We start from the raw sequence: 115,343 nt of genomic DNA on the forward strand, positions 1-115,343 counted from the left end.
CTTAACACAACTCACCTTAAATTCTAAACTATACTTTGATTCTCCCATAATAAAAATGCCCCTAAAAAGTGTCTAACTTTTTGGGGGCAGTCCAAAAACAGTTTCGGGAATTTTTTTTGAAAAAAAGCCATTATGTCAAAAACATAATGGCTTCATAAAATATATAAGGGTGATTTCTAGTTCTGACTTATGGTATCTTCTACTGAAGTTTTTGCTTGGTCAACCTTGTTTTGAACTTGCGAAGCTACATCATTCGCTTTTGATTTCAGATCGCTTCCAAATTTATTGAAGTTATCTTTTGCAGTATTGATGGTATCTTTCACTGCTTGTTTTTCTTCTGGAGTAGAATTTTTGTATTTCCACCATGCTACAGCTCCTAATCCTAATAGTGCTAATAATCCGTTTCTTTTAGTGCTCATAATTTTATGTTTTAAGTTATTTTAAAAATTTTTATTGATGCGTACATAGATGTAAAAAGTATGCCACATCTTTTTTTCAAAACATAAAATTTTGTTAAATGATTTGTAAATAGATTTTTAGGGACATTTTATAGCGCCTTCGAATTTTTTTCTGAATCGCATTTTTAAAGGATAAAAAAAACTCTGCCAAGACGACAGAGTTTTAAATATTGATATTTGAATATCAGTTTAACCTAAATAAGGATATTTGTAATCTTTCGGTGATACAAAAGTTTCTTTGATACTTCTTACAGAAACCCAACGCATTAAATTCATTTTTGAACCTGCTTTATCATTGGTTCCGGAAGCTCTTGCTCCTCCAAAAGGTTGCTGCCCAACAACTGCTCCTGTTGGTTTATCATTAATATAGAAATTTCCAGATGCATTTTCCAAAGCTTTGTACGCTTCAGCAATTGCATAACGATCTTGTGCGAAAACAGCTCCAGTTAACGAATAAGGTGAAGTTTCATCAACTAATTTCAAAGTTTCTGTCCAATCTTGATCTTCATAAACATAAATGGAAAGAATAGGGCCGAAAATTTCTTCACAAACCGATTCGTATTTTGGATTGGTTGTTAAAATCACGGTTGGCTCTACAAACCAGCCTTTAGAATCATCGCATTTACCGCCAAAAATAATTTCTGCGTCTGTGGATTTTTCTGCTCTTTCGATATAACCTTTACATTTCTCGAAAGAATTTTTATCGATCACCGCATTTACAAAATTGGAAGGATCTTCCGGACTTCCCATTTTAATGGTTTTCAACTGAGATTCCATTACGTTTTTCACGTCATTCCAAATAGATTTTGGAATATAAGCTCTGGAAGCTGCCGAACATTTTTGTCCTTGATATTCAAATGCACCGCGAACCAAACCAGTTGCCACTGATTCTACATTCGCAGAAGAATGTGCTACAACGAAATCTTTTCCGCCCGTTTCACCTACAATTCTTGGGTAAGTTTTAAACAAATCGATATTGTTTCCGATCATTTTCCACATTCCCTGGAAAACTTTTGTAGAACCTGTAAAATGCAGTCCTGCGAAATCTGGGTGCGACATTACTTTTTCAGCAGTCTCTTTCCCATCTGTGAAAATCATGTTGATGACTCCTGCTGGTAAACCTGCTTCCATAAAGACATCCATCAAAACTTTTGCAGAAAGAACCTGTTTGTCTGAAGGTTTCCAAACTACCACATTTCCCATCATTGCCATACAGCTTGGTAAATTTCCCGCAATTGCCGTAAAATTAAATGGAGTTACGGCGAAACAAAAACCTTCCAAAGGTCTGTATTCCGATCTGTTCCAAATTCCAGTGTCCGAAACGGGTTGTTCACTGTACATTTCTGTCATAAATTCAACATTGAAACGTAAGAAATCGATAAATTCACAAGCAGCGTCGATTTCTGCTTGATGAACATTTTTACTTTGACCAATCATTGTTGCGGCATTCAAGCGATCTCTGTAAGGTCCTGCGATTAAATCTGCAGCTTTCAGGAAAATTGCAGCACGTTGTTCCCAACCGAGGTTATTCCATTTTTCTTTCGCCGCCAAAGCTGTATTGATGGCTTCGTCAACATTTGCCATGGTTCCTTTGTAGTAATAACCTAAGTCGTGTTGATGATCTTGTGGAGAACTGATGTTTACTTTTTCCTCAGATATCACTTCTTTTCCGTTGATGATCATTGGAATGGCAGATTTCTCTTTCCACATTTTTTTGTAAGTGGCAATCAATGATTTTACTTCATCAGAACCTGGTTCATAAGTTCTTACCGGCTCGTTGATTGCGAAGGGAACTTGCGAAATTGCTTTTGACATATTTTTATTTTTTATTAAATTTAGTGCGGATGTTACAAAGTTAAGGGAATTCGATCAATGTTCCAAAAACAGTTCATTTCTTAAATCTATTCTTTTACCAATATTTTTTCAGTCACGATTTTACTTAATGTTACCATTTTTCCTCCAAATTGTACTTTCATGGATTGGTCATACTTTTCGATTTCTATGATTTCTATTGCAGTTCCCAATTCAAGATTTTTGGCATTTAGAAAACTTAAAAAATCATCGTCGGTTATTGTAACTGCGGTGAAAACAAAACTGCTACCTACTTTGCAAGTACTTAATTTCTTAAGATGTTGAGCGATAATGTTTCCGTCTTTGTCTGGGATTGGTTCGCCGTGTGGATCGAATTTTGGGTAGTTCAGAAGTTCATCCATCTTATCAAAAAACAGATCAGACTGTATGTGTTCTACCTGTTCTGCAATTTCATGTACATTTTCCCACCCGAAATTCATCTTTTCAACAAGAAACATTTCTGTTAAACGGTGTTTTCGAACGACTAAGGCGGCTTGCATTTTCCCGGAATCCGTAATTCTCAGTGGTTTGTAGCTTTCGTAAATGACCCATTTTTTGTCTGCAAATTTCTTCATCATGTTGTTCACGCTTGGCATTTTTACATTTAGAAATTTGCTCAATTCATTGATGGTAACAGTATTATTATCGCTGATTAAATGGAATATCGCTTTCAAATAATTTTCTTCAGTAAGGGAGATCATAGGAGTTAGATTAACATTGATGCAAATCTAACAATAATAATATACAATAAAAACTCATCCTAAAGATGAGTTTCAATTTAACGTGGGTAAATTCGTATGAAAAATTTAATCGGATAAAAACATCAAAATAGCAGATTTTTAATGTTGTTTTCTTGATACAAAGTTCCTGCTTTTAGCAATATAAATCGCGGGTTATTTAACGGTATTTCATATGGTGTTTTCACCTTTTTTGTTTATTTTTATAAATATGAAATTTTCCTTTAAGAATGATTACGCCGAAGGTTGCCATCCAAGAATTTTAGAAGCACTTTCTGCGACCAATTTAGTGCAGCAAAACGGTTATGGTCTTGATGATTACTGCCTGAATGCCGAACATTTAATCCAAAAAAAAATCAACAATCCCCGTGCAAAAGTACATTTCGTTTCGGGAGGAACACAGGCAAATTTAATTGTCATCTCTGCATTTCTAAGACCGCATGAGAGTGTAGTTTCACCTGCAACCGGACACATTTTTACCAATGAGAGTGGAGCAATTGAAGCAACCGGACATAAAGTTCATGCGGTGGAAACTGAAGATGGTAAAATTCGACCGGAAGATATTCGCAAAGTAATTGATGTGCATCAAAACAAACCTCATCAAGTTAAGCAGAAATTGGTCTATATTTCTAATTCTACTGAGGTCGGAACCATTTATTCTAAAAAAGAACTGATTGATTTATACCAATTCTGTCAGGAAAACAATCTCTTTTTATTCGTTGATGGAGCTCGTTTAGGTCATGCATTGAAGGCCGAAACCAATGATTTAACATTAGAAGATTTTGGCAAATATACAGATGCTTTTTATTGGGGCGGAACCAAAAATGGCGCTTTAATTGGTGAAGCAATTGTCATTAATAATGAAGATCTGCAAGGTGAATTTGGTTTCCATTTAAAACAGAAAGGAGCCATGCTTGCAAAAGGGCGTTTGCTGGGAATTCAGTTTCAGGAATTACTAAAAGATGATCTGTATTTTGATTTGGCAAACCTTGCGAACCAAAAAGCGATGAAAATTAAAAAATCTTTTCAAGAAATAGGATGTCATTTTCTTAGTGAAACCTTTACGAATCAGATTTTCCCAATTTTGAATAATTCCCAAATCGAAAAACTTTCCGAAAATTTCGATTTCTACGTTTGGAAAAAGATCGATGAAGATAAATCTGCAGTTCGCATTATTACTTCGTGGGCGACGAGTGATGAAATCGTCGAAAAATTAATTGCTGAAATTAGTAGTTTAAGAAACTCATAAAAAAAAATTCCGTCTCAAACTTCTGAGACGGAATATATTATTAATTAAAGATTTGCTTATTGTAAATCTTCAAATTTATCTACGATTTTCTGCGAAACTCCAGTATTACTAAATCCACCGTCATGGAAAAGGTTTTGCATGGTCACTTTTCTCGTAAGATCCGAAAAAAGACTCACACAATAGTTTGCGCAATCAAGTGCATCGGCATTTCCAAGTGGAGACATGCTGTCTGCGAAATTGAAAAATCCGCTTATTCCTTTCACACCTGCACCAGCTTTGGTCATCACAGGAGATTGAGAAATAGTGTTTACGCGTACTTTTCGGTCGCCCCAATAATATCCGAAACTTCTGGCAATGCTTTCTAGATAGGATTTATTGTCTGCCATATCACCATAATTCGGGAATGTTCTTTGAGCTGCAATATAAGTGAGCGCTAAAATGGAACCCCATTCGTTCATGATATCTTTGTCCCACGCTGCTTTCATTACTTTGTGAAAAGAAACGGAGGAAACATCCCAACCTTTTTCTAAAAAATCATAGTTAAGATCGGTATAAGTTTTTCCTTTTCTAATGTTTACCGACATACCAATTGAATGCATGATAAAATCTATTTTACCATATTTTTCTTGGGCATGTGCAAAAAGTTTTTCTAAATCCTCCATCGATGTTGCATCTGCGGCAATAACATCTGAACCGGTTTTCTTGGCAAGTTCATCAATTTCCCCCATTCTCATTGCGATTGGTGCGTTTGAAAGAATAAATTCTGCGCCTTCTTCATGGCATCTCTCTGCAACTTTCCAAGCGATAGACTGATCGTTTAAAGCTCCGAAAATAATTCCTTTCTTACCTTTTAGTAATCCGTATGACATAATCTTAATTTTAGACAAATTTAAAAAATTTTTACTGTTAAATGCATAAAAAAAGAACCGCAGTCAATACGGTTCTTAATACAGTGAAATATTCGTTTAGTTCGTCGCCTTTTTTACTTCTGCTTGCGCATCTACGGCAGCATCTTTGGTTTTTTCCCAAACGTCTGAAACCGCGTCTTTTGTAGATTCCCAAGCGTCAGAAACATTTTCTTTAGCTCTTTCCATCCAGCCTTCTTGCGTCGGTTCAGTGTTTTTTTCTTTTTGTTCGCGGATGTATTCTTTTGCTCTGTCAGCATAATCATTAACCGTCCATTTTGCTTTTTCTACTGCACCTTCTGCTTTGTTGTAATCTTGTCTGTCCATTTGTATAAATTTTAGAGTTAATATTGAATATTTAAAAAAAATAATTTGATATGATTGTCAACTTGCAAGTTCTATACCTCTATCTATTAATATAATGTTAAAAATGTAATAAAGTTTTCTTAAAATGTGAAACTGGTAATCTGTTTTATGAGTGATTTGAAAAATATGTTTTTTATTTTTGAAGTAAAATTTATAAATGGAGACATTGCGTTGCGGTTGGTGCGAAAAAGATGATTTGTATCGAAAATATCATGATGAAGAATGGGGAAAACCCGTTTACGATGATGAAACAATTTTCGAATTTCTGGTTTTAGAGAGTTTTCAGGCGGGTCTTTCTTGGTACACAATTCTCAAGAAAAGGGAAAATTTTTCTGAAGCATTTGATCGGTTTAATTTCAAAAAAATTGCTATTTATTCGGAGGACAAAGTAGAAGATTTGATGGAGAATACAGGAATCATTAGAAACAGACTGAAGATTTTGGCGACCATTAATAATGCACAGAAATTTCAGGACGTGCAAAAAGAATTCGGAACTTTTTCAAAATATATTTGGGGTTTTGTAGATGGGAAACCAATTGATAATCAACCGAAATCATTAAAAGAAGTTCCGGCGACCACCGAAATTTCAGATGCCTTGTCTAAAGATTTGAAGAAAAGGGGTTTTAAATTTCTGGGTTCTACAGTTGTTTATGCGCATATGCAAGCAACAGGAATGGTGAATGATCATGTGGTAGATTGTCATTGCAGGGTGAGAAAATAAAATGCGGCTAATTTCTTAGTCGCATTTTAATGAATATTGGTATATTTACTTCACAATCCGATCCAAAACCCACTCGATCATGTTTTTCTCAGACGCAGCATGATCCGCAGAAAACTCACCTCTTCTTCGGTTTGCAATAACAGAGTTTACGGTAATGGCTTTGTGTCCTAATAACTTAGAGAGTCCGTAAATCGCCGATGTTTCCATCTCGAAATTCGTAATGCCTAAATCGTTTAAAGTTTCGAGAAATTTATCATCCAACGCTTTTAATCGCAATTGTCTTCCTTGTGGAGCATAAAAACCTGGGAAAGTTGCGGTGTTTCCGTGGTATTTTGCGTCTTGGTAATATTCTCCCATTTCTTTCGCCCAATCAGAAAAATACAACATTGGTTTTATTTTTTCGTACGGGAATTTTGCCATGAAATTTCTGGAGAATTCATTTTCAAACTCATAATCTTGGTAAAAATGCATTAAACCATCAAGTCCAACCACGTTTTCGGTCACCAACATGTTATCTACTTCCACGTCTGGATTCACACTTCCGCAAGTTCCCATTCGGAATAATTCTAAAGCGGTATGATCAGTTTTGAACACTTTATTTTTTAGATCAATATTCACCAACGCATCGAGTTCGTTCATCACGATATCGATGTTTTCAGTCCCAATTCCGGTGGACATTACCGTGATTCTTTCACCTCGCAAAGTTCCGGTATGCGTATAAAATTCTCTTTTGTTTTTTTTGATTTCAATCTTATCGAAATACTTAGAAACTTTCGGAACACGGTCGGGATCTCCTACCAACATTATTTTTCCGGCAATATCTTCAGGCAGTAAATTTAAATGGTAAACACTTCCGTCGTCATTGAGCACCAATTCGGATGCTGCTAATTTATTGATCATAACTCTATTGTTTAAATTAAAAAAATCCTTTGAAAAAAGGATTTTAAAGGTACGCAGTTTTTTTAGTTTAATAAAATTTTATTTAAAAAATGAAATCATTATTTTTAATAAAATCATCGTTCGACCACCGTATTATCCACCTACACGTTTTGTTTTGTAGCCCATTTCTTTTAGGATTATCATTATTTTGTCCCGGTTGTTACCTTGGATTACAATTATGCCATCTTTTTCGGATCCGCCGATTCCGAGCGTTGTTTTTATTTTTTTAGAGATTTTTTTCAGGTCGTCATCGCTACCTTCAAATCCTTCTATTAAAGTAACAGGTTTTCCATGTCTTCCTTTTTTCTCGAATTTGCAGATGAGTGGTTCTACCTGAACAAATTTTTCTTCGGGCATTTCAAAATCCTGCTCTTCGTGATCAGGAAAAATATTTTTGAGTTGATCTCGTAAATCCATAGTACAAAAATAATCAAATTTGTTTTCAATTTTGAAAACCTTGAATAGTTTTAACAAAAAAACTAAGAGGGTTTTATCGCTTTTTTTAATTCCACTGTTTGAAAATTTCTATGCAAGTCATAAAAAATTCATAAAACCGGCATTTGGTTCGTTTTGTTCTGAACTAAAATGTATTTTCGCATTAAACGTGATAAATGATGGAATTAGATAAAGATTTGTTTTGCGATATGGTCAAATTTTATGGGAATGCTTTCCATTTACCACCGCTTGCTGCGAAGATTTATTCCTATTTAATTTTCGATTTCGAAAGGAAAGGCGTGCCTTTCGAGGAGTTTGTGGAGGTTTTTTCTGCCAGTAAAAGCGCAGTGTCTTCAAATCTTAATTTGCTTCTCAACCTAAAAATCATTAGTGATTTTAATAGAATTAATGAGCGAAAACGATTTTTTGTAATGAATGAGAAATTTATGAAAATTCGGTTCGGGGAAATAATTACCAGAATGGAAGATGAGCTTTCCATTTTAAACAAGCTAAAGAATTTTCGAAAGACAACCGATGAAAGTTCTGCTCAGAAATTCGAAATTTATCAAAACCTCTTTCAAAATAATATTTCAAACATTAAAGAAATGCTGGATCAACTTTAACATTAATCGTCTAAACCTTCATTTGAAAAACACGCAAATCTTAAGATTATAAAAATAAATTCATGAAAAATATAATTATCCTCCTTTCTTTATCGGCACTTTCGATAATAAGCTGCAAAAAAGAAGAACCCAAAAAACCAGGCGCAGCTTCTTTTCCTGTGGTTGCTGTAGAAGTGAAAAATGTGATTGGTTATCAAACCTTTCCCGCTTCTATTGAAGGGATTTTAAACAATGATGTTCGCGCAAAAATTCAAGGTTATATCACCCAGGTTTTAGTAGATGAAGGACAATATGTAACGAAAGGACAACCGCTTTTCCGATTAGAAACAAATACTTTAACACAGTCCGCTAATGCTGCAAAAGCGGGAATTGGAGCAGCAAGATCCAATGTTTCTGCGTCTGATGCAAATGTGAAAGCCGCTCAAGCCGCAGTAAGCGCCGCACAGGTTGAAGTAAACAAACTGAAACCTTTAGTTGAAAAAAATATCATTAGCAATGTTCAGTTGCAAACCGCACAGGCAAATCTTGCACGCGCACAAGCACAAGTTTCTCAGGCAATTGCCGCCAAACAGCAAGCAAGTGCAGGAGTTGCAGAAGCACAGGCAAATTTTCAGGGAGTTCAGGCAAATATTGACTATTCCATTATTAGAGCTCCAATTTCTGGTGTGGTCGGTAAATTACCTTTGAAAGTCGGGAGTTTGGTGGGTCCAGCTGATCCAACTCCTCTAACAACCATTTCAGATACAAAAGCAGTTTACGCGTATTTTTCGATGAATGAAAAAGAATACTTTGACTTTTTGAAGGATTCTAAAGGAGCCACGATGCCCGAAAAAATCAGGAATCTTCCAATGGTAGAATTAGAATTGGCGAATGGCGATTTATACCCAGAAAAAGGAAAAATTGAAGCAGTAACCGGACAAATCAACCCTTCTACAGGAACGATTGAGTTTCGGGTAGGTTTCCCAAATGCGCAAAAATTGTTGAGCAACGGAAACAGCGGAAATATTCGTTTTCCTCAATTTTATGATCATGTTTTGGTCATCCCGGAAAGCGCAACTTATGAGCAGCAAGGGATTGTTTACGCCTTTAAAGTGGAGAAAGATACGGCAAGAAATACAATTATTCAGGTACAAACAAGGGTTAATAATTTAGCCATCATCACTTCCGGACTAAAAAAAGGAGACAAAATTGTGGCTGCAGGAACTGGTGGATTAAAAGACAAAACCGCAATTATTCCTAAACCAATTAGTTTAGACAGTTTAGTACAAACCATAAAACCCATTTTCTAATGATCAAAAAATTCATTAACAAACCGGTTTTATCAACCGTAATTTCTATTCTTATCGTTATCCTTGGGATTTTAGGATTGATGTCACTTCCCGTAACACAATATCCAGATATCGCCCCACCAACAGTAAGTGTTTCCGCCAATTATTCTGGTGCAAACGCTGAAACGGTGATGAAAAGTGTGGTGGTTCCTTTAGAAGAACAGATTAATGGCGTGGAAGGAATGGATTACATCACATCAAGCGCTGGAAATGATGGTTCTGCGCAGATTCAGATTTTTTTCAAACAGGGAATTAATGCAGATATCGCCGCAGTAAACGTACAAAACCGTGTTGCAAGAGCTACCCCATTACTTCCTTCTGAAGTTACAAGAGCAGGTGTGGTAACACAGAAACAGCAAACCAGTGCGTTGATGTATCTTACCTTTTTCTCGGATAACAAAGCGTTGAATGATGTATTTATTCAAAATTATGTCAACATTAATGTAATTCCCGCTATAAAAAGGATTAATGGAGTAGGAGACGCGAACGTTTTCGGAGGTAAAACCTATTCCATGAGAATTTGGTTGGATCCAGTAAAAATGGCAGCATACAGTTTGTCGCCTTCCGAGGTTTCTGCCGCAATTAATGATCAATCAAGAGAAGCTGCAGCTGGATCTATCGGGCAAAACAGTGGTAATTCTTTCGAATACATCATCAAATATGTAGGAAAATACAACAATAAAGAACAGTACGATAACATCATTTTGAAATCACTCGGAAATGGTCAAAATCTATTGTTAAAAGACGTTGCGAAAATAGAATTGGCTTCTTTATCGTACTCGGGTAAAGCGGAAAATGGCGATAATCCCGCGGTAAGTATGGGGATTTTTCAAACACCGGGTTCCAATGCGCAGGAAATTATCGTAAACATTCAAAAATATTTAGAGACCAATAAGAAAGATTTCCCAAATGGAATTAAATATGTGATCAATTTTGACACCAATGAATTTTTAACAGCCTCCATAGAGAAAGTAATTCACACTTTAATTGAAGCTTTTGTTTTAGTATTTCTTGTGGTATTTATCTTTTTGCAGGATTTTCGATCGACGCTTATTCCCGCGATTGCGGTTCCGGTTTCGATTGTTGGAACTTTTTTCTTTTTGAATTTATTTGGGTATTCCCTGAATTTGCTCACGCTTTTTGCTTTGGTTTTGGCCATCGGAATTGTTGTCGATGATGCCATTGTCGTCGTAGAAGCGGTTCACGCAAAAATGGAAAGCGGTATTCCTGATCCCAAAAAAGCAACCGTAGAAGCAATGGATGAGATTACGGGTGCAATTATTTCTATCACGTTGGTTATGGCAGCGGTTTTTATTCCCGTAACTTTTATTAAAGGACCAACCGGAGTTTTTTACAAACAGTTTGGAGTGACTTTAATTATAGCAATCTTAATTTCTGCGATCAACGCTTTAACATTAAGTCCCGTTTTATGTTCCCTCTTTTTGAAACCTCAAAATCATGATCAAGAATATGAAAAGAAAAACTTTTTCGAAAAGTTCTTTCACAAATTCAATATCGGGTTCAAAGCAATGACCGCCAAATATGGGAGAGCATTTACTTTTTTAATTAAACACAAATGGGTTACCATTGGTATTTTTGTGATTACAGGAATGCTTTTATTTTGGTCCAACTATTCTATGAAAAAAGGATTTGTTCCTAATGAAGATCGTGGGATTTTATTTGCCAATATAGAACTTCCAGCAGGAGCATCACAAGAACGAACCTTCAATGCGATGAAAGAACTTCAGAAAAAAGTTTTAAAAGTATCGGGTGTTCAAAACGTAACAATTTCCACCGGAAGATCCTTCCTCTCTGGAACAGGAAGCAATTATGGGTTGGCTTTTGTGAAATTAAAACCATTTGATGAAAGAGGAAAAGGAGAAGCTGCTGATGAATTAACCAAAAAATTATTCGGCATTGCTTCCAGTATTCCCGATGCAAAAATTATCTTTTTCCAACCTCCTTCTGTTCCTGGTTTTGGGAGCAGTGCAGGTTTCGAAATGGTACTTCTAGACAAAGCGGGAGGTGAGTACAAAGATTTGGATGCAACGACCCAAAATTTCATCGGAAAACTCATGCAGCGTCCGGAAATTCAGTTTTCCCAAACTTCCTTTAACACGAAATATCCGCAGTATCAAATGAATATTAATGTTCCTTTGGCGGCACAATCGGGTGTTTCTGTCTCGAATATTTTAAGTACCATGCAAGGTTATATCGGTGGAGTTTATGCAGCCGACTTTACCAAGTACGGAAAACAGTTCAGGGTCATGATTCAAGCATTACCAGGTGATCGCAAAACACCGCAGGATTTAAACGGAATGTACGTGAAGACGGCTTCCGGAGAAATGACACCGATTTCGCAGTTCGTTACTTTAGATAAAACGTATGGACCACAAAGTGTGAGCAGATACAACCTTTTTACTTCCGTGAAAATTACTGGCGCGAACAACGCAGGATTCAGTACCGGTGATGCCATTGCAGCAGTTCAGGAAGTTGCAAGCGAAAATTTAGGGTCGAATTATGATATCGAATTTACTGGACTTTCCCGGGAAGAATTAGCCTCTGGTTCGCAAACTTTGATGATTTTTGCGCTGAGTTTGGTCTTTGTTTATTTCATTCTTTCCGCTCAATATGAAAGTTATATTTTACCGCTCTCCGTTATTTTATCGCTTCCTTTGGGAGTGATGGGAGCTTATCTTGGACAATGGATTTTTGGGCTGGAAAACAATATTTATTTCCAGATTGCATTGATCATGTTGGTCGGTTTACTCGCAAAAAATGCCATTTTAATTGTTGAATTTGCGGTCCAGAGAAGAATTCATGGCGAAACCATTGTAGATGCCGCCATTCATGCCGCAACCGCGAGATTAAGACCTATTTTGATGACCTCATTTGCATTTATTTGTGGAATGTTGCCTTTGGTTTTAGCAACAGGAATCGGTGCTACAGGAAACAGATCTATTGCAACGGGAGCTGCGATGGGACTTTTGATAGGAACTATTTTAGGACTTTTGGTCATCCCAATTCTCTTTATTGTTTTCCAAACCCTTCAGGAAAAAATAGTACCCTTAAAAGACAAAAACATTAATCTTTCCGAATAATTGAAAGTCGAAAAAACTTTTGCGAAAAATTAAAAAAATGAATAAATATTTCAACATAAAAATACTTCTGGTTCTGTTTTCAGCCTTCGTTTTGGCTTCATGCATGACGCGTGAAAAGTACGAAAGACCGAAAGAAGTTCTCAACGAAAATCTTTTCCGCACCGATTTGTTGCCGAAAGATTCCATCAGTATAGCGACTGTTTCCTGGAAAGAAATTTTCACCGATCCGGTTTTGCAGAAACATATTGCTACGGCTTTAGAAAATAATTTGGATGTACGAGTAGCGTTGCAAAACATCAATGCCGCTGATTCTTATTTAAAGCAAAGTAAGGCAGCGTACTTACCCACACTTTCAGCCGGACCGAGTTATACCTTCCAAACCCAATCTTTGAACACGCAGTTGGGCTCAATTTTTGGCGGACAACGAAATTATATTAATCAATTTGGCATTTCCGCAGACATTGGTTGGGAAGCCGATATTTGGGGGAAACTCAAATCTCAGGAAAAAGCACAGTACGCCAATTATTTAGGAACTGTTTCTGCACATCAAGCCGTGAAAAGCGATTTGGTTGCAGCAGTGGCATCTTCGTACTATCAGCTTTTAACTTTTGATGATCAGAAAAGAATCATTAATGCAACCATTGCCTTAAGAAAGAAAAATTTAGAAACCACTTCTGCCTTGAAAGAAGCCGGAACTTTAACCGAGGTTGCTGTTCAACAGAGCCAAGCTTTGGTTTTCAATGCACAATCAATGCTCATCGATATTGATGTTCAGATCCGGACTTTAGAAAACACCTTGAGCTTATTGATGGGTGAACCGTCGCACGCCATCGAGCGTACAACGATCGATGCACAAAAAATGCCGGCAAGTTTCGCACTGGGTTATCCTGCAAATCTGTTGCAGAACAGACCGGATGTGAAATCAGCAGAATACCAACTGATGAATGCTTTTGAATTGACAAATGCTGCTAAAGCAGAGTTTTATCCAACTTTAAGAATTACAGGAAGTGGTGGAATTTCTTCTGTTGACATCGATCATTTGTTCAGTACCAAATCTCTTCTTGCCAATGTGGTGGCAGGTTTGGTTCAGCCTATTTTGAATAAAAGACAGATCAGAACAAAGTACGAAGTCAGTTTGGCGAACAAAGAAATCGCTTATTTAAATTTCAGAAAATCGGTTTTAACTGCCGGAAAAGAAGTTTCAGATGCGCTGAATATTTATCAGTCTCAGGATGGTTTTATTGATCTAAAACGGAAAGAAATGTTGGCGTACAAAAATTCTGTAGCTTATTCGCAGGAACTGGTTAATTATGGGATGGCCAATTATCTGGAAGTCATCAATGCAAGTGTGAATCAGCTGAATGCCGAATTGAATATCTCGAATGCCGAATTTTCAAAATTAGACGCCGGAATTCAACTCTACAAGTCACTTGGCGGCGGTTGGAGATAAGTTTTCTTAATTGAATAACAAAACCACTCCATTTTTTGAGTGGTTTTGTTAAGGCGATCTTCTTCAATTTCTTTTTTAGAGCAGATCACCCTCTCTTTTTACGATAATGCCCAGTTTTTCCAGCGTTTGATCATCCGGAAAAAGAATTTTGGCAAAGCCTATCAGCTGCGTGTATTTCGGGTACAGAAGATCGAGCGCTTCGTCCCGCGTGTCGGTTGCTTTTTGTGCCTCGCCGATTTCTTTTTTCTGAGAAGCTTTCAGCGCAGTAATTTGTTCCAACGCAGTTTGCTGTGCCGTAATATCTGGATCTTTGATGTTCACCGTTTCGGCTTTGGTTTTGAAATCGGGGTTGGCGAGAATCTGCGCATAAAAATTACTCACCTGCTGAAACCAGGCAGCGAACGCCCGTTTGCGCCCCTCATCAATACCCAAAGTGGTATTTGACTGCCGGTCGCCTTTGAAAATAATTTTTGCAAGGTTGCGGTGGCGGGTGTAGAGGCTGTCGATTTCTATTCTTTTCAGATTAAATTTATCGGTCTCGGCATATTGCTCCCCATACTCTTTGATCTGTTTCTGGCTCAGCTGCTCCAGATCGGCAATCTCTAGCAGATAATCATCCAAATTACTTTCGGTAATGCCTACCGTTTCCAGTTCGTTCAAGATTTCAGGTTCTTTGGCGTTTCTGAATGCTGTTTTCATTTTAGCAATCAATTCTTCTGCGGAAACATACTGGTATTTTGCTGCCAGTTTTCCGCCGGTGAGGTTTGTGTTTTCTGAATTTTCCATATTTATTTGTATTTAATGGTAAATATAATAAATAATTGGCAAAATAAATGTATAATCAACAAAGGAAATGGATGGGCAATGTTGTTTTACTATTTCTGTAGCTTGCCCATCCATTTCTGTAGCTTGCTCACTCATTTCCTAAATGTATCCATTCATTTCCTGAGGTTGACGATGGGTTTCTAAAGTTTGCGGAAGGATTTCCTAAGGTTGCGTAACCCTTTCTGGAGGTTGCGGAAGGATTCAACCTTGTCAAGGTTTAAAACCTTGACAAGGTTAGATTTGGATAAAAAAGCAGAGTTAGATGATAATGGCGCAAAGTCGGGAGATTTTGTACCGAAGGTTCCGTTCAACGGGCTTTCATTGTTGCCTTTTCAAGCTCAACGAAAGCTTAGTTATTAGCAGAAGTTTTTCTACTTTAGTTCAATATCTAATTGTTTTCCGCTTTCCAATGCTTTTTTGTCCAATTTTGATCCAACTAACGTTCCTATAGCCATTCCAATTGGTAATCCAATCGCTAGTAAACCTATATTCCCTAAACTCAATCCAAATGCGACACCTAAAGGTAGCCCAAAAGCAGACATCCCTAAAACCATCCACAGATTTGTGTAATAGTTTTTTGGAACAATTTTTAACTCTTTTTCTGTCAATTTAATTATTTTATTTTGCTTCTTCTTTATTAAATGTGATAGCGCGGTTCCCATTACTTGTGAAGAATTTAATTCTGTAATATCATCATTAATTTTCTTAATAACATTTAGAGTCAAATTTTTATCATTAAGAAGTTTAATCAAACTATTAAATTGTTTAATTGAATTTGCTATTTTAATATTACTATTGTCAATTTTATTTAAATGTATCAATTCCATGTTTTGTCTTTATAAAATTTCTGCTAACTTGTTTATAGGTCTCACTCCATCATACCAATACACCCACATGATGTTGTATTGGTCTGACAAACATGATCTGTTCTGTTCATTCAAATATACCAATTTCCTTCCTATTTTTAATCCAGACGGGAGAAGGTATTTTCTAAAGCGATTTAAAGAATTCCCACATCACAATTCCGCCACAAACAGAAACATTGAGAGAGTGTTTCGTTCCCAACTGCGGAATTTCCAGGAAAGTGTCGTATTCGGAAAGCGCTTCATCACTTAAACCATCCACTTCATTTCCCAGAACCAAAGCGTATTTTTCTTCTTTGTGAATGGGGTAATCGGTGATCTTTTTGGAATCGCTCGTCTGTTCAATCCCAATGATATTGTAGTTTTCTGTTTTCAAATTTTGAAGCGCTGTTGCAATGTCTTTTTCATAAACCCAATCTACACTTTCTGTCGCTCCCAAAGCTGCCTTATGAATTTCCCGATGCGGCGGAGTTGGAGTAATTCCACACAAAACCACTTTTTCGATCAAAAAAGCATCCGCTGTCCGGAAAACTGCACCTACATTGTGCATACTTCTCACGTTGTCTAAAACCACAATAAGCGGTGTTTTCTCCGTCTCTTTAAAGGTTTCAATATCTATTCTTCCTAATTCTTCGAGTTTCAGTTTTTTAGTGGAGGTCATTTTCGTATTTTTGGCAAAATTAAGGTTTTAGATCTTAATTTTTCAAATTGAAATTAAGTAAAAATTCATTTTTGTCATGCTGAATGGAGCAAAGCGGAGTGAAGCATCTCGAACTTTTTAATGAGATCCTTCCTTCGTCAGGATGACACAACTAGATTTCGAAATAAGTAAAAATTTAGTTTAATAAAAAATAAAATTCCGTGGCAAAAGATAAAAAAGAAACTCCTTTAATGACCCAGTACAACACCATCAAGGCGAAATATCCTGATGCGCTTTTGCTGTTTCGCGTGGGGGATTTCTACGAAACTTTTGGCACCGATGCCATTCGTGCGTCGCAGATTTTAGGAATTGTACTTACGAAAAGAGCCAATGGGGAAGGACACATCGAACTTGCTGGTTTCCCACATCATTCTGTAGATACGTATTTGCCGAAACTCGTCAGAGCCGGACTTCGCGTGGCGATTTGCGATCAGCTGGAAGATCCGAAAACCGTAAAAGGCATTGTAAAACGCGGCGTAACCGAATTGGTAACTCCCGGAGTGACGTTTAATGAACAGGTTTTATCGTCCAAGAAAAATAATTTTTTGCTTTCTATTCATAAAGTCAAAGAGAAATACGGATTGGCTTTGGTCGATGTTTCCACGGGAGAATTTTTAACTTCAGAAGGAAATTTGGAGCAGCTGCTTCACCTCGTCGGAACTTTTGATCCGAGTGAAATCATTTATCAGCGAACAACCGAATTGCCGTCGCAACTCAAAAACCGCAATTCTTTTAAACTGGAAGACTGGGCGTTTCAATACAATTACGCCTACGAAAAACTCACCAATCATTTCAAAACCAATTCCTTAAAAGGCTTCGGTATTGATGATTTAAAACTGGGGATTGTTGCAGCCGGTGCCATCTTTGCCTATTTAGTTGAAGATACGCATCACGCACTTTTGCAGCACATCACCAAAATAAAGTTGATTCCGAAAGAGGATTATTTGATGATGGATCATTTCACGTTGCGCAATTTAGAGATCGCCTATTCCAGCAGTCAACAGGGAAAATCTTTGCTCGATATTATCGATAAAACTTCGACACCGATGGGTGGAAGGTTGCTGCGCCGAAGATTGATTTTGCCTTTAAAATCTGTCAGCGAAATCAACAGAAGATTAGATTTGATCGAGTTTTTTAATAAAGAAGAAAATCTGAAATATGAGATCCTGCAGTTATTAAAAACGATTTCTGATCTGGATCGTTTGATGGGAAAACTGGCCTCCGAAAAAATTTCACCGAAAGAAGTCGGTTATCTTCGTCAGAGTTTGATCAACATTCAGAGAATTAAAGAATTATTGCATCCTCACGATGAGGTTTTGGCCTGGTTGTCGCCTTTAATTAATGTGGATGAACTCATTGCTTATCTGATTAATTATCTGAATGAAGAACTTCCCGTGAATATTTCAAAAGGCAATGTCATTAAAACTGGGATTTCCGAAGAACTCGATCATTTGCGCGGACTGCAAAGCAAAGGAAAAAATTTCCTCGACGAAATGTGTGACCGCGAAGTGAAACGCACCGGAATTACGAGTTTGAAAATCAGTTTTAATAATGTTTTCGGCTATTTTATTGAAGTCCGGAATTCTCATAAAGATAAAGTTCCCGACGATTGGATCCGCAAGCAAACCCTCGTCAATGCAGAAAGATACATCACGGAAGAACTGAAAGAATACGAAGAACAAATTCTGGGTGCGGAAGAAAAAATTTCCAAAATCGAACATTTGTTGTACCGAAAAGTGTGCGAAAATGTAATGATCTACATCGATCAGATTCAGGAAAATTCTACCATTATTGCCGAACTCGATTGTGGAGTTGGCTTATCGGAACTCGCTGTTTCTGAATCTTACACGAAACCGGTTTTGAATGAAGGTTTTGAAATTGATCTGAAAGAAGCGCGACATCCGATCATCGAAAATGCACTTCCTTTGGGTGAAAAATACATTCCGAATGATTTGTTTTTGTCCAAAGATTCTCAGCAAATTATCATGGTAACCGGTCCGAATATGGCGGGAAAATCTGCAATCTTAAGACAAACTGCGATCATTTGTTTGATGGCGCAAATCGGAAGTTTCGTTCCGGCAAAACACGCAGAGATCGGAATTTTAGATAAAATTTTCACGAGAGTTGGAGCGAGTGATAATATTTCTTCGGGCGAATCGACTTTCATGGTTGAAATGAATGAAGCCGCGAATATTTTGAATAATATTTCGGAAAGAAGTCTGATCCTTTTAGACGAGATCGGACGTGGAACTTCCACTTACGATGGGGTTTCCATCGCGTGGTCCATTGCAGAATATCTGCATCAACATCCGACACAGCCGAAAACATTGTTTGCGACGCATTATCATGAACTCAATGAAATGACGGTGAATTTTGAGAGAATTAAAAATTTCCACGTTTCCATTCAGGAACATAAAGGAAGTATTATTTTCCTTCGAAAATTGCTTTCTGGCGGAAGTGAACACAGTTTCGGAATACACGTGGCGAAATTAGCCGGAATGCCTGCAAAAGTCGTGAACCGCGCAAATGAAGTGTTGAAAACTTTAGAAAAAAGCCGTTCCCAAAGTGGTTCCAAAGATTCTGCAAAAGCCATTACCGACGAAAGTATGCAGCTTTCTTTCTTTCAATTGGATGATCCTGTTTTGGAAAATATTCGGGAGGAATTATTGAAAATGGACATCAATACTTTAACACCGATTGAAGCGTTGATGAAGTTGAATTCGATTAAAAAAATGATTGGGCGATAATCCTTTATTCGAAACTCATTGTAAGGGGCATTCTAAATATAGATTCTACTATTTCATTATTAAGTTTCGCTGGAGTCCATTTCTCTTTAATTTTTGTTACTGCTCTAATTGCTTCGTCATTAAAAATTTGATTTCCACCTAAAGCTTTAATGTCCGTCATAGAACCGTCTTTAGTTATTTTAAAAATTACTGTTGTTTTAATTATTCCTCTTTCGATTTTTAACTTATCTGTCCTAAAATTTTTCATAATCAAATTTCGAAATGCATCCATTCCACCTGGGAATTCAGTTATTTTTTCTGCCTTTTCGGAAACTAATTCAGAATTTTGATTTTCTGCTTTTTTTTCTTGTGCGTAAATAAAAACATTAAAAAAGAGCGATAACAATAAAATAATTTTCTTCATAATTTATTTTTAAATAAAATTAATCCTACCCAAAATTCTGCAATTCAACCAATCTTCGGTACATTCCTTTTTGTTCGAATAATTCCTGATGTGTTCCCTGTTCTACGATAATTCCACGTTCCATCACGACGATCCAATCGGCTTTTTGAATGGTGGAAAGTCGGTGCGCGATGACGAGTGAAGTTCGGTTTTCCATCATTTTTTCTAAAGCGTCCTGCACGAATCTTTCGCTTTCGGTATCTAAAGCGGAAGTTGCTTCATCCAAAATCATAATTGGAGGATTTTTGAGAACGGCTCTTGCGATGGAAACTCTTTGTTTTTGTCCGCCCGAAAGTTTGTTTCCATCATCGCCAATATTGGTAAAATATTTTTCCGGAAGTTCATCGATGAATTGATGCGCGTTTGCAATTTTCGCGGCTGCGATTACTTCTGCTTCGGTTGCATCGGGTTTCCCCATCAAAATATTATTGAATATGGAATCATTAAATAAAACCGATTCTTGCGTCACCATTCCCAAAAGATGTCGGTATTCCTGAACTTTTAAATTCTTTACATTTTCGCCATCGATCAAAATTTCCCCTTCGGAAACATCGTAAAAACGCGCGAGTAAATTCGCAATCGTCGTCTTCCCGGAACCGGATTGACCAACCAAAGCGATGGTTTTTCCTTTGGGAATTTTTAAATTGAAGTTCTTTAAAATCACATTATCCTTATCATAGAAAAAGCCGATATTTTTAAATTCAATTTCATTTTTTAAAGTAGAAATAGAAACTGGATTTGCAATTTCATCAATTTTCAGATCATAATCTAAAACTTCAGAAACACGATCCAAACTCGCCATTCCGCCTTGAATAGAAGAAAAAGCATTGGATAATTTTTTTGCAGGATCCAAAATCTGGAAGAAAACTCCAATAAAAGCCAAGAAAGTTACAGGATCTTTATTGGTTCCATTAATGATTTCTGTTCCGGCAAACCACGTGATGATTAATAAAGTTACGGAGCCCAAAAATTCACTCATTGGTGAAGCGAGTTCTCTTCTGCGACTCATTCCGATCGCATATTTTTGCCAATTATCGGTGGTTGTGTTGAATCGGTTTTTAAGGATTTTATCGGCATTAAAAATTTTGATGACTTTAGAAGATTTCAAAGTTTCATCTACCAAAGAGAATAAATTTCCTAATTCTTCTTGTGCTGCAGTAGCTTGTCTTTTCAAACTTTTTCCGACCCAAGCAATGATTAAACCCATCACAGGAAAGACCAAAAGGGAAAACAAAGTCAATTGGGGAGAAAGGATAAATAGCGTAATTAAAGACGCGATGATCATAAAAGGAGCATTCAGAACATCCACCAAACTTCCCATGATTCCACCTTCTACGGCGCCGATATCATTAGAAATTCTCGACATCATGTCGCCTTTTCTCTGTTCTGTGAAAAAGGAAACGGGCAATTTCAAGAATTTATCATACATCGCGGTGCGTAAATCTTTCGTAATTCCAACGCGGTAATTCACCAAAAGGTATGATCCTAAATATCGGAAAAGATTCCGAAGCAAAAACGCGATTGCGGTAATCCCACAAAGTACCGCTAAAACCTGAATCGCACCGTATTCATTGATGTTAAGCTGGATTTTGTAATAAGCCATATCTTTCAGATACCCAAAATAGTCGCCAAATTTTCCGCTGTAAACAGGAACGTTTTTCGTGTCTACTTCTTTGTCCAATTTGAATAAAATCCGAAGAATTGGAAGCATGGTTACGATCGAAAAAATTTGTAATAAAGAATAGAGAAGATTAAAAAGAATACTTCCGTAAAGGTATCTTTGATGCGGTTTTGCAATGGAGAGAATACGTTTTAATGGTTTCATTAAAGGAATTTAAGAGGCAAAAATAAGCAATTTCAAATGGATTATTTTTAAAAATAAAAAGGAGTTCATTTGAAACAAAAAAACAGCTCCAAAAAGGAACTGTTTCACTCAAAAAAAATCGTTGTGAGTTTAGCGGAGTCTGTCTACAGATTTTACGAGCCTGTCGTCTTTTCGGATAAAAACGTTTGCAATAAACAAACAAATCATCGAAAGAAACGGGAAAAATGGCTCAATACCTTTCTCAGGAAATTGCATTCCTCCAGATAAAGTGAGTAACCAATACGCCAATGAACCGAGCAACAAAGCGTTTATAAAAATGCTGATGGTATTCAGCAGAATTTGTCTTTTGCGGTTTTTATAACTTAAGATACTAAAGAATTCGACCAAAATCATCACTGCGCAAATAATCGTTATAAAAGGAGTTGATCCGAAAAGGGAAATATCTTGTCCGGTAACGAACAAGAATACGGCGCTTAAAATCGCCAAAAAAATCCAAACAGTCTGTATTCTTTGCAACATTTTGATGAAGTTGAGGTGCAAAAATAGCAATAATTTTTTGCATTATTCGAAAATTAGTGTAGATTTGCATTACAATTGATCTAATAAAAGACAAGTCGCCCGACTTAACTTTCTTATTTACACCCACTTATAATTTATTTTTTACATAACAATTTATGTTCAATATCGAAACGTTAAAGTCGAAATCCGATACGGACTTGGCTAAAATCACCCACGATTTAGGCGTTAAAGTTGCTAAAAATAGCACAGAAAATGATAAAGTTTTTGCAATCCTGGATTTTCAGGCTTCGAATTCGAAAGTTGCAAAAGATTATTACAACGCCACTCAAACTCCTATGATTACAGAAGAAAATTCAACTCCTGCCCCGAAAAAAACCGTAGCAAAAAAACCAGCACCTAAGAAAAAAGTAGAAAAGCCGGCTGAAATTTTAACAGAACCGGTAAAAGAAACTACAGAAACTGCGGTTGCAATGGTTGACGAAGCTCATTCTAGCGATGTACAGAAGGAGAATGATCCATCTAATATAGAAGAGCCAAAAAGGCAAAATGTAGAAGCAAAGAAAAAAAGACAAAGAACGCCACAACCAAAAGAGCAATTGTCTGCAGATCAGTCTGTAAATGAAGGAGTGGCAGAAAAGGAAACTGAGGTAAAACCTGCAAAGGCGAGAAACCCGAATCAGAATCCTAATCAAAACGCAAATCAGAACCAAAACCCTAATCAGAATCCCAATCCCAATCAAAACGGAAACGGGAATCCCAATCAAAACGGGAACGGAAATCCGAATCAGAACAAACCGCATCATCCTAATCAAAACAGGAATCCCAACCAAAATAAAAACCCGAATCAAAACAAGAATCAACAAAATGGAGATTCAAACGATGAGCCGGCAAAAAAAGAATTTAATTTCGATGGTCTAGTTACTATTGAAGGCGTATTGGAGATTCTTCCTGATAATTACGGTTTCTTGCGATCTTCCGATTTTTCTTACATTTCTTCTCCCGATGATGTTTATGTTTCGACCAATCAGATCAGAAATTATGCTTTGAAAACTGGTGATACTGTAAAAGGAATTGTTCGTTTACCGAAAGAAGGAGAGAAGTATTTTTCTTTATTAAAGCCTACAGAAGTAAACGGTCGCGACATGGAATTTATAAAAGACAGAGTTTCTTTTGAGTTCTTAACGCCGTTGTTCCCGGAAGAAAAATTTAATTTAACCGGAAAAAATTCAACACCTTCTACCAGAATTGTCGATTTATTTACGCCGATCGGAAAAGGACAACGAGCCATGATTGTGGCGCAACCGAAAACGGGAAAAACCATGTTGTTGAAGGATATTGCAAATTCAATTTCAGCCAATCATCCGGAAGCTTATATGATGATTTTACTCATCGATGAAAGACCGGAAGAGGTTACTGATATGGAAAGAAGCGTCAATGCAGAAGTAATAGCATCTACATTCGATGAACCTGCAGATAAACACGTAAAAGTGGCGAATCTGGTTTTATCAAAAGCACAAAGAATGGTAGAGTGTGGCCATGATGTGGTGATTCTTCTCGATTCATTGACACGTTTGGCGAGAGCTTATAATACGGTAACACCTGCTTCTGGTAAGATTTTATCGGGTGGTGTTGATGCAAATGCTTTACATAAACCAAAACGCTTTTTCGGAGCTGCTAGAAATATAGAAGGAGGTGGTTCATTAACAATTATTGCAACAGCATTGATTGACACTGGATCGAAAATGGATGAAGTTATTTTTGAAGAGTTCAAAGGAACGGGAAATATGGAATTGCAACTCGACCGCAAAATCGCAAATAAACGAATTTATCCAGCCATTGATTTAACTTCTTCGAGTACAAGAAGAGATGATTTGCTGTTAGACGAAACTACACAACAAAGAATGTGGATTTTGAGAAAATATTTGGCAGACATGAATCCTGTGGAAGCGATGGAATTTGTGAACAAAAGCATGAAAAATACTTTGAACAACGAAGAATTTTTGATGAGTATGAATAGGTAATCAATGGTGAATTTTGCTTCGCGAGTGAATTGTGAATTTTGAAAAACAAATAAGTAAAAGAGATCTCAATTGAGATCTCTTTTACTTATTTTTCTGTGATTTTTTTCCAATTACAAACACTGAAACTAATCCAATAATTGTAGTGCTAAAAATTATTCCTGCTATATTCTCATGTCCATTTAGTGCCAAATATATTGCCGCAACTAAAAAGAGCAACGACAATAGAAAACCAAACCATTGCCCTCTTGTGGTTTGATTGTTGTTTGCTTTTATAACCTTCTTTTCAATAAAAATCCTATGTTCTTGTTGATTTTCAGCCATTGCCATAATTCGATCTGCTCCATTTGTAATTATTTCATTATAATGTCCCAATGATTCAGGATCTGGCAACGGTCCAGAATGAGACATCGCCCTTATAGATGTTATGTTTTTATTACTTCGATTTTTTGAGTAGAATTAAGCCCATTGAAAACCTTTGGATTAGCTTCTTGTAAATCTTGTGCAGCTTCCCTATATTCTTCTGGCAAGTCTTCAAATTCTACATAATGAATTTTCTCATCAGTATGATCGTTATCCTTTAATTTATCTACATAATTCGGGCTTTCCTTCTCCATATTCTAAACTATTATGGTTAGATTTATCATTTTTGCCTAAAATAGAATTTAGTTTTCTTCTTGCTTCTTCTAAATCGGCTCCAACTATATTCCAATCGCTACTTAAGGCTTTGCGATCAGCCTCTTCGGGTGTGTCAGAAGTATTATATTCAAAATAGTCACCATAAATATTGAATATACTTCCTAATCCAACAATGAAACCCTTTTTAGGTAAAAGAAAATCTGTTCGTAAATTGATAATGTTTTCTTTTTTCATTTTTAAATTGTTTTTTTAACTTAATATACTATTTAAAATGTATAAATGTTTGAACAAATATATACAAATTTTGTTCCCGTCCTAAAAAAAAGTGTGCAAAAGTATAATTAATTTTTATTTCTGCAAATTTTAGTTTCTAATATTAAACAAAAATGTGAAACTTTAAAAACATCACGTGTTATTTATCTGACAAAATTGAATTTACCAATAAACTTAAAAATATCTTTTTGTAAAGTTTTTTATTTTGACTAAAAATAAGCATTGAATCCCCAACGTTAAAGCGAAATTAAATATTGAGAAGATTTTTAATAGTAGTTTTTTTTTAAATATCGTTTTTGGATAAAACGATTTTAAAGGTAAATTATTACGAATAAATACGAATTAAATGATTGAAAGATTTTTAAAACGAAACAAAATCTAAAGAGCGGTTTATACACCCATCAATGTTAAAGATTTACTAAAACAATCTTTCTATTTTGGAAATGGCCTAATTAATGAGTAATTTTGGATGATAACATTAAAATCAAAAAATTATGTTCACATTACCAGAATTAGGATACGCTTACGATGCATTAGAACCAACGATCGATGCAAAAACAATGGAAATTCACCATTCAAAACATCATCAAGCATATATCGATAATTTGAATAAAGCGATTGCAGGAACTGATTTAGAAGGCAAAACAATCGAAGAGGTTTGTAAAACTGGAACTGATAAGCCTGCAGTTAGAAATAATGGTGGTGGTCATTTTAATCACTCACTATTCTGGGAAATTTTAACTCCAGGTGGAAGTAAAGAACCTGTAGGAAATGTAAAAGCAGCAATCGAAACGTACGGAGGTTTCGATCAATTTAAAAATGATTTCGCAGAAGCAGCGAAAACAAGATTTGGTTCAGGTTGGGCTTGGTTGTGTAAAAAAGAAGATGGTTCGGTTGCAGTTTGCTCTACACCCAATCAAGATAATCCTTTGATGCCTGTTTCTGATTGTAAAGGAACGCCACTTTTAGGATTAGATGTTTGGGAACATGCGTATTATTTGCATTATCAAAACAGAAGACCAGATTATGTTACCGCATTTTTTGAGGTGATTAACTGGGATAAAGTAGAAGAAAAATTCAATAAATAATTGATTTTTCATTATAATAAAAGGTTCAGAAATTATCTGAACCTTTTTTGTTTTTTAACCGGAAATCAATCTTTCGGTTTCGAAAAATTACCGAACTTCAGTTTGGCTCAAACCATTCATTTTCACACCATATTTCCACTGAACATAGGCAAAAACCTGATAAAGACGGTATTCAAATTTCAACCCATAATTTTCATTGGGATTATATTCTATTGTTGATTCTATCACATTTCTATATTTACCAGTAAAAAAATTAGAGTTCCATTCCGTCACTAGAAAAGTGTTTCTGCTTTTCAGATAACTTTCAGAATACATGCTCATGGGTTTTGCAACCGCAGTGATGAAATACTCATATTGGGTGTCCAAAACATCCAGTTCCCATTCATCATCTTCGTTTTTGGTGGGTTTTATTTCGTGATTTTCTTTGTTCTCTGCGATTTTATTTTGCGGCCCACAACTGAAAACAAAGAGGGAGACCATTATTAAAAACATTATTTTTTTCATTGCGTAATTTTAATTTTAAAGATAGGCAAAAATAAAAGACCGAAGTTGAATCAACTCCGGTCTTTATTTATTTTATTTAAATTCGTCTATTTTGAGGACTTAAATTCTCTTTGAATTACAGATACAGCGGGGAAGTGATCGCTATAACCACCTGTGAATTTATCACCATCCCAAGATCTTAATGGATATCCTTTCCATTGTCCAGAATCATTCACTAAGTAAGAAGGTGCAAAAACTTCGGCTTTATAAATAGAATAAGTCGGCGTTAATTTTTCTGGAGCATATAAATTTTTAGAAACAATAATTTGATCGAAAAGATTCGGAGCATCGCGATATGCCATTGAAGCAACACCTGCTTTGAAAGGTTTGTACATCAAATTGTAATAAGGGCTTGTTTCGGATAATTGAGAAGGGTCACCAACTGCTCCTAGAAATTTTTTCACACTTGGACTTACAGGATCATCGTTGAAATCACCCATTGCAAATAATTTTCTTTCTGGATCTTCGGCTCTGGCTTTATCCATTTCTCCTTTCAATACTTTTGCTGCTGCAGCACGTCGAGGTAAAGATTGTGCTTCACCACCACTTCTTGATGGCCAGTGATTCATAAAGATTCCCACTTTTTCCCCATCGAGTAGTCCTTTTACGACCAAAACTCCTCTGGTGTAAGATCTTTTGCCTTCTTCATTATAGACTTTAATATCTTTCATATAAGAATCAGTTACTTTGAATCTGCTTCTTTGATAGATGATTGCAATATCAATTCCTCTAGCATCGTAAGAATTGTAATGAACAATGCCGTAGTTCGATTTTGCTAAAGCTGGTTGTGCGACAAGATCCTGAATAACCTGTCTGTTCTCCACTTCAATTAATCCTACAATTACCGGATTGTCATTGGTGTATTGTCTGCCGAGTTCTGAAATAACTTTCGCTTCGTTGAATAATTTTTGATTGTATTTTTCTTTATTCCAGTTTTTTGGACTGTTTTCAGTAAAATCATCTGCGAGAATTTGGTGACGGATTACTTTTTTTCCGATGAGCAACGAATCACTCCATTCGCCTTTATAGTCCTCTGTTGTTTCCAAATTTTTTAAAGAATCCAAAGGAACACTTCTGTGAAATGCGGGATTGTGTACGTCTTTTGTTCCGTCTATATAATCTGCAGAGGGTACAGTATCCCAAAGATTTTCAACATTAAGGAAACCGACTGCAGCTCTCTGAACCTGTTTTTGTTGCGAAAAAATAAATCCGAAACAAAAAACGAAAACTAAGATATAAAGTTTTTTCATTTTTAAAATTATAGTAAAAAAATTAAGGAGGTAAAATTAGTGAATATTTTTCAATGTAAAGAGGTAAATAAAATCATTAATATGATGTTAATCATAGATCCAGTAACAACAAATAGTATTAATAATTGTTAACGCCTATTTATGAGAATAAAGTGTTAAATATGTTTAACTTAACAAAAATTAAGTTTAAATTTGTTGCCCCTTAATAAATTGATATCAAAATAGGGGAATCTAAATAATTTGTTATGATTAAAAAATTATCCTTAATCTCATTGTTTACATTGCTTCCTGCGTCATTTTATTTCGCGCAAACTACGGTTTATGCTTATGTAAAAGATCAGGAGGGAAAACCAGTTGAGAATGCAGCGATTGACTTAGGGCAGTCTGCAGAGCATGTAAAAGCCGACAAAATTGGTTATTTCCAGTTTGTTGATTTAAAACCAGGCCATTATCAAATCACCGTTTCGAGACCAAGTTTTGAAGCGAAATTAATTCAATTTGATGTAACTGCCGATGACAAAAGAAAAGATTTGGGTGTTATCAGTTTAGGGGTAGCCGCGAATCCACTCGCAGGAGTTATGGTGATCGATGATTCTACTAGCGACAGTTCCGAAGGAGGGTCATCTATGCAGCCTACTGTAGGACTTCTAAGTTCTGGTAGAGATACTTTCCAGAATGTTTCAGCCTTCGAATTGGGTGCTTATTGGTTCCGACCAAGAGGAGTGGAAAACAGATATGAAGATGTGCTTTTCAACGGGATTTCAATGTCTAAGGGAGATGATGGAAGAGTAGATTTTAGCAACTGGGGAGGATTAAATGATGTTACAAGATATCCTTACGAATCAGTAGATAATATTACTCCTTCAGAGTATTCTTTTGGAAATCTGGGGGGAGTGGTTTATTACAATACAAGAGCTTCTAGCTACCGAAAACAAACTTCTTTAGCATATTCATTTACGAACAGAAGTTATTTTCACCGAGCGATGGCTACATATTCTAGCGGTTTGTCTAAGAAAGGGTGGGCTTTCACTTTTTCAGCAAGCAGAAGATGGGCAGATGAAGGTGTTATCGACGGTACTTACCAAGATTCTTACGCGTATTTTGGAGCCATCGAAAAACAGTTCAACAGCAGACATAGTATTAATTTCACGGCTTTTGGCTCCCCAACTTACAGAGCGAACAATTCGCCAAACACGCAGGAAGTTTATGACTTAATGGGTAAAGATTACAACTCTTATTGGGGATGGCAAAATGGGGAGAAAAGAAATTCCCGTATCCGTAATGTCTTTGAACCAATGTTTATGATTACCGATTATTTGAAAATTGGTAAAAACAGCAACTGGAATAATACCCTTTCATATCAGTTTGGGAGAGACGCAAGAAGTCGCCTCGATTGGTTTCACGCTGCAGATCCAAACCCAACTTATTATAGAAATTTACCAAGTTATTTAATGTCAATTGGAGCTTCGCAAGCTGATATCGATGCAAATACATACGCTTGGCAAAATGATCAAGGTGTAAGTCAAATTAATTGGAACAACATCTATAATGCTAATAATATCAATAGATATGATATGGCAGGAAAAGAGAAAGCGGCTATTTATACCATTGTTGAAGATGTAAACAAAGATAAAACCATCAGTTTTGTTTCACATTTCGATACCAAATTAGCTTCTAACTGGAAATTGAACCTAAACTTTACCTATCAAAATTTAAAATCAGATAATTTTAGAGAATTGAAGGATTTGTTAGGTGGTTTATATGCAACCAATCTTAATGCTTTCGGAAACGATCAACCTTTTGATTTAGACAATCCGAATGCAAAAATCAAAGTAGGAGACAGAACGCAGTATTCCTACGATTTATTGAGAAATCAATACAGTTTCAATGCTTCTACTGAAGTAGATTTACCGAAATGGAATGTCGTAGGATCAGTATTTGCATCTTTCGCAGATTCACAAAGAGACGGTAAATTTAGACACCACTATTACCCTACAAGCAAAGGGAAAAGTGATGTTTACAACTCATTTGATGCAGGAATCAAAGGAAAAGTGACTTATAAAATAAACGGTAAAAACTTTATTGTTTATAACGGAGCCTTTTTCAGTTTGGCACCAACTTTAAATGAAATTTTCCTTAATCCACGGGTAAGTAATATGATTACACCTAATGTAGAAAATCAGCTTATTAATTCTAATGATTTAAGTTACATATTAAGAGGGCAGGTTCTGAAAATTAGATTGAGCGGATATTATACAACCATCAATAATGCTACAGAAATTTCGAGATATTACGCGGATATTACGAGTGGTTCCGGTGATCAAGGAAATGCATTGGTTGCAGAAGTTCTAAGTGGAATAAACAAAAGCTATAAAGGTCTAGAATTAGGCGCAGAGGTGAAAATCACTCCAACTCTTAGTGCAACTGCCGTAGGAAGCTATGGTGATTACAGAATTACCAACAATCCAAAAGTACTTACTGCGGATGATACTACTGTGAAAAACTTTGGTAATCCAATCAGAGCTTTTGGTACCGCAAATCTTAAGGATTATAAAGTTGCTGGAACGCCGCAAAAAGCCTATTCATTTGGATTGCGATACAACTCCACAAAATTCTGGTGGATTGGTGCAACAGCAAACTTTTTACAGGATCAATATTTAGATTTTTCTGCACTCAACAAGACAGCAACTTTATATACTGATGCTACAGGACATCTTTATTCTAATGCAACACCAGAAAATATAGCACTGGTTACTAATCAGAAAAAATTCGATAATCAATTTATGCTTAATGCAAATGCCGGGAAATCATTCTTGTTTGGAAAATACAGAATGGGTCTTAGTTTAAGTGTAAACAACATTTTGAATAACAGAAATTATGTAACAGGAGGATTTGAGCAAGGACGATCAGTAAACTTCCCGGAAGCTTTTGCTGATGCACAAAGAGACAAGCCTTTGTTCGGACCAAAATTATGGTATGATCGAGGAACGACTTTCTTCGCAAACGTTTATTTAAGGTTTTAATTAATAATAATATATCCAAATGAAAAAATATAATTCATTTTTAAAGGTTTTATTACTCGCTTTCACAGCGCTGTTTTTCACAGGTTGTGTACACGATGATAAATATGATGCACCGAATTTAGACGGTTTTCAGTGTCAGGATCTTGTAGCAACATTATCAATTGCGCAGGTCAAAGCTCTACACACGAATGTTGCCTATGTTTTCCCGGATAACTCCACCGCTGTAATGGAAGGTTATGTATCTTCTACAGATGAAACAGGAAACATTTATAAAACGATCTATATTCAAGATTCACGGGTGAACCCAACGCAAGGTTTTACCATCAGTGTTGATGCGGTAAGTACGTACACCAAGTACCCACAAGGTAGCAAAATCTATATTAAATTAGCAGGTCTTGCTTTAGGAACATACGGAGGATTGGTGCAGTTGGGTATCAAGGATTCAAGATCAATCGCAACAGGAGTTGATGCAGTTTCTAGAATTCCCGAAAAACTTTTGCCTACCAAAATGTTCAGATCTTGTGCACCGATAGAGAATATTGTGCCTAAAGTTTTGAAAATCTCTGATTTTAATGCAAATAATAACCTATTAGGAGCTTTAATTCAGGTGAGTGATGTTGAGTTTTCGAAAACTTCCCTTTGTGGTAATTTCGCTCCAGACGGATTTACAGTAGACAGACAAATTGGTGAAGGATGGAATACTACTTCAAACAACTATACCGCTACTGCAACGGTCAGAAACAGTGGTTTCGCTTCGTTTGCGAATCAGCTTGTACCTGCAGGAAATGGTGCATTTGTGGGAATCTTCAGTAAATTTACAACTACATTTCAACTCTATATCAACAAAATTTCTGATTTAGCGGAAATGAAAAATTTCCCTAGAAAAGATGGTATTGCAAAAAATCCTTGTGAATTAGATCCATCGAACTTGACTGCCAAAACAGTGGCAGATGTTAAAAAACTAATTAGTGGAAATTTAACACAAATTACAAGTGATTTTGTATTAAAAGGAATCGTTACCGCCAATGATGAAACAGGGAATCTTTTCAAATATATTTATCTTGAAGATGCAACAGGAGGTATCCGTATCAATATCAATAAAACTGCTCTTTATCAAGATGCAAGATTTAAAGTGGGTAAAGAAATTTCTGTTAAACTCAAAGATTTGTTCATTGGTAATGTAAGTGGAGAACTTCAACTGGGCGCTCTATTTAATAATAATTTTGGACAAATTGCAGAAGCCGATGTTTATAAAACCTTCTTTGACAATAAAAAGGCAATATCAACAGTAGAAGCAACGGAAAGAACAATCACACAGATTTCTCCTTCAGATGTTGGTCGATGGATTAAAATTAAAGACGTTCAGTTCATTGCTTCAGAAATCGGAAGCTCTTATGCAACAGGAGCTCCTAGTAACAGAAATCTAGAAGACTGTAGCGGCAATAAGATTGTAGTTCGAACAAGCAATAGAGCAACTTTTGCAACAGAGGAGATTGATGATGGGAAAGGTGATGTTTATGGGATTTTAAGCATCTTTAATGGTGTGTACCAATTATGGCTTCCACAACAAGTGAACGCTCTATTTAACAAAAACCGTTGCGATGGTTCTAGTCCGGCAAGCGTAATTTTCAGAGAGGATTTCCAAAATGGATTAGATCTTAATTGGAAATTAATTGATAAAGCTGGAACTCAAGCGTGGACTACTTCAAACCAAGGTACTGGTAATAATTATTACGCAGTGATGAATGGTAGCGGAACTGCAAATGAAGACTGGTTAGTTTCTAAGGAAATATCCTTGTCAGGATTTACAAAATACACAGTTTCCTATTTAACCGATGGAAGCGGTAGTAACCAAAATCCTATTCAGGTTTTGATCACAGATAATTATACCGGTGATCCATCAACAACTACATGGACGCCTCTAACAGGAAAAATTGATGCGGTGTTGACTGGATTTGGTTTTGAAACTTCAAACCGAGTAGACATCAACTCTTTTGCAAACAAGAAAGTTAGAGTTGCATTTAAATACATCAGTACTACAAGCGGATCTGCGACTTGGGAGGTTGATAACATACAAGTGAAAGGGATGAATTAATTTTCATTATAATTTTTAAATGGACTGTCTGCAATGACAGTCCATTTTTTTTTGATGTAAGTTTAGAATCTTCATTATTTATAGTAAGCATTCATCGCTAGAAATATTGGGACGTGTTTCGATCGATCTGCATACAATGTTTTTAAGCCCGCAAAAAGCACCGAAGAAACGAAATGAGTATTCGATTTACTCCATAACATTATTCTTATTGCAAAAGCCTAGAAACAACTCATTTATAACGAAATTGGTCAACACAAAAAGCTAATTTTTGTTGCCATCAAAATGATCATTCGAATCTAATAAATTCATGAAATATCGATGAGTTCAGAACAAAAAAAAGGTTGCAAATTTGCAACCTCTCTATTGATTATCTTTCTTTAAAAACTAACCTCATTCACCTCTTTTCCTCGCTGGAAATTCATTGTTTTTTGATTTCCTTTGAATGCGATATTCACCAAGTTGAATTGTTTTGGAAACGTACTCAACATGATGGTATTCTTTATTTTTAAGGTGTTAATATCGGAAATTCCGTTTGCTTCAAAATAAACCCACACCGATTCACCATTGATTTGGCTTCCAGTAAAGGTAAGTGCTTTCGGACTGCCGTCAACATACACATCGAAATTGTTATTCACATATTTCTTTACCTCCGCTTCGAAACCTGCGGTGTTTGCATTTATTTTAATGGCATCAGAAATGTGCTCCTTATTCATTTTTGTGGTAAACTTCAAGGTCTTGCTTCCTTCCACATAATCGACTTTGGTCATCGATGAATAAAAATCTGCTTCCGCAAAACTCATCATCAATATCAAAGTTAGAAATCCTGTAAACTGTAAAAACTTTTTCATCTTTTTCTTTTGTAATTATTGTGGCTCAAATATAATGCCATTAGAAATTCACATTCACCGTGTATTTGTCGTAAAACGCCTTAATATGCGCAACAGCGTCTTTTGCAGTATCTACAATCCGGAAAAGATTCAAATTTTCTTCAGAAATCATACCGTTGACTAAAAGCGTATTTTTAAACCATTCGATCAATCCGCTCCAAAATTCTGAACCGACCAAAACGATGGGAAATTTTCCAATTTTGTTGGTTTGAATTAAAGTAATCGCTTCCATCAATTCATCTAAAGTCCCAAATCCTCCCGGCATTACGATAAAGCCTTGAGAATATTTTACAAACATTACTTTTCTCACAAAAAAGTAGTCGAAATCCATGCTGTATCCTTTGTCAATAAAAGGATTAAAATGTTGCTCAAAAGGCAGTTCTATATTTAAACCGATCGATTTACCACCACCTTGTCGCGCGCCTTTGTTTCCTGCCTCCATAATTCCGGGACCACCTCCTGTGATGACTCCGAAGCCAATTTCTGTGATTTTTTCTGCAATATCGACCGCCATGTTGTAATGTTCGCTATCCTGCTTTAATCTTGCAGACCCAAATATAGAAACACACGGACCGATTTTCGCTAACTTTTCGTAACCATCTACAAATTCAGCCATTATTTTAAAAACCATCCAGCTGTCTTTCGTGATGGTTTCGTCCCAAGTTTTTTCCTTAAAAGACTTTTGAACTTTTTGATCGATTTCAAATGCGGGTCCGGTTATTTCTTTGGTGGTTCCTTTCCCTCTATTTATTTTACTCATTCTTTTATTTAAAAATATTTTCAGCCACCAAAATAGATTCTGGGCGTCCTACATCTACTAAATGGGCTTGATGTTCGTACCCATGGATTTCTTCGGTGTGCATTAAATCCAAGTATTCTTCCATAATAGAAAACTTTCCTTGTCTTTTTATTTTATCAAAAATCCGTGGATTAATGCAGTGTATTCCGCTAAAAGCTAAGGGTTTAAATCCTTTGTTGAATTCTGCCAATCGCTGTTCACCGGTTTGTACATTGAGCCAACCACGCAGAATCATCTTGTCATTAAATAACAATTTTCTTGAACTGCTGCGATCAGATACTGCTAATGTAGCAAAATCTTTCTTTTCTTTATGAAATTTCACAAAACCATTCAGATCTAAATCTGTTAAAATATCTGCATTCATAATCAGGAAATCTTCCTTGAAATCCAGAAATTTTCTTGCAAAAACCAATCCGCCCCCAGTTTCGAGTAGTTCTACTTTTTCATCTGAAATCTCGATTTTTGCACCGAAATTGTCATTCTTTTTTAAAAAATCGACAATCTGTTCGCCAAAATGGAACACATTAATTACGAAATCATTGATGCCAAAACTTTGTAGATATTTAATATTCCTTTCCAATAAAGGAACGTTGTTTACCATCGCAAGTGCTTTCGGATGATGATCCGTAAAGGGTTTTAAGCGGGTGCCTTTTCCGGCGGCGAATATCAGTGCTTTCATTTTTTTTGGGTGCGTAATGATCGATTGGTTACCTCTACAATTTCTCGTTTTTTGAGAGGTATTATTGATGATTGAGTTGCGGTTGCTCATCATGCTGAAGAGTTACCACCGTTTGCGGATATTTTTCTTTGATGAAGGCTGCAATTTTTTCTGCACTGTAAACCGAGCGGTGTTGTCCACCGGTGCAACCAAAATTAATTTGAAGATTTTCGAAGTTGCGTGCAATATAATCATCGATGTTGATTGAAACGATGCTTTTTACAAGTTCTAGAAATTTCGGCATTTCTGTTACGGTTTCTAGATAATTTTGAACACCAACGTCGCAACCAGTTTGCTGTTTGTATTCATCAATTCTTCCGGGATTTAGGATGCCACGACAATCGAACGCAAAACCGCCACCATTTCCGGTATTATCTTTTGGTATTCCGCCTTTTTTGTAGGAAAAACTGTGTATTTCTATTTTTAAACTCATAGCTAGTTTTCTAATTTATTTTTAATGGTCTACTTCAATTGTAAAGCAACCACTTAATGTTCGATAATTTCTTAATGTTTAAGAGGTATTCCCTTAATTTTATTTTGAATGGTTTCCGATTCCAAAGCCTCGATTATTTTGTGCAATTCAGGGTAATTCTTCATCTCATTCCAGGATTTTGCAAACTCGGAAAGATTCTTTATTCCCTGATTAATGCTCAATATAAAATGTTCTTTTTGTTGAATTAATCCTCGGAAACCGTATGCGCCTAAAACTTGTAAAAAACGAATGAGCTGTATCGGTTGTAAGGAATTTTTTAATGATGATACTTTTTCTGCGTCGTTCCAAAACGAAAAATAGTAATCGAGCATTTCTTCTTTGAAATCTTCAGGAAAATTCGCTTTAGCTTGAAAAAGAAAGGAAACTACATCGTACATAAGCGGTCCTTTCATCGCAGACTGATAATCGATGAAGTAAACCTGGTCATTTTCATCAACCATAATATTTCTCGCCTGAAAATCACGAATCATCATTCCTTTTGGCTCCAGATTTTCCAAAAGAGAAACTAATTTTTTAAATTCTAAAAGCAAAATGGATTTATGATACGGGATTTCTAAAACATCGGCGATGAAACTTTTGAAATAGAATAAGTCATTCAAAATTGGAAGTTCGTCGTAGGTTTCATATTCAAAAGTTTTCGAATAATCAATCGCGTCCGCTGTTTTTGTTTGAAGGGTAAAGAGTTTTTGGAGCGTTTCTTTAATTAAAGATTTATTTCTGGTCGAAAGTCCATCTTTGGCGATGATTTCTGACAAGGTTTGCGCTCCCAAAAATTCCTGAACATACATGGTTCTATCTTGCGAAATCTTAAAAATCTGTGGAGTGTTGAGTTCAAGTTCAGAAAAAACAGCTGAAAAATAGTAGAAACTTTCGTTTTCTGCCAAATTCTCATTCGTCGTGATGATGTATTTCTGGGTTGAACTTTTACCTACGAAATTATTTCTTGCAGAGCCACTTTGTGCTAAACTGAAAAACTCCGTCGCGTTTTCGCCGATAAAATCTTCAAAAAAATATTTTGCCTTTTTCTTGGTCATACTTTTACAAATATAGGAAATTTACAATTTTATAAATCATTATATTTGCAGGAATGTTCACTGATTTCAAGCCTGTTCTGAAAATTCTCTTGCGGTTCATCATTTTATATGTGGTGATGGTTTTTGCGTACCAGTTTTACCTGAATGAGTTCAAAAATGCAGGTTTAGATCCGTTTTCGACTTGGGTGATGAAACAGACCACTTTCGTACAGGAATTTCTAGGATATCCATCGATGATGGTGCCGGGAAAACCTGAAGATGAAACCACGTGGTTTTTTGTGAATGGTACTTACACTTCTCGAATGGTAGAAGGTTGCAATGCGATTTCGATTATGATTTTGTTTTTGGCATTTGTCTTTGCGTTTTATAAGGGCGCGAAAACTTTTGTCTTTGTAATTTTTGGTTTGCTATTTCTGCATGTGATGAATGTTCTGCGGATTGCAGGTCTCAATATCATTATTTTAGAATTGCCGAATTATTCCAAAATGGGGCATGATTATCTTTTCCCCGCGATCATTTACGGAAGTGTCGTGCTGCTTTGGCTGATCTGGGTGAAATTTTTTGCTTTAAAGACCACAGAAAATGAAAATACTTAGTTGGTTTTTTGTAGTTCTGGGCATTTTGGGACTCATCAGCATTCGCATGTTGGAAGACCAAATTTTTTACGATCCTTTTCTCCCTTACTTTCACGAAGCCAATAAACATGCGGTGTTTCCCAATTTTGAATGGGCGAAACTTATTTTCAGTTATTCCTTTCGGTTTTTGCTGAATCTGTTTTTTTCTGGAATGGTGGTTTATTTTGTTTTTAAAAACAAAGCTTGGACGGTTCAGGCGATTATTTTGATGGGTATTGTTTTCGCAATCACCTTACCTATTTATCTGTACTGTATTCACACGAAATTTGAAATCGGCTATCTTTTCTCTTTTTACATGAGAAGATTCGTTATTCAACCACTGATTTTATTGGTGATTATTCCTTTGTTTTATTACCGCAAGAAGACGATCACCGATCGCCTTTAATTTAATTGTTCACATCCTGTTTGTTTGGCTGAGAAATATTCTTCTCATTCCATAGGATTTTTTTTACAAAAGTTCGTTCCCGAACCGGACAATCGAAAATTTGACAGATCTCACATGAAGTTGGTTTGCAGTCATCCAGATGGAAATTAAATTCAACCGTTCGGTCTGTATTCTCGCCAATCAGACGGTACATTTCTTCCATTTCTTCGTGAGCTTTTCGCAGTTTAAAATACCAGGGAATTGTTAAATGCGCATCGATGTGAAGTCCGCTTCCGTGTTGTTGAATTCTCATATTATGAAGGTCAATCCATTCCGGTTTGCGGTTTTCATTCAGAAAAGTTGCGAGGCGAGAAAGCATTCCCAAATCTGCTTCATCCATAATTCCGCTCAAGGCTTTGCGAATAATTTTATAACCTACAAAAATGATGTATCCACCAAAAATCATGGCTACAGCTGCATCGATCCAGTAGATTTTTGTAAAATAGACCAAAACTAAACTCACCACGACGCCAAGAGTTGTTAAAGTATCACTTTGTAAATGTTTCCCCGAACTTTGCAAAACGAGAGAATTTTCTTTAATTCCTTTTTGATAGGAAATGTAACCCAGCAAATAATTAATTGCGGCTGTAACTGCAATAATCACGATTCCCCAATCTAATTTTTTTGGAATATTCCCGTGGAGTAGAGAATCCACCGATTGCACGATGATAATTACGCCCGCGAAAATAATCAGTGCACCTTCAATCCCGGAAGTAACGAATTCTACTTTTCCATGTCCGTACGGATGTTCGCGATCTTTGGGTTTTGCTGCGAGATAAAGCGCGTATAATCCCATAAATGCTGCGATGATATTCACAATACTTTCCATGGCATCAGAAAATACAGCATCAGAATTGGTTAAATGCCACGCGATGAGTTTCGCAATAAAAAGCACGATTCCGATGATTGCGACCCATCTTTGAAAGGTAAAATTGTTGTTGGCAGAATTATTTTCGGTCATGAAAGTTTCATTACAATATTGATAAATGTTTTAGTCTTCTAACGAATAAAAAATGCTCACTTTCTGGTGAGCATTAATTTTAGACTAATTTGTTTTCGAGCAGATATTCTGCAATTTGTACCGCGTTTGTTGCGGCACCTTTGCGAAGATTATCGGCGACAATCCACATGTTCAGTGTTTTGGGTTGGGAAAGATCTTTTCGAATTCTTCCGACAAAAACTTCATCTTTTCCTTCTGCATAAAGTGGCATTGGATAAATGCTGTTTTTCACATCATCTAGAACAATAACTCCAGGAGTATTTGATAGAATTTTTCGAACTTCATCTAGATCAAAATCGTTTTCAAATTCGATATTTACGCTTTCGGAATGACCACCTTGAACAGGAACGCGAACTGCAGTTGCGGTAATATTGAAGGTTTGATCGCCCATAATTTTCTTGGGTTCGGTCATTAATTTTATTTCCTCTTTCGTGTAATCATCATTAGAAAAAACATCACATTGTGGCAATGCATTTTTAAAGATTTCGTACGGATAAACTTTTGCAACATCACTGTTTCCAGCGATTTCAGCATTGAGTTGATCAACTGCATTTTTCCCTGTTCCAGTAACTGATTGATACGTGGAAACGATTACTCTTTTCAAATTATATTTCAAATTTAGAGGATGCAGTACCATGACCAACTGAATGGTTGAACAGTTTGGATTTGCGATGATTTTGTCTTCTTTCGAAAGCTCTTTTGCGTTGATTTCAGGAACGATTAGCTTTTTATCGGCCTCCATTCTCCATGCAGAAGAATTATCAATCACGGTGGTTCCTACTGCTGCAAATTTGGGGGCAAATTCTAGAGAAGTTGATCCGCCTGCTGAAAAAAGGGCAATTTCAGGTTTCATATCGATTGCGGTTTGCATCGATACGATTTGATATTCTTTACCTTTAAAATTAATGACTTTACCAACCGATTTTTCGGAAGCTACAGGAATTAATTCGGTAAGGGGGAAATTTCTTTCCTCTAAAACTTTTAACATGACTTGACCCACCATTCCGGTTGCGCCAACAAGTGCTACTTTCATTCTTTATAATTGATTAAAGATGATTGATATTTATGCTCCAAAAACTCTCATCCAAGGAAATGCGTACGCGAATAAAATCACGGCAACAACGCCCATAATTACGATTCCGAAGTTGAGTTTATCGTTGGTTTTTAATTTTTTATTGATAATGGTCATTAAAATGGCTCCAATGATCATGGAGAAAGGATGTTCTACAAATGTCTGTCTGTTGTAAGAATCGCTCATCAAAGTTCCACCATCTAGTGCAGCTTTAAAACCGGGTGAAAAAATGAATAGCAAGGTAATTCCTACCAAAGCCTGAATATGAAACAAAATCATGGTAATTAAAGTGGATTTTTTGAGAAGTTTTGAAATTTTCCCAGAGTATCCAAACATACAAACGAGTAATGAAATGAGAAATACTGCCACCAAAAGTAAAACGAGGTAGCCAAATCCTTTGTGAGCCTGAAGAAAAATGTTGTAAAAATCCATTTTATTTTTTTTAATGTTAACGGCAAAGATAAAAAAAATCCCGACGATTGCCGGGATTTAGGTATGATAAAATCTAAGTGATTAGAAGTTGAAAGATAAAGTTGCCGCCCAAGTTCTACCGAATCCGAAGAATACTTGATTTTGCTGGCTAACTCCATTCCAGTTTCCTGCACTTACATAATTGTTGTAATTAGTAGTAAGTTGTGCTGCAGTAAGAGTTGGGTTTAAAGAAGAATATTCTTCCTTGGTTAGGTCTGCAAGTGTATTGGTGTTAGATTCTGCGATATAAGTTTTATCTAACAAGTTATATACATTTCCTCTCAAAGTGAAATACTGTTTAGCATTGCTCATTTTTACTTTGAATGATAATCCTAAATCAACCAAACCGAAAGTTGGCAATTCTAATGCGCCTTTTTTACCTGATGCTTCATACAAAAAGTTCAAAGGGTTTACGTTTGCATATAAGTTTCTAACTCCACGATACATGGCATCAAAGCTCACCCAATCTGTAGGTTTTAGGGTAAATCCAGCTCCAGCGGTAAACTGTGCAGAGTTTCCAACTTTTACTTTATCCAAGTAAAGGGTTGTACCTGAAACACTTCCTCCCAATGCAATTGGCTCATTGGTTTCTGTAAACATATCACCTGTTGCATTTCCTTCGTAGAACCAGTCTCCCATAGACAACATTCCATTAAGTGAAATCATTTTAGTCACATTTGCAGTTGCATCGATTTCTAAACCTTGGTGAATTTCTGTAATTCCAGAAATATTGGCATAAGCAGATGTAGTAGTAATGTTTGTAGTAGGATTTGATGGATCAGGATAAGTCACTGTAATGTTTGATCTTCTTTGGAATCTATCTTTCCAAGATGTTCTGTATAAGTTTACGTTTGCAGTAAAAATTCCAGATCTAAAGCCATATCCTAATTCTACTCCAAAGATTTTTTCATTGGTTAAGTTCGGGTTTAGGAAGTTCTTGTTATTTGGATATACCGCGTTTAAGAATGGTTGCTTAGAGTAGTAACCAATATTTCCGAATACGTTATGATGCTCATCGATATTGTAATTTGCACCAGCTTTCACGTTGTAACCAAATAAGTTTTTGAATCCAGTTTTTGTATTTAAAACAGGGTTGATTGCTGTAGGTTGGTTGGTCGCTGGAGTTCCTGCTAAAGTTCCGTTTAATAAAGATACGCCATCAACAATGAAGTTATCAATCCTTTGGAAACCTTGCTCAGAAATAGCTCCTTGCAAGAATGCAGACAATTTATCATTGGAGTATTCTAATTGTCCGAAACCTCCGTACCAAATAACCTCACCATCATTATCATAAGTAACCATATCGCTTAGGTTGTTGATTTTTCCTCCAAAAGGATTCCAATCTGGATTCGTACCGAAAGTATTCGTTACGATGTTTGGTGCGATATTTTTATTGGTATTGTCTTTAAATGCAGTAGCTCCTAATAAATTAGAGATGGTTTGATAGTGATAACCGTAATAATATCTTCCATCTATACCTACTGTGAAGTTAAGGTTATCATTCAGTTTATGGTTAAAACTTGAAATTGCACCGTACCAGTTGTGTGAATTAATAGAAGAAACCTGTACCAAAGTGTTTAGTGGAGCACTAGTAGCATTTACAGCAACCGCTGCATTTTCTGTAAAAATTTGATCGAAGTTAAGCAAACCGTCAGTAGTTCTTGCGAAAGCAGTAATTGCTTTAGTTCCGCCAACTCTACCTGCGTTTCCGTTCACACCACCACCACGTCCGAAAGAAGCGTAAACGATTGTGTTCAATTTTGATTTGTCAGAAATAGTCCAGTCCCAGTTTAAAGACATTACTGGTTTGTGGTAATAATTGATTCTATTAGAAACCAATTCCCCATTTCTAAACCCGTAATCTGAGTTATATTGAGTGTCTGGAACTCCGCTCTCATCACTATATTTGATATAATCACTAATAGAAATGTAGGTGCTTCTGTTGTTATGCGTTTGTGGAGCGCCTGTTAATGTAAACTGAAAATCGTGCTTTTTGTTCGGTTGAAAACCTAATGCAAAATAATAGTTATACCCTTCAAATTTTGTAGCGTCTGCAAATGTTGAACCTGCAGTTCTGCTCATCAAAAATGAAGATGACCATCCTTTTTGGCTTTTACCTGTATTGTAAGCAAATAAAGATTTTTGATAATCATTATTACCAACACCAACGGAAACAACACCGCCTTGTTTTTTATCTGCAGCTCTTGTTAAGATATTTACTGTTCCTCCTACTGAAGCAATCGCTAATTTAGAAGAACCTAAACCTCTTTGTACCTGCATTGCAGAAGTTACATCAGAAAGTCCTGCCCAGTTTGACCAGAAAACACGTCCGTTTTCCATGTCGTTTACAGGCATTCCATTTACCATTACAGCGATATTTTCTTGAGAAAAACCACGAATATTTAATTTCGACTCTCCGAAACCTCCACCTCCTTTCGTTGCATAAACTGATGGAGTGGCGTTTAGAATTTCTGGAAACTCTTGGTTACCCAATTTTTCCACAATTTGTGCTTCCTTAATCGTAGAAACAGCTACCGGTGTTTTGCGGTCTTTTGCGATATCAGCAACACCTGTAAGTACAACCTGCTCGATATCAGCTTCTCTGCTTAAGGTATCTTTCGCCGACTGTGCATAATAAACACTTGCTGTTGAAAGTGTGATAACAACCGTTAACATCGACTTTTTTAACAAATTACTTTTCATAAATTTTAAACTTAGGTTTAATTCTAATTAATTGGTGCAAAATTATTCAAAAATAGTGGAACATTTATTAATAAATTGTTAAATTTTAAAGTTTTGTTAAAAATTAATTAAATAATTGATTACGAGTATTTTATGTTTTGTTTTATGTGCCGAATATTATTATCGTAATTGTGTTATATATAATGTTTTTCTTATTTAAGTGTATTTACTGTAAATTCTTAACCGCCTTTAAACTGAGGTCAATGTTGCCTGCAGAATGGGTTAAAGCTCCTGCCGAAATAAAATCTACTCCCGTATTGGCGATTTCTTGTAAGCGATCTCTCGTCACTCCTCCTGAAGCTTCACTTTCGCATTTTCCATTGATGAGTTGTACTGCCTTTTTCATATTCAGCGTATCCATATTGTCTAACATAATTCGATCCGCTCCCGATTTTAATGCTTCTTCAACTTCTGCTAGATTGCGAGTTTCCACTTCAATCTTTAGTTTCTTTTTGGCTTTTTTTACGTATTCTTTAGCCATTTTTACGGCATTGGTAATGCTTCCATTATAATCGATATGGTTGTCTTTCAACATGATCATATCGTACAAACCGTATCGGTGATTGGTTCCGCCACCAATTACAACTGCCCATTTTTCGCAAATTCTAAAATTGGGCGTCGTTTTTCTAGTGTCTAAAAGTTTCGTTTTCGTACCCAATAATCTTGAGTCCCAATCATGAGTCAACGTTGCGATTCCGCTCATTCTTTGCATACAATTTAAAACCAGTCTTTCGGTAGAAAGGATTGAACGAGCGCTTCCTGTTACATAAAAAGCAATGTCGCCTACTTTTGCAGAATCACCGTCTTTTAGCAAACGTTCTACAACCAGATTTTTATCGAATTGTTTGAAAATAATTTCTGCCAATTCCACACCGGCCAAAATGCAATCTTCTTTCACCAAAAGCTTGGCTTTTTGTTGCAAATCTTTCGGAATGGTAGAAAGCGTGGAATGGTCGCCATCTTGAATATCTTCTTCCAAAGCATTTTTAATAAATGTTTTGAGAGCTTTTTCGGTTACATATAGTGGTTTTTTCATAAATTTTTAATTTTTAAATGAGATACCGATAATTATATCGGTATCAATTTTATTAGTTTCTATTTTTAAGTTCATTTTCTATATCTTCGATGCTTGGTAAAGAAGATTTAAAATTTTCGGGCAAAATTTTTCTTAATTCGTAGGAAGAAATTCCCAGAGGTTTGTGCAAATCTGTCAAAGAATATTCTGCAATAATGTCGTCTTTGGTTTTACAAGTAATTAATCCAACGGTTGCGTTGTCGTTTTCATCACGAAATTGTTTATCAACTGCGGTAACATAGAAATTTAGTTTCCCTGGATGTTCTGGCTCAAAATTCCCGGATTTCAGTTCTATAACCACATATCTTTTCAGTTTAATATGATAAAAAAGCAAATCGATAAAAAAACTTTGACTGCCCACTTTCAATTCTACCTGCTTTCCAACGAATGCGAAACCGCTTCCCAACTCGATTAAAAAATTTTGAATATTATCGATCAAAGCATTTTCTAATTCTTTCTCTTTGAAATTTGCTGTTATTTGTAAAAAATCAAAATTATAAGGATCTTTCAAAGTTTCTTTTATTAAATCGCTTTGATAATCGGGCAAAGTTTTAGAAAAATTGGTAATCGCTTTTCCCTGAGATTGATATAAATTCCCCGAAATCATATTTAGCAAAACCGAACGGCTCCAACCGTTTTCAATGGTTTTATTGACGTAAAAAAATGCTTCTTCAATGTTTTTCATTTTGTAAAAATTTCAACGTGATGAAACCAAGGAATTAAAAAAAGTTTTTGAGGGAAATCGGCAACAGCTTGGTGACGAATTGAGTTTTCATCAATTTTCAATTCTCCACCAACTTGGTGGAAATTTGAATGATCTTGTATCTTTTTGAATTCGTTAGCAAGTTGCTGACGTATTGTAAGTTCTTGATTATAAAACAAGTAGAATCTTTTGATGAATTTCAAATTACTTTCAGAAAACCCTTTCATATTAGGAAATTCAATCATCAAATCTTTGCTCAACTGCTTGAAAAATCCCAAACCATAAGTGTTTTCAATATTTCTTTCGGCAATTTCCTTTCCCATTTCCCAATACAATTCCAGCAAAGCAGAGTTTACTTTGATGGCGGCTTTTATTTGGCTTTGCTGGATTTTTTGTTTTAATTCAAAAATCCAATTTTTGTAATCTGGGTCTGTGAATTTCATTTGCGCCTTTTATTTAAATTAAAAATTCCTCGCAATCGGTTCATCATTTCGGCTCCATTCACTCCAAGAACCGACGTACAAATTTGGAATTTTAAAACCGGCATACTCTAAAGCCAACAAAGTATGACAAGCTGTAACACCTGATCCACAATGAATTGCTATGTTTTCGGAAGGAATATTTTTTAAAAATTCAGCATATTTTTCGTGCAGGATTTCTGGGCTTTTAAAGGTTCCGTCTTCATTCAAATTTTCTTTGAAGGGAATATTTATAGCTCCCGGAATATGTCCCGCAATTTCATCAATGGGTTCAGATTTCCCGTCGTAACGGTCTTTTTCCCGAACATCAATGACCAAATATTCCGAATTTTCCGAATTTTTTTCAATGAAATCTATTTCAACTTTCGGAAGTTTCCAAGCTTTTAAAGAAAGTTTTTCTACGTTTTTAGCTTTGACAGGGTCAGAATTAATGGGAAATCCTTTTTCTTTTGCCATTTGAAAACCGCCATTCAAAACCTGAACTTTTTCAATTCCGGCAGATCTCAACATCCACCAAAATCTTGCAGCAGCGTTGGATGCGTTTTTATCATCATAAACAATGACGTGAGAATTTTCCTCGATTCCTAATCGTTGCAAAAGTTCTGCAAATTTTTGCAAACTCGGTAAAGGATGTCTTCCACCGTTTTTTGCATTTTCTGGAATTTCGGCTAAATCTTTATTTAAATCTACATATAATGCACCTTCTAAATGTTTTGAAAGATAATTTTCGTAGGCAGAATCGCCACTTCCAGCATCAATAATCACCAAGTTTTCTTGGTTTAAACGATGAATTTCTTCTGAATTAATAATTGGAGCTATTTTCATTTCACCAAATCTTTATTAAAAAAAGCACCTTTATTTTCCTTCATTAATAAGGAATGTTTGATGATCAAATAAGAAATATTCGTCAGATTTCTGAGTTCTGAAAGTTTTGGCGACAGAATAGAGTAGCTGTACAATTCATTCACCGCTTCGAAAATTTCCTGCTGTTTTTTCTTTGCCAATGCCAATCGATCGTTGCTTCTTACAATACTTACCAAATCGCTCATCATTTCCTGCAATTGTCTTCTGAGATAAGAAACCATCACCATTTCGTCCATCATTTTCATGCCTTCTTCGTTCCATTCTGGGACTGCTTTTAAGTCATCAAAATTGAAATCATTAACTTTTAAAAGTTCAACCGTTTTCAAAGCAGCATTATGTCCGAAAACCATTCCTTCTAATAAAGAATTGGAAGCCAGTCGATTAGCGCCATGTAAACCGGAATTGGTACATTCGCCGACTGCAAATAAATTTTTAATGGAACTTTGACCATTCATATCGGTTTCAATTCCGCCCATTAAATAATGACAAGCGGGAACTACGGGAATCAATTGTTTGAAAGGATCAATTCCTTCATCGATGCATTTTTGATAAATATTCGGAAAATGTTCCACAAATTTCGCATGATCCATCTCGCGACAATCTAATCCTACATAATCATCCCCAGAAATTTTCAACTCGCTATCAATCGCTCTTGCAACGATATCACGGGAAGCTAATTCTTCGCGTTCATCATATTTGTGCATGAATTTTTCGCCGTTTTTGGTTCGCAATTTTGCACCATCGCCTCGAACTGCTTCAGAAATCAAAAACAACATTCCATCTATTTTAGAATACAAAGCAGTTGGATGAAACTGGTAATATTGCATGTTTGAAATTTTTCCTCTCGCTCTGTGAACAAAAGCAATTCCATCGCCGGTTGCAATAATCGGATTCGTCGTATTTTTATAAACATGTCCAGCTCCACCAGTTGCGACCAAGGTTATTTTGGCTGTAATTTTTTTAATGGTTTTGCTTTTTTCATCTAAAATATAAGCGCCGTAACAATCGATCTTCTCCAAATCGAAAATTTTTCCTGGAACATGATGCTGCGTAATCAAATCGATGACATAATGATGCGCCATGATTTCGATATTCGGAGATTTGTTGATGGTTGCTAATAAAGCACGTTCAATTTCTTTTCCAGTGATGTCTTTGTGATGCACGATTCGGTTTTCGGTGTGACCACCTTCTCTTCCGAGCATGAGATGACCGTCTTTTTGATCAAAATTGGTTCCCCATTCTACGAGTTCTTTGAATCTTTCGGGACCTTCTTCGATGACCATTTTCACGACTTCCAGATTATTTTCGCCGTCTCCAGCTCTCATCGTATCGTCAATGTGTTTTTGGAAACCATCTTTGTCGAAATCTGTTACAACAGCCAATCCACCTTGAGCGTATTTGGTATTGCTTTCATCTTCATCGGCTTTGGTGACGATGATGATTTTCGCTTCGGGCATTTTTTCTGAAATTTTTATCGCATAAGAAAGTCCGGAGATTCCTGATCCGATGACGAGTACGTCTGCTTTTATCATACTTTTGAATTCAAAATTAGGTGTTTTTTATTTAAATTTTTGGGTAATTATCAGGATTTAGCTGAGCAAAACGAACACCGTAAATAATAGCAGTTTTCGTAGTTTCATAAAGAACATAATGCAAAAGAATCGGGAATTTTTTCACTTGGCGAATCCTCATTTCGTCATACCGTATTTGGAAAAAAGGGATTTCTTCTAATTGTAACAAACACTCATCGAAACATTTCATAAATTTATTTCCGAGTTCAAAAGAAATATTTGCATAAAAATCCATCGCAAGATCCAAATCACTCAATGCTTCTTCCGAAAGTATTACCTCAAACATTACAAATATTTCTCACGAATTTCTCGCCATGATTGGAAATTTTCAGGTTTTGAATTTTTCACTCTTTCACGCATCAAATCTTTTTCCTCCTCTGATATTTCGAAATCGATATTTTCTACTTTCGGAAATATAATCACTTCCGCATATTCTGCGTCGAAATTTTCAGGAAGCTGAATATCTAATTTGTGGTTTTTTACTTCTACTATTTGTCTGATTGCATTCATTTTACCTCATTTAAAAATTAAAATTACATAAATTTAAACAATTTATCTTCCGGTTTTCGCACTTTTTTCATGGTTTGGAAAACATCGTCTTCTGCTCGAAAACCGAGTGCTAAAGTTACCGCCACTTTTTCTTGCTCAGGATCGAGTCCCAAAATTTCATCAATGGTTTCTTGTTTAAATCCTTCCATCGGACACGTATCCACATTTTCTAATGCTGCGGCAAACATGAGGTTTCCTAAGACGATATAGCTTTGTTTATCTGCCCAAATCAGTACTTCTTCTGCCTGCAAATGCTGAATGTGCTTACTGATGCTTTCCCGAAAAGGATTCAAAGTTTCCAGTGCAACTTCCCTGGTTTCTGAAATGTGAGTAAAATACTTGCCGATATAGTCATTGTTAATGTTGCTTTTTGAGACAATAACAATCAAATGCGAACACGTTGAAATCTGTACTGGATTATAAAAGGCAGGAATAAGTTGGTGTTTCATTTCCGGACTTTCCACAATGATAATCCGATAGGGTTGTAATCCTAATGAACTCGCTGAAAGTCTGGCTGCTTCCAGAATATTGTCTAGCGATTCAGGCGAAACTATTTTTTCGGCATCAAATTTTTTCACCGAATATCTTTTGTTCAGTGCTTCAAGGTAATTCATGTAACAAAGATAATTAAATGAGTCGGAAGTATGGTTGAAGATTTTTGGAATAAAAGCCGCGCTTTTTCAAAAAAAATAAAGAAAAATTGATGCGCGCTCTCTTATGAACAGATCAAAATTACCAAAATGCAATTCATCAAATCGTAATGATGAATGCAATCGAAGATGAAATTTTTTGAAGGAAGATGTACATTTTTAAAATGGAATTTTAAAATATTTAGCCTATTTCAATCAAAATAATACGCTATTTATCGAAAAGTCCGCCGTCTTTTTGGTTTTCAAAAAACGCATCAATAAGTAAAGGTTCTGTTTGTGCAGCTTTTACTGCAAGTTGATCACAGATTTCATTTTCCAGATGTCCAGCGTGACCTTTTACCCAGTGAAAAGTGGTTTTGTGTTCTTTGAGCAAAGGAATCATCCGCTTCCATAAATCTGGATTTTTTTTATTTTTAAAACCGATTTTCATCCAAGATTGGAGCCATTTTTTTTGAATGGCATCTACCACATATTTGCTGTCGGTATAAATATGAATGTCGTTTTCCGTGGATTTTAATTTTTCCAAAGCCGTAATGACCGCCAACAATTCCATGCGATTATTGGTGGTGAGTCGAAAACCTTGGGAATATCTTTTTTCGTAATTTTTTTCGGGAACTTTCATGACGATTCCGTAACCGCCTTTTCCGGGATTTCCGCTGCAAGCACCGTCGGTGTAAATTTCTATTTTAAGGCTCATTTCTAAAACTGAAAATCGTCATCATCATCTTCATCATTCATCGAAGAGCCGGAAAGGTTTTGCTTACTCGGTAAATCGAAAGCTGCACCTGGATCAATCGTTGTTTTTATTTTTTCGAAACCACTCGGAGCGTCGAGTTGCCCAAAATTAGAAGGTTGATAACCGCCGGTTCCGTATTGGTTTCCAAATAAATCGAGATCGGCGAATTTTGCAATATTTTTGAAGAAAGACATTCTTACATCTGCAGTTGCACCATTTCTGTGTTTCGCGATAATGAGTTCTGCCTGGTTTTCTGTGGAACTTTCGCCACCGTCTTCGTCATTATCCCAAGTTGCAATCTTATAATATTCGGGGCGGAAAATAAAGGAAACAATATCTGCATCCTGCTCAATCGCTCCAGATTCCCGAAGGTCAGAGAGCATTGGTCTTTTTCCGGGGCGTGTTTCTACACTTCTTGAAAGTTGGGAAAGTGCAATTACCGGAACATTGAGTTCTTTTGCAATCGCCTTTAAAGAGCGGGAGATTGTTGCAATTTCCTGTTCCCGATTTCCAGCGCCGCCTTTTCCGGAGTTTGCGGTCATTAGTTGCAGGTAATCGACCATGATGATTTTCACACCGTGCTGCATTACGAGTCTTCGGCATTTTGCGCGGAAGTCGAATACCGAAAGTGACGGAGTTTCATCAATATATAAAGGAGCGTTTTCTAGGGCAGAAACATTAGAGAATAATCGTTGCCATTCTTCATCGTTCATTTGTCCTTTCCGTAATTTTTCTGAAGAAATTCCCGTTTCGGAAGCAATCATTCTTGTAATTAATTGAACAGAAGCCATTTCCAGAGAAAATAGTGCTAATGGAACTTGGTGTTCTACTGCAATATTTCGCGCCATAGAAAGAAGAAAAGCCGTTTTTCCCATCGCGGGACGAGCGGCGATAATAATTAAATCCGAATTTTGCCAACCACCGGTTTCTTTGTCAATGTCTTTGAATCCTGAAGGAATTCCAGAAATTCCTTCTTTGTCTTTTAAAGCTTTGATGGTTTCTATGGCTTGTTTGACCAAAGTATTTGCGGTGTCGAAACCTTTTTTGATGGTTCCGTTGGTGATTTCAAAGAAGGATTGTTCGGCTTTATCTAAAAGTTCAAAAACATCGGTGGATTCCTTGTAAGAACTGTCGATGACATTTGCAGAAACATTAATTAAACTTCTTAAAATAAATTTTTCTAAGATAACCCGCACATGATATTCAATGTGTGCACTGGAAGAAACTCCCATCGTTAAATCAATGATATAATGATCACCACCTGCAAAACTGAGTTTTTCTGTTTTTTTCAGTTGTTGGATTACGGTCATTAAATCTACAGGATGGTTTCCTTCGTAAAGTTTTAGAATAGCACGAAAAATTTCCTGATGACGAGGATCGTAAAAAACTTCAGCGGTGAGAAGGTCGATTGAATAATCGAGTCCTTTTTTATCGATCAAAAAAGTTCCGATCACCAGTTTTTCGAATTCTATTGCATTTGGTGGCATTTTACCGTCGGAAATAGAAAGTTCCTTGGCGAAATTACCGTGTATTAGTGAAGATAAAGTGTCCTTTTGTGTCATGAGACAAAGATAGTTTTTTAAAGTTTTTAAAGCGATTTATTAATCAACATTTCACTGAATTATTGAGGTAAAATATTGATTAATAAATTGTTAAAATGTTGATAAGTTGGTAAAACACGTGGTTGTTCTTTTAGCCCGGATCGCAGTGGAAATCCTTTTTTTTTGGGAGTGGTGAAGCGAGGGCGAAAAAAGATTGCAACGTAGAGCCGGACTGGTTTTCGTAAAAGATCAACTCTTGTTGCTCCTAAAATTAGTAATTCATTTTGCGAAGTTTAGGAACTTTACTTGCCACCAAAAGGGAAATCAAAACCGTCATGGTGCCGCCAAAAACGACGGAGCGAACCACGCCAAGAAGTTTGGCTGCGACGCCACTTTCAAATTGTCCCATTTCGTTGCTCGACATGATGAAGATGGAATTCACGCTCAACACGCGTCCACGAATATAATCTGGAGTTTTTAATTGTACAATGGTTCCGCGAATAACGACAGAAATACCATCGAGCATTCCGCTGAAAACGAGGAGAAAAAAGGAGAGCCAATACAATTTGGACAAACCGAAACCGATGATGCATAAACCAAATCCTGCAACGGCAACGAGTAATATTTTCCCTTGATTTTTGGTTAATGGGAAAAAAGCCAGTGTTAAAATAATACACATGGATCCAAGATCTGAAGCGGCGTTGAGCAAACCGAAACCTTCTGCGCCGACTTTTAAAATATCGGTTGCAAAGACCGGAATCATGGCAACTGCACCGCCAAAAAGCACAGCAAACATATCCAAACACAGAGCGCCAAGAATTTCTTTGGTTTTGTAGATGTAGGCAATTCCTTCTTTCATGCTTTTTACGACTCCCATTTTTACATCGCTGTTTTCGGAAGGATGTTGGTTGAGTTGCCAAAAGAAAAGAGAAGAAAAAAGCATTAATCCAACCACGACTAAAATGGTTCCGGAAATATCAATCCAATGAATTAGAAATCCGCCCAGAGCATGACCAAAAACAGATGCAGTTAAAAAAGTGCCTTGATTAAGAGTGATTGCATTGGGAAGTTGATCTCTGGAAACAATTTTTGGAATCATTGAAGGAACGATCGGACCAATAAATGCTCTGCAAAAACCCGTAAAAAAGATGACTGCATAAATGAAATAGGAAATTTGCAGGTTGCTGAAATGTAGAAATTGGTGTCCGAAAAAGGCGGGAATTGCCAATAAACTGATCAGGAAAACATAAGCATAGTTACAAATTAATAAAAGTCTTTTCTTTTCGGAATTGTCGATCACATGACCTGCGTAAAGTGCAGTAGAAACGGCGGGAATTACTTCTGATAAACCTATTAAACCAATGGCAAAAGGATCTTTGGTTAATTGATAAATCCACCATCCCATTAATGTAGCCAACATTCTGAAGGATAAAATTAGAAAAAACCTTCCCGTCATTAAATTACGAAATTCGGGAATTTTTAGGGTTTGAATAGGTTGTAGAGAAATCATTTTGCAAAAGTAAATTTTCAAAACTAAAAAACATCTAATAATTTACCGCGATTGCATCTATTATTTAAGGTGTTGTCTGCAAATAAAGCATTATTAATTTTAATCGAAAATTTGGGGCATTTTCCTGCGCTTTGGATTTTATGATTCCATAGTTGCGAAGGTTGTTGTTCACGGAGTTTAAATTAATATTTTATCTTTGAAACATGAACTGGATTATATTAATTATCGGAGGATTATTTGAAACTGCCTTTGCAACATGCCTTGGAAAAGCGCAGGAAACTACGGGAAAAGAAAGTTATTTCTGGTGGGGAGGTTTTGTAATTTCTTTATTTTTGAGTATGTTTTTATTGTACAAAGCAATTTCTGTGGGAACAAACCCGATACCGATTGGAACCGCTTATGCAGTTTGGACAGGAATTGGAGCAGTCGGAGCAGTTTTGATGGGGATTTTTGTTTTTAATGAACCGGCTACTTTCTGGAGAATGTTTTTTGTAATGGCTTTGATTGCGTCTGTAGTCGGATTGAAGTTGGTTAGTTCGTAGGTCAGTTATTTGAATATTGAAATTTTTTGTAATTTAGGGTGTTTTCACGGTATGTTTTTAGGAATGGAATAATTAATTTTGTTTAATTAATCTTAAAATTTACATGATGAAAACAAAATTACTTTCTTTATTTGCGTTGTGCACGCTAACATTTGCACAAGCGCAAACCAATCTTCTTATTGAAGGATTCGATGCAATAACCTTACCTGGTTGGACTCTAACAAATCAAAGTGTTCCAATTGGTTCTACAAGTTGGTTTCAGGGGAATACGGCGGTTTTTAATTCCCAGTCAGGAGCAACTAATTCATACATTGGAGCAAATTTTAATAATACAACTGGAGCGAATACGATCAGTAACTGGTTAATTACCCCGCAAGTTTTAGTACAGGATGGAGATGTTTTAAAATTCTGGACGAGAACAGCAACCGGTGCTACTTTTGCAGATCGTTTGGAAATAAGGTCGTCTTTAGGAGCAACTCCTACTATTCCCAGTGGTGCAACTAATGTAGGTTCTTTTACTACTGTTCATCTTACGATCAATCCTACTTTATTAGCAGGAGCAGGTAGTTATCCAGATGTATGGACAGAGTTCACCATTACTGTAGCAGGCGTTTCTGCAACACCAGTTGCCATGAATTTTGCTTTCCGTTATTTTGTAACAAGTGGCGGTCCTAGTGGAGCCAACTCAAATTATATCGGAATCGACACTTTTTCTCTTGTAAGACCAGCTTTAGCAGTTTCTAATGTAAACAAAGCAGCAATTTCTATTTATCCAAATCCTACAAGGGATTACTTAAATGTAAGTGCTTCATCTAAAGTTAATAAAATTGAAGTATATGATATTTCAGGTAAAAAAGTAAATGCTGATTTCGTTGACAATAAAGTTGACGTACAAAATCTTGCAAAAGGTTCTTACCTAATCAAAATTACTGACGCTTTTGGAACTACCACCCAGAAATTTATTAAAAAATAATGATTCTTTGAAATCTAAGAAACAATGAAAGCCCTTAATTTGAGGGCTTTTTTTATTGTTTTTTTTAGGATGTAGAAAATGAGATTTTAAATTTTTCTAAGAAATCCGCAATTTTTCTGTCATTGGCCAATCTCGGAATTTTATTTTGACCGCCCAGTTTTCCTTCCGATTTTGCAAATTCCTGAAACGCCTTTTTCTTTAATGCGGTTATGATTAAAGGCTGCAGGATTTTCCCCGAAATTAAATCATCATAATACGAGTTTCTTTTCCGCATTTCGTCATCCAGGTTTTTTCTGAAATCATCTAGATTTTCCGGTTCTTTTTCAAATTCAATCAACCATTCGTGATAAGGCAAACCTTCGCTTGGATTTACTTCTGGAGCCAAATGGAATTCTGTAATCTGTGCCGGAAATTTTTCCACCGTCGCTTTCATCGCTTCTTCCACTTCGAAAGCGATTACATGTTCACCAAAAGCTGAGGTGAAATGTTTGGTTCTTCCCGAAACTAAAATACGGAAAGGATCTTTCGATATAAAACGCACTACATCTCCTATGGAATAGGCCCAAAGTCCAGAATTGGTGGTTAAAATCAACGCATAATCTTTGTTGAGTTCTATTTCTCCTAAAGTCAATCTCTTTGCTTCCGGTTTTCCGTATTCTTCCAAAGGAATAAATTCATAGAAAATTCCATGATTGGTCAAAAGAAGCAATCCTTCTTTCTCGAAATTGTCTTGAAAAGCAAAAAAACCTTCACTCGCCGGAAAAGTTTGAAGGGTATCTACTTTTCCGCCCAGAAGTTCTTCCATCTTTTCGCGGTACGGTTCGTAATTTACACCGCCGGTTATGATTAGCTGTAAATTCGGAAACAAGTTGGTGATTTTCTTGCCGTTTCGTTCAATTAATTTTTCGAAATACATGATCAACCACGGCGGAATGCCGGAAATCAACGTCATGTTTTCTTTTTCGGTCTCTTTTACGATTTCGTCAACTTTGGTTTCCCAATCTTCGATGAGGTTGGTTTGCTGACTTGGCAATCGGTTTTTCTGTAAATAATTGGGAATATGATGTGCGACGATCCCAGAAAGGCGACCTGTTTGAATGCCGTTAATTTCCTCTAATTCTGGACTGCCCTGCAAGAAAATCATTTTCCCGGAAACAAAATCGGAATTATTTTTTTGAGCCATATAGTGAAACAAAGCACTTCGGGCTGCATTAAGTTGAAAAGGCATTCCTTCTTTAGAAATGGGGATGTATTTGGAACCAGAAGTGGTACCGGAAGTTTTCGCAAAATATTGCGGAGTTTCAGTCCAAAGAATATTTCGCTGACCTTTCTTTACCTTTTCGATGTAAGGTTTTAAATCTTCGTAATCAGCAATTTGCACCTTATTTTGAAAATCGGAAATGGCATGAATATTCTCAAACTGATGTTCTCTGCCGAACAAAGTTTTTTCTGCAGTTTTTACCAAAGACAAGAGCAATTTCTCCTGATCTTCTACCGCGTTTTTTTGGAAGGTGAAGGCTTCTGCAACATGTTTTTTTGCCCAGATCAAAGCAATTTTCTTCTTGATTAAATTTAGCATAGCACAAATTTAACGGATTTTACTGAGAAGAGTAATATTCATTATTTTAAAAGTTGAAGCGATATCCCAAACTTAAACTCAGGAAAACAGAATGGTTGTAATATTTCTGAATCTCCGGATTTTCGTTGTAAACATTGGTCGAATAATAATTGACTCTTCCGGTGGCAAAAACAGCTTGATATCCTTCCGGATCTAAAATGTAGATGGCTTTTCCACCAATATTAAATCCAATTCCGGTATTTTTTAACTTTTCATTGTTATGATCTAAAAAAGTGCTCGATTGATTGTAGTAACTGAAACCCGCCATTTCTTCGACCAAAAATTCTTCGGAAATCTTTTCGCGGTGCGTGAGAAAAACATCGATAATCGTCAAAGTTGGGGACGCGATGTTGCCAAAAATATTCTTGCGTTCATAGATCACGTTTGAGAAAAGCATGCTATAATCCAGACCAATCCCAAAATTAATCGGAGTCATCAAGTTTCCAGAGAAGCCAAATCCGTAAAATGGTTGTAAATCTTTAGAAAGAGAATTATTACCGATGGGTTTTAGCATAATAACTTTTGTTTCGATATTAGAAACCACATCGAGTTTCTTCTTTTGACTTAAAAGTAGGGAAGTGCAACCTAAAAAAAGAAGGTGAAATATTCTCATTACTTTAGTTTTATTTCGTTGAAAGTAATGGTCGTTGTTCCCGCAGGAATATTGATTTGCAGAGAATCGGCAGAAAGTACAGACCCAGATTTGGATGCTTTGAAAGATTTTACTTTAGCATTAAAACGCAAGGAAAAAGATTCGGAAAGAAGCGGTCCCGATAAGGTAAAATCTCCCGCATCGGTAGGAATTGCTTCTGCAACAATGGCATTGTCGCTTTTGATCAACACCTTTATTTTTGCTAGTTGCAGGGAAGTTTCTGTGATCTTACCGTCCACATATGCGCGCGAGTTTTCCCGCGTTTCTTCTTGGCAACCCAAAATCGTAGAGAAGATAAAGAGGTAAAAAAGAGGTCTCATTAAATTTTTTTTAAAGGTAATAAAAAAGCCTCGAAAAAATTTTGCGAGGCTTTGTCAATTAATTTTGAACGTTATTTTGTTTTGTATCTTTTATCGGGAGTGCCATCTTTTTTCAAATGTTCGTTGGCTTTGTATCTTTTGTCTGGTGTTCCGTCTTTTTTTAATTTAACTGCTGAATTTGATGCAGCTGGTTTTGCTGTTGCAGCAGCTGGTTTCGCAGTTTGCATTTTCACTGCTTTTGCAGGTGCTGTAGTTGTTTTTGGAGTAACTTGTTGTGCGGTTCCTAATCCAAGTCCAAAAGCCAAAGTCAATACGGTGAATAATTTTTTCATTGTTTTAAAAAGGGTTAAGTTAATAATGTGTTTTTTTTAACAAAGTAAAATTATACAAATAATTTTCTCAATCATTTTTAGGTGATCACTTTAACCAAATTTTAACATGTCGTTCAAGGTTGATGTTGCCATTTTTTTAGGATCAGTAACCAAATGAAAAACCGCCTTGTGAACGATGAGGATCGGACAGCTTATTTTATTGTCAAATACCTATCTTTGCATCTTAAAACGATTTCGGAAAAGTCCCGAAATCGCTTTTCTGTTTCATTATCAGTTATTTTTAAAGTTCATTTTTGCCTTTAAATCAAGATATGCCGTTAAAAAAAATCACCGAAATATTTCTACCCCAACTTTTACATTTAGGATTTGGAAAAGAATTGTTCACCCAACTCGATCAAAATAAACACCTTGCAGTAAAGTCTTTTGCAGGTTCATCTCCTTCTGTATTCGCTGCTGAATTGTTTTTAATTAAAAAGAAATCGGTTCTTTTTTTGACCGATGATAAAGAAGATGCGCTATATATTACCTCAGAATTAGAGGATTTATTAGGCAAAGAGAATGTTCTTTATTTTCCGCCAACACATTTAGAACCTTATCAAATTGAAAAAACGCAGAACGCTAATTTGGTTTTAAGAACCGAGGTTTTGAGCCGAATTCATCAGGATAAAAAACCAAGAGTAATGATTGCCCCTTTTTCCTCACTGGCTGAAAAAGCGATGAAGAAAGAGGATTTCAAAGCGATTTCTCATACCATCAAAACTGGTGATCAGTTAGATTTTGATTTTACGGAGGAACTGTTGCATCAATTTAATTTTAATCACACCGATTTCGTTTCTGAACCTGGTGAATTTTCCGTCAGAGGAGGAATTGTCGATGTTTTTTCTTATTCTAATGAAGAGCCGTATCGTATTACTTTTTTCGGGAATGAAGTGGAAAGCATTAAAACTTTCGATATAGAAACCCAACTTTCAAAAGAAAAAATCAAGGAGTTTCAGTTGGTTTCCAATATGAATTTTTCAGTTTTGGGAACCAAGGTTTCTTTGTTTGATTTAGCCCCGAAAGATTTAGTTGTAATCACGAAGAATGCTTTTGTAGGAATCAATACAATTAAAAATTTCTACGCAAAAGCGGAAGAGAAATTTGGAACCTTAAGTACCGAAATCAAACATCAGAAGCCAGCGGAACTTTTTGTTTCTGAAGAAGATTTTGTTAAGGATATTAATAAATTTGAATGGATCGATTTTTCGATACAGGAAGTAAAAGGAAGCACCGCGACAATCGTTCAGTTGAATCAAAAGCCACAACCGATTTTTCATAAAAAATTCGAATTATTACTCGAAGATTTAGAGGAAAAACAAAATGAGGGTTTCGAAACCTGGATTTCTTTTTCGACCGAAAAACAGCAGGAACGCTTAGAATCTATTCTAGAAGATTTAACTGCACAGAAGTCTTCTTCGGAAGATCATGATGTTGCAGCATCAAAAGTTTTATTCAAATCCTTCCGGTCTGAACTTCATGAAGGGTTTGTCGATGTCGATCACAAAATTTCGGTCTACACAGATCATCAGATTTTTGACCGCTACCAAAGATTTAAAGCCAAAAACGCTTTTGCTAAATCAGAGCAGATTACGCTGAAAGATCTGATGCAAATGAAAGTCGGCGATTACATCACGCATATTGATCACGGGATTGGGAAATTTATGGGTTTAGTCAAAGTGAACAATAATGGGAAAGTTCAGGAATGTTTCAAATTGACTTACAAAAATGGAGATTTGCTGTATGTGAGCATTCATTCCTTGCACAAAATTTCTAAATACAATGGTCCAGACGGAAGAGAAATTGTTTTATCAAAACTCGGTTCTCCTGCGTGGAAATCTTTAAAACAAAAAACAAAAGCGAAAGTAAAACAAATTGCTTTTGACCTCATCAAATTATACGCGGAAAGAAAAACAGCGAAAGGATTTGCATTCGCGCCAGATTCTTATTTGCAAAATGAACTCGAAGCCAGCTTCATTTACGAAGACACTCCAGATCAGGAAAAAGCCACCCTCGATGTGAAAAATGATATGGAAAACGATAACGTAATGGATCGTTTGATTTGTGGCGACGTAGGGTTTGGAAAAACTGAAATTGCGATCAGAGCCGCCTTTAAAGCCGCAACAGACGGAAAACAAGTAGCGATTTTGGTTCCAACAACCATTCTCGCGTTCCAACATTACCGAAGTTTTAAAGAAAGACTCAAAGATTTTCCTGTGACGATTTCGTACATGAACCGGTTCCGGTCGGCGAAACAAAAAGCAGAAACTTTGGAAGGTTTGAAAACCGGAAAAATAGATATCGTGATCGGAACACATCAATTGGTCGGAAGTTCGGTGAAATTTAAAGACTTAGGTTTATTAATTATTGATGAGGAACACAAGTTCGGCGTTTCGGTAAAGGATAAATTGAAAACGTTAAAAAGCAATATTGATACTTTAACGCTTACGGCGACTCCAATTCCGCGCACTTTGCAATTTTCTTTGATGGCGGCGAGAGATTTATCAGTCATCAAAACACCACCACCAAACAGACAACCGGTGGAAACACAAATTGTAGGTTTTAATGAAGAAATGATTCGCGATGCAATTTCCTATGAAATTCAGCGCGACGGACAAGTTTATTTCATCAATAACAGAATTGAAAATTTAAAGGATATTGCAGGATTGATACAGCGCTTAGTTCCTGATGCTAAAGTAATTACGGGACACGGACAGATGGAGGGGAAACAACTGGAGCGCAATGTTCTCGATTTTATGGAAGGAAAATATGACGTTCTGGTTTCTACCACCATCATCGAAAGTGGTGTAGATGTACCAAATGCAAACACCATTTTTATCAATGATGCTCAACGATTTGGTATGGCAGATTTGCACCAAATGCGCGGAAGAGTCGGGCGAAGCAACCGGAAAGCTTTCTGTTTTTTGATTACGCCGCCTTTTGATATGATGTCGTCTTTAGCCAAGAAAAGACTAGAAGCAATTGAGCAGTTTTCAGATTTGGGAAGTGGTTTTCAGATTGCGATGAAAGATTTGGAAATACGTGGAGCAGGCGATTTATTAGGCGGTGAACAAAGCGGTTTCATCAATGAAATGGGATTTGAAACTTACCAGAAAATTATGCAGGAAGCCTTGGAAGAATTGCAAAATGATGAGGAATTCGAAGATATATTTGAAAATGAAGAAGACCGTAAAAAGCTCTTTAAATCTACAAAAGAAGTGAATATCGATACTGATTTAGAATTAATGTTGCCCGATTTTTATGTTCAAAGTATTGAAGAACGATTGTCGCTGTACCAAAAACTATCAGAAATTCAGAATAAAGAAGAACTTCGGAAATTAGAAAGTGAGTTGGTTGATCGGTTCGGAGATCTACCCGCTGAAGCAATTAACCTGCTGAAATCCGTAGAACTAAAATGGATCGCTGCAGCAATTGGTTTTGATAAAATCGTAGTGAAAAACGGAATTTTTCTGGGTTATTTCCCTTCAAATCCGCAAGATAAATTTTACCAGAGTGACAAGTTTAGAAACATTATCGCGTATTTAAACCGGAATCCAAAAGAAGCCACCTTAAAGGAGAAAAGCAGCAATGAAGGAAATCAGCTGATGATGAGGAAGGAAAATGTTCAAAATGTAGATGAGGTAAATACAGTTTTGGAAAGAATTCTGGGAAATTAAACCATCTTTTTACATTTCTAAAAAAAGACTACTTTTGCTTAAATTTAATGAATGATGAATAAAATTTTAAGTTTACTAACTTTTGCTTTCAGCATAGTGATTTTGTTTTCTTGTGAACCAAACCGCGATACCAACGGGGATTACCTTATTGGAGTAAATCAATCTGGTGGAACTGGTGGTGGAACAGGTGGTGGAACAACCGGTCGCCTTCTGAAGAAAATAATTTCACATGAAAAAAATGACGAAACAGGTCTTTTTGAAGATACCGAAATGACTTTCAATTATACAGGAAATAAATTAATTTCCACGAAAGATGATAGGGGAGAAGTAACTACTTTCAGTTACAATGCAAACGGAAAAATGGATAAGATTGTAGCAACCGGGCAACTTACCACTTTCGAATACAACAATAATAATGTTTCTAAGACCGTTACGGAAATTGCAGGAGTTGCAAAATTGACAGGCAACTTTTCTTATGTTGCCGGAAAATTAACAAAGACGATTTCTATTCAGGAATATACGTTGCCAATTCCTATTAAAAATTATGTAGAAACCACCTATGAATATCAAGGTGCAAATATTTCAAAAGGAATTATTAAGGCCGGAATATATTTACCGAACGGAAATCTGGAAATGAATCCGGAAAGCACCGTTATTGATTTCACTTACGATCAGAAAATTTCGCCATATTCCTTGTTGCCAAAAGAATTTGCATTTTATGTATCTGGAATCGCACCACAAGGAGTTGCATTTTTTTCTAGTAATAATTTAACAAAATATGTAATAACTGTCGGTGGAATGCCAGAGATTGTTAATTACAGCTACGAGTATGATTCAGCTGGTTATGCTTCAAAAATGGTTGAAGGAGAAGATTATACAAAATACGAATATTAATAAAATTTCTACATGAAGTACCTCATTGTAGGCCTCGGAAATAAAGGAGAAGAATATACTGAAACCCGGCATAATGTCGGGTTTAAAGTTGCAGAAAAAATTGCAGAAACTTTGGGAGTTCCTTTTAAATCGAGCAATTTTGGTTTGTTGGCAGAAGGAAAATACAAAGGTCGAAAAGTCTTTATTCTGAAACCCGATACGTATATGAATTTATCGGGAAATGCCGTAAAATTTTGGTTGCAAAAAGAAAACATTCCAATCGAAAATTTAATGATTGTAACCGATGATTTAGCGCTTCCTTTCGGGACTTTGCGCATGAAAATGAAAGGTTCTGATGCCGGTCACAACGGTTTGAAAAGTATTCAGGAACAATTGCAAACCAAGAATTATCCACGTTTAAGATTTGGGATTTCTGCAGAATTTTCGGAAGGAAAACAAGTAGATTATGTTCTTGGAAAATGGAATGAAGTAGAAAAAGAAAAACTCCCCGAAAGAATCGAGAAGTTTTCTAAAGCCTGTCTGTCATTTGTTTTCGCGGGAATTCAAAATGCGATGACGGGTTTTAATGGGAAATAATGATTCCATAAGTCATTACAACCAGCTTACAACGCCGGTTTCTACATCATAATTGGCTCCTATAATTTTTATTTTGCCTTCATTTTCTAAATTTCGAAGCGTAGAACTTTGCTTGCGGATTTCATCTATGGCATTTTTTACGTTGTGATGGTTCAATCTTTCAAGCAAATCGGTATTTGAAGAGGAGCGTTCTTCGCCATCTTCGATGATTTCATTGATAATGGGATTAAAATGACCAATCAGATGATTCAAATTATCCATTCCCAAATCTTCAATCTGGGCAGAATCTAAACCTCCTTTTAGTGCGCCACATTTGCTGTGTCCTAAAACGACTACTAATTTAGAACCGGCAACATTGCAACCAAATTCCATAGAACCTAAAATGTCCTGGTTCACAAAATTTCCTGCAATTCTAATACTGAAAACATCGCCCAAACCTTGATCAAAAATAAGTTCTGCAGAAGTTCGGCTGTCGATACAGCTTAATACTACTGCAAAAGGCCATTGTCCGGCGCGGGTTGCATTAACCTGTTCCAGTAAATCTCGGTTTGCTTTCAGGTTATTTACAAATCTTTGGTTTCCTTCTTTTAAAAAATTTAAGGCTTTATCTGGAGTAACTGTTGTCTGTGTTTCTAAAGTATGTGCTTTCATAATATTTTTCTGTTATATAAAGTTTAAAATTGATGGTGCGTTTTTATCGAGGTATTATTTCCGACCAGAAACGCCACTTTTGAATTTCTAATTGTTGTTACATTGCTCTTCTGTGTTCAATGACTACATGAGAATCTTTGTCTTTGGTATAATCTTGATACGAATTGGAAGTTCGAAAGCCAACCAATCGAACGGTTATATCTTCTTCTTTTGCCCGAATATTTGCAAAATCCTGTATCATTTCCAGAATATCATTCGCAATATAAGAAGTGCCTTTTGCATCGATGGTGACTACAGAATTTGGTTTAATGTTTTTTAATGTTTTCTTGATCGCTGCTTTATTTAAAAAGGAAACTTCTTCTGCTAATTTCATCGTAATTTCATCGGCATCATCCAGTTGTTCCTTACTTAGATAGTATGCTCTTTTCATATTTCCCTGTAAAATATAGAAGATAGAAATTAACAATCCGATCCCGACTCCTTTTAATAAATCAAGGAATACAACCGCCAAAATTGTGGCAATAAACGGGATGAATTGATATTTTCCGAGTTTCCAGAAATGCATGATCGTGGCTGGTTTTGCCAATTTGTAACCCACCAAAATCAATACTGCTGCTAAAGTTGCAAGCGGAATTAAATTTAAAATGAATGGAATTGAAAGCACACAAATCAACAAAAGTGCTCCATGAATCATCGTGGAAACTTTGCTGGTTGCGCCAGAATTTGCATTTGCAGAACTTCGTACAACAACAGAAGTCATTGGTAATCCACCAATCACAGAACTGATTAAATTTCCAATTCCTTGAACTTTTAATTCGAGATTAGTGTCTGTAATTCGTCTTTGTTTATCCAAACGATCCGAAGCTTCAATACACAAAAGCGTTTCAATAGAAGCTACAATTGCAATTGTTGCTCCTACAATCCAAACTTTCGGATTAAAAAATCCCTGAAAATCTGGAAAAACAATCATGTTTTTAAAGTCATCAATGTTTTGCGGAACAGGCAAGGAAACCAAATGTTCTGGCCCAATTGCCAACGAGCTTCCGGTAGCTTTAAAAATAAAATTGAGCAAAATTCCTGAAACTACTGCAACCAAAGCGCCGGGAATCATTTTCATTTTCTTTAAAGCCGGAACCTTTTCCCACGCCAAAAGAATTCCGATGGAGAAAACAGTGATTATGATTGCTCCTAGATTAATTCCCGCAAATAACTCGGTGAAATAATTAGGGTTGAATCCATTCGCAAAAAGGCTTTCATTTCCTTCAAAATCTTTATCAAATCCCAATGCGTGTGGAATTTGAGTCAGGATAATGATGACTCCAATTCCGGCCAACATTCCTTCGATGACGTTGTTTGGGAAATAGCTGGAAATACTTCCTGCGCGAACAAAACCTAATATTAATTGTAAAATTCCGGCAATTATACCGGCACATAGAAATAATTCAAATGCACCTAAATCCGTGATTGCTGTTAAAACAATTGCTGTTAATCCTGCAGCCGGACCAGTAACTGAAATGTTTGAGTTGCTGAGAAATCCTACCACTAATCCACCTACAATTCCGGCAATAATTCCCGATAATGGTGGTGCTCCAGATGCCAATGCAATTCCTAAACAGAGCGGAAGTGCTACTAAAAATACGACGAGACCTGAAGGAAAATTTTCTTTAATTCCTCCAAACACTGAAAAAGCTTTTTTCTTCATTTTAAAAAAAGATTGTATGGTATTGATCTACATAGAAAATACGCAGAGCAATACAAAAGATTGAAATTTAATTTTGAAATCAAAAATGGGTGCCCCGTTTCTAAAGAAATGGAGACCTCAAGTTTTTTGTAAATGAAAATTAAGCTTCTGGAGGAGGGGAAAATATGGTAAGAAATGGTGATAAATGAACGGAATCATCCATCATATCGAAAGATCTGCGATGCAAATCGTTTCCGAAAAATTTCAGGAAATCGTGAACATTCAAAGTTTTAGGAATGTTTTTTTCATTGATGACCAATGGCGCATGCTGTGTTTCTTCTTCAGAGATGACAACATTAGACGTGGGTAAATCCCAATTGAAAATTGTGGCCATACTTGGTAAAGCCATAAAATTCAAAAAAACCGTTAATGTAATAATACTCCAAAATTTCATGCGTAAAATACTTTTTACTAATCGCGTGCAAAAATAGAAAACTTTTGCTGGTCTAAACAAATTAGATGAGATTTTTATTTTTTTTTCTGCTCATGACCCAATCGGAATCGGTGAGGTTATAAATTTTTTGAATGTCCTTCAAGATTTTCTCGAAGTCAATCTCCAAATCAATAATTGTTCCCGTTCTCATGTCAAAAACCCAACCGTGAACGACCGGATATTCGTCTAGCAAATACTGTTCCTGAACTACGGCCATTTTAATTACATTGATGCACTGTTCCTGAACATTAAGCTCTACAAGGCGGTCATAACGTTTTTGTTCATCATCGAAAGCATCTAATTCCTGTTGATGCAATCTGTAAACATCCCGAATATTTCGCAGCCAAGGATTTAGCAAACCCAAATCCTGTGGAGTCATTGCTGCTTTTACACCGCCACAACCGTAATGTCCACAAACAATAATGTGTTTGACCTTCAAATGTTCTACGGCGTATTGGATCACCGCAGTGGAACTCATATCCAAAGCATTCACCACGTTTGCAATATTTCGGTGTACAAAAAGTTCGCCAGGTTTCATCCCCATCATTTCTTCTGCAGAAACACGGCTGTCTGAACATCCAATGTAGAGAAAATCTGGTGTTTGTGTTGCCGAAAGATTTTTAAAAAAATCTGAATTATTCGCAACTTGCGATTCTACCCATTTTTTATTATTCTCAAAAATAGCATCGTAGGATTTTTTCATATCAATTTGGTTAACGTAGAAATTCGATTAGGCAATTATTGAACATTGATTTTATTCCATACAAAAATATGTTTTTTGTGATAAATGTAAGCGACTTCAAAGAAAGAATGATATTTTTGTAGGCAAATACATTTTAATGAAAACCATTGTCCAACAACTTTTGCCTACGCTTACCGAACAGAACTATACTGATGAGTTTCGAAACCTAAATATCGACAGTATTGATTTGGTTTCCTTGCGCGTGGAAGTTGAAAATAAACTGGGTAAAATGATTCCCAATAAACAATGGCTTTCATTCAACAATCTTCAGGATATTCTTAACTATTGCGACGAACAAGGTTTTGGAGGTTCAAATAATGTTGTAAAAACAATTTCAGAACCCATTAATACAAAACACAATTTCATCAACATGCCGCAGTTGTGTTTAGAAGCACTGTCAGAAAACTGGCTTTTTAAAGAAGCCGGAAGTTTGCATTGGGATTTGCTTTGCGAAGGTTTAGGCACTTCTTCCTCTGCTTTGAAAGATGATTTGGGGAATCGCCTATACGCGACTTTTGTAAGAATAAGAATCGAAGGAAACGGTAATCTCAGTGATTTTAAAGAAAATAATCCTTATGATTTTAAAGCAGAACTTTCACGTTTCGGGATGGGAATGTTTTTCAGCAATACCCAATTTAGCTCGGTTGATAAAAACATCAAAATCGATATGATGACAAGTTTCTCTGTTAGAAAATCGACCGGTGATAATAAAAGTCTGGCGAAAAGTCAACCAACTGTAGAACATTGCGACATTAAACAACACGCAGAGTTTCCTATTTTTGGGAATGAATATCGGTTGATTAAAAAGAATGAATTAAAAACTTTTTTCTACAAAGATTATATTTTCCATATTTCAGATGAGCAGCTGTATTCTTTCGAATATTCCTTAAATCCTTACTATGATTTAAATGGAGTTGGACTTTTATATTTCGCGTCCTATCCCATTATTAATGATTTCTGTGAACTGCAATTCTTTAATGGACAAGGAGACTTGAAATGGGAAGAAAATTATTTCACTTTGTTTCGAGACGTGATGTATTATGCGAACTGCGATTCCCGCGACAAAATCATTTATGTTTTAAATTCGGTAGAAAACCTTTCAGAAAACAGAGTGAAATTGTGCAGCACCTTAGTTCGCAAATCAGATGGAATGATGATGGCAAGGATTTTCACCATCAAACAGAAAGGAAATTTTTAAACTTTATTATTGATGTAGCCTTCGGTCGCGTTGTGAATATTAAAAATTCTGCACGGATTTCCGATGACCAGAGAATTGTCGGGAACATCTTCTGCAAGGTAAACGTTGGGCGCAATTAAGACATTGTTCCCAATGGTGATTCCACCTACGATTACAGCGTTTGGTCCAATCCAGACTTCATCACCAATAATTGGTGTGCCAATAAATTTACCACGGTTGGCTTGAGCAATACTTACACCTTGCGCAATATTGCAGTTTTTGCCGATAATGACTTTTGGATTAATAGCGAGCAAACCCCAATGTCCAAGATATAAACCTTCGCCAATTTGAGTTTCGGGATAGATTTGAAAACCATACTTGATCTGATAATGCCGCAAAACCAATCGCCAAAATTTTCCTAAAACGGTATTCTTAGGATGTTTTTGAGTAGTTCTAAAAAGATAAATAAAATGCAGATTCGGATTGAAACATTTTTTAAATATTTCAAATTTAGAAAGCCATTTTCCGCTTTCTCGGTAGAAATCTTTTTGTAAAGTAGTTTTTTCAGACATTAGAACAAAGATAAAAGAAAAAAGATTTATAATTCATCAATAATTTTCATGATTTTCTGCACAGAATTTTCCAGATTAAAAGGCATCTTATAATTTTTTAATTCACTTTCATATTTCTTAAAATCTTCCGGATTTTGCAACGCTTTTTTCATTCCATCATAAATTCCTTGTTCTGAATTTTCGATAATTAAACCCAATTTACCATCATCCAACATTTCCCGAACACCGGAAACATCAGTTGCGATGATATTTTTTTTCAATGTAATCGCTTCAAACAAAACCGTCGGAAAACCTTCATATCTGGAACTTAGAATATAGAAATCTGCGTTTTTGATTTGAGGATATGGATTATCGGTAAACCCAAAAAGTGTTGAAGTTTCAGTAACGCCTAAATCTTTCTGTAAATTTTTGATATTTTCAAAATCGTAACCATCACCAAGAATAAGAATTTTATGATGAAAACCTTCATCTAACAATCTTTTGTGAACTTTCAACAATCGATCAAAACCCTTTTGCGGAAAAACCGTTCCCACAGAAACGAAAGTTGGATCTGGGTTTTGAGTTCCGAGATTCGAGTTTTTGCTTCTTGCTTCTTGACTCTTTAAAATAATTTCCTCCGTATCCAAAGGATTATAAATTCTAACAATTTTGTTCTTTTCTTCTAGATTTTGAGTTAAATTATTGAAATCTTGCTCTATTTTTTCGGAAATGACCATGATTTTATCAAAACCAAAAAACTTGCGAAATTCTTCATCGGTATAATGGTATAATTCCGTTTTCTTTAAATCATTATGAATCCAAACCAGTTTTTTTGATGATTTTAATGGTGAATTTAATATTTCATCCCGAAAACCATGAATCGCCGCGAATTCAACATCATATTTTTTTCCCTTTAAAATAAATTGATAAAGCAGATTCGGAAATTGTTTCAAAAGCTTTTGATAGATCACCCGAAATGCTTTCACAGGAATATCCTGCAGCCGATTGGTGGTGATCATTTCGCCTTTATTCAAATACAAAACATTGATCCAAGCGGGAACTTCTGGCAAATATTTCCCAGAATATAAATTCAGTAATAGATCGATTTCGTATCTATTTTGGGGCAAATTTTTCAGAAAAGTCACTAAAACTTTTTCTGCGCCACCATGACGAAGAGAACCAATTCTAATGAGGATTTTCTTTTTGGTTGCCACAGAACTATTTTATTTTTCTCGCTTTTTTAAATTTATAAGGAAGATTTGCTTTGATGTAAAGATCTAGCTTCTTTCTATCTTGCTCCAATTCTCTAGGATATTCTGCATTATTGCTTAATACGACATCACCATAATCTTCAATCGTACAAAGAAATTGCGCAGGATTTCCTATAAATACGCAGTTATCGGGCATTGACTGAGAGAGAACAGAATTAGCGCCCAAAATACAATTGTTTCCCATTTGCACATCTTGCGTAATTACAGCGTTTAAACCGATGGTGCAGTTGTTTCCGATTTTTATTCTTCCAAATATTCTGGCATCTTCATAGCCAGGTAGTTTGCGCAAAAGCGTGGTGGTACCGCCATGATTAACGAATCGTACATTCGCTGCGATATTCACATCATCGCCAATTTCAATGAGATAAGGCTCTGTTCCAAAATATACGGTATCTGGTGTATTGAAATTCTTTCCAACTTTCATCCCTCTTAGAATACAGCTGTTCACATTCGCTTTATTGATCATGCTTTTCCAAAGAGAGTTTAATTTTAGTATTATTCGGTGAAATAAATACATCATGTTTATTTGAAGGTTTTTTTGATTACTTTTGCAAAGTAAGATTTTTTTATGATAAAAATTTCAAAGATTGAGTATTATTTGCCCGAAATAATTCTTACAAATAAACAACTCGAAGAAGAATTTCCAGATTGGAGTTCTGAAAAAATTGAGGAAAAAGTTGGCATCAGACAACGACATATTGCAGGCGAAAATGAAACCGTTTTGGATCTTGCTGTAAAGTCTTCGGAGAAAGTTTTTAAAAATTACGATCGGGAAAAAGTTGATTTTATTTTGTTTTGTACACAAAGTCCGGATTATTTCTTACCTACTACAGCTTGTCTTTTGCAAGATCGATTGGGTTTACGAAAAAACATCGGAGCTTTGGATTTTAATTTAGGTTGTTCTGGTTTTGTCTACGGATTGGCTATGGCAAATGGATTATTACAATCTAAAATCGCAAAAAGTATTCTTTTGGTAACCTCTGAAACCTATTCTAAGCATTTAAATAAAGAAGACAAAGGCAATAGAAGTATTTTCGGTGATGCTTCTGCTTCATGTATTGTTGAATTAGATGAAGATTCCGCTGCAATGAAATTTGTTTTAGGAACGGACGGTAGTGGAGCAGAAAACTTGATTGTAAAAAAAGGGGGCTTTAAAAAAGACTATTCCATCAATGAAAACACTGCTTTTCCCCCAGAAAATTTATACATGAATGGTCCAGAGATTTTTAATTTTACGATTGAAAATATTCCCGGATTAGTCAGTGATACTTTAATAGAAAACGAAATTGCTTTAGAAGAAGTCGATTATTTTATCTTTCACCAAGCGAATTCTTTTATGCTGAAATATTTACGAAAAAAAATTAAAATCCCAGTAGATAAATTTTATATTGGCATGTCTGAAACTGGAAATACCGTTTCGGCGACCATTCCCATTGCACTAAAAGACGCGCTTGATCAACACCTCATTAAAGAAGGCGATAAAGTTCTTATTGCGGGATTTGGAGTGGGCTATTCTATGGCATCCACAATCATTACGATTTAAAAAAAACACAATATTATGAATACACAAGATTTTTTGCTGAAATTACAGGAAGAACTGGAAGAAGAAGTAACCTTACAACCAGAAACCAATTTGAAATCGCTCGAAAGCTATGACTCTTTGGCTTTACTTACCATCATTGCATTTGTTGATGAAAATTTTAATAAAAAAGTGGAAGCAAAGCATTTTAAAGACATTAAAACAATTGATGATTTAATGATGGTGATCGGCAAAGAAAATTTCGAAGGTTAATGGGACTTTTCTCCCTTAGTAACAAAACGATTTTAATTACAGGAGCCTCTTCCGGGATTGGAAGAAGCTGTGCCGTTCAATGCAGTAAAATGGGAGCAAGTTTGCTCTTAATGGGTAGAAATGTCGATGAATTAAATAGAACCGTTTCCGAACTACAACCCGGAACTAAGGTCGAGATGATCGTTGCTGATTTTAGCAAGATGGTCGATCTAGAATTGTTGATCGCCGAAAAAATATTGACCATCGGAAAGATTGCCGGATTTATTCATTGTGCAGGCGTCGAGAAAACGCTTCCGCTGAAAAAACAAACTTCGGAAGTTTTTCAATCCATCTTTGACATTAATGTTTTCGCAGGCTTTGAATTAGCGAAAATTATTTCACTCAAAAAATACAAGGCAGAAAAAGCAAGTTTTGTTTTTATCGCATCCGTTGCAGGAATGGTTGGTGAAAGCGGAAAGACGATTTATTCTGCAAGCAAAGGTGCAGTGATTTCTGGCGCAAGATCAATGTCTATGGAGCTTGCAAGAAGTGATATTCGTGTAAATTCTATTAGTCCAGCCATGGTTAAAACGCCAATTTTAGAGAAAATGTTCGATGGAATTGGAGAAGAAGCTAGTCAAAATATCATAAAAAAGCATCCTTTGGGAATAGGAGAGCCAGAAGATGTTGCAAATGCGTGTGTTTTTTTACTTTCCGATGCTGCAAAATGGATTACGGGAACTAATTTGGTTGTAGATGGTGGTTACACTGCGCAATAATTATTTTTCTAAAATTTGCTCCATCATTATTTCAATGCTTTCAAATATTTTTTTGTTATCAAATTGATCTTCAATATTTTGTAGATTGTTTTTTATTTCCGAAATCAAAGGTTTATCAGTTAAGAACCTTTTCATTGAATAGTACATCTCCTCTACTTTATAAGGGATTAAAATCCCCGTTTTTTCAGGAGCAATCATCATCGAAATATCACCTGTATCGGTTGCAATAATCGGTTTTTGCAAAATTAATGCTTCAGCAATTACCAAAGGCCAAGCTTCAGATTCAGACGGAAGGATGAAAAAATCTGCATTTTTGATATACGGATATGGATTCATCTTGTTGCCCAGTAAAATGAAAGTGCGCTCTACCTTATTTTCTTTAATTAATTTTTCTAAATTCTGCCGATGTTCTCCTTCACCGACGATTAAAATTTGATGTTCGTGTCCTTCTCTAATTAATTTCGTGTGCGCTTCAATGAGTTTGTGATATCCTTTTCTGTAATGTAATCTTCCCACAGAAACAAAACTTGGTTTTTCCGAAAAAGGTTCTATTTTTTCTGCTGCTTTTACTTTTATTTCTTCAAAAGAAATGGCGTTAATGATCACTTTTTCTACCGGAAAATGAAGATCCGGATGATGAATGTGCATTAAATCTTTTATCTTTTGCGAACAATAAACCATTACATCAAACTGGGGAAATTGTTTTAAAATTTCTGGCAACAATGGCTTAAGTCCAGGAACATTGATCTCGGAATGAAACCAGCCAATTTTTTTAGAATTTTTATTGCTCGAATTTAAAACCGACTCAAAATCATTGTAAGTCATTCCAATTTCGATGTCGTAGTACTCTCTAAGGTATTGCCTGTCAATTATTTCCGGGTTTTTCCTTAGTTTTTCAAGTTTCTTTTTACGTTGATAAAGCTGAATTTTTTGCAGAATTATATTTTTAGAAAAATCTTCTTTTCCCTCTGCTAAATAGAGTTTCCGAATGTGTGGTGGAAATTCATTTCGAAGTTCGCCTTGATTTAAGTTGAGGCAAACTGTTATTTCAAATTTTTCCGGATTCAGGTTGTTCACGATACTCAGCATCACTTTTTCTACACCACCCATTTCCATGGAACGGTGGCGGAAAAGGAGTTTTATTTTCTTCTGCGAATCTGTCATTTTTTAGGAATGAAATAAAGATTGAAAGAGAATTTTCAACTTCTTTTTAATACGATAGGAAATTGAATTTTGATAAGCCAATAAACTGAAAATTTCTTCAGAATTGGTGAATTTTTCGGGGATATTTTTTCCGTTGATGGTTTTTAAATTCCGTCTTTTCATGGCACTAAAAATTACTTTTGCCCAATATTCGTAAGAGCTTTGCTTGTTTTCATTCTGAGAAATTCCTCCTTGATGAGATCGGTAAAAATAATCTGCTTGATCAATATATTTCACATTTCCCTTTTCATACATTTTATAATATAAATCCTGATCTTCTGCAATACGGAATTCTGGATTCATCTTTTCGCACTGTTCATAAACTGATTTTTTGAAAGCAACAAATGGTGCAATTTGAATGGGACAATTAAAAAAACAAGCGTCCCCGTTTGGAACTTGCATCGCGGATTTGAATTCGGAGATAGGATTAAGATTTTCATCACATTTTACCAGTCGGGAATAGGTGAGTACAACCTTTTTGTTTTCTGTAAATGTATTGATGGATGCCTGTAAAGCGTTGGAACCTAAAGTATCATCGGGATCAAGATACCCGCAGATTTCTCCGTTGGCAAGATCGATTAATTTTGCTTTTGTAAAACCAACGCCTTCATTGTTAGAATTTTCAAACAGTAAAAAGCGGGAATCATTGTGGATGAGTTGCTTAATAATTTCAATTGAATTGTCTGTTGAAGCATCATCAACAATTACGGCTTCCCAGTTTTCATAATTTTGAAGAAGGATACTTTTATAGCAGTCTTCAAAATATTTTCCGTTGTTATAATTGGCAATAAGGATAGAAAAGGTCATCAAATTGTTCTTATAAAAATACAAATATAAAGGATTTCTTTGTTACCATATTTTTTGTTTATTTTTGTGCCTTAAATAATACAAATGGGTGAAATAAAAAGGGTTGTCAAGACTTTTGTAGGGTATCTTAAACGTCCGGATCTCTACCCAGAATTAGGCCGAAAAATCATCAAAAATATTTTCAATAGGAAAAGTGCTTTTCGGGGCAAAGAGAAAACCAATTTATGGGCCTCCAAAATTGCGATAAGTCAAGAGCAAGCCATTGAAAAACTTTTTGGAATTCCCTTTCAAAAATTTCCCGAACAGTTTCACCAAGAATACCAAAACGCCCTAGAAATCCAAAATAATTGTCCCATCAAAATGGGTGGAGCAGGAGCATTGGAGTTGCTTTTTGCCGCTTGTGAATTTACCAAAGCGAAAAGTGTGGTGGAAACCGGCGTTGCTTATGGATGGTCTTCGTTTGCCGCATTAATTTCTTTGGAAAAAAGAAATGGCGCGCTTTACAGTTCAGATATGCCCTATTTAGGACAAGATGGTGATCAATATGTAGGTTGCATCGTTCCGCAACATCTTAAAAATAACTGGAAACTTTTTAGACATGCAGATCGGGAATCTTTACCGAAAATTTTAAAGGAAACACAACAAATAGACGTGGTTCATTATGATTCTGATAAATCTTACGAAGGCATGAAATGGGCCTATGAAACGCTTTTTCCTTATGTAAAAAAAGGAGGCGTTTTTATTTCAGATGATATTAATGATAATTCCGCTTTTCAGGATTTTTGTGAGCTAAAGAATATCAAACCAACTGTAGTGGGGTTTGAAGGTAAGTTTGTTGGGGTTTTTGTAAAATAGTAATCCGTGCGATTGAACAATTAACAATGGTAAAAAAGCTTATTATCAATGCCGATGATCTTGGATTTTCTTTGGGAGTAAACAAGGCCATTTTAGAAGCGAATAATAAGGGATTTCTTTCCCATGCGAGTTTGATGGCAAATACCGAATATTTTAATCACGCCATCGAAGAAATTATTCCGCAGTGCAAAAATTTAAAAGTCGGTGTACATGTAAATCTGACCTGTGCAAAAGCTTTATTTCCCACGAATGTTGTCACAGAAAAAGGATTTCTTAATAATACTTTCGTGAGTTTACTTTTTAAAATAAAATCGAAAAAAGTGTTGGAATCCCTCGAAAAGGAGATCGAAATGCAAATTTTGAAAATAAAAAATGCAGGAATTGAAATTTCCCATATCGACGGACATGAACACGTTCATATCATTCCATCCATCAATAAAATCGTAAGAAAATTAGCAAAAAAACACCGTATTTCAAGAATAAGAGAAATCAACGAAGGTTTTTTTGAAAGTTGGAAATTTAATGGTAAAACAGCATCTTTCTCTAATATTTTGAAATTATTTTTGCTAAAATTCCTTTCTTTGTTTAATGATAATTCGGGTGATACAGGATTTTATTCGATGCTCAATACGTGCGAAATCAACGGTTTTAATTTGTTTCAGTTTTTGAAAAACAGCAGGAAGTATGAAACGGTAGAAGTCATGTTGCATCCAGCGTTGAGCGATTTAGATTCGCCGGAATATTATCAGACGCTGCATCCTAGATTTGTGAGTTTTTTTCAAAATTCTTCTCGGAAATCAGAATTCGATCTGTGTTTTGATGAGCGTTTTAAAGAATATGAAATCTTATAACAAAGAATAGTAGAAAGGAAAATAATGACCAAAACATTTAGCCAACTAAAGAAAAGTTCCAAAAAAATTGCTGAAAATTCTAAAACGATTAAAGTCGCGATTTTAGGAGATACCGCTACTCAATTTCTGAATGTTGCTTTACAGGGAACAGCTTTCGATCAAGGATACCATTTTGAAATTTACGAAGCAGATTTTGGTCAGATTTCCCGACAAATAATGGATCCAACCTCAGAATTTTATGATTTTGAGCCAGAATACACGATTATCTTCGAAGCCTCTCACAAGTTGCTTTCTTACTACTATAAATCGTACCATGATCAACTTAATTTTGCGCAGAATAAAATTAATTACCTGGAAGATCTTTATCATACGATCACACAGCGAACAAAAAGCAAAGTGATTTTCTGTAATTTTCCGGAGATTGATTCGCAGATATTTGGTAATTTTTCGCAAAAAGTAGAAGCGTCTTTTGGTTTCCAACAGCGGAAACTCAACTATCTTTTAGCAGAATTGGCTTTAGAAAAAAGCAATCTTTTTATTGCAGATCTGTGCGCAATTCAAAATAAATTTGGTCGGGATCTTATGTTTTCTCCCAACGTTTACATCAACACAGAAATGGTTTTATCATTGGATATTTTGCCTGTCGTTGCTGAAAATATGGTGGGAATTATCTCTTCCATCGAAGGGAAATTTAAAAAATGTTTGATTCTCGATTTAGACAATACAACTTGGGGCGGAATTATTGGCGATGATGGTTTAGAAAAAATTCAGATCGGAAGTTTAGGAATCGGAAAAGCGTTCTCCGAATTTCAACAGTGGGTAAAAGCTTTGCAACGGCGCGGAATTATTATTGCCGTTTGCAGTAAAAATGACGAGGATAAAGCAAAAGAACCTTTTGAAAAACATCCGGATATGGTTTTGAAACTGGAAGATATTTCGGTTTTCGTCGCCAATTGGGAGAACAAAGCAGATAATATTCGAAAGATTCAGAGCATTTTAAATATCGGTTTTGATTCGATGGCTTTTCTGGATGATAATCCTTTCGAAAGAAACTTGGTTCGCGAAAATCTACCCGAAGTTTGCGTGCCGGAATTACCGGAAGATCCTGCAAATTATCTGGAATATCTCTACGAATTAAATCTTTTCGAAACCGCCAGTTTTTCTGAAAACGATGCAGAAAGAACCAAGCAATATCAAATAGAATCGCAACGTGCAACTGCTTTGGAAAGTTTCACCAATGTAGAAGAATTTCTGAAAAGTCTGAATATGATTTCTGATGTTCAGGAATTTAATAATTTCTCGAAACCCAGAGTTTCCCAGCTTTCTCAGCGCAGCAATCAGTTCAATTTGCGAACGGTAAGATATACCGAAGAAGAAGTGAATGATTTGATACAATCTGATCAACATTACACCTTATCTTTCACTTTAGAAGATAAATATGGTGATAATGGCTTAATTTGCGTCATCGTTTTGAAAGGTTTGGATCCTGAAAATATTTTCATAGAATCGTGGTTTATGAGTTGTCGTGTTTTGAAACGAGGGATGGAAGAATGTACCTTGAATACTATTGTAGAAACGGCAAAAAAGAACGGATTCAAAAAATTGATCGGAGAATATATTGAAAGTCCAAAAAACCAAATGGTTCAAAATCATTATGAAAATCTTGGTTTCAAGCCTGAAAATGGAAAATGGATTTTAGAAATAGCCGATTATCAACCAAGCGAAGTCAACATAAAAACTAAAAATAATTGAAATGAATAACGAAGAAATTTTAGAGAAATTATTACCAATATTCCACGAAGAATTGGATAATGAAGAGATTGTTTTGAGCAGAGAAACTACTGCAGACGACATCGAAGAATGGGATTCTTTGTCTCATATTCAGTTGATTGTGGCAGTTGAAAAAGCATTTAAAATCAGATTTACTTCCGCCGAAATCCAAAGTTGGAATGATGTAGGCGAAATGATCGACTGTATTTTATCTAAATAATGATCCTTTCGCTCCATCAGATTTTTCAGCATCAATTTACGGTTGATTCTACTGTTTATAAAGGTTTCAAAGAAATTTTCCAGGATAAAAATGCACTTCATACAAACGAAGAATTTGCGAAAGAAAAAGGATTTGCCGGAAAAGTAATGCACGGAAATATTCTGAATGGCTTTATTTCCTTTTTCATAGGTGAACTTTTACCTTCCGAGGAAGTGATGATTTTATCGCAGACCATTAATTTTAAAAATCCTGTTTATTTGAATGATATTCTTAATTTTGAAGCAACGGTGATTGAACAGTCGGAAGCGGTAAAAGTGGATGTTATAAAATTCAAATTTGTAAATTCAGCTTTGAAAACAGTTGCTTCAGGTAAAATTCAAATTAAAGAATTGATATGAAAAAAGTAGTTTTAACGGGAGGTTCCGCGGGAATTGGTAAAGCGATCAATTTGTTTTTGCTCAGAAAAGGATATGAGGTTTTGTTTACTTTTAATAATTCTTCTCAATCCGCAAATGAAATTATCGCAGAATTTCCGAACGCAAAGGCTTTTCAGATCGACTTTTCAAATCCGGAGCAAATCCATAATTTTTTGAATGAAATTCAAGGTTTTAAACCCAATATTTTGATCAATAATTTCTACAGCGGCACTTTTATCGATACCTATTTTCATAAGACAGAATCTGATAAATTTCTCGCAGATTTTCAAACCAACGTTATTCCTACACTACAAATTACGCAGGAATGCATCAAGATATTCCGAAAAGAAAAATTCGGAAGAATTATCAATATTTTATCTTCATCCCTGAAATCTCCGGCAATGGGAACTTCGGTTTACAATGCAAATAAGGCATATTTGTTACAGATGAATAAAAGCTGGGCTTCAGAAAATGTGAAATTTGGCATCACTTCCAATTCAATTTCTCCGGCATTTACTTTGACAGATTTTCACAAAAATATGGATGAAAGACAGGTTGAAAATATCCTTGCAATGTATCCTTTAAAAAATAATCTGGAAGGAAAAGACGTCGCTGAATTTGTAGAATTGTGTCTTAACGGCGGATCGCATTTTAATGGAAATCACGTGTTTTTGGACGCTTCAAATTCTTAAAGAAATCACCATTTTATGCTGCTGAACTCTTATTATTTTATCTTTTTTTTTCTCATACTTTTTTTCATTTATTGGAAGATGGCAAAGAATGCCACCTTACAAAATGTGGTTTTGCTTTTGGGAAGCTGTATCTTTTATTTTTCCTGGAGTCCGCAGTTTTTAGCTCTACTTCTTGTGACAATTGTTGCAACTTTTTACATCAGCAAAAAAATAATTGGCGCGGAGGATTCTTCCAGAAAATGGTGGAGCAGATTTGGAATTTTGGTCGTTCTGCTGCAGCTGCTTTATTTTAAATATTTCAACTTTTTTATCGAGAATGTTCACGATTTTCTACAGCAGATTGGCTTCAACTCACCGAAAAATATTTTATCCATTATTTTACCACTCGGAATCAGTTTTTATTCCTTTCGAATGATCGGTTATTTGTTGGATGTAAGAAATAAAAAAATCAAAGAAATCCCAACTTTACTGGAATATTCTGTGTTTGTTGCTTATTTCCCAACCATGATTTCTGGACCAATCGATCGTTCTGTACCTTTCGTAAAACAGATCAATGTGAAACGGGATTTTTCTTCCGAAAGTTTTTCTGATGGTCTTCGACAATTGTTGTGGGGATTGTTTAAAAAACTGGTAGTTGCAGACACGATTGCGACCATTACGAGTCCCATTTTTGAGAATTATTCTACTTTAAATGGAAGTGCCTTATTTATTGGGTCGGTGCTTTATTTTATTCAGCTTTATGCAGATTTTTCCGGATATTCGGATATGGCAATTGGAATCTCAAAACTCCTAGGAATTAAAGTTCATATCAACTTCAAATTTCCATTATTTGCGCAGAATGCCGCGCATTTTTGGCGAAAATGGCATATTTCTTTAACCTCTTGGTTAACTGATTTTGTGTTTACTCCTTTGTCAATTCAGTTTCGGGATTACGGAAAATGGGGCTTAATTTTAGCGATTATTATTAATTTTCTGCTCATCGGTTTTTGGCACGGCGCAGCTTGGCATTATGTAGTTTTCGGTCTTGTCAATGGTTTGATGTATGTTCCTTTAATACTGCGCGGAAAATTAGGAAAGAAATCAAAAACCACTGAAGGATTGTTGCCCACATTCTCGGAGGCAAAAAATATGGCGATCACTTTTTTGAGTTTCAGCTTAATTATGATCTTATTTTCTGTTAAAGATCTTGCAATGGCGGGAGAATTTTACAAGAAGATATTTTCTTCAAGTCTTTTTCAAATCCCGAATTTTCCTGTTCAAAAGGAAGTTGCTGTTCTCATTTTTATCATGGTCGCTTTAGAATGGATCACAAGACATCAGGAATTTGCGCTGGAAAATTTTCTAAAAAGCAATTCGCGTTTCGTGAGATGGGGATTCTATTACGTTTTGGTTTTTCTGATATTTCTCTTTTATATTGCACCCAAAGGTTACATTTATGCACAGTTTTAGGAAGTCAATTTTAAAATTATCCCTGTTTTCAATACTTCCGTTATTGATTATTGGGTATGCAGTTTTTCTCACGGGAAAACAAACGGATGATTTTTACAAGAGATTTACTTCGGCGCCACAGCATTCTCTGATTTTGGGAAGTTCACGCGGTTCAGGTATAAATCCAGTGATTTTAGACCAAATAATTCAGCCGAAATATCCCAATGTAAAATTTTACAACTACGCATTTACTTGGGGTCATTCTCCGTACGGACCAAAATATTTGGAATCCATTAAAAAGAAGTTAGATCCTGCAACCAAGGACGGAATTTTTGTAGTAATTGTAGAACCGACTGCTTTAATGGTCACCCGTTCCAAACCGGATTCTCCCGAGTATTATTTTGAAAATGATAAGTCTGTTGCCAAAACTAATTTTGTAAATATAAATCCAAATGTAGAATACCTCCTAGAAAGCTATGATTATTCTTTGACAAGGGCTTTAAATTTAAAAATAATTCCGCCAAAAAATCCAATGGCGGACATTCAAATTTTAGATAATGGAAGGATGGAAGTGAAAATGATTAAAGATTTTACTCCAGAAAAGCGTATTGAAGAGAATAAGCGGAAGATGGTTGAATTTCAAATAAGAATTGATGAACTTAAATGGTCTGAAAAAAGAGAAAAATATTTAGGAGAAACGATCACCTTTTTACAGAAACATGGCAAAGTGATACTGTTGAGGATGCCTATTTATAAAACTCCATATGAAATAGAAAATGATGCCGTTCCATTTTTCGACTCAAGAATCCAGGAAATTGCGAAAAAATATAAGGTGAGTTACACCAATTATAATCAGATTCCCAATCATTATAAGTCGATTGATGAGGTACATTTAGAATCGAATTCAATGAATGAATTTTCGAAAAAACTAGGAGAGAAGATTGTTTCAGAATAAATCCTTTCGGAAATTGATATTGTACAATCCAGACCGAATACTTTTAAAATCAAAAATTAAATATTTCGCGATCATTCCCCATTTTTTTAGGAAAGAAGCATTGGCAATCTCATAACTTCTGTGCATTCTTTTGATGTGAAGCAACTCCTCTTTCGGGATGTTTTCTTCCGTTTCTGCCCAGTTTTTCACTTCTTTCCAAAGCATAACTTTCGAAATTGAAGGTTTTACTTTCCCAGAATCAACCTGCGTAATTCTATTCCTTTCATGAACGCCTCGATTCGCCACAGCTTTGTCTAAAATCCCGGGATAAAGATCTAAATAGTAAGAAAGCCTGAACAAAAATTCTGTGTCTTGATGAAGTCTGAGATGCGTTTTCATCATGGGTGAAAGTTTTTCGTCCAGCGAAGATTTTCTGATGGTTAAAGCATCAATACTGAACAAACCGAAGCTTCCGTTCATTCCCAATTGTCCGCGAAAAACGTCTTTTGGTGAATGTTTCTTATAAACCGTTGTTAATCGATCTCCAAAAATTGAAAAATTTTGCGCTTTCGCTTTTTCCGTATAATAATGAACGCCAATTGCGCTATAAACTCCTTCTACTTCAGGATTTTTAAATAATTCTTTTTCCGCATCGAAGCGGTTCGGCAAATAATAATCATCCGCATCCAAAAATGCGATAAAATCTCCGGTCGCTTTTTCTAAACCCAAATTCCGGCTCGCTCCAGCTCCATGATTTCCCTGGTCGTGATGTTGAAAAAGTTTGACGCGATCATATTTCTCTGCTAAAGTTTTGCAGACTTCCAAAGCATTGTCTGGAGATTGATCTTCCACCAAAATAATTTCCCAAACTTCCGGAAATTGCAACGCAGATTCTACGGCTTGAGTAATATATTTTTCGGCATTATAAACCGGCGTGATAACGGAGATCTTCATAAATTTTACGCCTTTAATCTAGTTTTTAAATAATGGGTCACTTTAGTTTCAATAAAATGATAGAAAAATGCTGCTACTGCAATCACCACAGCGATTTTTAGAAAGAAATGGGGAACATTGAGGAAACCTTCTACTTTAAATCTTCTAAAAAACATTTCTACAAATGGGTGCGAAAGATAAAGGGAATAAGAAATGTCTCCAAGGAATACAAAAAATTTATTTTCGCCCCATTTAAAAGTGAAATCGAACAGTAAAAATGAAACTACAAATAGACTGATAATCAGGAGAATCAGCATTTCATTATTAATTGCAACAATATTAAAAAGGTGCACTGTAAAAGCCGAAATCCCCAAGAAGCAAATCGAAAAGGCATATTTTTTTGGAATCGTAAATTTCGTGAGGAGTAAAGAAAATAAGATTCCCACCACAAAATAGAGATTTAAATTGCTGGTAACCATTTTCAGATAGGCATTTTCAGGCTGAAAAATCAGTCCCAAAATATAGGTTGCTATAAAGAATGCCACAATGAAAAAATACCGGTTTGCTTTAAAAATCAGTGATAGTCCAAAGATGAGATAAAAAAACATTTCAAAATTCAGAGACCACCCTAAATACAGGATAGGAAATGCTTCTTTTTGCGGAATAAACAAAACAGAATGAAGTAATCGGGAGAAAGATTCCCCCTGAAAATACAGCAAGAAATTGCCTCCAATGAACATCCAGAGAAAGGTAAGTAAAAAATAGAGAGGAATAATTCTGATCACGCGTTTTTTGTAAAACGAAGAAATCTGTGCGGAAATACCTGATTTTAAATCCAGTTTTCGGGTAGTAAAAGCCATGATAAAACCACTGATCACGAAAAAAATCGGAACTCCGATGCTTCCTTTTTGAAATAAAACGGTCCCGATTTGTAAGTTCTCGAAATTAAGATCTTCCCGGAAATGAAAACAACAAACCAGTAATGCGGAAATTCCTCGTAAAATTTGCAGATTGTTGAGTTTCATTTGTTGAGATAAGTGAATCGATATCGGGTTTTCAGAATTTTTGGATGCTTAAAAATGGACAATGCAACACTCCAATATTTCGCAATTCCTTTTTTGGTTGCTAATTCAAAAGATTTTTGCCTCAACTGGATATGTTCAAAATATTTACCGTCCATGCTTTTATCTTTTGCCCACATGTAAACCGAATTCCAGAGCAAAAATTGCCTTTGATTGTATTTTTCGGAGTAGATTTTAATTTTCGTAATCCGATTGTCATCATGAACACCTCTCATGGAAACGGCTTCATCGATCAATCCTGATTTTAAGTTGCAGTGATACGCAAGTTTGATAATGAAATCACTGTCTTGATGAACGCGTAAATTTTCATTGAATTTTAAATGATGTTCTCGTAGAGATTTGGTTCGAACCGTTAAAGCAATCAAAGAGAAAAACGTTCCGAAATCTTTTTCTAATCCCAATAAACCATAGAAAATGTCTTTGCCTTCTGCTGGTTTTTTCACGGTGGTTAAGACTGAATCTTTAAATTTTTCCTGAAATTCTTTCTTTCCTTTTTCCGACAGAAATGCTGTTCCGATGGCGCCAAAAACACCTTCTATTTTATCATTTTTAAAGAGTTCTTTTTCGGCCTCAAAACGGTTCGGAAGGTAGAAATCATCTGCGTCTAAAAACGCGATAAATTCAGCGCTCGCTTTTTCTAAACCCAAATTTCTGCTCGCTCCAGCTCCGTGATTTCCTTTGTCGTGATGTTGAAAAAGTTTTATTTTAGAATTTTCTTGCGCTAATTTTTTACAAACCTCTAAAGAATGATCGGTGGATTGATCTTCAATTAAAAGAACTTCTTGTACTTCTTCAAATTGCAACGCAGAATGTACCGCTTTTTCTAAAAAAGCTGCGGCGTTGTAAACAGGAATTATTACAGAAATAGTCATGAAATACTTTTAAATAAATTCTTTATAATTTTCTGCCCAAAGCGATAATTGCAGCAAATTCCAATGTTTTTTGTCTTTATTTAAAAACGTTTGCGTTGTCGAGAAATCGATGTAATCAAAAATTCTATTTTCTTTGTTTTTTAGTAAATCATCAGATAATTTCATGAAACTATCTTCCTCAAACCAATTTTCTACCGAAGAGCCAAAACCTTGCTTTCCTCTGTTTCTAATGGATTCTGTCCAATAATTTTGCATGCTTTCGCGCAAAATAATTTTATCATTTTGGGAATCTAATTTCAAATTATCCGGCAATTGAATGCAAAATTCTGCAAAATCTGTATCTAAAAACGGCGTTCTTACTTCCAGTGAATTGGCCATCGCCATTCGGTCTGCTTTTACGAGCATATTTCCGGGAACATATTTTTCCAAATCCACTCTCATAATATCATTCAAAGAGTTTGGGTCAATGTCAAAACTGTAGTTTTGGTGGTATTTCGCAGCTATTCCCAAAGAATTTCTTTCTTTTTCGGTGAAATAATTCCGAACCTTATTTTGATGAAAATCCAGAATATTTTCATGCGCAATGTTTTCATTGGTGAGGTATGAAGTTTGGCGAAATTTCCCCAATTGTTTCAAACCAAATTTCAATAAAATGTTATTGTAAGAAAAATGGTTTTTTAGTTGATTTTCAACGGTATAAAAATGATAACCGCCGAAAAGTTCATCACCAACATCACCAGAAAGGACGACTTTTAAATGTCTGGATGCAGCCTGACAAATTTTAAATTGCGGCGTGTAACTCATATCGGCGAAAGGTTCGTCGAAATAAGGGGAAATCTTGCGTAATTCTGCAGCGATATCACCACGGTTTTCGTGGATTTCAATGTGATTGGTTTTATATTTTTTGGCGATTTCTTCTGCAAATTTTAATTCGCTGTGTTCACCGGAATACCCGAAACTGATGGTGGTCTGCTTTTCTTTAAATTCATTCACCATCGCCACGATCGTCGAAGAATCTAAACCTCCGCTTAAAAAACTGCCCACTTCCACATCGGCAATTAACTGTTTCTGCACCGCATTTTTCAGCAAATGAGAAAACTCTTCTTTCGCATCAGATAAGTTAATTTTAAGATCGGATTTCGGAAGACTGTAATATCTTTCTACCTGAATGTTTCCCTTCGAAAACACCAAAAAATGTGCAGGAGGAAGGGTGAAAATATTGGAATAAATACTCTGTTGCGCGCTTACATAACCGTATTGCAGAAAATGGGAAATCGCTTCTTGATTTACAATTGGCTTTATCAACCCAGAAGCAAGGATCGCTTTCATTTCAGAAGCGAAAATAAACTCGCCATTTTTTCCATGAGCGTAATAAAAAGGTTTTTCCCCGAAGCGGTCTCTTGCGCAGAAAAGTTCCTGTTTTTCTTCATTCCAAATGGCAAAAGCAAACATTCCCGGAAGTTCATCCAGCAAAGCGTTTCCTTTTTGTTCATACATGGCCAAAATTACTTCTGTATCCGATGTTCCGCGATAATGATAATTGGAATATTTTTTTTTGAGATCCAGATAACCGTAAATTTCCCCGTTCAGAACGATACATTCGTTTTTGGTTTGAGAAAACATCGGTTGTTTGCCGGTTTCGGAAAGATCGACGATGGATAATCTCCGATGTCCCAAAGCTGCATTTTCATAAAATTCCTGATGCGCTGAATCCGGACCACGATGCGCAATGGCGTCGGTCATTTTCTGTAATTCTGCTCTGTAATTTGAAGCATTTGGGGTGATAATTCCTGCTATTCCGCACATATTTTTTATAAATTTAAAAAAGTTGGGCCAGCTTGAGCGGCTTTATTTTTAATTTCCTGTAAATTACTGGATTCTGATTTTATCTTATCGTATTTCGATTTTAATTCCTTTGCGAATTTGAAATTTCCGGTCAGCAAATTTTTTACACGGCTCAATTGTAACGATTTTAATTCTTTTTGCAAACCGTTTTTATAGGTTGGATCCAAAATTTTTGTTTCCAGAGAAAGATCTTTGAATTGTTGATAGTTGACTTTATTAAGCGCTTGTTTTCCATCATGAACCACTTTACTTTCGGGACAAAGTAGAATTTTTTTTCCATGAAAACGAAGCCGGTTTACATATTCGTTATCTTCGCCGTAATGGAAAAAATACGGGTTAAATCCGCCCACTTTTTCGATGGTCGCTTTTGGTAAAAACCAATGTGCAGCATTGACGAAGGAGATTTCATAAAACGGTTTTGTTATTTTTAAATACAGATCAGAGATCATTCTGTTTTCAAAATTCTGGGAGATGTATTTGTCTAAAAAAACATCTAGTTTTTCTTCGGTTCCGTCTAAATGCATCGGACTTAGAATCCCGATTTCTTCTTTTTTAGGGTAATTTTCGTAGACCTCAAGCAAATATTGAATAGAATCTTCGAAAATCCATGCATCTTGATTCATCAGATAAAAAAAATCTGCACCGTTTTTATAGGCTTTTTCAATTCCTAAATTATTGGCTTTTCCGAAACCCAAATTTTCTGCGGACTGAATAAATTCAACTTCCGGAAAATGAGTTTTAATAAATTCCTGCGTTCCATCATAAGATCCATTATCGACCACCATCGTATGCACCGGAACTGATGATTTCCGTAAACTCGAAAAACATTTTTCTGCCCATTTCATGGCGTTGTAGGTAACGATAATGAGGTAGATTTTTTGGTGCTCCATTTATTATTTATGTATCATCTTGTTCAAAAGTCTCCACTTTCTTTTGATGTTAAAAATTAACACTTCAGATTTTGATATTTTAAACTCATTTTCTTTTGCAATTCCATAATCTGAAAAATCAAAATTAGCGATTCTTTTCGCATTTTCTTCACTGTTATTCACAAGATTGTGTGAATGAATATACTGAATAAATCTTGGCTCCGAATCAAAAGCGGTGTAATTTTTATAATTTCGGTATTTTAAATGTTCTTCTTTCACCACCGTTCCGAAATTGTTTTTTTCTTCTACCAAACTGATGAAAGGATTTGCAACCATATAAAAAACATTGATGAATGCGTTGCTTTCTGAAGTTTTGGTCAATTGCAAACCACGCTTCAGATCAATTACAAGATCATGTTTTGGCTCAAATTTCTCCTGAACAGTTTCGATAAATTCCCGATGCAAAAGATCGTCATTATCTAAATCGGTTGAAATTAAAAACTGAGTTTCGTCTTGAAAAAAGGTGGGAATGATTTCAAGCGCTTTACTTTGCAGATCCTCAAAATTCTGCACAAACACAGGTTGAAATAACGAAAATTCTTTTTCGATTTTTTCGATTTCATGCATGTATTTCTTGGGCGTATTTGCATCAAAAAAAACAAGCCAGATGAAATTTTTATTCGATTGGTTCTTAAAAGAAGGCAGACAATACTTTTGAAAAATCTCAAAACGATCTTTCAGCCATTCTTCGCTCAAAGGTTTTGCGCCGCCACGAGTTACGGTCCAGACTGAAGTTGGAACGTTGAAGCGGGTGGTGATAACGTGAATAAAACTCATTTTCAAAAATTAATTTTTTGCATTTTTAATAATGACTTTCTGTAGCGAATGACTTTTGCGTAAGTTTTTGGCATTTCTAGAAATGAAGAATTTTATAATAATATTTGTTTTTCAGGTGAACTACCATCCGGTTTGGAAAAGAAAATTCCTTCAAAAATAAGGAATATTTATCTTTAATTTCTTGCCGGTAATCTGCTGCAATTTTTGGGTTTAGATTAAATGCGGTTGTATATTTTTGGAGCCGCAAATAGTGTTCAGAACGAAGTTTAATTTTTGTAAGTTCGCTGGTTTGCGATTTTTCATTTTCACGAAATCCGATGGATTGTTGATCATGTTGTCTGTACGCGCCTAAATTTTTAGGAATCAACCCAAATTTTTCATCTCGCAATGCTTTAATAATCAGTTCGTAATCGTGAATAAGGATGGAATCTATTTTTTGTAAAGGCAAATAATCGTGCAAGGTTTTTTTCCGAATAGCCAAACTCATTCCGGGGAAAATATTTCCATTGATTAAAATGTACTGTAAAAGTTCGTGGTTGGATGGTTTTGTTTCTGAATGGAAGTTTTTCAATTCCCAAAATGTTTTTTTGCCATCGTAGGTTCCGATCAAGTCTAGATTGTGGGCTGCAACACCAATCAAAGGATTTTCTTTGAAATAGTGAAGGATAAATTTCACTTTATCTTGATGCCAAACATCATCTTGGTCGCAAAGAAAAATGAGATCTCCGGTACAAAGGGAAAGTGCTTTCTCAAAATTCGCCACATAACCGAGGTTTTTTTCATTGATGAAAATTCTAAAAAGTTCAGGAAAGCGGGCTTGATAATCCTGTAAAATAGACTGCGTATTGTCTGTAGAACCGTCATCGCAAACTACAATTTCATCAACAGGATTTTCTTGGGACAAAATACTGTCTAGTTGCTTTGCGAGATATTTTTCGCCGTTGTAGGTGCAAAGTGCGACGGAGATGGTAGTTTTTGCCATTAGGAAAATAATTTCTTAAAGGATATGTAATACTTTAAAATTTTAGTATTTTGCAGTTGATGGATGTATTTTTTTTGTTCGAAATCTGTATTTTTTAATGTAAGATTCTGTCTGTTGATTCTTGAATATAGTAATTTTTTTGTCTCTTCACCATAAAGATCAAAAAGGTAATTATTTACGTTGAAATTATCTTGATAAACTGCCAATTTGTTTTTCGAAGCTCCGTCAATATTGTGTCTGTAAAATGCTAATTTTTCGTTGATAAACTTTAGTTTCAATGTATTTTTGTTGAAAATTTCCAACCAAAAGATCCAATCTTCATTGGCTTTGAAATCACTTCGAAATCTGGTGTCTGCAAGTAGATCTTTTTTAATCAAAACACAATGAATTGGCAAATTGAAATCAATGTCCCACCGGGAAACTAAGTTTTGAAAATTAATTTCTGAGCTCGTAAGGTCACAAAATGGAGGAGCAATTTCATCTCCAAAAATCATGGCAAAATTTGTAATAATGATGTTTGAATTTTCTGCAAAATATAAAGATCGCTCTAGTTTATTTGTTGAAATGGTATCATCTGCGTCTAAAAATTGAATCCAATCTCCATTTGCATGATCTATTCCAAAATCACGGGTTTTGGTAACGCCTTCATTTTTTCGCTCGAAATAGATAAATCGCGAATCTTTGGAAACCCATTTTTCGCAGATTTCTTTCGTTTGATCTGTGCTTCCATCATTAATTAAAAGGCATTCCCAATTCTTGTAAATTTGATTTTCTACAGATTTCAAAGTTTCTTCAAGATAATTTTCTTGATTGTAACAGGGAACGATTATAGAAATAAGAGGTTGCATTTATTTTAAATAAAGTGGATTGAAATTTTTGAAAAAGCCAAAAATTTTGAGAAATTTAATCAATCTAGATTTCAAAAGCTGGTTATATTTGTTTTCCAGATCTTTAACAGCAAATTGCTTTTTTTTAAACTCACTAAAAACTGCATAGTCTTGTATAAAACTAGGAAATTCTTTTAATAGAATCTCATCTCGTTCTTTTTTTACTAAATCTGTATTTTGTGAACTTATGCCATCTACAAAAAATGCAGAAATTGTAATTTCTATATGTTTATAGGTTGCCTTTTTTTTACAAATTGCCAAAAGAAACCATTTCCAATCTGAACAAATTTTATATTCTTCATCATACCCTCCGAAAGTATCAAATGCTGTTTTTTTTATAAATGAACATGGGTGATACAATGTATCTGTAAAAAAGCGATAAAAACTAAGTGTTTCGGGCGTTTTTCCTAACCAATTGCGTTCATTTTCTACAAATGACAAATTTCCAGAAATAATATCTTCATTACACAAATAAGTTTCACAAGATTTTAAAACATCATTTTTATAAAGAATATCTCCACTATTCAAAAAAAGCAGGTAATCTCCTTTTGCAGCGGAAATTCCTTTGTTCATAGCGTTGTAAATTCCTTTATCAGGTTCACTGATCCAATAGGAAATTTTTTCTGTATTTTCCTCTATCAATTCTTTACTTCCATCATTGCTTCCACCATCAATAACGATATATTCAAAATCTTGAAAAGTTTGATTGAAAACGCTTTCAAAAGTGCGTTCTAATCCAACTCTTTCGTTAAAGTTGATGGTAATGACTGAAATTAAAGGTGTTTTATCCATTATTATAGTCTAAAAGCAGATCACTTGCAACCATTTCTTTACACAAAGCTGCAATGTCGTACGTTGCAGTCCAACCCAGTTTTTCTTTGGCTTTTGTAGGATCACCTATTAATAGATCTACTTCTGTTGGTCTGTAATATTCCGGATCTACTTTGACTACGGTTTTTCCGATTTCTAACTGGTATTTTGGATGGTCGCAACTCGCTACTTTTGCAATCTCATTTTCATCTTTTCCAGAAAATTCCAGGGTGATTCCCACTTCTTGAAATGCCATGATTACAAAATCACGAATGTAAGTGGTTTTTCCGGTCGCCAAAACATAATCTTCGGGTTGATCTTGCTGCAACATTCTCCACATTCCTTCTACATAATCTTTTGCATGTCCCCAATCGCGCTGCGAATCTAGATTTCCTAAGTATAAACAGTCTTGTTTTCCTTTGGCAATATTAGCTACAGCCATCGTAATTTTTCGGGTGACAAAAGTTTCTCCTCTTCTTGGTGATTCATGGTTGAATAAAATACCGTTGCACGCAAACATTCCATACGCTTCACGGTAGTTTACCGTAATCCAATACGCATAAATTTTGGCAACTCCGTAAGGTGATCTCGGATAAAATGCTGAATTTTCATCATAAAATCCTTTGGCATTTTTATTCGATTCTAAACCACCATATAATTCTGAAGTTGATGCCTGATAAATTCTGGTTTTATCAACTAATCCCAAAATTCTGATCGCCTCTAATAATCTTAAAGTTCCCACTGCATCTACATTGGCAACATATTCCGGGGTATCGAAACTTACTTTTACATGAGACATTGCGCCCAAATTGTAGATTTCATCGGGCTGTACTTCCTGGATAATTCTGATGATGTTCGTGGAATCGGTAAGATCGCCATAATGTAGTTTAAACATCACGCCTTTTTGATGCAGATCTTCATACAAATGATCGACTCTTTGGGTATTGAAAGAAGAAGCTCTTCTTTTGATGCCATGAACTTCATATCCTTTTTCGAGTAATAATTCTGCCAAATAAGAACCGTCTTGTCCTGTAATTCCTGTGATTAATGCTACTTTCGCCATCTGATGATATTGTGTTTTATTTCTTTAAAATTTTTCGTGATATACTTTTGTAATTCCTTCTTCTAAGGCTATTTTGTGCTTCCAACCAAGCTCGTGCAATTTACTTACATCCATTAATTTTCTTGGTGTTCCGTCTGGTTTGGTGTGATCCCAAATAATTTCTCCTTCAAATTTTGTAATTTTTTGAATCATTTCTGCGAGTTCTTTGATAGAAAGATCTTCCCCGGTTCCGATGTTTACCAAACCTGGTTCATTGTAATTTTCCATTAAAAAAACACAGGCTTCTGCCATATCGTCTGCATGCAGAAATTCTCTTTTCGGACTTCCTGTTCCCCAAAGTTCTACAGAAGTTCCGTTGAGTTTAGCTTCATGAAATTTTCTGATCATTGCGGGCAAAACGTGGGAATTTTGTAAATCGTAATTGTCATTGGGTCCATACAAATTGGTCGGCATCACGGAAATAAAATTACAGCCGTACTGACTTCTGTAAGCATCACACATTTTAATTCCTGCAATTTTTGCGATGGCGTAAGGTTCATTGGTGGGTTCCAAAATTCCGGTCAAAAGATATTCTTCTTTTAACGGTTGTGGTGCGAGTTTCGGGTAAATGCAGCTGGAACCGAGAAACAATAATTTTTCAACCTTATTTTTATAGGCTTCGTGAATCACGTTATTCTGGATCATCAGATTTTCATATAAAAAATCGGCTCTGTAGGTATTATTTGCTACGATTCCGCCCACTTTTGCAGCAGCAAGGAAAACGAATTCCGGTTTTTCTTCTTCGAAAAAATCTGCAACAGCTTTAGCGTCTCGTAGATCTAATTCTTTAGAGGATTTCAGCACAAAATTGCTGAAACCTTTATCTTGTAGATTTCTCAAAATCGCACTTCCGACCATTCCGTTGTGACCTGCGATGAATATTTTTGAGGTTGAGTTCATTATTGAATTTTAAATTTTTGCTCCAATCTATCAAAAGAAATTCTTGGAGGAACTGGAAAATATTTACTTTTTAAATGCTCTATTTTTTTTGAATATTTTCTCTTGTTGAGGTAGTAAGATATTCTGTTTGAAGAAGTATTTATTTTTTCTGTGAAATTTTTGATATCAGATAAGGCTTCTCTTTCATTATTCGGAATATTATTGATTTCTAAAGAAATTTTATTTTTAGCTTCAATGATGTATTCGTCAATAAAATTGAGTGACAATTGATTTGCAGATCTTTGTCTAAATCCACCTAACAAAGCAGTTGTAGTATATAATTGCTCATGTCTAAAAAAGCGCAACCATAAATCTAGATCTCCTGCATATTTCATTTCTAAATCAATTTTGCTGTTTTCTTTTTCCCATAATTTTCTAGTCCAAAATGTAGATTCCTGTTGTATCCATTCAAATTTCCCCAGATAATAATCCAGTTTAGACCATCTTTTATAAGGCACTACATCAACTGTTCTCCCTTTTTCATCAAAAGTGGTGGGAATTCCTTGCAGCCATTGAACTTGTTCAAAATTATTAAAAATTTCTGCAACGGTGAATAAGGCATTTTTGTGGTACATATCATCAGAATTTAGCCACGCCATTATTTCTCCAGTAGATTTATCAAAACCCTTTTGTATTGCATCGTATAAACCTTTATCAGGTTCACTTACCCAAAATGCTAATTGCGACTCATATTTTTTAATTATTTCTACAGAATTGTCTGTGCTTCCGCCATCGATAATTATATATTCTAAGTTGGGATAATTTTGAGAAAGAATAGATACTATTGTTTCTTCTAAAAATTCTCCACCATTGTAGTTGGGAGTAATGATGGAAATTTTGGGTAGATTCATTTTAAAAGATTAAAAATATTTTTAATTAAGATTAGAATACAAATCAATTAATATTTCTTTTGCTCCTGTCTCAATTAATCGCTGTGATTGAAGTGAACTATTATGCAATGATTTTTTTCTAAAGTCTAAATCTTTCCACAATTGTTCTATTTTATTTGCTATATCTTCAATTGATTTTGGATTAAAAGTAAAATCTTCATCTCCAATTGTTTCTGGCAAGGAGGTAACATTGGAACAAATTACAGGAACACCAATTAAAATACTTTCCATTAGAGGGAAACTTCCTGCTTCATAAATTGTTGGAATAACTACTCCTAAAGTTGATTTGTATAAACTGTATAAAGTTTCCTCATCAACAATACCTAAAGTTTGAATTTGTGAACTTAAATCAAAATCATTTATTAGTTTAGATATTTTATTTTCAGAATCAATCGTATAATCACCTGTGAAAATAAAATTTACTGAAAGATTTTTTTTCTGTTTCAGATAGTGTATTGCTTTAACTAAATTCTCATGATTTTTATGTTTCCAAAAATTCGCAGGATATAGCAAAAATTCATCAAATTTAATATTGAGATTTTTTATTTTATGACCTTCATATTTTTTGTACCAAAGGTTATCCATTTTGAGGAGTAATGTTATAATATCAGAAGGATTTTTTTTAAAAAACTTTTCTATATCTTTTTTTACATGATCATAACTAACTAAAACTTTATCTGCTTTTTTTATAAAATTTAAATAATTTACTGCTCTATAAGCACGTTCTTCTGCTGAAAAAAAATCAGGAAAATATAATTCTTGAACATCATGCATTGTTGTTAAAAGTTTAACATTTTTGACCTTCGGAAGATATTGGTAAGGACAGTGCAGAATATCTATGGAGTTTATTCTAATAATTCTATCTAACGTAGATTCTTTATTATAAGGTACTTTAGTTATTAAATTTTTAGTACGATTATAAACATAATTTATCTTATCCCTAAGTCTTTCTTTTTTTGTTAAAGGATAATCTGAAAATTTGATTTGCTTTAAATCTGGATTAATAATGATGAGATTCATAATGACCTCATCGTTACCATCATGCAGTATAAAGAAATTAAAAATACCAGTTATCTCTGAAAATAATTTTAAGAGACCAGCTGAGTATTGCCTAATACCACCAAAATCTTGCGATAAGGTTGGAATGTAAAATAAAATATTTTTCTTTCTAGTCATTTATTAACTTCAAAATATATGTGTGAAAATGTAATTTTTCTGCAGAAACTTTTTTCAGGAAATGAAATTTCTCATAAAGTTTCTGAGCCGTTATATTTTCTTTATCTACAGTTAAATGGATTTTCTCAATGTTGTTTTCTTTTGCATCAGAAATTAACTCAGTCATAAGTATATTACCAATACCTTGACCCTGAAAGTCTGGATTAACGCTTATTCCCAACCAGATGTTTCCGTTTTCCTGATCGAGATGTCCATATCCTACTGGAATATCATCATTCATTACTAAAAGAGTAACTAAGTGATTTTGTATTGCAGACATTTCCCTTTTATCAAAATATCTAAAATTAAGTTTTGCTTCTCCTAAATTTGAGATAAAATGATGTAAAAGTTTTAAATCGGAAGAGATATTTTTTATGCGAAGTACTTCCATTTTATTTATAGAAATCTTTAACAGCCGTACATATTTCTATTACTTGTTCATTGGTTAAACCCGGAAAACTTGGGAGGTTAATTCCTCTCCAACCCAACTTCTCAGCAATTGCATGTCTCTGAAATTTTCGAGAATACATAGGCATTGTATGAACAGGATAAAACAAAGGTCTTGTTTCGATGCCTTTATTAGATAAATAACTTCTAAGGTCATCTCGGCTTTTATCATCAGGAACCAAAATGGAGCACATCCAATAGGTATGCTTCACATTCTCAGCTTCATGATGGAATTCAATATTTGTATTTAGAAATTGTTCTCTGTATAAATTTGCAATTTCTCTTTTTCTTTCAATAAAATGTTCAATTTGTTCCATTTGTGCATAACCAATCGCAGCACAAATATTGGTCATTCGATAATTATATCCAATTACATCATGCCAATATTGTCTATGTTGAGCAAGACCTTGTCCTTTAAAATGCACCGCTCTGTCATATAAAGTTTCATCGTTTGTAACTACCATTCCGCCTTCACCGGTTGTTATTGTCTTATTTCCAAAAAAGCTGAAAGTTGATATGTCGCCAAAAGTGCCAACATGTTGATTTTCAAACATGCTGCCAATAGCTTCTGCACAATCTTCAATTAGAAAAATATTTTTTTCAACACACAATTCTTTTAATGATTTCATGTCGCAAGGATGTCCATATAAATGAACTGCCATAATAGCTTTTGTCTTTGCAGTAATTTTTCTTTTAACATCCTCAATATCCATTTGCCATGAAGGTTCTACAGAATCTACAAATACTGGTACTGCTCCTGTGTAAGCGATCGCATTTACAGATGCTATATAGGTAAGTGTGGGTACAATAACTTCATCTTCTGGACCAACACCTAGAGCAATTAATGCTAAATGTATAGCGACAGTCCCATTTGAAACAGCGGTCGCATATTTTACACCGATAAAATTTTTGAAACGATCTTCAAAAAGCTGAAGATATTTACCTTTAGAAGAAATCCACGTACTGTCTAAACAATCGTTGACATATTTTTTTTCGTTCCCTGATAATGATGGTTCGTAAATTGGAATTTTAATCATGTTGTTTTACTGTTTTTTCAAAAATTGACAAATATTTTATTGCAGCATTTTCCCATTTAAGATTTTTAGCTGCTTTTTTTGAATCATTTATATTTTTTATTCTTAATTCTGAATTATTCAAACAATTTTCTATAGCATTTACTAAACTTTCATGTTTTTTTGGATCAAATGTAAATGCTTTAAAACCTTGTAAATGTAAATGCTCTTCATGTGCTTCAATATTAGATTGAATAACAGGTACTCCTAATGACCAAGCGTCTAAACCTACACCATTTCCAGCTTCGTAATAAGATGCATTTAATACTGCAAATGAATTTTTTAGTATATTATCCATTTCAGAATCACTAATGTATCCTAAGCCAATACTATCAATGTTTTCAAAATTAACTATATTTTCAGAATAGGAAGTATTTACTCCTAAATATTCACATTTACCGGTTAGTAATTCTGTGTTTTTTCCTGTGAAAATAAATCTAACACGTATTTTATCTTTATTAATAATCGATGCAGAAGTAATTATTATATTAATATTTTTATGTGAACATAAATGTACAGGACAAACGATATATGGTAAATCTGCATATTTTTTGTAAAAATCTTGATCTTGCCTGTTGTTTTTTCCATCAAATATATTCAATGAAGGTAAATGAACAACATCAACAGATTCAGGTTTTACATTTTTATAAAATTTTAAAAGTTCAGATTTCATGAAATTTGTTGAAACAACTGCAGATGAATCATTTAACCATCCTGAAATATTTTCATTCATTTTTTTTAATGAAACAACATCATAAATTGGAACTCCCCAAAAATATTTAAAATTAAAATCATGAAAGGTGGCAATTTTTGGACAATGTGTTTTTATATTTTGAATTCCATAGGGCCATGGAAAATAGCATAAATCAAAATTCTCACTAATATTAATAATTTCATCTGATAAGCTAATTTTTATTAATGGTTTAGTTTTTACAATTCTATTTTTAATTTTTCGTATAATTCTTCCACTTAGATTTTTAGGATAAATAATAGATTGTGTTTTTAAAGATTCTAATTGAATAACATTAATTGCTTGGGATTCAAATATTTCTAAAATCTTGAGTGAATTTGCTTTTTCTTTATCACAATAAAAAGTAATTTCATGTTTATTCAATTTTTTAATGTGTATTAATAAATTTGTAATAAATCGTGTTCCACCACCAAAATTTAACTGATGATCAAAAATTGCTATTTTCATATTAATTTTTCACTATTTTAAACAAATAAATTGCAACACCAATCCCCTTCATTTCATCAATTGATTTAACTTCTTCAAAATTTTCTTTAAACATACTAGCTTCATTCCAGTACTTATAATTAGGATCGTTTATTTTTTGAAATCTATTTTCAAAGAAAAAATCTCTCTTTTTTTCGGAAATATATTTTGCTTGTATTGGTTCTCCAAATACAGAATAAAACAATTCTTTCATTAACTCTTCATCATGAAATCTTTGTCCGAAATAAAAACCGTTTTCATTTATATTATCTAACCCGTATTCATTGAAATCTATATATTCTTCAAAAGATTCTTTTGCAACAGGAATAGAAACCAAAAAGTAACCATTGTTTTTAGTGACTTTTTTAATGCTTTCTAAAATGCTTGGTATGTAATCAATAGGTATGTGTTCTAATACAGAAATGCTTGAAGTAAGATCAAAAACTGATTCTGAAAATAATGTATCTTGCATTAATTCATTTTTAAATTCAATTTTATTTTCTATGGACAGTAAATTATAAGTTTCTTTTGTTAACTCGATGTCTTTAATATCTGGATTTACCATCACAGTTTTTTCAATATTTTTTTTTTCTGCTAAATAAAATGGAAAAAAACGAGGTGAGCTTATATCTAAATAATTCTTTATGTTTATGTTGTTAAGAAATTTATAACCATAATGCATTTCAAAATATCGAAAACTGTCAAGTGGCATTTTTAATGTTAACTTGTTTTTTTGTACGGTAGTTTTCTTTTTGAAAATAGCAGTTATATATTTTTCAATAACAAAAAGATGAAAATTAGTTCCTAAACCGCCATTTAATTTAGTAATGCCAACTGATAATAAAGATTTAATAAAATCAATATAGAAATTATTTTTAATTGGTATATAAGTGTTCTCTTTATCAAAAATATTTGAGTATTTTTTTTTCATTATTTATTTTTTAATCAAGTTGAAATTTAAAATTGGCCTAAAATATCCTCCCCATTTTCCAGTCCATCCTTCAAAATTTAAACGATCATCAAAAATATTAATTCTTAAAATTTCCTCAAAAAGGGTTAAAAATCTTGCGCCATCCTTAACTATGCCAAAATTAATTATAAGAGTTCCATCATTTAGTAAATTACCAGGAATAATACATTCTGCCTTGAAAAGACCACTGCTTATATTTTTTTGTGGTGTTAACACTGTGAATATGTGTTCAGTGGTACTATGAAATGTTAAATTTAAGTTTATGTTTTCTAAGTCAGATAATGCGTAGAATTCAAATTCTAATTTAAATTCTGTTGAAGTTTTTATTGGACCTTTACTTTGAGTTACAACGTTCGCTTTTAATAATTTTATGAATTCATTTCCAATTGCTTTTTCTAAATTTTCAGCTTCATAAGATTCTAAATTAGAGCTTTCTTTACCCTTTAAATAATAATTATCTATAATATCTAAAGTGTTTCCTTGGGCTAAAAGCTTGCCGTTTTCAAGCATAATAGATTTGTTACATAAACTTTTTAAAGCTACCATATTATGACTCACAAACAAAATCGTTCTTCCTTCTCCTTTCGTTACATCGCCCATTTTTCCCAAACATTTTTTTTGGAACTCAGCATCTCCAACTGCCAAAACTTCATCTACAATCAGGATTTCAGATTCTAAATGCGCCGCAACTGCAAATGCGAGACGAACATACATTCCAGAAGAATATCTTTTTACAGGCGTGTCGATATATCTTTCAACTCCAGAAAAATCTACAATTTCATCAAATTTTCGCGTGATTTCTTTTTTGGTCATTCCGAGGATTGCACCATTTAAATAAATGTTTTCACGTCCCGTCATTTCTGGGTGAAAACCAGTTCCTACTTCCAACAAACTCGCAATTCTACCTTTGGTATATATTTTTCCGGTGGTTGGTTTGGTTACTTTACTTAAAATTTTCAGCAACGTGGATTTTCCAGCGCCATTTCTACCAATAATTCCTACTGCATCTCCTTGTTCGATCTCAAAATTAATGTCTTGTAGCGACCAAACATAATCAGATGAACCTTTGGAACTTCTATCATTGGCTTCTCCAATTTTTAGATAAGGATCTTCATTCCCACGTATCTTGTGCCAAAATCGGTTGAGATCGTGGGTCAATGTTCCCGTTCCTACTTGTCCGAGACGGTATTGTTTAGAAATATTTTCTGCTTTGATTGCAAGGTTGCTCATATTTAAACGGTGTCTATAAATGATTTTTCGGATTTATTGAAAATGACGATGCCTACAAATAAAACAACAGTAATAAATGCAAAACTCATTAACAATCTTGTTACATTAAAATCTCCAGAACCAATAAAACCATATTTGAAACATTCGAAGATGGGTGTTAAAGGATTCAAGTCTGCTAAATAACCGTAATGTCCTAATTGTTTTTTTACCATTGAAGTAGGTAAAATTACGGGTGTAAACCACATGAATAAACTTACCCCGAAACCTAATAAGAGCGATAAATCCCGGTATTTCGTGGTGAGCGAGGAAAATATCATACCCAATCCTAAAGCAAATAAGGCAAGAAATATAATGAGAACTGGGGAAAAGAACGCCCAATAATTAGGAAGAACTTGATCTTTATAAATGAAATATCCCAAAACAATAAAAAACAATAAGAGTTGGATGCTCAACCGCATAAAACTGGAGATAATCGTAGAAATTGGGGTAACTAATCGCGGGAAATAGACTTTACCAAAAATCCCCGCATTTCCGGTGAAAACATTAGAAACACTAAGCATTGTTGTGCTAAAATATCCCCAAAGTGTATTTCCAGCTAGATAAAACAAAACGGGCGGAATACCATCAGTCGGTAATTTGGCGATTCCTCCAAACACAAAAGTAAAAACAATGGTCGTCATGATCGGATTGATGAAAAACCAAAGCGGTCCCAAAATCGTTTGCTTAAAAGACGAAATGAAGTCTCTCTTTACAAACATGAAAACCAAATCGCGGTATTGCCATACCTCTTTTAAATTGAGTTTGAATAGGGAATGGTCGGACTCTATAACATTGGTCCATTCTTGTTGTTGAGTTTCGGTCATTAGTGTTTTGTATAAGTTTCGCAAAAATAGTGTTAATTAATGAATTTTCGAAATGTCTGTTCTTGAGATCAATAACGATGTAATGAAAATAGGGATATACAAACGAATTTCGTACATAATTCCGGTGTAAATACACATTAATACATAAGGAATTGAAAAGACATGAAAAAGGATAATGTTTCGTTTCGCATGCTGATCTTTTGCGATGATGATGGTAAAGAGAAAAAACACCATCCAAAACAAAAATCCCAAAATATTTTTTGGTTCTGAAAAATTCTGAAAAAGAAGATTTCCATCATTCGTGGTAAAACTTTCATGAAGAAACCTCATTCCGAAATAAACAGCGATGAAGGTAAGTGCAAGAATTAGAACAGGTTTGATCATTTCTTTTCTTAATCCATATTTGGAGTAAAGAAGAGTTGCTGCCAAAGAAATCGAAAGCGCAGAAGTTTCGCGGTTGAGCGTAGAAATCATTAAAATGACAACTAAAATGATCAGGTTAAAGTCGGAGTTTTTCTCCAGATATTTCAATAAAAAATAGAAAAACAGGACGATCAGAAAATAGCTGGAAACATCATAAGGAACAATCACAAACTGCGTAATTGCCATTGCAAAAACCGCAACAGAAACAAGTAGGATTTTCTCCGAATTGGTGGCAATGAAGTTTTTAGTTTCTGTGATGAAAAGCAATAGCGCCGCACTCAAAACCAGAAAAATGGTATTTAAAATATAAAAAGACAGATACATTTGCGGCTCCGAACGGGATTCTAAAAATCTAAACTTAAAAATTGAATAGTCAATATTTAAAGTAGATAATGTTTCATAAATCCAAAAGATCAAATAGCCACTTAAAATTCGGTATTGGTAAATTCCAGAGTGAAATTGCTTGGAGAAATCGGCGTAGTTTAAAATTTTTGAAGAGTAAATATTGCCAAACGAAAAATAGATAAAACTGTTGACTGTAAAAGCCAAAAGCATGATGAATAGAAGTTTGGAAAATAAATTTAGTTTCAAAATAGCATTGGAATTTAGCGTTTTTCTAAAAAAAATTATCCTAAAGTTTTCCGGCCGATTGATTTGTAAAAAAATCCTTTGTCTTCAATCTGCTCCAAAGGAAACATATTTCTACCATCGAAAATGGCTTTGTTGTTCATTTTTTCTGCCATTATTTCAAAGTTCGGATTTTTAAATTCGCTCCATTCTGTGGCAATTAATAAGCAATCTGCATTTTCTAGCGCGGAATACATATCTTTAGAATACGCTATTTTATCGCCGAGAAGTTTCCGTACATTTTCTTCTGCAATCGCGTCGTAAGCAGAAATTGTGGCGCCTTTTTCTAATAATTTTTCAATATTGTCTAAAGAAGAAGCTTCTCGAATATCATCGGTATTTGCTTTGAAAGCCAATCCCCAAACCGCAATTTTTTTACCCTGAAGATTTCCGCCAAAATATTTTTCGATTTCGGAAACCAGAATTACTTTTTGGGCCTGGTTCACATTTTCGGTCGCTTCTAAAATCTGAAAATCAAAGTCTTCCTGTTTTCCTGATTTGATCAAGGCTTTCACATCTTTCGGGAAACAACTTCCGCCGTAACCGATTCCCGGGAAAAGAAAACGATGTCCAATTCTGTCGTCGGAACCCATTCCCAAACGAACTTTATCTACATCTGCGCCTACTTTTTCGCAATAATTGGCGATTTCGTTCATGAAAGTAATTTTCACCGCCAAAAAAGAATTGGAAGCATATTTGGTGAGTTCCGAAGATTTCTCATCCATGAAAATAATAGGAATTCCGGTATTGGTAAAGGGTTGATAAATTTTGGCAATAATTTCTTTCGCACGTTCAGATTCGCTTCCTACAATTACTCTTGCCGGATTCATGGAATCTTCTACAGCAAAACCTTCGCGCAAAAATTCCGGATTAGAAACGACATCGAAAGGGATTTTTGTTTTTGCAGCAATTGTTTCCCGAACTTTATCGGCAGTTCCCACAGGAACGGTGGATTTGTTCACAATCACTTTATAGTCGGTCAATAACTCTCCAATTTGATTAGAAACGGAAAGAACATAAGACAAATCCGCAGAACCATCTTCTCCAGGTGGAGTTGGTAAAGCCAAATAAATCACTTCACTTTCTTCAAGCGCCTCCTTTAATTCGGTGGTAAAAAATAACCTTTGAGCCTGAATATTTCGCAGAAACATTTCTTCAAGTCCCGGTTCGTAAATCGGAACGGATCCCTGTTTCATGGCTTCTACCTTTTTTGCATCGATATCAACGCAGTAAACGGTGTTGCCTAATTCTGCCAAAGTAGTTCCGGTAACCAATCCTACATAACCTGTCCCAACAATCGTAATATTCAAAATTTAAGTTTTTTAAAGTCTGGCAAAGATAAATAATTTATTGTTTGATGCGGAAGTGCATTTAATGACTGTAAAAGGTATTTTGCTAATTTAGCAAAAAGTTGTATCTTTGCATCGGAATTACGGAAAAAATGAAAAGGCCTTCGCAAGAATGCCTTTTTTCGTAAAGCAAATTAAGGATATGGAATTTAGAAAGCAAATAGAAGAATTACTCAATACTTTTCTCGCAAGCCGAGAAGATTTATATTTAATCGATCTGAAAATTTCTGCAGCCGATGCAATCACCGTAATCCTCGATGGAGACAACGGAGTTACTTTGCAGGATTGTTTAGATGCAAGTCGCGCGATTGAAAATAACATGGATCGTGAAGAACATGATTTTTCGCTTCAGGTGATGAGCTCCGGGTTGAGTGAGCCATTGGTTACGCCGAGACAATTTAGAAAAAATATCGGTCGCGAACTGGAGATTTTATTGGCAGATTCTAAAGAAATTGAAGGAGAACTTACCAAAGTTGAAGACGATAAAATCACTTTAATTTTGAAATATAGAAAACCCAAAGAAGTGGGCAAAGGAAAAGTAGATGTAGTGGAAGAAAGAGAAATTCCCTACACCGAGATCAAGAAAGCACTTGTTGCAGTAAAATTTTAATTAAAAACAATGACGTGGTTTCCCAATCACTCATTATTCATCACTTATAAAAAAGAAGATAAATGGACGGATTAGCATTGATTGAAGCATTTGGCGATTTCAAAGAAGATAAAAACATCAGCAAAATTGATCTGATGGCGATTATTGAAGATTCATTGAAGACTTTATTAAGAAAAAGATTTGATTCTGACGATCATTTTGATGTGATTGTGAATCCAGATAAAGGAGATTTTCAGATATTTTTGAACAAAACTATTGTTGCAGATGAAATGTCGGAAGATGATGACTTAGAAATTGAACTTTCGGAAGCCAAAAAAATCGATCCAACTTTTGAAGTAGGCGAAGATTTTACGGTAGAAATTCCAATTGCACAATTAGGAAGAAGAAGTATTCTTACTTTGAAACAGATTTTGGCAACCAAACTTCAGGAACATAACAATGCTTATTTATACGAACAATTCAAGGATAAAATTGGCGAGATTGTTGTAGGTGAAGTTCATCATATTCGTCACAAACACGTAATTTTGTTAGATGACGAGGATAACGAATTTATTTTACCCAAAGAAAATCAGATTCCTTCAGACTTCTTCAAAAAAGGAGAAAATGTAAGAGCTATTGTAGAAAGCGTAGATTTTAAAGGTTCAAAACCACAAATCATCGTTTCTAGAACTGCACCGAAATTTTTGGAGAAATTGCTAGAACTTGAAATTCCTGAAATCCAAGATGGAACGATTATTTTGAAAAAAGTAGTTCGTATTCCCGGAGAAAAAGCAAAAATCGCTGTAGATGCCTATGATGACCGAATAGATCCTGTTGGAGCTTGTGTTGGTGTAAAAGGTTCTAGAATTCATGGCGTAGTTCGTGAGTTGAAAAATGAAAATATCGACGTGATTCAGTGGTCCAAAAACCCAGAAATTATGGTCAAAAGAGCTCTAGGAAATATCACCATTAATAAAATTGATATTAATTTAGAAACCAACTATGCCATGGTTTATACGCCGGTAGAAGAAATTTCTCGCGTGATTGGTAAAGGTGGACAAAACATCCGATTAGCCTCTTGGTTAACAGGATTTGAAATTGATGTGCATAGAGAAGCAAGTGAAGACGATGATGTAGAATTAAAAGAATTTGGTGGTTCAGAAGATGGAGACATCGAACAGTGGATCATCGATGAGTTCACGAAAGTAGGTCTTACTACTGCAAAAAGCATTATAGATAAAGAAACCGATGCATTATTGAAAATGGTAGATCTTGAAGAAGAAACCATCGAAGAAGTAAAACAGATATTAAAAGCTGAATTTGAAGACTAAACTTCAGAAAGGCTTACAAAGAAGTTAAAATAATTTAACTTTACCGAAATTTAAATAAAAGTATAAAATATACATGCCAAAAATTAGATTAAACAAAGCAGTTAAGGAATTTAATATTTCGATGACAAGACTGGTAGAATTTCTACAGTCTAAAGGAATCGTGGTAGAAAGTAACCCGAATGCTCAATTGGAAGAATCGGCATATTCTGCATTGGAAGCGGAGTTCCGCAAAGACGGAGAACAAAGAAAAGCTTCTCATGAGGTGATCATTGCAAAAGTTCCGGACGAAAAACTGGAAATTGAACCAACGAAACCTGAGGTAATAAGAGCCAAATCAAGCACAAGACCCGAAACAAGAATTTTGGGGAAAATTGACCTGGAACCCAAAAAACAGGAAGTTCAGGAACCAAAACCGGCTGAACCGGAAGTAAAAGTGGAAGAAGTTCCGGTAAAGGAATCTCCAGTTGCTCCCGTGACTCCAGTCACTCCTGAAAAACAGGAATTTAAGATTTTAGATAAAATTGATTTGTCTCAAATTGAAGGCAACAAACCAAAATCTTCGAAACCAACACCAAAGAAGGAAGAGGAGAAACCTGCTGCAAAAGTAGAAGAAACTCCAGCTCCAAAAGTAGAAGTTCCTGTAGCAAAGGTAGAAACACCTGCTGAAACAGTGAGCACTCCTTCTGTTCCCGCACTAGAAATAATTCCTTCAGATGGTGAAAATCCGGAATCTACTAAAATAGAAACCGTTTACCAGAAATTAGGCGGGGTTAAGATCTTAAAACAAACGGTAGATTTATCGCAATTCAATAAACCAAAGCCTACTGCAAACAGCGCTGCGGCGAAGAAAAAAAGAAAACGTATTGAAAAACCGGGAACTCCGGGAACCAATACGCAAGGTGCAGGTACTAATCAACCACAAGGAAACCGACCGCCAAATGCAGGTGGAAACAGACCACCAAACGCAGGTGGAAACCGACCTCCAGGACAAGGTGGAAATAGACCAGGTGGAGGTTATCAAGGTGGGAACAACCGACCTTCCGGACCAGGTGGCTCAAGACGAGGCGCACCAACAATGCCGGTTGAATTAACTGATGAGCAGGTTAAAAATCAAATTAAAGAAACCCTGGAAAAACTTACCAGTAAAGCTGGTAAAAACAAAGGGGCTAAATATAGAAAGGAAAAAAGAGTTTACCGAAGAGAACAAGACGAACTTCAACAGGAAATCGATGCAGCAGACAGAACGCTAAAAGTAACGGAATTTATTACCGTTGGCGAATTGGCAAGTTTGATGAATGTGAGTCCGACCGAAGTAATCTCTGCATGTTTCTCTTTAGGAGTAATGGTAACCATGAATCAGCGATTAGAAGCAGATACCCTTCTTTTAGTTGCCGATGAATTTGGCTACAAAATTGAATTTTCCGATGCTGATCTAGAAGAATCAGTAGTTGAAGAAGATACTGATACGGCAGAAGATTTAAAATCCAGAGCGCCAATCGTTACCGTAATGGGTCACGTAGATCATGGTAAAACATCTTTGCTCGATTATATTAGAAAAACAAACGTAATCGCCGGTGAATCTGGGGGAATTACGCAGCATATTGGTGCTTACAACGTGAAACTAGAAAATGGTCAGAGAATTACATTCCTTGATACTCCTGGTCACGAAGCGTTTACAGCGATGAGAGCGAGAGGTGCGCAAGTTACCGATATCGCCATTATTGTAATTGCGGCAGATGATGACGTAATGCCTCAAACAAAAGAAGCGATTTCCCACGCACAAGCAGCGGGAGTACCGATGATTATTGCCTTAAATAAAGTTGATAAGCCCAATGCTAATCCAGATAATATTCGTCAGCAACTTTCTGCAATGAATGTTTTGGTAGAAGAATGGGGCGGAAATATTCAGTCTCAGGAAGTGTCGGCCAAAATGGGTAATAATATGGATGCCTTATTGGAGAAAGTATTGCTACAGGCAGAAATGTTAGAATTAAAAGCCAACCCAGATAAAAACGCGCAAGGTGTCGTTATTGAGGCTTCTTTGGACAAAGGACGAGGTTATGTTTCAACAATTTTGGTACAAACCGGAACTTTAAAAGTAGGAGATTATGTTTTGGCAGGTAAAAATCATGGTAAAGTAAAAGCCATTTTAGATGAAAGAGGGAAGCCACTCGAAGAAGCAGGCCCATCAATTCCTGTTACTATCTTAGGCTTAGATGGAGCGCCAACTGCAGGTGATAAATTTAGAGTTTTCGAAGACGAAAGAGAAGCGAAAACCATTGCAACCAAAAGAGGACAATTGCAACGTGAACAATCGGTAAGAACGAAAAAACACCTTACTCTTGATGAGTTAGGAAGACGTATCGCTCTTGGTGATTTCAAAGAATTAAATATTATCCTTAAAGGTGATGTGGATGGTTCTGTAGAAGCACTTTCTGATCAATTGCAAAGTTTATCAACCGAAGAAATCAGTGTAAATATCATTTACCAAGGAGTAGGTCAAATTACCGAATCCGACGTTTTGTTAGCTGCTGCTTCCGACGCGATTATGATTGGATTCAACGTAAGAGCCGGTGCGAACGCCAAAGATTTGGCAGACAAAGAAGAAATCGAAATCAGAACATATTCAATTATCTATCGAGCAATTGATGAGGTGAAAGAAGCGATGGAAGGAATGCTTTCTCCTGAAATTAAAGAACAAGTAATCGGTAACGTAGAAATACGCGAAACTTTCAAAATTACAAAAGTTGGTACCATTGCAGGTTGTATGGTTCTTACCGGAAAAGTAACCCGAAATTCAAAAATCAGATTATTGAGAGACGGAATCGTGAAATTCGAAGGAGAACTGGAAAGTTTGAAACGTTTCAAAGATGACGTGAAGGAAGTTACAAAAGGATATGAATGTGGATTAAATATCAAAGGATACAATGATATTGAAACCGGCGACATCCTAGAAGTATACGAAGAAGTTTCTGTAAAGAAAAAACTGAAATAAAAAATCATATTTGATTTGATAAAGCCTGCTGAGAAGCGGGCTTTTTTTGTTATTGATCGAAGTCTTGCGGGAAGTGTTTTCAGTTTTTATTATATATCGCCATCATTAAGAATGAAATAATTTGGGTGTTTTTAGTGATAAATGCACAAAATTATCAAATGATTGATGGAAAACCTTTAATGATTTTAAACATATATATGCTAATTGAAAATTTTAACTTGTATATGTTAAATTAAATTAACATATTTGCGACGTTAAAATATTAAATAATGTTAATATGAATGTAAAATTACGAGTTTTAACCATTGGAGTATTGTTTTTCGCAGGACAAACTGTAATGGCTCAAAAAGCAAAAGCGAAACGTGACACCACTACCAAAGTTAAAGATATTGAAGAAGTAGTATTGGTCGGCGGAATTAAGCTTGATCCAGCGCAAAAAGTGGGATCTTATAATACCGTTTCAAAAGCCAATTTTGAATCTACACCGTTTTCATCTGTAGATGAAGTTTTGAACGGAAGAGTAGCAGGTCTTAACTTTTCTGCAGCTAGTGGAGATCCAGGTTCTTCTAATATGGTGACAATTAGAGGGGTGAGTTCATTAATCGGAACTCCCAATCCACTCTATGTAATTGATGGAGTTGTTGTAGGGAAAGGGTCAGATACGGCATCTTTGATGGAGTCGTGGAACCCTCTAACTTCTATAGATCCGAATGCAATTGAAAAAGTTGATGTATTAAAAGATGCTTCAGCAACCGCATTATATGGTTCCCGCGGTGCAAATGGTGTAATCTTGATCACGACCAAAAAAGGGAAGTACAATCAAAAGACTCGTTTCGATTTCTCTACTGAAACTGGTTTTCAAAGCAGAGCATTTGATAAATTAGATTTAATGAATGCTGATGAATACATCAAAATGGGTGGAATTTTGATGTGGAACAGTCAAAGTGTTCTTAATACTACCTTCGGAAGTTTGCAACAAGCGACAGATTATTTCTTGACCAATTATGAACCTCAATATAAAAATGAGGGAACTACCGATTGGGTAAAAGCGGTTAACAGAACATCTTCGGTTGTAAATACTTATAACTTTGGGGTTTCAGGAGGTGGAGCTAATACTTCATTTAGAATTGGAGGGACGTACTATGAAAATACACCTTTGGTAAAAACTTCTGATTTCAATAGAATCAGCGTTAACACTGCAATAGATCACAAAGCATCTGATAAATTAAAGTTTGGTTTAAACGTTAATTACTCCAACATTAGGAGAAAAACATACTTTGGGGGTAGAGCATCTGCGAATCCTGTGACTTCATCAATCATGATTTCGCCGCTGAGATCGGTTTATAATGCAGATGGATCTTATAACCAGGATTTAGGTGAAGGTTCGCCAACACCAGGATTCAACCCAGTTTCCATATTAGAAGATACTGATCAAAAATCTACCATCAATTCAATTATTGGATCAGTGAATATGGACTACCAGTTTATTAAAAACTTCTATTTCAACTCACTTTATGGAATGCAAGCGCAATTCATGACAGAGAAGCAAAATATTTTAGGAGGTCACCCTGTATACACCATTATGGGTGATAAAGGAGCGATTGGTGATTTCAGAACCACGATTTTCGACTGGAACTGGTCGAATACACTCAGTTACCGAAATATTTTCGCTGGAAGACACAATGTTCAGGCCACTGTTGGGATGGAGTATCAAGACCATCTTTACGAAAATTTAAGTGTACGTAGTTTCGATAAAACTGATCCACGACCTTATTTTGATTTTACAACGGTTCAATTTGCAGAAAACAGAGATTATACCTGGAGACAGATCGCTTATTTTTCCCGCTTAAACTATACCTTAGACTCCAAATATACCTTATCAGGACAATTGAGAAGAGATGGAAATTCCACTTTAGGAGATAAGAAATATGGTACTTTTTGGTCTGCAGGTGCTTCTTGGAATGTTATGAATGAAACTTTTGTACCTAAAGCATTTTCATCTTTAACTTTGCGTGGAAGTTATGGGGTTTTAGGAAATATTCCTTATGCGGATCAACCGGGAACACAATATGATGCGTATCCAACATTACAATACGATTCTACAATTGGTTGGGGAGATACTGTCGGAAACGGGTCTGTGTCTTCCCCTGGAAATAAAAAATTAACCTGGGAAGAATCATCTCACCTGGATATCGGTGCTGATTTCGGTTTCTTTAATGACCGTTTGAAATTTACTTTAGATTACTATGACAAGTTAACGAAGAACGCTATTTTTAAATCTTATCCGGCTTTAGAGGCAGGAGGGCCTTCAGAATATAACGATAATGTTGGAGATATCAGAAACCGCGGATTCGAGATAGTGGTGGATGCGACTCCTATTAGAAATGATAATTTCCAATGGAATATCAATGCTAATGGATCTTACGGGAAGTCGATTGTTGAAAAATTGAATGTTCCTATTGCACAGTTCAAAGACGATACTTCCGATGGCAGTAATGAGTTGGTGGCACTTTCACAAGGACATTTGTTAGGAGAGTATTACACATATCTTTGGGCAGGAGTAGCACAAAAAGACGATTTAGCCAACGGTATTACGGCCGGTCAAGGTTTGTGGTACACTGATGGTTCGATGACGGCAGTAACCAGCGATAAGAAAAAAGCCTCCGAAGCCTGGATTGGTAAAAATGCTTTCCCTACCTATAATGTAGGTTTAACGAATGAATTCAAATACAAAAACTTCTCCTTCAGTTTCTTGCTTACTGGGCAGTTTGATTTTATGGTTCAGAATGGAGTACATTCTTATACCATTCATGACGGTCGTTTCCCAACAAGAAACCAAGTAACTGATGCCTTGTATAACAGCTGGACCAACGCACCTGGAGCCGAAAATTACAGTACTGAAAATCCAATGCAAGTTATTGGAAATCCAAACAGTTCTAGATTAGAATCAAGTCGTTTTCTGAGCAAAGGAGATCACATTAGATTGAAAGAAACCAGAATTGCTTATTCATTCGGGGAAGTATTTAAAAACTCAACTGGGATTAATAATTTGACCATTTATGCAAGAGCAACCAATTTATTGACGTATGCTTTTGACAAAACCTTAAATTATGATCCGGAATCTACTTCAAATTCTTGGTCATGGGTAGGGAAAGGTAGATATTGGTATGCATCGCCAGTTATTAAAACCGTATCATTCGGTATTCAAATCGGATTCTAACAAAAATTAATTTAAAATGAAAAAATATACATTAATCATATCTACTCTTCTTCTCATGCTTACCAATAGTGCATGTAGCGACAGAGAATTAGATTTATTTCCGCCTTATGCGGATGATATTACAAATATTAACACGGAGGCTCAGTTACAGCAGTTGTTAAATGGTGGTTATCTTTCCGTAGCTTCTACCGATGTTTTTGGTACGAAAGTGACGCTTTTAGGAGATTTGCTTTCTGATAAAATGTTTGTATCCAACTTGAACGGATCATTTATCGATACTTATAATTTTAATTATAATGCCGCCCAAAATGAATTTTCGTTCTACGATACCTTATACGGAGCTATTGCAAAGTGTAATCTCGTCATTAATAATACTTCTGTAGCAAATAATGCCGAAGTAATCAGAATTAAGGGAGAAGCAAAAACCTTGCGTGCTTTAGCTTATTTTACTTTAGTGAATTATTATTCGGCGACTCCTACATCTGGCGTTAACCAAGAATACGGAGTTCCATTGGTTTTAACAGATTATGATGCCAATATTCAGCCGGCGAGAGCAACGGTGGCAGAAGTTTATGCTCAAATTATTGCTGATTTGAAAGATGGAATCATTCATAATGATGCGGCACCAGGAAAAAAGGTTTATTTAAGCCAAACCGCAGCTAAATTAATTTTAGCCAAAGTGTATTTAACGAGAAGAGCCGCAGGTGATGCTGCTTTAGCGCTTCAATTAACAACTGATATCGTTGAAAATTCTCCCACTAACTTTGCTAAAATTGATGCTACAGCACTAACGAAGCCTTATGATCCAAATAGCGCATCTGTATATTCGCAATACTTCTCGGGTAATAATGATGCAGTTGCAACCGGTAGCGAGATTTTTAACGGCGTTTTACAAAATTATACAATCCAAGGTTCAGAAAATCAACCTGAAACTATCTGGGAATTAGATCTTAATATCAATACCAATCAATTTACAAATATTGGATCCAACGTTTCATTGCCAGGTTATTACAACCGTACAGATTCAAGAAAATGTATGCTCTTTAACCAGGCGTTCTACAGCAGCTTTGCGACAGATGATGTCAGAAAAGGAAAAAGTTTTACAGCTACAACCAGCCTCTTAGTTAATATTGGGGTGCCTACAGTTGATAATCCAAAAGGATACTGGACTACTAAATATCCACGATTGACAGAAGAAGGTAACTACTTCCGGAATATCAAAATTTTCCGTTTTGCAGATGCTCAATTATTACAAATTGAAGCTCTTAACCTCACCGGTCAAAGTGGAGTGGCGTTAACCAAACTTAATGCTTTTGCACAATCCAGAAACGGGTCTGTTTATACGGGGACCAATCTTTTGGACGATATCTTAACCGAGAGAGCTAAAGAATTTTACGGTGAAGGACAGCGTTTCCTTGATCTTAAAAGATACAATTTAGCGGTAAGCAGACCTTCCAACTGTGTAACCTGTAACGTTGCAGCAAGCGACAAACGGTTTGTACTGCCAGTTTCTCAAACTGCAATGAATAGAAACCCCAACCTGAAACAATACCCAGGGTATAACTAAAATCCTGTATACATCATTTTTGAAGGACTGTAATTTATATAATTACAGTCCTTTTTTATGGCAGCAAATGAATTTGCAGATTTTTGCATCCTCGTTCTTTATTTCCCCATATTTCTTACATTTGTACCTCAAAGCAAATAAATGAAACGCAAACAACAATCTTATTATAAACTGGAAATTAAATGCGTTCCTTCTCACCAAATGAAAAATAAACATAAAAAGATCTCATCCCTTCTTCTTTGTCTTTTCTTTTTTGGGGGTTTTTTCCAGGCACAAGTCATTAATAAAACGGATTCTAACCGAGTTAAGCCACAAGATACCCTCGTTATTGATTCAGGCAAAAAAGATTCTCTACAGATCTTTAAACCTACGATTTTCGATTACACGTACAAAACCCAATTCTCCGAAAAGAAAATTTTCGATACCGTTTTCACGCAGGATAAAACTTTTATCTTTTCTCAATATAACAACAAGGATAATTTTGGTAAAATTCAATTTGCCAATACTGGTTCCGGTTTCCAGGATTTAGTATTTGAGGCAGACACAGAGCAAAATCTGACATTACTTCCCAAAAAAAAATCGTTTTTTATTGTAGGAATTAATGATATAAGATATTACGACGTGAAATCGCCAACGACCAGTTTTATCTATCATAATGCTTACAATGGCGGTGCCGCACTACAAACGACTTATACCCAAAATGTAGGCAAAAATTTTAATTTTGCAGTAGAATATATGGGGCTGCGTTCGCTCGGTTTTTATCAAAATTCCCTCGCTTCTAGCAACAATGTGATTTTTTCTGGCCATTATTTTTCGAGAAATAAAAAATATGAAGCTTATGCCCATTATATTCATCAAAATATAAACAATCAGGAAAATGGCGGAATATCTGATGTTGATCTTTTTCTTAATGGCAACACTAATTTTGACAACCGCCTCAATTTGCCCGTCAATCTTACCGCCTCAGATTCGCGTTTTGCCTATCGCAGGTATTATTTCAGTCACCAGTTTCGTCCCTTTGCTTCGGAGAAATTTCCTTTCAAAATTCGGCATACTATTTTTCATCAGGGAAATAAATATTATTATACCCAAAATTCCGTCGAACCCTATTATTTCGACAATCCATCTGAACTGATTGATTATCCGTCTTCATCAAAGAAATATTCCGAGAATCTAAGCAATACCGTAAGTGTACTTTTTGATACAGAAAATTTTAAATTAGACGGCGGAGTTCGTCATCAGCTCATTAAATTAGGCATCGGCGACGCTTTACCAAATTCCCTCAATATTCCGCAGGAACTTTCGGAAAACCGAATCGGTGCCGTCGGGAATTTGCAGATCAAATTGTGGAATCAATTAGAAGTCAATTCAAACCTCGAAATTTCCAGTGGCAAAGCATTCGGAAGCTACATTCGTTCCCAGAATTTACTCAAATTCGAACCTATTAAAGATTATTTTGTCAATGCAAAAGTAAATTTTCAGAGTTCTTCGCCGAGTTTTAACCTACTAATGAATCCTTCTGTTTACCGAAAATATAATTTTTTTCTAGCAAATCCGAAGAATGAAACGACGACCCAAATTGGTGGTGATGTGAATTTGAAATGGTTTCAAAGCAAACTTTCTGCAAATTATTTCCGCATCGATAACTATACCTATCTCGATGCAAATGCACTTCCACAGCAAAGCAGTAATTCCCTTAATATTTCCCAAATTGGTGGAGAAGCAACTTTTTCCTACGGCAAATTTCATCTGAATCCGAAAGTTCTTTTTCAAAGTGCGCTCAGCAACAAAGACCTTTTTCCAATGCCCAATTTTGTAGGTAGAGCCAATCTTTTTTATCAGACCAAAGCCTTTAAAAAAGCGGCCGAAATTCAAGCAGGTGTTAAAATCTATTATTTTACAAAATTTGCTTCCAGAGCCTATTTTCCTGTGCTTAATGAATTTATTTTGCCCAATGCTGATTCTTTTGATATTGGCGGTCAACCGGTTGCTGATGTATATTTTAATATGAAAGTGAAGCGCATGTTCTTTTTTATCGAGGCACAACATTTGAATACGACTTTCATGAAAAACAAGTCCTTCACCGCACCCAACTATCCGATCTACGATTTTCGTGTTAATATTGGTATAGTTTGGTATTTATTCTCTTAAATTTATTTTGAAAAAAATTGCGAATATTCCCTTTTTAGAGATTGAAAGTATTCCTTTACTGATCAAAGATTTCCTCACGCAGAAAATCCCTGGGTTCGAAGAAAGTGTTTTTAATCTAGAAAATATTGAAAAGCAGTTTCAACTAAAGAAACAGTCTTTTTCCTCAGAAAATAGAAATGTTCTTTTTGATGTTCTGCAGGAACAGCATTCAGGATTTCATTTGGCTGAAAAGCAAGAATTGAATTTGAAATTGATTCAGGATGAAAATACATTTACCGTTACAACTGGTCATCAATTGAACCTTTTTTCCGGACCTGTTTTCTTTATTTATAAAATTCTGCAAACCATTAAGCTGGCAAGTTTTTTAAATGAAAAGTTCCCAAATAGAAAAACAGTTCCCATATTTTGGATGGCTTCTGAAGATCATGATTTTGAGGAAATCAACCATTTCAAAACAGAAAATCATTATTACGAAACGCAGGCAAAATCGGGTGGTGTTGTCGGAACTATAATTTTAGAAGACCATTTCTTTATTTCAGAATTTGAAAAGGAATTTAAAGACGCTGTTTTCGGAACGGAATTAATATTGCTTTTGAAAAGAGCGTACAAAAAAGGAAATTCCCTTTCTCAGGCAACAAGAACTTTGGTGCAGGAATTATTTGCAGAGTACGGTTTGCTTATTCTAGATGGCGACAACAAGTTGCTGAAGTCTGAAATGAAAGGACTTTTTAAGACCGAATTGGTTCAACAAGATTTAGTGAAAACAACGCAAGAAACGATCGCTTATTTAACAGATCAGTACGGAAAAGTTCAGGTCAATCCGCGTGATATTAATTTATTTTACCTCACAGAAACGAGAAATAGAATAGAACTGATCGGCGACCGATATCAAATCGTAGACACCAATATTACTTTCTCCAAGGAAGAAATTTTAGCGGAACTCGAAAATCACCCGGAAAGATTCAGTCCAAACGCTTTGATGCGCCCTGTTTATCAGGAAACTATTTTGCCAAATCTGGCTTATATCGGTGGAAATGCTGAAATAATGTATTGGCTGGAGCTGAAAAATTATTTTTCAAAAATCGAAACGCCGTTTCCTCTTTTGATTCCTCGCAATTCCATGCTTTGTTTGGCAGAGAAAACCATCTCTA

At 35.4% G+C, this 115,343-nt stretch carries 109 protein-coding genes (1 of these 109 running past the window's edge); 37 read left to right on the top strand and 72 right to left on the bottom strand.

The annotated features are described in order from the left end of the window. Positions 1-176 precede the first annotated feature (176 nt). The 3 genes from BW932_RS09040 to BW932_RS09050 form a co-directional block, all read right to left on the bottom strand. The gene (locus BW932_RS09040; protein WP_076387180.1) at positions 177-419 is read right to left on the bottom strand and encodes a YtxH domain-containing protein; all 243 of its coding nucleotides are present in this window, start codon (positions 417-419) and stop codon (positions 177-179) included. Between the two features lie 228 nt (positions 420-647). Continuing rightward, positions 648-2,273 carry an L-glutamate gamma-semialdehyde dehydrogenase gene (pruA, locus tag BW932_RS09045; protein WP_076387181.1) on the bottom strand — a complete coding sequence of 542 codons (1,626 nt, stop codon included), beginning with the start codon at positions 2,271-2,273 and terminating at the stop codon, positions 648-650. Positions 2,274-2,359: 86 nt separating this feature from the next. Then, positions 2,360-3,010 carry a metal-dependent transcriptional regulator gene (locus tag BW932_RS09050; protein ID WP_076387182.1) on the bottom strand — a complete coding sequence of 217 codons (651 nt, stop codon included), beginning with the start codon at positions 3,008-3,010 and terminating at the stop codon, positions 2,360-2,362. Positions 3,011-3,257: 247 nt separating this feature from the next. Between BW932_RS09050 and BW932_RS09055 the strand changes: the two genes are divergently transcribed. Further along, the gene (locus BW932_RS09055; RefSeq protein WP_076387183.1) at positions 3,258-4,295 is read left to right on the top strand and encodes a threonine aldolase family protein; all 1,038 of its coding nucleotides are present in this window, start codon (positions 3,258-3,260) and stop codon (positions 4,293-4,295) included. 56 nt (positions 4,296-4,351) lie between these two features. Here the strand turns inward: BW932_RS09055 and BW932_RS09060 are convergent, their stop codons facing one another. Next, positions 4,352-5,164, bottom strand: coding sequence for an enoyl-ACP reductase FabI (locus BW932_RS09060; protein WP_076387184.1), 813 nt, complete (start codon positions 5,162-5,164; stop codon positions 4,352-4,354). Positions 5,165-5,260: 96 nt separating this feature from the next. Beyond that, on the bottom strand, positions 5,261-5,527 hold the full coding sequence (locus BW932_RS09065; RefSeq protein ID WP_076387185.1) for a hypothetical protein: 267 nt from the start codon (positions 5,525-5,527) through the stop codon (positions 5,261-5,263). A 196-nt stretch (positions 5,528-5,723) separates the two neighbouring features. Here BW932_RS09065 and BW932_RS09070 point away from each other — a divergent pair, with 196 nt between their 5' ends. Next, on the top strand, positions 5,724-6,287 hold the full coding sequence (locus BW932_RS09070) for a DNA-3-methyladenine glycosylase I (RefSeq protein WP_076387186.1): 564 nt from the start codon (positions 5,724-5,726) through the stop codon (positions 6,285-6,287). Between the two features lie 45 nt (positions 6,288-6,332). Here BW932_RS09070 and BW932_RS09075 read toward each other — a convergent pair whose 3' ends face one another. Then, positions 6,333-7,187: a nucleoside phosphorylase gene (locus BW932_RS09075; protein WP_076387187.1), complete on the bottom strand. Its 855-nt coding sequence runs from the start codon at positions 7,185-7,187 to the stop codon at positions 6,333-6,335. A 132-nt stretch (positions 7,188-7,319) separates the two neighbouring features. Next, positions 7,320-7,643 carry a translation initiation factor gene (locus tag BW932_RS09080; protein ID WP_076387188.1) on the bottom strand — a complete coding sequence of 108 codons (324 nt, stop codon included), beginning with the start codon at positions 7,641-7,643 and terminating at the stop codon, positions 7,320-7,322. Between the two features lie 194 nt (positions 7,644-7,837). Here BW932_RS09080 and BW932_RS09085 point away from each other — a divergent pair, with 194 nt between their 5' ends. The 4 genes from BW932_RS09085 to BW932_RS09100 all read left to right on the top strand — a co-directional run bounded on the left by BW932_RS09085 (position 7,838) and on the right by BW932_RS09100 (position 14,163). Then, on the top strand, positions 7,838-8,284 hold the full coding sequence (locus BW932_RS09085) for a transcriptional regulator (protein ID WP_076387189.1): 447 nt from the start codon (positions 7,838-7,840) through the stop codon (positions 8,282-8,284). A gap of 62 nt (positions 8,285-8,346) precedes the next feature. After that, a complete protein-coding gene (locus tag BW932_RS09090) occupies positions 8,347-9,573 on the top strand; it encodes an efflux RND transporter periplasmic adaptor subunit (RefSeq protein ID WP_076387190.1) in 1,227 nt (408 codons plus the stop codon). Continuing rightward, complete coding sequence (locus BW932_RS09095; RefSeq protein WP_076387191.1) at positions 9,573-12,713, top strand: efflux RND transporter permease subunit; 3,141 nt, start codon at positions 9,573-9,575, stop codon at positions 12,711-12,713. The genes BW932_RS09090 and BW932_RS09095 overlap by 1 nt, the downstream gene beginning before the upstream one ends. Before the next feature lie 37 nt (positions 12,714-12,750). Further along, positions 12,751-14,163: an efflux transporter outer membrane subunit gene (locus BW932_RS09100; protein WP_076387192.1), complete on the top strand. Its 1,413-nt coding sequence runs from the start codon at positions 12,751-12,753 to the stop codon at positions 14,161-14,163. A 75-nt stretch (positions 14,164-14,238) separates the two neighbouring features. On the opposite strand, the gene BW932_RS09105 is transcribed toward BW932_RS09100, so the two are convergent. From BW932_RS09105 to BW932_RS09115, 3 genes are all read right to left on the bottom strand, one after another. Then, complete coding sequence (locus tag BW932_RS09105) at positions 14,239-14,949, bottom strand: hypothetical protein (protein WP_076387193.1); 711 nt, start codon at positions 14,947-14,949, stop codon at positions 14,239-14,241. A 410-nt stretch (positions 14,950-15,359) separates the two neighbouring features. After that, positions 15,360-15,815 (bottom strand): hypothetical protein, encoded by a 456-nt coding sequence (locus BW932_RS09110; protein ID WP_076387194.1) that lies wholly within the window; start codon positions 15,813-15,815, stop codon positions 15,360-15,362. Positions 15,816-15,978: 163 nt separating this feature from the next. After that, positions 15,979-16,512 carry an RNA methyltransferase gene (locus BW932_RS09115; RefSeq protein WP_076387195.1) on the bottom strand — a complete coding sequence of 178 codons (534 nt, stop codon included), beginning with the start codon at positions 16,510-16,512 and terminating at the stop codon, positions 15,979-15,981. A 200-nt stretch (positions 16,513-16,712) separates the two neighbouring features. On the opposite strand from BW932_RS09115, the gene mutS reads away from it, so the two are divergent. Next, complete coding sequence (gene mutS, locus BW932_RS09120) at positions 16,713-19,298, top strand: DNA mismatch repair protein MutS (protein ID WP_076387196.1); 2,586 nt, start codon at positions 16,713-16,715, stop codon at positions 19,296-19,298. A gap of 4 nt (positions 19,299-19,302) precedes the next feature. Here mutS and BW932_RS09125 read toward each other — a convergent pair whose 3' ends face one another. From BW932_RS09125 to BW932_RS09135, 3 genes are all read right to left on the bottom strand, one after another. Then, positions 19,303-19,701, bottom strand: coding sequence for an energy transducer TonB (locus tag BW932_RS09125; protein WP_076387197.1), 399 nt, complete (start codon positions 19,699-19,701; stop codon positions 19,303-19,305). A gap of 25 nt (positions 19,702-19,726) precedes the next feature. Continuing rightward, positions 19,727-21,565, bottom strand: coding sequence for an ABC transporter ATP-binding protein (locus BW932_RS09130; protein ID WP_076387198.1), 1,839 nt, complete (start codon positions 21,563-21,565; stop codon positions 19,727-19,729). Positions 21,566-21,694: 129 nt separating this feature from the next. Continuing rightward, entirely contained in the window at positions 21,695-22,084 is a 390-nt protein-coding gene (locus tag BW932_RS09135; RefSeq protein ID WP_076387199.1) for a DUF4293 domain-containing protein, read from the bottom strand. A 155-nt stretch (positions 22,085-22,239) separates the two neighbouring features. Between BW932_RS09135 and rho the strand changes: the two genes are divergently transcribed. Next, positions 22,240-24,105 (top strand): transcription termination factor Rho, encoded by a 1,866-nt coding sequence (gene rho, locus BW932_RS09140; protein WP_076387200.1) that lies wholly within the window; start codon positions 22,240-22,242, stop codon positions 24,103-24,105. An 81-nt stretch (positions 24,106-24,186) separates the two neighbouring features. On the opposite strand, the gene BW932_RS09145 is transcribed toward rho, so the two are convergent. Genes BW932_RS09145 through BW932_RS14320 form a run of 3 tightly spaced genes read right to left on the bottom strand, consistent with a single transcriptional unit; the run spans position 24,187 to position 24,975 of the window. Continuing rightward, positions 24,187-24,513: a DUF2335 domain-containing protein gene (locus BW932_RS09145; protein ID WP_076387201.1), complete on the bottom strand. Its 327-nt coding sequence runs from the start codon at positions 24,511-24,513 to the stop codon at positions 24,187-24,189. A gap of 14 nt (positions 24,514-24,527) precedes the next feature. Beyond that, a complete protein-coding gene (locus BW932_RS09150) occupies positions 24,528-24,719 on the bottom strand; it encodes a hypothetical protein (protein WP_076387202.1) in 192 nt (63 codons plus the stop codon). Beyond that, complete coding sequence (locus BW932_RS14320; protein ID WP_076387203.1) at positions 24,688-24,975, bottom strand: hypothetical protein; 288 nt, start codon at positions 24,973-24,975, stop codon at positions 24,688-24,690. Before BW932_RS14320 ends, BW932_RS09150 begins: the two co-directional genes overlap by 32 nt. Before the next feature lie 530 nt (positions 24,976-25,505). Between BW932_RS14320 and BW932_RS09160 the strand changes: the two genes are divergently transcribed. Continuing rightward, the gene (locus tag BW932_RS09160; protein ID WP_076387204.1) at positions 25,506-26,102 is read left to right on the top strand and encodes a superoxide dismutase; all 597 of its coding nucleotides are present in this window, start codon (positions 25,506-25,508) and stop codon (positions 26,100-26,102) included. 87 nt (positions 26,103-26,189) lie between these two features. Here BW932_RS09160 and BW932_RS09165 read toward each other — a convergent pair whose 3' ends face one another. Then, positions 26,190-26,606, bottom strand: coding sequence for a DUF6146 family protein (locus BW932_RS09165; protein WP_076387205.1), 417 nt, complete (start codon positions 26,604-26,606; stop codon positions 26,190-26,192). Between the two features lie 86 nt (positions 26,607-26,692). Further along, the gene (locus BW932_RS09170; RefSeq protein ID WP_076387206.1) at positions 26,693-27,895 is read right to left on the bottom strand and encodes an endonuclease/exonuclease/phosphatase family protein; all 1,203 of its coding nucleotides are present in this window, start codon (positions 27,893-27,895) and stop codon (positions 26,693-26,695) included. Positions 27,896-28,140: 245 nt separating this feature from the next. On the opposite strand from BW932_RS09170, the gene BW932_RS09175 reads away from it, so the two are divergent. Beyond that, positions 28,141-30,918: a TonB-dependent receptor gene (locus BW932_RS09175; RefSeq protein ID WP_076387207.1), complete on the top strand. Its 2,778-nt coding sequence runs from the start codon at positions 28,141-28,143 to the stop codon at positions 30,916-30,918. 19 nt (positions 30,919-30,937) lie between these two features. Beyond that, positions 30,938-33,013 carry a DUF5689 domain-containing protein gene (locus BW932_RS09180; protein ID WP_076387208.1) on the top strand — a complete coding sequence of 692 codons (2,076 nt, stop codon included), beginning with the start codon at positions 30,938-30,940 and terminating at the stop codon, positions 33,011-33,013. Between the two features lie 377 nt (positions 33,014-33,390). Here the strand turns inward: BW932_RS09180 and BW932_RS09185 are convergent, their stop codons facing one another. The 5 genes from BW932_RS09185 to BW932_RS09205 form a co-directional block, all read right to left on the bottom strand. Further along, positions 33,391-33,861, bottom strand: a complete 471-nt coding sequence (locus tag BW932_RS09185; RefSeq protein ID WP_076387209.1) for a DUF6702 family protein — start codon at positions 33,859-33,861, stop codon at positions 33,391-33,393. Positions 33,862-33,901: 40 nt separating this feature from the next. Next, the gene (locus BW932_RS09190; protein WP_084566493.1) at positions 33,902-34,660 is read right to left on the bottom strand and encodes an LOG family protein; all 759 of its coding nucleotides are present in this window, start codon (positions 34,658-34,660) and stop codon (positions 33,902-33,904) included. Between the two features lie 4 nt (positions 34,661-34,664). Further along, on the bottom strand, positions 34,665-35,378 hold the full coding sequence (locus BW932_RS09195; RefSeq protein ID WP_076387322.1) for a nucleotidyltransferase family protein: 714 nt from the start codon (positions 35,376-35,378) through the stop codon (positions 34,665-34,667). 61 nt (positions 35,379-35,439) lie between these two features. Next, positions 35,440-35,850, bottom strand: a complete 411-nt coding sequence (locus BW932_RS09200; protein WP_076387210.1) for a RapZ C-terminal domain-containing protein — start codon at positions 35,848-35,850, stop codon at positions 35,440-35,442. Between the two features lie 71 nt (positions 35,851-35,921). Beyond that, complete coding sequence (locus tag BW932_RS09205) at positions 35,922-36,944, bottom strand: aminoglycoside phosphotransferase family protein (RefSeq protein WP_076387211.1); 1,023 nt, start codon at positions 36,942-36,944, stop codon at positions 35,922-35,924. A 53-nt stretch (positions 36,945-36,997) separates the two neighbouring features. On the opposite strand from BW932_RS09205, the gene xrtF reads away from it, so the two are divergent. Both xrtF and BW932_RS09215 read left to right on the top strand, forming a co-directional pair. Then, positions 36,998-37,540 (top strand): exosortase family protein XrtF, encoded by a 543-nt coding sequence (gene xrtF / locus BW932_RS09210; RefSeq protein WP_076387212.1) that lies wholly within the window; start codon positions 36,998-37,000, stop codon positions 37,538-37,540. Next, positions 37,527-37,964 (top strand): exosortase F system-associated membrane protein, encoded by a 438-nt coding sequence (locus BW932_RS09215; protein ID WP_076387213.1) that lies wholly within the window; start codon positions 37,527-37,529, stop codon positions 37,962-37,964. The genes xrtF and BW932_RS09215 overlap by 14 nt, the downstream gene beginning before the upstream one ends. Before the next feature lies 1 nt (position 37,965). Here the strand turns inward: BW932_RS09215 and BW932_RS09220 are convergent, their stop codons facing one another. The 15 genes from BW932_RS09220 to BW932_RS09285 all read right to left on the bottom strand — a co-directional run bounded on the left by BW932_RS09220 (position 37,966) and on the right by BW932_RS09285 (position 52,966). Next, a complete protein-coding gene (locus tag BW932_RS09220) occupies positions 37,966-38,964 on the bottom strand; it encodes a cation diffusion facilitator family transporter (protein WP_076387214.1) in 999 nt (332 codons plus the stop codon). Positions 38,965-39,043: 79 nt separating this feature from the next. After that, on the bottom strand, positions 39,044-40,036 hold the full coding sequence (gene asd, locus BW932_RS09225; protein ID WP_076387215.1) for an aspartate-semialdehyde dehydrogenase: 993 nt from the start codon (positions 40,034-40,036) through the stop codon (positions 39,044-39,046). A gap of 30 nt (positions 40,037-40,066) precedes the next feature. Then, on the bottom strand, positions 40,067-40,507 hold the full coding sequence (locus tag BW932_RS09230; RefSeq protein ID WP_076387216.1) for a hypothetical protein: 441 nt from the start codon (positions 40,505-40,507) through the stop codon (positions 40,067-40,069). A gap of 81 nt (positions 40,508-40,588) precedes the next feature. Further along, positions 40,589-43,249: a TonB-dependent receptor gene (locus tag BW932_RS09235; RefSeq protein WP_076387217.1), complete on the bottom strand. Its 2,661-nt coding sequence runs from the start codon at positions 43,247-43,249 to the stop codon at positions 40,589-40,591. Positions 43,250-43,454: 205 nt separating this feature from the next. Next, on the bottom strand, positions 43,455-44,324 hold the full coding sequence (gene nadC, locus BW932_RS09240) for a carboxylating nicotinate-nucleotide diphosphorylase (protein WP_076387218.1): 870 nt from the start codon (positions 44,322-44,324) through the stop codon (positions 43,455-43,457). A gap of 52 nt (positions 44,325-44,376) precedes the next feature. Beyond that, positions 44,377-45,048: a PDDEXK nuclease domain-containing protein gene (locus BW932_RS14515; RefSeq protein ID WP_245820700.1), complete on the bottom strand. Its 672-nt coding sequence runs from the start codon at positions 45,046-45,048 to the stop codon at positions 44,377-44,379. After that, positions 45,045-45,509 carry a DUF1016 N-terminal domain-containing protein gene (locus BW932_RS14520; RefSeq protein ID WP_245820702.1) on the bottom strand — a complete coding sequence of 155 codons (465 nt, stop codon included), beginning with the start codon at positions 45,507-45,509 and terminating at the stop codon, positions 45,045-45,047. The genes BW932_RS14515 and BW932_RS14520 overlap by 4 nt, the downstream gene beginning before the upstream one ends. An 18-nt stretch (positions 45,510-45,527) precedes the next feature. Then, positions 45,528-46,370, bottom strand: a complete 843-nt coding sequence (locus tag BW932_RS09250; protein WP_076387219.1) for a sulfurtransferase — start codon at positions 46,368-46,370, stop codon at positions 45,528-45,530. Continuing rightward, positions 46,367-47,941, bottom strand: coding sequence for an L-aspartate oxidase (gene nadB / locus BW932_RS09255; protein ID WP_076387220.1), 1,575 nt, complete (start codon positions 47,939-47,941; stop codon positions 46,367-46,369). The genes BW932_RS09250 and nadB overlap by 4 nt, the downstream gene beginning before the upstream one ends. Before the next feature lie 31 nt (positions 47,942-47,972). After that, positions 47,973-48,266, bottom strand: a complete 294-nt coding sequence (locus BW932_RS09260) for a hypothetical protein (RefSeq protein ID WP_076387221.1) — start codon at positions 48,264-48,266, stop codon at positions 47,973-47,975. Beyond that, positions 48,266-48,490 carry a hypothetical protein gene (locus BW932_RS09265; protein ID WP_076387222.1) on the bottom strand — a complete coding sequence of 75 codons (225 nt, stop codon included), beginning with the start codon at positions 48,488-48,490 and terminating at the stop codon, positions 48,266-48,268. Before BW932_RS09265 ends, BW932_RS09260 begins: the two co-directional genes overlap by 1 nt. Positions 48,491-48,513: 23 nt before the next feature. Continuing rightward, complete coding sequence (locus BW932_RS09270; RefSeq protein ID WP_076387223.1) at positions 48,514-49,143, bottom strand: NAD(P)H-dependent oxidoreductase; 630 nt, start codon at positions 49,141-49,143, stop codon at positions 48,514-48,516. A 244-nt stretch (positions 49,144-49,387) separates the two neighbouring features. Further along, positions 49,388-49,876 (bottom strand): ribonuclease HI, encoded by a 489-nt coding sequence (gene rnhA, locus BW932_RS09275; protein WP_076387224.1) that lies wholly within the window; start codon positions 49,874-49,876, stop codon positions 49,388-49,390. 2 nt (positions 49,877-49,878) lie between these two features. After that, positions 49,879-51,477: a replicative DNA helicase gene (gene dnaB, locus BW932_RS09280; RefSeq protein WP_076387225.1), complete on the bottom strand. Its 1,599-nt coding sequence runs from the start codon at positions 51,475-51,477 to the stop codon at positions 49,879-49,881. A gap of 250 nt (positions 51,478-51,727) precedes the next feature. Next, positions 51,728-52,966, bottom strand: a complete 1,239-nt coding sequence (locus BW932_RS09285) for an MFS transporter (protein WP_076387226.1) — start codon at positions 52,964-52,966, stop codon at positions 51,728-51,730. Positions 52,967-53,169: 203 nt separating this feature from the next. On the opposite strand from BW932_RS09285, the gene BW932_RS09290 reads away from it, so the two are divergent. Both BW932_RS09290 and BW932_RS09295 read left to right on the top strand, forming a co-directional pair. Next, positions 53,170-53,508 (top strand): DMT family transporter, encoded by a 339-nt coding sequence (locus BW932_RS09290; RefSeq protein ID WP_076387227.1) that lies wholly within the window; start codon positions 53,170-53,172, stop codon positions 53,506-53,508. Between the two features lie 106 nt (positions 53,509-53,614). Further along, the gene (locus tag BW932_RS09295; RefSeq protein ID WP_159436427.1) at positions 53,615-54,481 is read left to right on the top strand and encodes a T9SS-dependent choice-of-anchor J family protein; all 867 of its coding nucleotides are present in this window, start codon (positions 53,615-53,617) and stop codon (positions 54,479-54,481) included. A 64-nt stretch (positions 54,482-54,545) separates the two neighbouring features. Here BW932_RS09295 and BW932_RS09300 read toward each other — a convergent pair whose 3' ends face one another. From BW932_RS09300 to BW932_RS09315, 4 genes are all read right to left on the bottom strand, one after another. Further along, a complete protein-coding gene (locus BW932_RS09300; RefSeq protein WP_076387229.1) occupies positions 54,546-56,060 on the bottom strand; it encodes a GH3 auxin-responsive promoter family protein in 1,515 nt (504 codons plus the stop codon). A 46-nt stretch (positions 56,061-56,106) separates the two neighbouring features. Beyond that, entirely contained in the window at positions 56,107-56,712 is a 606-nt protein-coding gene (locus BW932_RS09305; RefSeq protein ID WP_076387230.1) for a hypothetical protein, read from the bottom strand. Further along, positions 56,712-57,071, bottom strand: a complete 360-nt coding sequence (locus BW932_RS09310) for a hypothetical protein (RefSeq protein WP_076387231.1) — start codon at positions 57,069-57,071, stop codon at positions 56,712-56,714. The genes BW932_RS09305 and BW932_RS09310 overlap by 1 nt, the downstream gene beginning before the upstream one ends. A 71-nt stretch (positions 57,072-57,142) precedes the next feature. Further along, positions 57,143-57,403 carry a hypothetical protein gene (locus BW932_RS09315; RefSeq protein WP_076387232.1) on the bottom strand — a complete coding sequence of 87 codons (261 nt, stop codon included), beginning with the start codon at positions 57,401-57,403 and terminating at the stop codon, positions 57,143-57,145. A 311-nt stretch (positions 57,404-57,714) separates the two neighbouring features. Here BW932_RS09315 and mfd point away from each other — a divergent pair, with 311 nt between their 5' ends. Genes mfd through pth form a run of 3 tightly spaced genes read left to right on the top strand, consistent with a single transcriptional unit; the run spans position 57,715 to position 62,586 of the window. Beyond that, on the top strand, positions 57,715-61,116 hold the full coding sequence (gene mfd / locus BW932_RS09320; protein ID WP_076387233.1) for a transcription-repair coupling factor: 3,402 nt from the start codon (positions 57,715-57,717) through the stop codon (positions 61,114-61,116). Positions 61,117-61,167: 51 nt separating this feature from the next. Next, positions 61,168-62,010: a hypothetical protein gene (locus BW932_RS09325; RefSeq protein ID WP_076387234.1), complete on the top strand. Its 843-nt coding sequence runs from the start codon at positions 61,168-61,170 to the stop codon at positions 62,008-62,010. A 12-nt stretch (positions 62,011-62,022) separates the two neighbouring features. Beyond that, positions 62,023-62,586 carry an aminoacyl-tRNA hydrolase gene (pth, locus tag BW932_RS09330; RefSeq protein ID WP_076387235.1) on the top strand — a complete coding sequence of 188 codons (564 nt, stop codon included), beginning with the start codon at positions 62,023-62,025 and terminating at the stop codon, positions 62,584-62,586. 15 nt (positions 62,587-62,601) lie between these two features. Here the strand turns inward: pth and BW932_RS09335 are convergent, their stop codons facing one another. The 4 genes from BW932_RS09335 to BW932_RS09350 all read right to left on the bottom strand — a co-directional run bounded on the left by BW932_RS09335 (position 62,602) and on the right by BW932_RS09350 (position 66,114). Beyond that, the gene (locus BW932_RS09335; RefSeq protein WP_076387236.1) at positions 62,602-63,237 is read right to left on the bottom strand and encodes a carbonic anhydrase family protein; all 636 of its coding nucleotides are present in this window, start codon (positions 63,235-63,237) and stop codon (positions 62,602-62,604) included. 97 nt (positions 63,238-63,334) lie between these two features. Further along, entirely contained in the window at positions 63,335-64,939 is a 1,605-nt protein-coding gene (locus tag BW932_RS09340) for a SulP family inorganic anion transporter (protein ID WP_076387237.1), read from the bottom strand. Between the two features lie 139 nt (positions 64,940-65,078). Beyond that, complete coding sequence (locus BW932_RS09345; RefSeq protein ID WP_076387238.1) at positions 65,079-65,372, bottom strand: hypothetical protein; 294 nt, start codon at positions 65,370-65,372, stop codon at positions 65,079-65,081. A gap of 61 nt (positions 65,373-65,433) precedes the next feature. Then, positions 65,434-66,114, bottom strand: a complete 681-nt coding sequence (locus tag BW932_RS09350; protein WP_076387239.1) for a carbonic anhydrase — start codon at positions 66,112-66,114, stop codon at positions 65,434-65,436. 136 nt (positions 66,115-66,250) lie between these two features. Between BW932_RS09350 and BW932_RS09355 the strand changes: the two genes are divergently transcribed. Next, entirely contained in the window at positions 66,251-67,351 is a 1,101-nt protein-coding gene (locus BW932_RS09355) for a Pnap_2097 family protein (protein ID WP_076387240.1), read from the top strand. Here the strand turns inward: BW932_RS09355 and BW932_RS09360 are convergent. Genes BW932_RS09360 through BW932_RS09370 form a run of 3 tightly spaced genes read right to left on the bottom strand, consistent with a single transcriptional unit; the run spans position 67,348 to position 69,618 of the window. Next, positions 67,348-67,902 carry a serine acetyltransferase gene (locus tag BW932_RS09360; RefSeq protein WP_076387241.1) on the bottom strand — a complete coding sequence of 185 codons (555 nt, stop codon included), beginning with the start codon at positions 67,900-67,902 and terminating at the stop codon, positions 67,348-67,350. The genes BW932_RS09355 and BW932_RS09360 overlap by 4 nt on opposite strands. Positions 67,903-67,928: 26 nt before the next feature. After that, positions 67,929-69,095, bottom strand: coding sequence for a glycosyltransferase (locus BW932_RS09365; protein WP_076387242.1), 1,167 nt, complete (start codon positions 69,093-69,095; stop codon positions 67,929-67,931). A 4-nt stretch (positions 69,096-69,099) separates the two neighbouring features. Continuing rightward, positions 69,100-69,618, bottom strand: coding sequence for an acyltransferase (locus BW932_RS09370; RefSeq protein WP_245820703.1), 519 nt, complete (start codon positions 69,616-69,618; stop codon positions 69,100-69,102). 102 nt (positions 69,619-69,720) lie between these two features. On the opposite strand from BW932_RS09370, the gene BW932_RS09375 reads away from it, so the two are divergent. Genes BW932_RS09375 through BW932_RS09385 form a run of 3 tightly spaced genes read left to right on the top strand, consistent with a single transcriptional unit; the run spans position 69,721 to position 71,702 of the window. Next, positions 69,721-70,695, top strand: coding sequence for a 3-oxoacyl-ACP synthase III family protein (locus BW932_RS09375; protein WP_076387243.1), 975 nt, complete (start codon positions 69,721-69,723; stop codon positions 70,693-70,695). Positions 70,696-70,710: 15 nt separating this feature from the next. Then, on the top strand, positions 70,711-70,944 hold the full coding sequence (locus tag BW932_RS09380; protein ID WP_076387244.1) for a hypothetical protein: 234 nt from the start codon (positions 70,711-70,713) through the stop codon (positions 70,942-70,944). Next, positions 70,944-71,702: an SDR family NAD(P)-dependent oxidoreductase gene (locus BW932_RS09385; RefSeq protein WP_076387245.1), complete on the top strand. Its 759-nt coding sequence runs from the start codon at positions 70,944-70,946 to the stop codon at positions 71,700-71,702. Before BW932_RS09380 ends, BW932_RS09385 begins: the two co-directional genes overlap by 1 nt. Here the strand turns inward: BW932_RS09385 and BW932_RS09390 are convergent, their stop codons facing one another. Then, positions 71,703-72,866: a glycosyltransferase gene (locus tag BW932_RS09390; protein WP_076387246.1), complete on the bottom strand. Its 1,164-nt coding sequence runs from the start codon at positions 72,864-72,866 to the stop codon at positions 71,703-71,705. A 3-nt stretch (positions 72,867-72,869) separates the two neighbouring features. Beyond that, on the bottom strand, positions 72,870-73,712 hold the full coding sequence (locus tag BW932_RS09395; protein ID WP_076387247.1) for a glycosyltransferase family 2 protein: 843 nt from the start codon (positions 73,710-73,712) through the stop codon (positions 72,870-72,872). Positions 73,713-73,796: 84 nt separating this feature from the next. Here BW932_RS09395 and BW932_RS09400 point away from each other — a divergent pair, with 84 nt between their 5' ends. The 8 genes from BW932_RS09400 (at position 73,797) to BW932_RS09435 (ending at position 80,899) form a co-directional block, all read left to right on the top strand. Then, on the top strand, positions 73,797-74,567 hold the full coding sequence (locus tag BW932_RS09400; protein ID WP_076387248.1) for a class I SAM-dependent methyltransferase: 771 nt from the start codon (positions 73,797-73,799) through the stop codon (positions 74,565-74,567). A 26-nt stretch (positions 74,568-74,593) separates the two neighbouring features. Continuing rightward, positions 74,594-75,418 carry a carbohydrate deacetylase gene (locus BW932_RS09405; RefSeq protein ID WP_076387249.1) on the top strand — a complete coding sequence of 275 codons (825 nt, stop codon included), beginning with the start codon at positions 74,594-74,596 and terminating at the stop codon, positions 75,416-75,418. Positions 75,419-75,442: 24 nt separating this feature from the next. Continuing rightward, positions 75,443-77,170 (top strand): HAD-IIIC family phosphatase, encoded by a 1,728-nt coding sequence (locus BW932_RS09410; protein ID WP_076387250.1) that lies wholly within the window; start codon positions 75,443-75,445, stop codon positions 77,168-77,170. A 1-nt stretch (position 77,171) separates the two neighbouring features. Next, entirely contained in the window at positions 77,172-77,408 is a 237-nt protein-coding gene (locus BW932_RS09415) for an acyl carrier protein (RefSeq protein WP_076387251.1), read from the top strand. Next, positions 77,408-77,806 carry a MaoC/PaaZ C-terminal domain-containing protein gene (locus BW932_RS09420; RefSeq protein ID WP_076387252.1) on the top strand — a complete coding sequence of 133 codons (399 nt, stop codon included), beginning with the start codon at positions 77,408-77,410 and terminating at the stop codon, positions 77,804-77,806. Before BW932_RS09415 ends, BW932_RS09420 begins: the two co-directional genes overlap by 1 nt. Continuing rightward, positions 77,803-78,516, top strand: coding sequence for an SDR family NAD(P)-dependent oxidoreductase (locus BW932_RS09425; protein ID WP_076387253.1), 714 nt, complete (start codon positions 77,803-77,805; stop codon positions 78,514-78,516). The genes BW932_RS09420 and BW932_RS09425 overlap by 4 nt, the downstream gene beginning before the upstream one ends. 78 nt (positions 78,517-78,594) lie before the next feature. After that, positions 78,595-79,965, top strand: coding sequence for an MBOAT family O-acyltransferase (locus tag BW932_RS09430; protein WP_159436428.1), 1,371 nt, complete (start codon positions 78,595-78,597; stop codon positions 79,963-79,965). A 43-nt stretch (positions 79,966-80,008) separates the two neighbouring features. After that, positions 80,009-80,899, top strand: coding sequence for a hypothetical protein (locus BW932_RS09435; protein ID WP_076387255.1), 891 nt, complete (start codon positions 80,009-80,011; stop codon positions 80,897-80,899). On the opposite strand, the gene BW932_RS09440 is transcribed toward BW932_RS09435, so the two are convergent. From BW932_RS09440 to BW932_RS09540, 21 genes are all read right to left on the bottom strand, one after another. Then, complete coding sequence (locus BW932_RS09440; protein ID WP_076387256.1) at positions 80,891-81,832, bottom strand: glycosyltransferase family 2 protein; 942 nt, start codon at positions 81,830-81,832, stop codon at positions 80,891-80,893. The genes BW932_RS09435 and BW932_RS09440 overlap by 9 nt on opposite strands. Positions 81,833-81,837: 5 nt before the next feature. Continuing rightward, positions 81,838-82,836, bottom strand: a complete 999-nt coding sequence (locus BW932_RS09445; RefSeq protein ID WP_076387257.1) for an acyltransferase family protein — start codon at positions 82,834-82,836, stop codon at positions 81,838-81,840. Continuing rightward, positions 82,833-83,765 carry a glycosyltransferase family 2 protein gene (locus BW932_RS09450; RefSeq protein ID WP_076387258.1) on the bottom strand — a complete coding sequence of 311 codons (933 nt, stop codon included), beginning with the start codon at positions 83,763-83,765 and terminating at the stop codon, positions 82,833-82,835. Before BW932_RS09450 ends, BW932_RS09445 begins: the two co-directional genes overlap by 4 nt. A 9-nt stretch (positions 83,766-83,774) precedes the next feature. Continuing rightward, positions 83,775-85,571 carry an asparagine synthase (glutamine-hydrolyzing) gene (asnB, locus tag BW932_RS09455; RefSeq protein WP_076387259.1) on the bottom strand — a complete coding sequence of 599 codons (1,797 nt, stop codon included), beginning with the start codon at positions 85,569-85,571 and terminating at the stop codon, positions 83,775-83,777. Between the two features lie 5 nt (positions 85,572-85,576). Beyond that, positions 85,577-86,500, bottom strand: a complete 924-nt coding sequence (locus tag BW932_RS09460) for a glycosyltransferase family 2 protein (protein WP_076387260.1) — start codon at positions 86,498-86,500, stop codon at positions 85,577-85,579. Between the two features lie 3 nt (positions 86,501-86,503). Continuing rightward, entirely contained in the window at positions 86,504-87,316 is an 813-nt protein-coding gene (locus tag BW932_RS09465; RefSeq protein ID WP_076387261.1) for a glycosyltransferase, read from the bottom strand. Positions 87,317-87,392: 76 nt separating this feature from the next. After that, on the bottom strand, positions 87,393-88,298 hold the full coding sequence (locus BW932_RS09470; RefSeq protein ID WP_076387262.1) for a glycosyltransferase: 906 nt from the start codon (positions 88,296-88,298) through the stop codon (positions 87,393-87,395). Continuing rightward, a complete protein-coding gene (locus tag BW932_RS09475) occupies positions 88,298-89,146 on the bottom strand; it encodes a glycosyltransferase family 2 protein (protein ID WP_076387263.1) in 849 nt (282 codons plus the stop codon). Before BW932_RS09475 ends, BW932_RS09470 begins: the two co-directional genes overlap by 1 nt. Continuing rightward, a complete protein-coding gene (locus BW932_RS09480) occupies positions 89,147-89,977 on the bottom strand; it encodes a glycosyltransferase family 2 protein (RefSeq protein WP_076387264.1) in 831 nt (276 codons plus the stop codon). Further along, positions 89,970-91,058: a GDP-mannose 4,6-dehydratase gene (gene gmd, locus BW932_RS09485; protein WP_076387265.1), complete on the bottom strand. Its 1,089-nt coding sequence runs from the start codon at positions 91,056-91,058 to the stop codon at positions 89,970-89,972. The genes BW932_RS09480 and gmd overlap by 8 nt, the downstream gene beginning before the upstream one ends. A 24-nt stretch (positions 91,059-91,082) precedes the next feature. Continuing rightward, entirely contained in the window at positions 91,083-91,997 is a 915-nt protein-coding gene (locus tag BW932_RS09490; protein ID WP_076387266.1) for a GDP-L-fucose synthase family protein, read from the bottom strand. Next, positions 91,997-92,887, bottom strand: coding sequence for a glycosyltransferase family 2 protein (locus BW932_RS09495; RefSeq protein WP_076387267.1), 891 nt, complete (start codon positions 92,885-92,887; stop codon positions 91,997-91,999). The genes BW932_RS09490 and BW932_RS09495 overlap by 1 nt, the downstream gene beginning before the upstream one ends. Before the next feature lie 21 nt (positions 92,888-92,908). After that, complete coding sequence (locus BW932_RS09500) at positions 92,909-94,102, bottom strand: glycosyltransferase family 4 protein (RefSeq protein ID WP_076387268.1); 1,194 nt, start codon at positions 94,100-94,102, stop codon at positions 92,909-92,911. Continuing rightward, positions 94,095-94,532 (bottom strand): GNAT family N-acetyltransferase, encoded by a 438-nt coding sequence (locus BW932_RS09505; protein WP_076387269.1) that lies wholly within the window; start codon positions 94,530-94,532, stop codon positions 94,095-94,097. Before BW932_RS09505 ends, BW932_RS09500 begins: the two co-directional genes overlap by 8 nt. Before the next feature lies 1 nt (position 94,533). Further along, positions 94,534-95,625, bottom strand: coding sequence for a DegT/DnrJ/EryC1/StrS family aminotransferase (locus tag BW932_RS09510; protein ID WP_076387270.1), 1,092 nt, complete (start codon positions 95,623-95,625; stop codon positions 94,534-94,536). Continuing rightward, complete coding sequence (locus BW932_RS09515; RefSeq protein ID WP_076387271.1) at positions 95,618-96,859, bottom strand: glycosyltransferase; 1,242 nt, start codon at positions 96,857-96,859, stop codon at positions 95,618-95,620. The genes BW932_RS09510 and BW932_RS09515 overlap by 8 nt, the downstream gene beginning before the upstream one ends. A 1-nt stretch (position 96,860) precedes the next feature. Further along, a complete protein-coding gene (locus BW932_RS09520) occupies positions 96,861-97,808 on the bottom strand; it encodes a methyltransferase domain-containing protein (RefSeq protein WP_076387272.1) in 948 nt (315 codons plus the stop codon). A gap of 3 nt (positions 97,809-97,811) precedes the next feature. Next, the gene (locus tag BW932_RS09525) at positions 97,812-99,077 is read right to left on the bottom strand and encodes an ABC transporter ATP-binding protein (RefSeq protein WP_076387273.1); all 1,266 of its coding nucleotides are present in this window, start codon (positions 99,075-99,077) and stop codon (positions 97,812-97,814) included. A gap of 2 nt (positions 99,078-99,079) precedes the next feature. Then, complete coding sequence (locus BW932_RS09530; protein ID WP_076387274.1) at positions 99,080-99,940, bottom strand: ABC transporter permease; 861 nt, start codon at positions 99,938-99,940, stop codon at positions 99,080-99,082. A 36-nt stretch (positions 99,941-99,976) separates the two neighbouring features. After that, positions 99,977-100,954: a hypothetical protein gene (locus BW932_RS09535; RefSeq protein ID WP_143745542.1), complete on the bottom strand. Its 978-nt coding sequence runs from the start codon at positions 100,952-100,954 to the stop codon at positions 99,977-99,979. A gap of 35 nt (positions 100,955-100,989) precedes the next feature. Beyond that, positions 100,990-102,300: a UDP-glucose dehydrogenase family protein gene (locus tag BW932_RS09540; RefSeq protein WP_076387276.1), complete on the bottom strand. Its 1,311-nt coding sequence runs from the start codon at positions 102,298-102,300 to the stop codon at positions 100,990-100,992. 181 nt (positions 102,301-102,481) lie between these two features. Here BW932_RS09540 and rimP point away from each other — a divergent pair, with 181 nt between their 5' ends. The 7 genes from rimP to bshC all read left to right on the top strand — a co-directional run. Next, positions 102,482-102,949, top strand: a complete 468-nt coding sequence (rimP, locus tag BW932_RS09545) for a ribosome assembly cofactor RimP (protein WP_076387324.1) — start codon at positions 102,482-102,484, stop codon at positions 102,947-102,949. 62 nt (positions 102,950-103,011) lie between these two features. Beyond that, positions 103,012-104,259 (top strand): transcription termination factor NusA, encoded by a 1,248-nt coding sequence (gene nusA, locus BW932_RS09550; protein ID WP_076387277.1) that lies wholly within the window; start codon positions 103,012-103,014, stop codon positions 104,257-104,259. Positions 104,260-104,332: 73 nt separating this feature from the next. Further along, a complete protein-coding gene (gene infB / locus BW932_RS09555) occupies positions 104,333-107,254 on the top strand; it encodes a translation initiation factor IF-2 (RefSeq protein ID WP_076387278.1) in 2,922 nt (973 codons plus the stop codon). A 277-nt stretch (positions 107,255-107,531) separates the two neighbouring features. After that, entirely contained in the window at positions 107,532-110,474 is a 2,943-nt protein-coding gene (locus BW932_RS09560) for a SusC/RagA family TonB-linked outer membrane protein (RefSeq protein WP_076387279.1), read from the top strand. Between the two features lie 16 nt (positions 110,475-110,490). Continuing rightward, positions 110,491-112,041 carry a RagB/SusD family nutrient uptake outer membrane protein gene (locus BW932_RS09565; RefSeq protein WP_084566495.1) on the top strand — a complete coding sequence of 517 codons (1,551 nt, stop codon included), beginning with the start codon at positions 110,491-110,493 and terminating at the stop codon, positions 112,039-112,041. A 141-nt stretch (positions 112,042-112,182) separates the two neighbouring features. After that, positions 112,183-114,192: a putative porin gene (locus BW932_RS09570; protein ID WP_245820705.1), complete on the top strand. Its 2,010-nt coding sequence runs from the start codon at positions 112,183-112,185 to the stop codon at positions 114,190-114,192. Positions 114,193-114,199: 7 nt separating this feature from the next. Beyond that, positions 114,200-115,343 carry the 5' portion of a bacillithiol biosynthesis cysteine-adding enzyme BshC gene (gene bshC, locus BW932_RS09575; protein WP_076387281.1) on the top strand. The gene runs 443 nt beyond the window's last position, so 1,144 of the gene's 1,587 nt are visible here — the first part of the coding sequence; the start codon lies at positions 114,200-114,202; the stop codon falls past the right edge of the window.

The organism is Kaistella chaponensis (assembly GCF_900156725.1).
GTDB lineage: Bacteria > Bacteroidota > Bacteroidia > Flavobacteriales > Weeksellaceae > Kaistella > Kaistella chaponensis.

What these genes read in the sequence shown, in the direction of transcription:
- BW932_RS09040 (WP_076387180.1), bottom strand. Translation starts at nt 419, where the DNA reads ATGAGCACTAAAAGAAACGGATTATTAGCACTATTAGGATTAGGAGCT.
- pruA (WP_076387181.1), bottom strand. Translation starts at nt 2,273, where the DNA reads ATGTCAAAAGCAATTTCGCAAGTTCCCTTCGCAATCAACGAGCCGGTA.
- BW932_RS09050 (WP_076387182.1), bottom strand. Translation starts at nt 3,010, where the DNA reads ATGATCTCCCTTACTGAAGAAAATTATTTGAAAGCGATATTCCATTTA.
- BW932_RS09055 (WP_076387183.1), top strand. Translation starts at nt 3,258, where the DNA reads ATGAAATTTTCCTTTAAGAATGATTACGCCGAAGGTTGCCATCCAAGA.
- BW932_RS09060 (WP_076387184.1), bottom strand. Translation starts at nt 5,164, where the DNA reads ATGTCATACGGATTACTAAAAGGTAAGAAAGGAATTATTTTCGGAGCT.
- BW932_RS09065 (WP_076387185.1), bottom strand. Translation starts at nt 5,527, where the DNA reads ATGGACAGACAAGATTACAACAAAGCAGAAGGTGCAGTAGAAAAAGCA.
- BW932_RS09070 (WP_076387186.1), top strand. Translation starts at nt 5,724, where the DNA reads ATGGAGACATTGCGTTGCGGTTGGTGCGAAAAAGATGATTTGTATCGA.
- BW932_RS09075 (WP_076387187.1), bottom strand. Translation starts at nt 7,187, where the DNA reads ATGATCAATAAATTAGCAGCATCCGAATTGGTGCTCAATGACGACGGA.
- BW932_RS09080 (WP_076387188.1), bottom strand. Translation starts at nt 7,643, where the DNA reads ATGGATTTACGAGATCAACTCAAAAATATTTTTCCTGATCACGAAGAG.
- BW932_RS09085 (WP_076387189.1), top strand. Translation starts at nt 7,838, where the DNA reads ATGATGGAATTAGATAAAGATTTGTTTTGCGATATGGTCAAATTTTAT.
- BW932_RS09090 (WP_076387190.1), top strand. Translation starts at nt 8,347, where the DNA reads ATGAAAAATATAATTATCCTCCTTTCTTTATCGGCACTTTCGATAATA.
- BW932_RS09095 (WP_076387191.1), top strand. Translation starts at nt 9,573, where the DNA reads ATGATCAAAAAATTCATTAACAAACCGGTTTTATCAACCGTAATTTCT.
- BW932_RS09100 (WP_076387192.1), top strand. Translation starts at nt 12,751, where the DNA reads ATGAATAAATATTTCAACATAAAAATACTTCTGGTTCTGTTTTCAGCC.
- BW932_RS09105 (WP_076387193.1), bottom strand. Translation starts at nt 14,949, where the DNA reads ATGGAAAATTCAGAAAACACAAACCTCACCGGCGGAAAACTGGCAGCA.
- BW932_RS09110 (WP_076387194.1), bottom strand. Translation starts at nt 15,815, where the DNA reads ATGGAATTGATACATTTAAATAAAATTGACAATAGTAATATTAAAATA.
- BW932_RS09115 (WP_076387195.1), bottom strand. Translation starts at nt 16,512, where the DNA reads ATGACCTCCACTAAAAAACTGAAACTCGAAGAATTAGGAAGAATAGAT.
- BW932_RS09125 (WP_076387197.1), bottom strand. Translation starts at nt 19,701, where the DNA reads ATGAAGAAAATTATTTTATTGTTATCGCTCTTTTTTAATGTTTTTATT.
- BW932_RS09130 (WP_076387198.1), bottom strand. Translation starts at nt 21,565, where the DNA reads ATGAAACCATTAAAACGTATTCTCTCCATTGCAAAACCGCATCAAAGA.
- BW932_RS09135 (WP_076387199.1), bottom strand. Translation starts at nt 22,084, where the DNA reads ATGTTGCAAAGAATACAGACTGTTTGGATTTTTTTGGCGATTTTAAGC.
- rho (WP_076387200.1), top strand. Translation starts at nt 22,240, where the DNA reads ATGTTCAATATCGAAACGTTAAAGTCGAAATCCGATACGGACTTGGCT.
- BW932_RS09145 (WP_076387201.1), bottom strand. Translation starts at nt 24,513, where the DNA reads ATGTCTCATTCTGGACCGTTGCCAGATCCTGAATCATTGGGACATTAT.
- BW932_RS09150 (WP_076387202.1), bottom strand. Translation starts at nt 24,719, where the DNA reads ATGGAGAAGGAAAGCCCGAATTATGTAGATAAATTAAAGGATAACGAT.
- BW932_RS14320 (WP_076387203.1), bottom strand. Translation starts at nt 24,975, where the DNA reads ATGAAAAAAGAAAACATTATCAATTTACGAACAGATTTTCTTTTACCT.
- BW932_RS09165 (WP_076387205.1), bottom strand. Translation starts at nt 26,606, where the DNA reads ATGAAAAAAATAATGTTTTTAATAATGGTCTCCCTCTTTGTTTTCAGT.
- BW932_RS09170 (WP_076387206.1), bottom strand. Translation starts at nt 27,895, where the DNA reads ATGAAAAAACTTTATATCTTAGTTTTCGTTTTTTGTTTCGGATTTATT.
- BW932_RS09175 (WP_076387207.1), top strand. Translation starts at nt 28,141, where the DNA reads ATGATTAAAAAATTATCCTTAATCTCATTGTTTACATTGCTTCCTGCG.
- BW932_RS09180 (WP_076387208.1), top strand. Translation starts at nt 30,938, where the DNA reads ATGAAAAAATATAATTCATTTTTAAAGGTTTTATTACTCGCTTTCACA.
- BW932_RS09185 (WP_076387209.1), bottom strand. Translation starts at nt 33,861, where the DNA reads ATGAAAAAGTTTTTACAGTTTACAGGATTTCTAACTTTGATATTGATG.
- BW932_RS09190 (WP_084566493.1), bottom strand. Translation starts at nt 34,660, where the DNA reads ATGAGTAAAATAAATAGAGGGAAAGGAACCACCAAAGAAATAACCGGA.
- BW932_RS09195 (WP_076387322.1), bottom strand. Translation starts at nt 35,378, where the DNA reads ATGAAAGCACTGATATTCGCCGCCGGAAAAGGCACCCGCTTAAAACCC.
- BW932_RS09200 (WP_076387210.1), bottom strand. Translation starts at nt 35,850, where the DNA reads ATGAGTTTAAAAATAGAAATACACAGTTTTTCCTACAAAAAAGGCGGA.
- BW932_RS09205 (WP_076387211.1), bottom strand. Translation starts at nt 36,944, where the DNA reads ATGACCAAGAAAAAGGCAAAATATTTTTTTGAAGATTTTATCGGCGAA.
- xrtF (WP_076387212.1), top strand. Translation starts at nt 36,998, where the DNA reads ATGTTCACTGATTTCAAGCCTGTTCTGAAAATTCTCTTGCGGTTCATC.
- BW932_RS09215 (WP_076387213.1), top strand. Translation starts at nt 37,527, where the DNA reads ATGAAAATACTTAGTTGGTTTTTTGTAGTTCTGGGCATTTTGGGACTC.
- BW932_RS09220 (WP_076387214.1), bottom strand. Translation starts at nt 38,964, where the DNA reads ATGACCGAAAATAATTCTGCCAACAACAATTTTACCTTTCAAAGATGG.
- asd (WP_076387215.1), bottom strand. Translation starts at nt 40,036, where the DNA reads ATGAAAGTAGCACTTGTTGGCGCAACCGGAATGGTGGGTCAAGTCATG.
- BW932_RS09230 (WP_076387216.1), bottom strand. Translation starts at nt 40,507, where the DNA reads ATGGATTTTTACAACATTTTTCTTCAGGCTCACAAAGGATTTGGCTAC.
- BW932_RS09235 (WP_076387217.1), bottom strand. Translation starts at nt 43,249, where the DNA reads ATGAAAAGTAATTTGTTAAAAAAGTCGATGTTAACGGTTGTTATCACA.
- nadC (WP_076387218.1), bottom strand. Translation starts at nt 44,324, where the DNA reads ATGAAAAAACCACTATATGTAACCGAAAAAGCTCTCAAAACATTTATT.
- BW932_RS14515 (WP_245820700.1), bottom strand. Translation starts at nt 45,048, where the DNA reads ATGAAAAACATTGAAGAAGCATTTTTTTACGTCAATAAAACCATTGAA.
- BW932_RS14520 (WP_245820702.1), bottom strand. Translation starts at nt 45,509, where the DNA reads ATGAAATTCACAGACCCAGATTACAAAAATTGGATTTTTGAATTAAAA.
- BW932_RS09250 (WP_076387219.1), bottom strand. Translation starts at nt 46,370, where the DNA reads ATGAAAATAGCTCCAATTATTAATTCAGAAGAAATTCATCGTTTAAAC.
- nadB (WP_076387220.1), bottom strand. Translation starts at nt 47,941, where the DNA reads ATGATAAAAGCAGACGTACTCGTCATCGGATCAGGAATCTCCGGACTT.
- BW932_RS09260 (WP_076387221.1), bottom strand. Translation starts at nt 48,266, where the DNA reads ATGTTTGAGGTAATACTTTCGGAAGAAGCATTGAGTGATTTGGATCTT.
- BW932_RS09265 (WP_076387222.1), bottom strand. Translation starts at nt 48,490, where the DNA reads ATGAATGCAATCAGACAAATAGTAGAAGTAAAAAACCACAAATTAGAT.
- BW932_RS09270 (WP_076387223.1), bottom strand. Translation starts at nt 49,143, where the DNA reads ATGAATTACCTTGAAGCACTGAACAAAAGATATTCGGTGAAAAAATTT.
- rnhA (WP_076387224.1), bottom strand. Translation starts at nt 49,876, where the DNA reads ATGAGCCTTAAAATAGAAATTTACACCGACGGTGCTTGCAGCGGAAAT.
- dnaB (WP_076387225.1), bottom strand. Translation starts at nt 51,477, where the DNA reads ATGACACAAAAGGACACTTTATCTTCACTAATACACGGTAATTTCGCC.
- BW932_RS09285 (WP_076387226.1), bottom strand. Translation starts at nt 52,966, where the DNA reads ATGATTTCTCTACAACCTATTCAAACCCTAAAAATTCCCGAATTTCGT.
- BW932_RS09290 (WP_076387227.1), top strand. Translation starts at nt 53,170, where the DNA reads ATGAACTGGATTATATTAATTATCGGAGGATTATTTGAAACTGCCTTT.
- BW932_RS09295 (WP_159436427.1), top strand. Translation starts at nt 53,615, where the DNA reads ATGAAAACAAAATTACTTTCTTTATTTGCGTTGTGCACGCTAACATTT.
- BW932_RS09300 (WP_076387229.1), bottom strand. Translation starts at nt 56,060, where the DNA reads ATGCTAAATTTAATCAAGAAGAAAATTGCTTTGATCTGGGCAAAAAAA.
- BW932_RS09305 (WP_076387230.1), bottom strand. Translation starts at nt 56,712, where the DNA reads ATGAGAATATTTCACCTTCTTTTTTTAGGTTGCACTTCCCTACTTTTA.
- BW932_RS09310 (WP_076387231.1), bottom strand. Translation starts at nt 57,071, where the DNA reads ATGAGACCTCTTTTTTACCTCTTTATCTTCTCTACGATTTTGGGTTGC.
- BW932_RS09315 (WP_076387232.1), bottom strand. Translation starts at nt 57,403, where the DNA reads ATGAAAAAATTATTCACCGTATTGACTTTGGCTTTTGGACTTGGATTA.
- mfd (WP_076387233.1), top strand. Translation starts at nt 57,715, where the DNA reads ATGCCGTTAAAAAAAATCACCGAAATATTTCTACCCCAACTTTTACAT.
- BW932_RS09325 (WP_076387234.1), top strand. Translation starts at nt 61,168, where the DNA reads ATGATGAATAAAATTTTAAGTTTACTAACTTTTGCTTTCAGCATAGTG.
- pth (WP_076387235.1), top strand. Translation starts at nt 62,023, where the DNA reads ATGAAGTACCTCATTGTAGGCCTCGGAAATAAAGGAGAAGAATATACT.
- BW932_RS09335 (WP_076387236.1), bottom strand. Translation starts at nt 63,237, where the DNA reads ATGAAAGCACATACTTTAGAAACACAGACAACAGTTACTCCAGATAAA.
- BW932_RS09340 (WP_076387237.1), bottom strand. Translation starts at nt 64,939, where the DNA reads ATGAAGAAAAAAGCTTTTTCAGTGTTTGGAGGAATTAAAGAAAATTTT.
- BW932_RS09345 (WP_076387238.1), bottom strand. Translation starts at nt 65,372, where the DNA reads ATGAAATTTTGGAGTATTATTACATTAACGGTTTTTTTGAATTTTATG.
- BW932_RS09350 (WP_076387239.1), bottom strand. Translation starts at nt 66,114, where the DNA reads ATGAAAAAATCCTACGATGCTATTTTTGAGAATAATAAAAAATGGGTA.
- BW932_RS09355 (WP_076387240.1), top strand. Translation starts at nt 66,251, where the DNA reads ATGAAAACCATTGTCCAACAACTTTTGCCTACGCTTACCGAACAGAAC.
- BW932_RS09360 (WP_076387241.1), bottom strand. Translation starts at nt 67,902, where the DNA reads ATGTCTGAAAAAACTACTTTACAAAAAGATTTCTACCGAGAAAGCGGA.
- BW932_RS09370 (WP_245820703.1), bottom strand. Translation starts at nt 69,618, where the DNA reads ATGATCAATAAAGCGAATGTGAACAGCTGTATTCTAAGAGGGATGAAA.
- BW932_RS09375 (WP_076387243.1), top strand. Translation starts at nt 69,721, where the DNA reads ATGATAAAAATTTCAAAGATTGAGTATTATTTGCCCGAAATAATTCTT.
- BW932_RS09380 (WP_076387244.1), top strand. Translation starts at nt 70,711, where the DNA reads ATGAATACACAAGATTTTTTGCTGAAATTACAGGAAGAACTGGAAGAA.
- BW932_RS09385 (WP_076387245.1), top strand. Translation starts at nt 70,944, where the DNA reads ATGGGACTTTTCTCCCTTAGTAACAAAACGATTTTAATTACAGGAGCC.
- BW932_RS09390 (WP_076387246.1), bottom strand. Translation starts at nt 72,866, where the DNA reads ATGACAGATTCGCAGAAGAAAATAAAACTCCTTTTCCGCCACCGTTCC.
- BW932_RS09395 (WP_076387247.1), bottom strand. Translation starts at nt 73,712, where the DNA reads ATGACCTTTTCTATCCTTATTGCCAATTATAACAACGGAAAATATTTT.
- BW932_RS09400 (WP_076387248.1), top strand. Translation starts at nt 73,797, where the DNA reads ATGGGTGAAATAAAAAGGGTTGTCAAGACTTTTGTAGGGTATCTTAAA.
- BW932_RS09405 (WP_076387249.1), top strand. Translation starts at nt 74,594, where the DNA reads ATGGTAAAAAAGCTTATTATCAATGCCGATGATCTTGGATTTTCTTTG.
- BW932_RS09410 (WP_076387250.1), top strand. Translation starts at nt 75,443, where the DNA reads ATGACCAAAACATTTAGCCAACTAAAGAAAAGTTCCAAAAAAATTGCT.
- BW932_RS09415 (WP_076387251.1), top strand. Translation starts at nt 77,172, where the DNA reads ATGAATAACGAAGAAATTTTAGAGAAATTATTACCAATATTCCACGAA.
- BW932_RS09420 (WP_076387252.1), top strand. Translation starts at nt 77,408, where the DNA reads ATGATCCTTTCGCTCCATCAGATTTTTCAGCATCAATTTACGGTTGAT.
- BW932_RS09425 (WP_076387253.1), top strand. Translation starts at nt 77,803, where the DNA reads ATGAAAAAAGTAGTTTTAACGGGAGGTTCCGCGGGAATTGGTAAAGCG.
- BW932_RS09430 (WP_159436428.1), top strand. Translation starts at nt 78,595, where the DNA reads ATGGCAAAGAATGCCACCTTACAAAATGTGGTTTTGCTTTTGGGAAGC.
- BW932_RS09440 (WP_076387256.1), bottom strand. Translation starts at nt 81,832, where the DNA reads ATGAAGATCTCCGTTATCACGCCGGTTTATAATGCCGAAAAATATATT.
- BW932_RS09445 (WP_076387257.1), bottom strand. Translation starts at nt 82,836, where the DNA reads ATGAAACTCAACAATCTGCAAATTTTACGAGGAATTTCCGCATTACTG.
- BW932_RS09450 (WP_076387258.1), bottom strand. Translation starts at nt 83,765, where the DNA reads ATGACTATTTCTGTAATAATTCCTGTTTACAACGCCGCAGCTTTTTTA.
- asnB (WP_076387259.1), bottom strand. Translation starts at nt 85,571, where the DNA reads ATGTGCGGAATAGCAGGAATTATCACCCCAAATGCTTCAAATTACAGA.
- BW932_RS09460 (WP_076387260.1), bottom strand. Translation starts at nt 86,500, where the DNA reads ATGGAGCACCAAAAAATCTACCTCATTATCGTTACCTACAACGCCATG.
- BW932_RS09465 (WP_076387261.1), bottom strand. Translation starts at nt 87,316, where the DNA reads ATGAGTTTTATTCACGTTATCACCACCCGCTTCAACGTTCCAACTTCA.
- BW932_RS09470 (WP_076387262.1), bottom strand. Translation starts at nt 88,298, where the DNA reads ATGGCAAAAACTACCATCTCCGTCGCACTTTGCACCTACAACGGCGAA.
- BW932_RS09475 (WP_076387263.1), bottom strand. Translation starts at nt 89,146, where the DNA reads ATGCAACCTCTTATTTCTATAATCGTTCCCTGTTACAATCAAGAAAAT.
- BW932_RS09480 (WP_076387264.1), bottom strand. Translation starts at nt 89,977, where the DNA reads ATGGATAAAACACCTTTAATTTCAGTCATTACCATCAACTTTAACGAA.
- gmd (WP_076387265.1), bottom strand. Translation starts at nt 91,058, where the DNA reads ATGGCGAAAGTAGCATTAATCACAGGAATTACAGGACAAGACGGTTCT.
- BW932_RS09490 (WP_076387266.1), bottom strand. Translation starts at nt 91,997, where the DNA reads ATGAACTCAACCTCAAAAATATTCATCGCAGGTCACAACGGAATGGTC.
- BW932_RS09495 (WP_076387267.1), bottom strand. Translation starts at nt 92,887, where the DNA reads ATGAATCTACCCAAAATTTCCATCATTACTCCCAACTACAATGGTGGA.
- BW932_RS09500 (WP_076387268.1), bottom strand. Translation starts at nt 94,102, where the DNA reads ATGACTAGAAAGAAAAATATTTTATTTTACATTCCAACCTTATCGCAA.
- BW932_RS09505 (WP_076387269.1), bottom strand. Translation starts at nt 94,532, where the DNA reads ATGGAAGTACTTCGCATAAAAAATATCTCTTCCGATTTAAAACTTTTA.
- BW932_RS09510 (WP_076387270.1), bottom strand. Translation starts at nt 95,625, where the DNA reads ATGATTAAAATTCCAATTTACGAACCATCATTATCAGGGAACGAAAAA.
- BW932_RS09515 (WP_076387271.1), bottom strand. Translation starts at nt 96,859, where the DNA reads ATGAAAATAGCAATTTTTGATCATCAGTTAAATTTTGGTGGTGGAACA.
- BW932_RS09520 (WP_076387272.1), bottom strand. Translation starts at nt 97,808, where the DNA reads ATGAAAAAAAAATACTCAAATATTTTTGATAAAGAGAACACTTATATA.
- BW932_RS09525 (WP_076387273.1), bottom strand. Translation starts at nt 99,077, where the DNA reads ATGAGCAACCTTGCAATCAAAGCAGAAAATATTTCTAAACAATACCGT.
- BW932_RS09530 (WP_076387274.1), bottom strand. Translation starts at nt 99,940, where the DNA reads ATGACCGAAACTCAACAACAAGAATGGACCAATGTTATAGAGTCCGAC.
- rimP (WP_076387324.1), top strand. Translation starts at nt 102,482, where the DNA reads ATGGAATTTAGAAAGCAAATAGAAGAATTACTCAATACTTTTCTCGCA.
- nusA (WP_076387277.1), top strand. Translation starts at nt 103,012, where the DNA reads ATGGACGGATTAGCATTGATTGAAGCATTTGGCGATTTCAAAGAAGAT.
- infB (WP_076387278.1), top strand. Translation starts at nt 104,333, where the DNA reads ATGCCAAAAATTAGATTAAACAAAGCAGTTAAGGAATTTAATATTTCG.
- BW932_RS09560 (WP_076387279.1), top strand. Translation starts at nt 107,532, where the DNA reads ATGAATGTAAAATTACGAGTTTTAACCATTGGAGTATTGTTTTTCGCA.
- BW932_RS09565 (WP_084566495.1), top strand. Translation starts at nt 110,491, where the DNA reads ATGAAAAAATATACATTAATCATATCTACTCTTCTTCTCATGCTTACC.
- BW932_RS09570 (WP_245820705.1), top strand. Translation starts at nt 112,183, where the DNA reads ATGAAACGCAAACAACAATCTTATTATAAACTGGAAATTAAATGCGTT.